Raw genomic sequence first — 114355 nt, forward strand, 5'->3', positions numbered from 1 at the left:
ATCTAATTTTTTCATAGACGTTCAAGTCGTTAGACCCAATTACGCAATATGTACGCTCTACATATTTTTTACGTTGCCTACTTATGATTAGATAGTATCTCTCTACTTTTAAAGTCTATTGTTTATACTTTAATTATACCACATCTATTACAAACTTTCATTGAAAGCCGTCGTTCGCGTAGCGTGGCCAAAGGCCAACGAAGGACGGGGCGCGATTACCCAAAATTTTCGGTAAAGTAATGCGTAGGATAACCCGTTATCCCCGTAAGGGATAACGAGGGAGGAGGATACTACCAATGAATCTGACTCAAAATATACCGCAAGCGGTCATAATCATCCTTAAGTAAGACACTCAAGGTTCGTCCAGCTTTGACTAACCAGTCACGGTCGGTCTGACGAAGACGATAAACTTCTCTAATCACAGCTGCGGTCAGGGGGTCTACTGGGGCACCATTGACTTCCAAAAGTGTTCGCAAAAAATCCAACTGTTCACTAAAGTGAATAACCTCTGATGGTTCACACTGGTAGACAGGTTGATGAATTTGCGGTGGACGGGGTGGAAGATACTGATAGACTCGACCGTGATGGTTGCTAAAACCATTCACACCCTCTTCGGCAGACATAAATCCAACGATGGCAGCACGGAACTCAGTTTTGAGCATGGCGAAAATCTGAGGCTGCTGCTCACGTAATTCTGCCAGTGATAATCCTAAAGCTGTTGCTCGATGAACCGAATCAATCGGGCTAGTCGTAGCATAATAAACTACAGCAAAAATTTGATTACCTGACTCATCATCTACAGATTTTACCCAGCTGCCAAAGGGAGGCATGACCGGAAAGCTTAGATCTTCTGGCTCTAAACATTGAGCGAGAAATTCTGTAGTTGCTGTTTCAATCACCTCAGCAAGGTGATGTTCTGAGCGATTGCTGGGGGTAAACTGGGGTAAGGGAAGGCGCATGGTTTAGTGATTAGTCATGATTAGTCATTAGTCATTAGCTATTGATTTAATCTATGCCTGTAAACTAACCCTTTTTACCAATTTTTGGTTTCACCTCTTCGATTTCCGACAGCTGAAACGTTACTAATTTATCCCAGTTACCTCCTTCAAACAGCACAGCTGCTTTACCATCACTAACGCGCTGTACTAGCCCCTCAAAGCGATAATAGGTATCGTCAACATTAATTACGCGAACTATAGAACCTGGAAAAATCATGAATGCCTCAAAACTTAGATTTCCTTTACTAGGATAGGAGCTAATGGACTTATTGTGGGGTATAGGAGCACCCATAACGTCAGCTGTCAGCCGTCAGCTGTCAGCTATCATGCTTAAAATAAAGATCGTTGGCGTAGCCTGCGCAAACGGGAGAATTTAATAGTTCGAGATTTTACAGAATTGAAAGTCTCCGGATTTGCCCATCTAAGCATTTAGGGGTCAGCCATTAGCTATTGGCCTTTGGCCAAGCGTGCTCATAAGCTGATAGCTGATAGCTGATAGCTGAATACTTACGCTATAACTCATTGAAACTTCAATCGCTGTCGATAATTGGCCACTGCTTGGGCCAACCCTAGGCCAAGAAAGTTGCTTAGCAGGGCTGAACGACCGTAACTGAGTAAAGGTAGAGGAATTCCTGTGATGGGAGCTAAGCCAATAGTCATCCCAATGTTGATCACGGTTTGAAACACAATCATTGAGAGAACGCCAATTGTTACCAGAGAGCCAAAGTTGTCTTTAGCATTCTGAGCAATCAGCACCAAGCGTAGGCACAACCACCACAAGGCTAATAAAATACACAAGCAACCTACAAAGCCTAGTTCTTCACCAATGGCTGAGAAAATGAAGTCAGTATGCTGTTCCGGGATAAAGTGGAGTTGAGTTTGAGTTCCCTGGTTCAGTCCCCTTCCCCAAAGTTGACCAGCACCGATCCCAATCCGAGACTGAATTAGGTGATATCCTCCGCCGAGGGGGTCTAGATCGGGGTTCAAAAAGAGCGTTAATCGGTCTTTTTGATAGTCCTTCAACAGATTCCAGAAGACTTTTCCTAACGGTCCGACAACTAGGTTAACCACCAGGGTACCCAAGGCTCCCAACCAGCGCCAAGGGAGACTCAGGAAGGCAATCAGTGTGATTACTGCAGCCCAGGTATACCATGCAGGTAAAGATATACTGAAGACAATGGCTGAAACCAGAGGGGAAATCAACACGACCAACCAGGCGGGATTGGCATTTGCCCAGTAAAGCATACTCAAGGTAATTGCCCCAAACACCAAGGATGTTCCCAGATCAGGCTGCCCAAACACTAATGCCCAAGGTAATATAGTTACTGCTAAAGCTGCTATTACTGCTGGAATGCTAGTAGCTGGTCGTTTGTGCAAGATGGCAGCTAGAGTAATAATCAACCCGATCTTGGCAAATTCTGAGGGTTGAACATTAAACCCTCCAATGGTAACCCAACGCTGAGCACCTTTAGCACTAGCACCGATAATCATTACAGCAATTAAGGACAGATTGGTGATCCCGTAAATTAACCAATGCCATTGGATCAGGGATTGATAGCGTGATCGCGAAATGAATAGAGCGATGAACAATCCAATACTACCAATGAGCAAGTGGGAGAGCCAATAGTCTTCACCATTGTCGATGGCTGCAGAGCGAATCATCACTGCCCCAAAGATGGTTAGCCCCACAGTCAGGAATAACAGTTGCCAGTCTAATTCCTGCCAGGGGGCCCAAAACAGCCGCCAACGAATACTATTTCTAAATTTAAATTTATTAATTTGTACCATCAGTTATGAGGTATGAGCTATAGCAAAGGGAACAGGGAATAGGGAATAGGGAATAGGGAGCAGGGAGTAGGGAGCAGCGAGCAGGGAAGAAAAATTCTCGCAATTTATTTAGGGTCCCTATATTAGCTATGAGCTATTAGGTATTAACCCTGATAAAATTGTTAATGGTGATTTTCCATTTTCTATTTTTGAGTGGCAAGCCTTTGTTAATTAGACAGGGCAGCAATGGAAACTTTGGCAGCAATCTGAGATGCGATCGCTACCAGTGCTTTAGCGGAGGCTGACTCTGGATTGCCAACCGCGATGGGCAATCCTTGATCCCCTCCCTGCCGTAGGGAAATTTCTAGGGGAATACAACCGAGCAAGGGAATACCTAGTTCTTTTGATGTTTTTTCACCTCCTCCAGAGCCAAACAGGTCATACTGACGGTCGGGCAAGTCTGGTGGGATAAAGTAACTCATATTTTCTATGATTCCCAACACCGGGACTCCCATTTGCTCGAACATTTTCAAGCCTCGGCGGGAGTCTAGCAGAGCGACATTTTGGGGTGTTGTCACAATTACGGCTCCTGCCATCGGTACTGCTTGGGCTAAGGTTAGCTGAGCATCCCCAGTTCCTGGTGGCATATCCACAATCAGATAGTCCAATTCACCCCACTCTACCTGATAGAGGAACTGGCGAATAATCCCATTTAACATTGGTCCGCGCCAAATAACTGGCTGGTCTGGATCAATTAGAAATCCCATGGACACTAGCTTGACACCGTGGTTGAAGGCTGGCTCGATCACATCCCCCTGTTTTCCTTTCTGAACCATCACTTTGGCATCAGCTAATCCCAGCATAGCTGGAGCATTGGGACCATAGATATCAGCGTCTAGGAGACCGACTTTAGCCCCCAACTGAGCCAAAGCAACTGCCACATTTACCGCAACAGTACTCTTACCGACGCCCCCCTTACCACTGGAAATGGCTAAAATATTTTTTACGCCCTCAATACCAGTGCGGTCAGGCAGGGATTTTTGCTGAGGTGTTTCAGCGGTAACATTGACTACTACCTCTTCTACTCCCGATAGCTGTTTTACTGCCTTCTGGCAATCCTCTACAATAAATTCCCGCAAGGGACAGGCTGGGGTGGTCAACACTAAGGTAAAACTGACTGTACCGTTGTCAACCTTGACATTGCGGATCATATTTAATTCCACTAAACTCTTCTGGAGTTCGGGGTCTTGTACCGGTCGTAATACGTCTAAAACTGAATTTGTATCAAGCATGACAGATAGGCGGGCATAGCGTGTGTGAGCTAAGGCCACGAGTTAGAGGCTACGGTTCGATTGTAGAGCTTTACTAGGCGCAGTGATTGCCAATCAGACTAAGAAAATAGACCATCAAAGCGATCGTTACCAACTGTCTCGAACTATTTTTGATTATTTTTATATTTGACTCACAGCCTAACACCTAAGGGGAGTTAGAGGTAATTCCTACTCCGTGAAAACTGACAACTATGTACTTCAGGAAATCGCAAACCCCTATAAAATATCATGTCAATCAATACTATAGCGTTAATTTTACTTATCAAGTGCATTCAAGTTTATTATTCCTGTCTTGATGCAGTCGCACTATGGGTAAACCCTCTCATGTCCGCGCACCCGCCACTATTCCCTACTCTCTAAAACCCACCGGCTTAAGTACCTCATGGGATTGATACATACTATAGGTATTGCCCCCCAGTTGATAGTGAAGAGCAACTATCGCCGAGGCCAACGTAAAATTTTCTAAAACTACAACTATCCCTTGTGATAGCTAGATTACAGCACGAACGAAATCGCAAAAGCACTAAAAAAATTTGTCACTTTTCCAAAGTATGTTATACTACAAGAGGCATAAGTGCTAGGGATAAATATGGGCTTAACGAGAGACCTCTTAAAGGAAGTTGTCTGGTGGAGCTTGGCTCCCAGTCCGGTCTCTGATCACGAGGATTCTGATTATCCTGACCAACCATCCCTAGCCAAAATAAAGCAGTTCGACTTTGGAAAACAATGTCATCACCTGGTTTACCACCCGATGATGACTAAAATTTTGCAACTTTTCCGCACTAGAGGTTTCTCTTGATAGGAATTGGGCTGATATTTCCCTTGTCGCCCTCTCCATCACAAAGATTTAAACAGTTGTCAACAACAAGAGGTATTTATTTTGAAGACAACCATTGCTGAACCCAACAGTGCCAAGACAGTTAATAGTTTTGATGCGATTAAGGAAGCCCACAAGCTTTCTGGAAAGGCTGAAGAGCTGAAGGAATACTACGATCAATGGTCAATGGGTTATGACCAAGATGTTGAGAATGAAGACTATTGTGGCCCGGATTACATTGCTACCTATTTGGATTTGTTACCCAAGCAGGATGGCAAGTTTTTGAATTTACGCAATCCGGAAATCGAAATTTTAGATGCAGGCTGTGGTACAGGCCTTGTCGGCATTGCATTACGTCGCAAAGGCTATCAAAATGTCGATGGGTTTGATTTGTCCCATGGCATGGTTGAAGAAGCTGAAAAAACCGAAGCTTATCGCAATTTAACCGGAGGATGCGATATGACTAAACCAATCGTTGCCTACCCGGATAATCGCTATGATGCTGCAATTAGTTGCGGCGTTTTCACCCTCGGTCATGTGCCTCCCACAGCCCTCGAAGAAATGATTCGCTTTACTAAGCCGGGGGGATTAGTTGTAGTGAGTACTCGTAAAAGTTATTACGACAGCACAGATTTTCAAGGGGTTTGCGATCAACTCCAAGCTGAAAACAAGGCCAAGCTAGTTAGCTCCATTATGGATGGTCCCTACATTGCCGAAGAAGGGGCTCACTACTGGGCTTTTAAAGTTTGCTAAAAAAGCCATAACGTTGGTGAAGGCATTTGCCTTTGCGTAGGTTGGGTTGAAGGACAAAACCGGGCAGCGATCGCCTGTGCGTGTGCGTCGGTTTCAAGTTATTTCAACCCAATCTATATTAGGGTGCGGCGAATTATTGCAAAAATTGCACAATACCCATGACCCAACTTATGAATACGTTGGGAAACAAGGAAAGATCGAGGAAATTAAAAACTATGACAGAATTAATGAATGCCTTTGTTCTTAAGGGATATGGCGGTCCAGAAAAATTAGTTTACACTCAAGTTCCTAAACCAACTCCCCAGAAAGGAGAAATATTAATCAAAGTGGGAGCTTGTTCTATCAACAATACGGACATAAGTACCCGCACTGGTTGGTATGCAGCAGATGAAGGATTTCAAGAATTGCTGCAAGACACAAAGAGCTATGAGGAAGGAAAATCAACCTGGAATCGGATGGGTGTTAAATTCCCTCGCATTCAGGGAGCAGATATCGTAGGAAAAGCAGTCGAAATTGGTGAGGGTGTCACGCCAGAAATACTGAATCAACGGGTGATTGTATATCCTTGGATTCGTACAGCTATTTTCGCAGAATACCAGTATGTAGGCAGCGAAATTGATGGTGGCTTTGCTGAGTATGCGGTCGTTCCGGCAACCAATGCTTACCCCATTAATTCCGATCTACCCGATACTCAGTTAGCAACCCTGCCCTGCGCTTATTCCACAGCGGAAAATTTGTTAACCAACGGGAGAGTCTCAGCGAGAGATACAGTCGTCATCACGGGAGCGTCTGGTGGTGTGGGCAGTGCAGCAATTCAGTTAGCGAAAATTCGAGGAGCAGTAGTTATTGCTATTGTGGGAGCGAACAAAGAGCATTTAGCTAAGGAGTTGGGTGCTGATTACGCTTATGCCCGTGACGAAAGACTTGCCGATAATTTGGCGAACCATCAAGTTACAGTGAGCGTGGATCTGGTGGCAGGAGAATATTTTAGTCTGGTCTTCAAAAGCCTGGTTGTCGGAGGAAGGTATGTGACTTCTGGAGCGATCGCCGGTCCACTGGTTGAGCTAGATATGCGAGATCTGATTTACAAGGATGTGGAGATGAAAGGAGCAAACCGTTATGAACCAGCAGTGTTTCAGAACTTGCTCGGATATATCGAACGAGGTTTGTTGAATCCTCCAGTCGCTAAAGTTTTCCCCCTGAGTCAAATGCAAGAGGCTCAGAAATTTTTTCAAAGCAAAAGCTTTTTTGGTAAAGTTGTAATTACCCCTGAAAAAAAGGCGTAATCCATAAAGCAGTCTATTCGGCACAATTGAAATTATCACAACAAATTATGAGCAAACAAAAAATTGCCTATATCGGTACGGGTGCTATGGGCAAACAGCACATCTACAAACTGCTTAAGGATGGGTATGAAGTCCAAGTTTATGATAAATATCCAGAAGCAGCAACAACGGTAATCGAAAAGGGGGCAGTTTGGAAAGACAGTCCCAAGGAAGCTGCCCAAGGTGCCGATCTGGTGATTACCAATTTACCCTTACCCCATCATGTATTAGAAAATATGTTAGGAGAAACTGGGGCAGTAGAAGGCATGAGACCTGGTGCAACTTGGATGGATTTCTCCACAACTGACTACCATAACACTCAACATATAGCACAAGAAGCAGCTAAAAAAGGACTATTGAGTTTAGAATCTCCGGTGAGCAATCTTTCCCACATGGGTGTAGATTTCTGTAATGCCAGTTTCTATGTTAGTGGAGATCGGGAAGGTTACGATCTGAGTAAAGAAACCCTTGATGCGATTGGAAAAATTTCTTTCTTTGTTAGTAACACCATTGGTGAAGCTCAAACTGTAAAACTGTTAACTAACTTGTTATTTTATGCGCAAATGTTGACATTAGGGGAAGCTCTGATGATATGTAAAATCAATAATATAAATATGCTATGGATGTGGGATTATATCCGATCGTCCAAAGGTAATAGTGTGGTGACAGAGCAAGTAACCCCCTTTATTTTTGATGGCAGTTATGATTATTCCTGTTCCTTAGAAATTACGGTAAAAGATACGGATTTAACGGTAAAATTAGCTGATGAACTGAATGTTCCTTTACCTCTAGGGCGTATTGTTGAAGAGCGATATCGGGAAGCGGGGCAAAAATATGACGCCCATGATAACCATGTCAAGGTGACTAAATTAATCGAAGAAGACAATAATTTAGATTTGAGAGTTCCTGATTTTACTGCTCCCTCTCCCTATGGTTTAGATCGCAGTTATATTCATTCTGAGGAACGAGTAACAGATAGTTTTGGTCGAATTAAACCTCTCCCCTATCAACTGGAATATACTGCCCCAGAACCTTTGAAAGACGAAAAATTGATGGATATTGCTCAATCTCTCACGGATTTTATGGCTTATATTAATTACTTAGTCTTAGGGGAAGCTAATCAGTTAGGAAAAAATATGGGACTGACCGATCAATTATTAGTGGATGTGATTCGTTGGAGTGTTGGAACCTGTTGGGTATCTGATAATATTGATACTTATCAACCTAATCCAGAAATTGTTGAGAAGATAAAATCCTTTAATTTTGGCAGCCAAGCCAAGCTTCCAGTCATAACCAAATTTCTGGCACATCTTAGTGCTTAAAATCAATAATTTAAAGTTGATTTGAATAGGCTGATTATCTGTGTAATTAGTAAAGGTAGCAATGATTAGTTTAAGGTGAGCTGAAAACCATAACATAAATAGAATTAAATTACATGGGTTTATTAGTCAATAAAATTACTCTATCCCAAGACGATAAACAGTCTTTTTCAGAGAATGGATTTATCAAACTCAAAAAACTGTTTACAAGTGAAGCTACCGCTCAATTACGGAAGCTAACATCTAACTCCAATCAAATGAAAAATCCTCCTAGGGTTTACTCTGGAGAATTTTCAAAAATCGGTTATGACGTTGAAGAAACGGTAACACACGATATCTATTATTCAACGAATTTTCAATATGTTATGAGACAATTAGCCCATAATGAACTAACTTTCATGCAAGGAATTGCATTTGAGATAAAAGCAAATCAGAAAGGATTCCCTTGGCATCATGACATTTACTCCTTTTGTTACATTAGGCCAGAGGATTTAGGATATACTCTCTGGATTCCCCTCGATCCGATTAATACAAAAGAGCAACACGGAGGCTTGGCCTATGTGTCTTGCCAAGTTTATTCTGCCCGTGAGTATTTTAATTTTATTTACAAATTAGTACAACAGGATAAATTTAAGGAATTATTGAAAACTGAATACTTGAATAATTATGATTTCCAGTTGGCTGATCAGATGGAAACTTTTCTTTTGGAAAATAATAAATTAGAAGAGGACTTTGAAGTCGGTGATGCCCTTTTGCTAGACAAATGTATTTGGCACAAAAGCTATCCCTTAAAAGCAGGGTAATCGCATCTAATTTGGGAAAAATTGTACTTGACAAAAAACCGGTTGGATGGGCTAGTCCTTCATCTCTCATCAAGGGTAATCTAGGATGTGTAAAGAGTTGTATTTTCTAGTCACGGATCATGGCAAAAGGTTTTGGCAGACCCGTTCTTAACAATCATCATCAGCGTGAGGCTCAGATGCTGAAAAAGAGTGTACTCAATCATTTTCAGCATCTGGAGGATCCCCGTGTGGGTAGCAGAACAGACCATAATCTTGTAGCGATGGTTACTATAGCCATTTTCGCTGTGATTGCTGGCGCTGATGGGTTTGTGGCCATCGAAACCTACGGTAAAGCCAAGCAACAGTGGCTGGAAACATTTTTAGACTTACCTCACGGGATACCATCTCACGATACATTTGGTCGAGTGTTTGGGCTTCTAGATCCCCAGCAACTAGAAACGGGCTTCCTGAGTTGGGTGGGCAGCATCACCGAGAGCTTAGATATTGAAATGATTCATATTGATGGCAAGACGGCCAAAGGCTCCTATGACCGGGAGAACCGCCTCAAAGCACTGCATAGCGTGAGCGCCTGGAGCAGCGAACATGGGCTGGTGTTGGCTCAACAAAAAGTGGAGAGCAAATCGAATGAAATTACTGCGGTGCCACTGCTGCTCAAGTTGCTGAACCTCTTTGGAGCGGTGGTGACTCTCGATGCCATGGGCACCCAAATTGACATTGCCCGAGAAATTAAGCAAGCCGGTGGGGACTATGTCCTGGCGCTCAAGGGCAACCAGGGCAAGCTGAGCCAGCAGGTGGAAGCTTGGTTTGCTATGGCTCTTGACCCGAACGGGCAGGGGATTGAATTGAGTGACCACCAAACCGTCGAAGCTGGACATCATCGCATAGAAACCCGTCAGGTGTGGGCGGTACCTGTGAGTCAACTCCCCCCGTTGCATCGCCAAGCAGAATGGGAAGGCTTAACCAGTGTGGTGATGGTGAAGCGGACGCGGCAGTTATGGAACAAAACCACCACCCAGACTCAGTTTTACCTCAGTTCCCTGGAGGCTGATGGCTCGCGCCATAACCAGGTAATTCGGTGCCATTGGGGTGTTGAAAACAGTCTACATTGGGTGCTTGATGTCACCTTCAATGAAGATGCTAGCCGGGTTCGCCAAGGGTATGCTGCCGAGAATCTGGGGCTGCTGCGCCGCATGAGTGTTAACCTGCGTGGATCGCGAACCCTCCCGCGCCTTGTCTGAAGATGAAGCGTTATAGGGCGGGGATGGATAATGATTTCCTAATCAAAATCCTGGCCGCCAGTGCGGCGAAGTGAAGCATTTTTTGAGGGTGATGCAAGATTGTTGAGGAGTCAACAAAGGAGGTGATGGGCTGAATCTCTTAACTGAAGTCGGTTAGGCTCCAGGAGTGTTGACTAACAGGACTGGTACACACAAACGAGTACCATTAACTTTTCTGAGGGTATAATCAGCAATTCTACAGTCAAATTTTAGCTCAGGTTACTGTATTGTTATAACTCTACTAAGATGCGATTACCCTGCCCTTAAAAGCGGGACCATTGCCATCGAGAATGGCATACGTGATGCGTTTCGTCGATTCTCAATCCCGCCACTCAAAAGTTTTCCTTGAGGGGACATACTCCCTCATAGAAGCTACTAGTAATGATGTTCAAAGTGACCTGGGCTATAAAATGGCTAACGTTCTTAAAGATGGTGAGATTATTCCCCATAACTTCGTTAGTTTAAAAAGAAGTTAAAAACAGTATGAAAATATCACGAATTTCTGTCTATCAAGTCACCTTACCCCTAGAGCATCCTTACCGACTATCAGGAGGTAGGTTGTACTTTGATAAACTTGATTCCACCATAGTTGCTATTGATACAGATGAAGGAATCCGAGGTTGGGGAGAAGGATGCCCTTGGGGTTCCACTTATTTACCGGCTTTTGGGCGGGGTATCAGAGCTGGAATTGAAGAGTTAGCCCCCCAACTCCTGGGATTAGATCCCAGACGCACTGATTTAATCTATCGGACGATGGATATTGCTCTACCAGGTCATCCCTATATTAAATCTGCTCTAGATATGGCTTGTTGGGATATCTTGGGTAAAGCAACGGGATTGCCTCTGTGTGAACTATTTGGTGGTCGTATCGACCAACCCATAACCATCCAAAATTCTGTTCCCACGGGTACCCCAGAGGAAATGATTGAATCCATTAAAAGGGGTCAAGAAAAAGGCTACATCGTCCATACTTGTAAGATTGGAGCTGATGTGGCTCTAGACATTGAGAGAATTAAAGCGATTGGTGCTTATTTACCTGCCAATGAAAGTGCAACCTTTGATGTGAATCGAGCTTGGTTAGTAGATGAAGGGATGCGGGTGATGAACTCAGTAACCGAGCCAATTCTGTATTTTGAACAGCCCTGTGAAACCTATGAAGAATGTCTGCAACTGCGTCAAGTAACTTCTCATCCCATTATCCTTGATGAATGTATTCAGCGGTATGGTGATATTGTCCGCGCTCAAGGTGACCGTGCTTGTGAGGCTATTGGCCTGAAGATTAATCGGGTTGGTGGTTTAACTAAAGCCAAGCGCATCCGAGATTTTTGTGTGGAAACGGGGATTCGGATGAACATTGAAGAAACTGCTGGTAGTGTAATTGCAGATACGGGAGCTGTGCATCTGGCTCAGAGTACCCCAGAAACTCACTTGCGGGCAACTTGGTTATGCCACGACATGCTCACCGTTGAAACAGCTACAGGTGGTGCGCGGAATCAAGGGGGTAAGACTTTTGCGCCAGAAGCTCCAGGGCTTGGTGTAGAGCCAAAACCTGATATGTTGGGTGAGGCGATCGCGGTGTATAAATAGATGAAACCATGGTTTATACCTACATTAGGCGCAATTTTGTGTTGGGGAGCTTGGGCATTTTTGCCTAAACTTTCGGCTCAGTATATTAGCGATGGAAGTGCAATTGTCTATCAGGGATTAGGAGGAGCAATTGTTGCCTCGCTGATCTTTCTGCATCTGAGGGATGGCCTGGAAACCCATCCAGGCGGGATTATAGCTGTAATTGCAGGAATGCTCAATTTTTTGGGGGTCCTATTTTATATCAAGGCAGTTTCTAAGGGCTCAGTAGCGATCGTTTCTACCCTATCTGCCCTTTATCCCTTAGTGGTCATTGTCCTGGGGTTGGTTGTTTTGCAAGAAACATTGACCCTAAAACAAATGATTGGTATTGGTTTTGCCCTAGTTGCGATCGCTGAAAGCGGGGCTGTGGCGGTAGGCCACGCTGCGCGAACGCCCATCGCGCTAATTGCTACATGAATCAGGAGAATTATCAATGAATACCTTACCTGTAATATCGTTAACAAAATTAAAAGACCTCAATGGTTCCCAATCAGGCAACGAAGAACACAAACGCCTCTACAATATCTGCTTAGAGCATGGTTTTTTTTATTTGAAAGATCATGGCATTTCTGCCGATTTAGTTCAACAAACCATCGAGAGCTCTCGTAACTTTTTCCAGTTGCCAAAGGACATTAAAAAAGCCTACGGCCAAGACAAACAAACTGTTTATCCCAACACGTCTAGGGGCTACGTTCCCCTTTATGGCGAAACCCTCCATGAAGAGGTTGGTCCTGATCCCAAAGAACTTTTTGACCTTGGCATTCAACATCCACCTTCAGACAAGCCGTTTACTGGTCCTACCTTGATTCCTGATGATACTGTAGCCCCTGGTTTTGCTGCATCCCACTATCAACTTCAAGGGGAAATTATGACTAAAATTGTTCCCCACCTTCTTAGGGCACTGGCTGTTGCTTTGAACCTTGATCCGGATTGGTTTGACCCTTATTTTGATGATCCAATCCTGATCCATCGAACTATTTACTACCCCTCTGAAAGTGGTGTGGCAGGAAAACATACAGACAACGGCATTTTTACTGTGTTAATCCAAGAATATTTTCCCACCCCTTCCCTGCGGGTTTATACGAAAAATGCCTGGATTGATGCGGTCTGTTTAGAAGATGCGTTTGTGATTAATTTGGGGGATATGTTGCAACTTTGGACAAATGGTTTGTTTGTGAGTACTCCCCACGAAGTGATTCATACACTCTCCAGGAGTCGGATTTCGATTCCTTTCTTTGTTTACCCAAATGTCAACGCAACGTTTGAACCGATCGGAACCGATAAAAAGATAAATCCTACTGACATTATGCTGAAAAACTTTACTTCAATTTGGGTTGAAAAATCAGGGGCAGGTCGAGCTAAAGAATTAAAGTAATCAGGATTTTGTAGATAATAAGTTATGGGGATAATAGTTGACTTGTCGCCCCATAGCGCCTTGGTTTACTGCTTTTGGCCGTGCTGCATCCCGACTCCCTACTCCCTACTCCCTACTCCCGACTCCCTACTCCCTACTCCCTACTCCCTGCTCCCTGCTCCCTTTGCTATATAAGCTATCGTGGTGATTAAAGACTCGCAAACCAGCGACAGATTGCCATGAGAAAATTTTTGATACTGTGTCTGTTTGTAATAGGGCTGGGTTTTGCCCTGTTTAACTTTAAAGGATTGGCAAATCAGGGTAATTTTGAGTCGATTGTGATCGACTTCCGGGAAGATATCCCAGCTGCTCAACTTAATGAGCAATTGCAAGCGATCGCAAAAGAATACGAGGTTAATCCCCAACTCAATAGTGAATTTTCAGCAGCGGATCACATATATATCCTAAAAGGAGATAAACAACTGCTGAATACCCTGAAACAATCAGGACTATCCCAAGCAACAGAATATATTGAACCGAACTATACCTATAGTGCCTTCGAGGTTCCCAATGACCCTGACTATGGCAAGCAGTGGAACCTGCGCAGCATTAATGTAGAGTCTGCTTGGGATGACACCAAGGGGAGTGGGGTAACAGTAGCAGTGATTGACACCGGGGTCAGCGCAGTCCCGGATTTGAAAGATACTCAATTTGTTGAAGGCTACGACTTTGTCAATGACCGGATTGAAGCATGGGATGATCAAGGTCATGGTACTCACGTAGCCGGTACCATTGCCCAATCTACCAACAATGGTTACGGTGTTGCCGGAGTTGCTTACGAAGCTACCCTGATGCCCCTGAAGGTATTGGCAGCTAGTGGTGGTGGTACAGTGGCTGATATTGCGGAAGCGATTCGCTTTGCTGCTGATCATGAGGTAGATGTGATCAACATGAGTTTAGGGGGGGCTGGTGAAAGCAATCTGATGGCAGAGGCAATCGACTATGCCTATCACAAAGGTGTTGTCCTAGTGGCTGCTGCTGGTAACTCTAACCAAAATGCTGCCGCTTATCCTGCCCGCTATCCCCATGTTATTGGTGTTTCTGCCCTTGATTCCGCAGGTCTGAAAGCTCCCTACTCTAACTTTGGTGCTGGGGTAGATATCTCAGCTCCTGGTGGTAGTGAAAATGGTAAGATTTTGCAAGAGACGATTGATGGAGAGACAGGCACCCCTGTATTTGCTGGCTTCCAAGGCACCAGTATGGCATCGCCTCACGTTGCTGGTGTAGCAGCTTTAATCAAAGCTAGTGGGATTCAAGACCCTGCTGATGTGTTGAATGTACTCAAGCAGTCCACCCGAGCTATAGAAGATGACCCCCTAAACCACTATGGTGCTGGACAATTGGATGCTGGTGCTGCCGTTAAACTGGCTCTGAAAGGACAAATTACCTTCCAAGACTTCTTCCGCTGGTTACGGGATAACGGCTATCTCAATCCTCGCTTTTGGATTGACGGTGGTGTGATCGCCCTGTGGCCAAAGATTGCTATGGTACTAGGTTCCTACCTGTTGGCCTGGTTCTTGCGCAATTATTTTCCTTTTACTTGGAGTTGGTCTCTTGCCACTGGCTTAGTAGCAGGGAGTTCAGGATTATTCTTCCTGAAAGGTTTGTATATATTTGACTTACCCCAATGGCCCTTCCGAGTCATGGGCAGTTCGATTCCAGAATTAGGTAGCGCTATTGGCAGCAGCAGTTTTCTCAACCCTCTATTTGCCAGTGTTGTGATTCCATTTATATTAATCGCCCTACTGTTAGGACATCCCCAATGGAAGTGGTTAGCAGTTGGTTCAGCTCTCGGTGTGGCCAGTTGCCTAGCGGTGAGTGCTGTGGTTTCACCTGAGCTAATCTGGCTTGGAGGCGGGGTTTTGGCTCGGGTGTTCCTGATTGGCAATGCCTTGCTCTGTTTTGGACTAGCGTATTTAGCCGTTCAAGGGGAGAAACAATCAGCATGACGATCAGCATCACAGGCGTAATTGAGCGCAAAGAGATGGGTTCAGGAGCCTGGGCACTGGTTTCTGATTCAGGGGAAACCTACGAACTCAAAAATAGTCCGCCAGAGTTAAAGCAATCGGGACTGAAGGTCACCGTTACAGGAGAAGTGCGAGAGGATGTGATGACCTTTGCCATGATTGGTCCGGTGTTGGAGATCAAGTCCTTTGAGTTACTCGGTTGAGGATCTTGCCTGTTTAAGGAAGACAATCAGGACTTACGCACCAAGAGCCTTACAACCCAGTTTCTGGTTATAAATCAAAGGCTGAAATCGTTGTCATTAGTGTCCATAAGCGCGCCTTGTGCATCAGTCCTAACCAGTTGAGATTCTCCCTATCTCCCTGTTTCCCCATCACCCCATCACCCGATGTTCACTAGCTCCCTAAAAGCTATGCTCAAAAATCATCTACCTATGGAGTGAAACCCCAAGACTCGGTAATTACCGAGTCTTGTCAAAATCTTTACAAAAACCATAATAAAGCTAAAATAATACACCTAGAGCTTCTCCCTAAGACTGACAAACTGCTTAATACCAAGGATTAGGCAGTATTGACCTGAATTAGCAAAGTCGAGGGTCAGGCTTACTAAAATGCTCTGGGGACAGTGATGACACCCCAAAGGAGTATCTTGGGGAAAATTTCAGATGTTAAGCTAGTTGGTAACACGCTTATCATACTATGGATAAATCTACACCCTAATCCTTTCTCCTGGAAACCTTACTGATTCAGTAAATCCAATTCTGGGTATGAGTACCGATTCCCAAAGGGTAAAATAGCTGGTTCCTAACGCAATTTCACCTGTTTTAAGTGCTTAAGACCGTTCATCAGTTGGTGTTTAGAGGGAAAGGAGCAAGCAAACTAATCTATAGAGATGGCTAGATAGAGTGGGTAATACCTTACCACCCAGTGAAAAAAAATCCCCAGCTCACCAAAGTGAACCGGGGGTGTCAATCAGGGTGCATCTACCATTTCACTTTTCTGAAATTGGTGATAGCAATCCGGAAAAATCTGGGTAAAGTGGCACCCAAATGCTTGAATTAGGAAATTTTGTGATTCAAAACAATTAACAGAGTATGCCTTGGAAACCTTAAATAAAAAACGGCATCAATACCATGAGCCAACAAGAATTTTCCCCTAAAGGAATACTCCTCAATAAGCAAATAGTAAACAAATATTCAATATTCAAGAATTTTTAAACCTTCAGCCAAAGCTCGTAACTATGAGCAAAATTGATCCCTTGAAATTGAGCAAAAGTGGGCAACAGTGGCACAGGAATTCCATATCTCCGTAACCCCCTTAGGAAAACATGATGATTATCTGGTGCGCATCGAACGAGTGGCACCGGGAGTCTCATTGGCAGAAGAACAAGTCAGTTGGCCGGTAGAACAATGGTTAACCCAGGCAAAGCAACTGATGAATGACCCCCTATTTAGTGTCCTGCAGGGTAGAGCAGCTGCGGTGGATGGCAGTTTTGCCATGCCATCTTGGGGAGAACCCTACTCTCAATCCTCTTTAAACTTAGTTGCCTTGGGTCAGGAGCTATACAATGCCCTATTTAAAGGAAGCTTGCGCGATAGCTGGATGATGGCGCAAGCGATCGCTCAAAATCAACGGTCGGTTTTGCGCCTACGTCTGGGATTGAAAGGCACAGAATTACCCCGCCTACCTTGGGAAGTCCTCCATGCTGGGGATCGTCCCCTAGCCACAGGAACTGATGTGGCTTTCTCCCGCTACCAGATGACTAAAGGGTTGATTAGACCAGTTCCGAAGCCATTGTCCCCACCGAATCAACCTCTGAAAATTTTGATGGTGATCGCCGGTCCAAGTGATCAAGAAAGTTTAGAACTCTTACAAGAAGCATCTCACCTGAAAGAAGAACTCCGCCATCGTTCACCCAATGGACCCCCAGCGATTCATCTGACAATTCTCGAACAGCCAGGACGGGAACAGTTAACCCAAGCCCTGGAACAAGGAAAATACCAAGTCTTCCACTATGCTGGTCACTCTAACCTAGGGGAATCAGGTGGTGATGTCTACCTGGTTAGTAAAAAAACTGGTTTGACAGAGACCTTAAGGGGTGATGATCTAGCGGGATTGTTAGTGAATAATGGTGTCCAGCTGGCTGTATTCAACTCCTGTCGTGGTGCTCATACAGCTGCTTCAGATACCCAGGAAAACGGTAACGATCAAAATCTCGCCCAAGCACTGGTTAAGCGCGGTATTCCTGGTGTTTTAGCGATGGCAGAGCGCATTCCCGATGAGGTAGCCCTGACCCTAACCAGACTATTATACCGTAACATCAACCAGGGGTATCCCATTGACCTAAGCCTCTCGCGAGCTAGACAAGGACTGATTTCTGCTTATGGCTCGAACCAGCTTTATTGGGCATTACCTGTTCTCTATCTGCATCCGGAATTCGATGGCTTCCTGACCAATGATGACCAAAGTTATGACCGAGCTCAAATATTTAGCCTGCCCGATCCTCCTGGAATGTCTGTAGGGTTAGACCCAGAAGAGGCGTTTTTTACACCACCAGCGGATACAAGTAATACCACATTCTCAGAATTTGAGGAAGAGTCAGCTCTTGTCTCTAGGGCAGAAGCTGAGTATGAGGATGAAAGTCTCACTGGTGTAACACCGGGTTTAGAATCTCATGAACTAGAAGCAGACGATCCCGCTGCTTTCATTAAGGGATTGTTGGATCAGCTGAATAAAGAGGCTCAGGGTGAGGCTCAGGGTGGGGAGTCAACCATTGTAGCATCGAATTTAGAGGGGTTATCGGAAAACCCTTACTCAGAAACTGCTCAGAAGAACCTACCAGTCCATACCCCAAGTCAACTACCTGTTCCTAGGAAAGCAACAGCTGCAACCCTCTCAGCGGCTTTGTCTAGCGAGGGATCAACCCAATCAGCTCCAAACCTTGAGGATACTACAGCAGGACTTGAGGCTAAAAAGGTCACTAATCCTAAACAGAAGGGTTCAAGGTTACCACGTTCACCATTGTGGATCGGACTAGGAGCAACGGGAACTCTTGCCTTAGTACTTTTGGGCGTTTGGTTTTTCCAGAACCCTCCTGGATCTGGGGGAGGGATACAATTACCACCAGGTCCCTCCAAACCTGTTGATTACTCGGATTTGACAAAGCTTGATACCAACATCGTTACAGCGTACGCAATTCAAGCATTCAGTGACGATAATATTATTCGAGGAACAGAAGCTGTAAGGGCATTGCTAGACCGGGGTGCATTACCCGACGCTTCTGCGGCCCTTCAGGAAGTTCCCTCAGCACAATTGAATCAGTCAATGGTGAGTTTCTTAAGAGGGCGTCTGGCATGGCAGTCGATCCAGACCGGCTCGGATGAATACAGTCTTGATGATGTTAGACGTTATTGGGAAAGAGCAGTTAAACAAGATCCTGACTCTTGGACTTACCGTAATGCCCTAGGGTTTGCTTATTACGCTGAAGGCAAATACGAGCGAGCTAACCAAGCTTGGTTAGATGCATTGTACAGGAGTAGCAAAGGGAAATCTACAACAGTTGGATCTGGAAAATCCAGCAATTCCCAAAAATTGAATACCTATGCTGGCTTAGCGCTAGGCTTCTGGAAATCGGCTCAAGAACAAAACGGAGCTAAGCGGGCGAATTTGTCCAAAGAATCCCTGAAGCTACGGCAACATGTGATCACCAATGACCCGATTAACTTCCAACCTGATGCCTTGAGCAAGAACTGGCTTTGGTCACAGCAAGGGATTAAAGATTGGCAATCACTGTTAAAGGTTAGAAACTAGAACAGACGGTTAACCGTCAACGGTCAAGAGTGAACTAAGGGCAAACAAAGGCAACATTAAATCAGCACTAGCCTAGGGTGATTATTGATCCCGCATCAAGGAAGACAGAGAGCGGCGCTTACGCATATCCATCATGTTGGCAAGAGTCTCGTCTTTAGCATTGGTTTGATCAGTAGGCTCCGGTGGCAAAACCGTTACCTCGGTCTGTTGGTCATCGCTGCTGTTTTGTGATGGTGGTAATAATGGTACTGATTTTACTGGTTGTTGTTTGCGAGTTGCCTTACGGCGTCTAGAATTACGGCGTCGCCTTCTACTGCTGACACTAGATGTTATCGGTCTTTTGAGTTTGGTTTTCCGGCTTGAAACTTTTAGAGCTTGAGTAAGCAATAAGCAACCACTGGCGCAGCCTACAGCAACAACACCAAACAAAGACAGAGGCACAGCCTCTTTAGCCGCTGATGGCCGCAGTTGGGCCAGAGCTGGTTGTGGATTATTGGCTTCTTCTTCAATCGGTCCAGGATCAATCAGACCAATAGTTGCTATGCTACCGGCTAAGACCATAACAACCCAAAGCCCAACCCAAACAGCAATCTGATGATTGTATATTAGCTTTTGGATGGACTCGAAATAATCTTGCTTTTGAGCCTGATGACCTGATGGTTTAGACATCGACGCTCACGATTAGTTAAAAAACACGCTGACGGCATTTTAGCATGGCTAGTCAGTTCGACCAATGTCTTTAAGGAGGTTATTGGTGACACTACAGCGTAAATCCCAGTTTCAAGAATATTTAACCCCTGAGACTACTACTGAGACTACTACAGGGATCTCGACTCAAAATCCTACAGATTATGGTGTTAAGTTGATCAACTCATCCCGTTCTCAAATCCCTAACCATAACCAAGATCAGAAGACCTCTAAATCTTGGACAATTGAGAAAAGTGAGGAGCTTTATCAGATCCAAGGCTGGGGAGAACCCTACTTTGCCATTAACACTGCTGGTCATATCATGGTGTCCCCTAAAGGCAATGGGGGCGGCTCGTTGGATTTGTTGGAACTGGTAGAATCCCTTAAGCAGCGCAACTTGGGACTACCATTATTAATCCATTTTTCAGATATCTTGGCAGACCAAATAGCGCAATTAAACGCCTGTTTTGCCCAAGCCATTACTCGCTACAAATACCCTGGTCGTTACCAAGGAGTCTTTCCGGTTAAATGCAACCAGCATCGACATGTGGTAGAGGATGTCGTGTATTTTGGTCAACCTTATCAATTTGGTTTAGAAGTCGGTTCTAAACCTGAATTGATGATTGCTCTAGCAACATTGCTCACGCCGGATTCCCTAATTATTTGTAACGGCTACAAAGACCGGGAATATCTTGAAACTGCCGTTTTAGCTAGGCGATTGGGACATAATCCGATAATTGTCCTAGAACAGCTAGAGGAAGTGCAGCTAATCATTGAGGTGGCGGCTTCGTTAGGAGGCATCACACCAGTGCTGGGGGTGCGAGCCAAACTGAGTACACAAAGCATGGGTCGTTGGGGAAACTCTGTAGGAGATAGAGCTAAATTTGGTCTGAAAATTCCAGAAATACTCCAAGCCATTGACCAGCTACGGGAGGCTGGAATGCTTGAGTCATTGCAGCTGTTGCACTTCCACATCGGCTCTCAAATCTCTGCCATTAGCGTAATTAAAGATGCTATTCGCGAAGCCAGCCAAATTTATGCTGAGCTCAAGGGATTAGGGGTGAATATGCAGTATCTAGATGTAGGAGGTGGCTTGGCAGTGGATTACGATGGCTCCAAAACCAACTTCCATGCCTCCAAAAACTACAACATGCAGAACTATGCTAATGACATTGTGGCTGCGGTGAAGGAAGCTTGTGAGGAACATCAAATTCCAGCACCAACACTGATTAGTGAAAGTGGTCGTGCGATCGCATCCCACCAATCAGTCCTGATCTTTGATGTTTTGAGTACCAGTGATGTCGAAGCTCAATCCCCTCCACTGGCAACGGAACAAGACCATCTAATTATCCGAAATCTTTGGGAAACTTACTGTACTATCGACCTTGAGAATTACCAGGAAGCTTATCATGATGCCATCGAGCTTAACCAAGAAGCAAAAAGCCTGTTTAGTTTAGGGTATCTGAGCATTACTCAGCGGGCTAAAGCCGAGCAGCTTTATTGGGCGTGCTGTCAGAAGATTCAGGAAATTATCAGGACACAAGACTATGTTCCCGATGATCTAGCAGACCTGGAAACGATCATGGCATCAATTTACTATGTCAACCTATCAGTCTTCCAATCAGTGCCAGATTGCTGGGCAATTAACCAGCTATTTCCGATTATGCCCATCCATCGGCTGGATGAAGAACCAACTCAAAGGGGTATCCTGGCTGACCTTACCTGCGATAGTGATGGTAAGATTGACCAATTTATTGACCTGCGGGATGTTAAATCGTTGCTGGAACTACATCCTTTGCGCAAAGCCGAGGAGCCAGAGAGAATTTCCAATTCCAAATCCCAAATCCCAAATCCCAAATCCAAAGAACCCTACTATTTGGGTTTCTTCCTAGTCGGTGCCTACCAAGAGATTATGGGGAATTTACACAATCTTTTTGGTGATAGTAATGCAGTTCACATCAAATTAAGCCCCAGAGGGTATGAAATTGAACACGTGCTTAAGGGAGATACAATTACGGAAGTTTTGGGTTATGTGCAGTATGATGCTGAAGATTTGGTGGAAGGTATGCGCCGCCTCACAGAACAGGCGTTGCAAGAGAACCGAATTACTTTGGCAGAATCTCAACGGCTGCTGCAAAATTATGAGCGTAGTTTGAGGAGTTATAGCTATTTGAGTTGCTAAGCTCAGGATTTACCCAGTAACTCGAATTCTAGCGAAAGCTAAAAATTCTAGGGTTTGGTGCTCAGCTTTGGTGCTCAGTTTTGGGTAAGTCCTGCTTAAGGAAAGGATTTCATTGTACTCGCTACAGCCAAAGCGATGGATATATGATTGATGGCACAGAAAAGCCCTAAGGTAATCTGTGCCATGAAGTACGAACCATTAACCTTGACAGTACAGAATGTTTATCCTTAAGTTAGAACCGTCGTTAAGTGCAAGTTTTACCGAGTGATTTAACTAACATGCCCACCAAAGAAAATCGCTTTTTGCAAGGGCGTAAAATCGCTCCGAGTCCGATTACGGCAGGAATCCCAATCACAGAGTTGATCGACCAGACGTTTCTAGCCTACAATTCCGGTCGGTTACGAGAAGGCTGCCAATTATTGGTAGAGCGGATGTTGCAGCCAAACGTAACGGTGGGTTTAAGTTTGACAGGAGCATTAACCCCTGCAGGCTTAGGAATGGCGGCAGTGATCCCATTGATGGAGGCAGGGTTTGTCGATTGGATAGTATCTACAGGAGCCAATCTCTACCACGACACTCATTTTGGTATCGGATTGGAACTTCATCAAGGGCGGCACGATATTAGTGATGTGGTATTGCAGAAAGAAGGAGTTGTCCGGATCTATGACATTTTCTTCGATTATGACGTGCTGCTATCAACGGATAAGTTCTTTCGCCAGATCATTGAACAGCCTGAGTTTAATGGTCGAATGGGAACGGCAGAGTTTCACTACCTCTGCGGTAAGTACATTGCTGCACGGGAGCAGACATTGGGACTGGAAAACCAATCCCTGCTGGCGGCAGCTTATCGGTTAGGAGTCCCGATCTATACCTCCAGTCCTGGAGATAGTTCGATTGGGATGAATTTAGCAGCGCTAGGGTTGCAGGGCACCGGACCAGTCATTGATGTGTCCTTGGATGTGAATGAAACCGCAGCAATTGTGCTGGCAGCTAAAAACAATGGGGGAGCCAGTGGGATTTGGATCTTGGGAGGTGGCTCGCCGAAAAATTTCATGTTGCAGACGGAACCGTATCTTCAAGAAGTCTTGGGTATTGATGAGAAGGGGCATGATTACTATCTTCAGGTAACTGATGCCCGTCCAGACACAGGGGGTTTGTCAGGAGCAACCCCATCGGAGGCGGTCTCTTGGTGCAAGCTTGACCCACAAAAGTTATCAGAAACGGTAGTGGTTTATTGCGACTCGACCATTGCTATGCCCCTACTGACAGCTTACTGCCTAGCTAAGGTAGCGCCTCGTCCTCTAAAACGCCTCTATGACCAACGAAAAGCTTTACTGGAGCAGTTGCAAGAGGCACATTTGGCTACCCAAGCTAAAGCAGTTAGATAAAAATTTAGTGATACTGGTTTTTTTAGCAATTAGTTGTATACCTAGTTAAACAGGCAAGCTTGTACAAAATTCTAGCCCCAACATTGCCATCCCACTCATCTCCAGAGTCTCCGGGAGCAACTTCGCACAGATCAAAACCAATAATAGTTTTTCCAGCTTTGACTAGCGATCGCAGTAAATAAATTGCCTCGTTAAATTCCAATCCTCCTGGCACAGGAGTACCTGTATGGGGACAATAGGTGGGATTCAATCCGTCAATGTCAAAGCTAATATAAACTTTATTAGGTAAATTAGCAATAATTTCCTGGCACTGGGCTGCCCAGGTTATACCTTCGTAAGTGTTAGCTTTGAGCTGCCAGTCATCAAACACTACAATCCGGCGATCGCTATGAGCCCAAGACATTTCCTCTTCACAAACATCTCGGATGCCAACCTGAACTAAACGATTAATCTGAGGTAGGCTCAGGGCATTGTACATGATCGAGGCATGGGAGTAAGTAAACCCTTCATAGGCTTGCCGGAGATCGGCATGGGCATCAATTTGTAAAATGCCGTATTCCTGGTGTTGCTGTGTTAGGGCTTTCATTAACCCAAAAGGAACACTGTGATCGCCACCAACAATGGCAACCAGCTTGCCTTGTTCCAGCAGTTCCAGTGCCTGAGTGTAAACCGAGTTGTTGAGAGCAGCACAGGCTTGATTAACGATGGCTAACTGTTTTGCGATCGCATTATCATCCACATTGCCACCAGCTTCTAAATACTGAATAATCTCTTTAGCTATCAACCTCATGGCACTATTTTGGTCTTGGATAGCTGAGTTAATCGGTATAGTTCCACAACTTGTTTGCCAAGCTTGGGGTACATCAAAGTCGTACCAATCTAACTGTACGGAAGCTTGTATTATCCCTTGGGGACCGTTTGCTGCGCCCTCTCGGTAAGATGTGGTCACGTCCCAAGGAACAGGCAGAAACACGATTGATGCCTCTTCAACCGAATAGGGCAAGCCAAAGAAGCAGCCATTGGGCACAGTAATCTCATTAGGATTAAAAGTGGCTTGATTCATGAGCCCTTGGTTAATTTTTCCTATTCTACCCGAACCTCGTCCCTACGGGAATCCTGGTATTAGGGATTAGCAATGCTTAGATTAGGCACACTTACATTAGGTACTAAAACCCTTAACCCAAGCCCTAACCCCTAATCCCTAACACTATTACCATCAAAACTAAATTGAAAAATTACTAGCACTATGGTAGATATCAAAGAAATTCCCCTAGAGCAAATCCGCCGTCCTCTACCACGACAAAATGATCCAAACAAGGTGGCGGCGCTAATGGAATCAATTGCCAAAGAGGGTTTGCTCGAACCCATTGATGTGTTAGAAGTAGATGGGCAATACTATGGTTTTTCCGGTTGCCACCGTTACGAAGCACACCAGCGTTTAGGAAAAAAAACCATTAAGTGCCGCGTGCGTCGCGCTCCTCGGTCGGTCTTAAAACGGCATTTAGCGTGAAAATTAGCAATTTTGGGACAAAAATAGGTTCATACCTTGGGTGAATTCCCAAGTAAACCCTAATTGCTTAAAGTTAAGGTGTTTAAAGCTTACGGTCACCACTAGTTTTTGCTAGGAACCTTTAACTATGGAAACCGTTCTACCTGTCAATATTGGTATTGTTGACATCCTCCCGCCACTAAGCTACCGCTATTATAGTGGGGGATTCCCAAACCTCACGATTTAGGTTTCTGTTTCCTTCCCGTTTCGGCAAAGCCGTTCGCGTAGCGTGGCCTACGGCCTCCGCTACGCGAACGGGATTTTCGCAACTGCCCTTCAACCTTATGGTTGTCAGGTCTTATGTTCGCTCCACAGACTGACACGGCAAGTCCTGCCGCCAAAATATTCTGACTCGCGTTGATATCACGGTCATGGATAATCCCACATTCAGGACACTTCCACTCCCTAATATCCAACGGCATTTTATCAACGATATGCCCACAGTTTCCACATCTTTTAGAACTAGGAAACCATCGGTCAATCTTAATTAAGTCTCGACCATACCACTGGCATTTGTAATCCAGTTGTCTAGTTAATTCCCCCCAACTAGCGTCGCTAATAGCAAGGGCAAGTTTATGGTTCTTAACCATGTTTTTTATAGCTAAATCCTCAACGACAATCGTTTGGTTTTCGCGTACCAGTTGAGTAGTCAGCTTATGCAAAAAGTCTTTACGGGTATCAGTTATGTGTGCATGTACTTTAGCTACTTTTAGTCTAGCTTTTTGTCTGTTGTTAGAACCTTTCTTCTTGCGAGACAGGACTTTTTGAACACGTCTTAATTTCTTGTGTAACCGCTTAAAGTGCTTGGGATTAGTAATCTTTTCTCCGTCACTAGTAGCGATCAAGCTATTTATTCCCACATCCAAACCGATAGACTTATCAGTTTTTGGAAAAGGCTTAATAGTATGGTCATCTACCAGAAGAGATACATACCAACGTCCTCTAGCATCCAACTTGACAGTAATAGTAGAAGGAGTGCAATTTTCAGGTATTTGTCTACTCCATCGGATTGGCAAGTGCTCAGAGCATTTAGCTAAAAATACTTGCCCATTCTTCCAACGGAAAGCAGACTTAGTAAATTCAGCACTACCGCCATTATGTTTCTTTTTGAAATTGGGATATTTAGCACGTCCTGCCCAGAAATTCGCAAATGCTTTTTGAAGGTTCCTCAAGCCTTGTTGAAGCGGTACACAGCTAACCTCATTAAGGAAACTAAGCTCTTCTTGCTTTTTCCAACTTGTTAGCATTGAGGATGTTTGTGCATACCCAACTCGTTCTTGATTCTCATACCAAGCTTGAGTCCTAGCAGCTAAAGCCATGTTGTAAACCAACCGAGTACAACCCAGTGTCCGTCGCAAGAGAGTTTCTTGCTCGGTCGTTGGGTAAAAGCGATAGCGATAGGCACGTTGAATCATACTCACATTATACACCACTTATTGTGAAGTCATACAAAGCGAGCAGGGCGGCGAATCCTGCTCACCGTTAAGCTTCGCGCTTAACGGGAGTCTCCACGCCGAAGATAGATGAACAAGACCGCAAAGAGATTGCTGAGGGACTGTCTCGTCTGCTAGCGGACACTTATACCCTATACCTGAAGACCCATGCGTTCCACTGGAATGTTACCGGACCAATGTTCAACTCCCTACACCTGATGTTTGAGCAACAGTACAATGAGTTGGCTTTAGCAGTGGATGCGGTAGCAGAGCGGATTCGTACCCTAGGCTATCCTGCTCCTGGTAGCTACAGTCAGTATGCGCAATTATCCTCCATTCCAGAAACCAGCGATGTTCCGGAGGCTGAGGAAATGGTGCGCTTGCTAGTGGAAGCGAATGAGGCAGTGGTAAGAACTGCACGGTCTGTTTTCCCAGCGGCTGAACGTGCTAACGATGAGTCCACAGCTGACCTGTTGACCGAACGGATGAGCATACATGAGAAAACGGCTTGGATGCTGCGCAGTATTTTAAAATAAGCTTGTAATTATGTACATAGATCCCCCCTAGCCCCCCTTAAAAAAGGGGGGAATTAGATTCAAAAGTCTCCCTTTTTTAAGGGAAACGGGGGATCTGAATCAGGGATTAACAAAATTGACATGCTCCCAATATGAAGGATGAAATAGTTCAATTTATCGGTTGTTCAACAACTGGTATGTTTTGCTCTATATGTATTCATCCCTAACTATTTATCTTTGTTCCTTTCTCTTTCATACTTTATCCTTTAGGTGAAGCGGTCAATACTTAGGAATTGGACTGAAAAACAATTGGAGCCCTAAAGTGTTCCTGATCAAACGAAGTAACTGCCTTGGGTAATCGAAGAGTAAATCTACTACCAACACCTCGTTCGCTGTATACTTGTAAGCTACCGTGGTGGGCTTGAGCGATCGCATAAGCAATTGCCAGCCCTAATCCGGAACCTCCTGTGTGACGAGAGCGATCGCAATTTACCCGATAAAAGCGATCAAAAATTCGCCCTTGGTCTTCTGGGGCAATACCAATCCCCGTATCTTCTACCTGGATCACCGCCTGTTGGTCGCTCTTGTCTAAAATAACAGTTACTTTACCACCCACAGGGGTGTATTGGATACCATTAATAATTAAATTAGAAACTAAGCGATAAAGCTGCTCAGAATGACCCACAACCTCCAGAGGAGTTTGCACTCGCACCGAAGATGTCAACGTAATCTCGGCAGCGATTGCCAAGGCTGCTAATTCCTCAACTAAATCGCTAACCAGGTCATTGAGACAGCATGTCTGGTTACCCACAGATGCCGGTTGTCTATCTAAGCGAGACAACAACAACAAATCCGCAACTAACTGACTCAGCCGCTGATTTTGACGTTCAACAATTTCCAGAATGTTTCGTGCTTCAAGTTGATCCAAGCTAGGCATCAAAAGCCCCGATTCAACCGTTGCCAGTGTCGCAGCTATCGGTGTCCGTAGCTCGTGGGCAGCATCAGCGGTAAACTGTTGAATCTGTCTATAGGATTGGTAAATAGGTTCCATTGCCAACCCTGCTAACCACCAACTCCCGCTGCCGACTAAGATCATTGCCATTGGCAGCCCTAATGCCAAGATTAATTTTACCGTATTGAGGTAGTCGTTGAGGTATTGGAGAGAGTGCCCCACCTGCAAATACCCCCAATCCCGCTGATCTTGAGTATGTAGCGATAGAGAAATTTGATGATAAGAGTTGCCCTTACCATCGGAAATGGTTTGCCAAGGTGCTTGATTAAACACGTGGGGTAATCCCTCTGGGTAAGTGCCTGCAATGGCAATTAAACGTCCTGAGGTATCAAATAGCCGGATGTAGTAGTGACCTTGGCTAAGAGCACTGAGGATGTGGCGCTGGGAACTCACCAGTGGTTTAGCACAGTTAACTCCAACGATACACAGATTCGGTAAAAGTTCCCCAATTATCGGCTCTACCTGTCCAGGTTCCTTGAGTTTCCATTCGAGACTATCATGGAGTGTCCCCGCAACGGATTTTAACTCCCGGTCTGAAGTGACTAAATGGGTATGAACGATCCCTCTGTAAACACCAAATCCCAACAGGCTCAAAATAAACCCCATGACGATGGCATAGGAAAGTGCTAATTTCCCACGAGTCTGGTTAAATAGCCTATTCTGATTCATTATTTTTTCAAATTGAGACGATACCCCAAACCATGCACAGTTTCAATCGGAATGCTGGAGTTGATTGATTCAAGTTTTCGACGTAGCAGGCGCATTTGAGCTGCCACTACGTTACTAATCGGTTCTGCATTCACTTCCCAAAGTTGATTGCGAATTTGGTTGGTGGTCATCACCTGATTCGGATGCTTCATGAAATACTCTAAGAGCTGGAATTCTTTATTCGTGAGTGGAATGTCGAGTTTCTCACCGTTAGCAGCAAGACGATGAACCGTTCGGTTACCATAGTCTAAAATAAGCTCACCCACCTGGAGTTGTTGGGGCTGGAGTAGGGGTGTTCGCCGGTGCAAGGCTCTAACTCTTGCTAGCAACTCTGCCATTCGGAACGGTTTCACTAAATAGTCATCGGCTCCCGTATCCAAACCCATCACTCTATCTTCCAAGCGGTCTTTTGCCGTTAGCATCAAAATAGGTAAGGGATTATTACGATAGCGTAACTGACGCAGTAACTCTAGTCCCGATAGCCCTGGCAGCAACCAGTCGAAGATAGCTAGGGTATATTGGGTTTCGTGGTTGTTTAAATAACCCCAAGCGTCAGTGCCGTTAACAACCAAGTCCACCACGTACTTTTCTATATTTAACGCTCGCTTAATTGCAGCACCCAAGTCTGGCTCATCTTCAACTAGCAGTACTCTCATCTGTCTTTTCCCGCTGGATACTTTGTCTATAGTAGCGATATGCGGGAAAGAAAGCGGGGCAGGGTGTAACTTTCCAGAGGATAAATTGGCTTAAAGCTGCACGAAGCTATAGCTAATGTATGTCAATCCTAATTATAAAACATAGATTGATATAAATATATGTAATCAAAATGAAATTGTGACAGCCATTAACAAATATCAAAAAATCAATTTCCGGCGTTGCTGATTTTGGGTATGGTTTCGCCCCCCTAGCCCCCCAATTCTGGGGGGAACAAAACTATCAAAGTCCCCCAAATTTGGGGGATTTAGGGGGCTTTAACAAAACCAGGTGATCGCGCATTCATTCCTTAATTCAGCAACGCCCAATTTCCTACTCTCAGAAGCTGAAGGCTTACCAAAGTCCTAACAAAAATAATTTCATCAATACCTAACATTTCATCCTGATTTCATATTTGCTTGTGATACTGAATCAAGACGACAGCAAATGACCATCCTGACATCTTAGGTGTCTGGGTGGAGGCTATGGTGACTACTTGCACCCTCTGCTGAGCATAAAAAGCACTGATCCATTATGCACAAGACAGAAACAATCCTGGCTTCAACGTTTACCTTTTTGCTGCTGATAGCGATCGCACCAGTTGCTGTTTTCGCCCATGCCGGGCATGGTAATGAGTTCCAAAGCGGAACCGAAGCCACGAGCAATCCGGAAGGAATTAAGGTAGATGCGACAACCGCTAGTCAAATTGGGATTAAACTCCAATCCGTCTCTAGGCAGTTTTTGGATATTGGTATTAAAACCACCGGGCAAATTGAAACCCAGCCCAACCAACAGGCGCAAGTAACAGCACCGATTCCCGGTACAGTTGCTAAACTTTTGGTCAAACCAGGTCAGAGGGTCAAAAAAGGTCAAGCGGTTGCTGTCATCTCTAGCTTGGAGTTAATTGAATTGCGGGTTGAGTCTCTCGACAGACTGACTGAAGCTAAGGCAACATTGGGAGAAGCTGAGGCAAATCTCGAACTAGCTAGGGAAAATTTAGAACGTCAGCGTCAAATTGCTGCTGCTGAAATCGATGAAGCTGAAACTCAGCTAGCAGTAGCCCAAGAAGAGTACGATAAAGACCTAGCATTAGCAATCGAAGGTGCTCTGGCTCGACGTCAGATGCTAGAGTCGAAAACTAAGCTAGCAGAGGCTAAAACCTTACTGAAAAGAGCATTTAGCCGTCGGGACGTTCTGGAAGCAGAAGCAGAACTAAAACGGGCTCAAACAGCGGTTAAGGCTGCCAAATCTCGGGTTAAACTGAGCGATACTACCTACAAAACCCGACTGCAACAACTTAGTAATTCTGCTAATGAGCAAGGAAAGGTAACGGTGCTTACTCCAATTTCCGGTAGAGTAGCGCAGTGGCAAGTAACCTTGGGTGAATCCTTTGAAGACGCAGGTGGGCAACTGATGACGATTGTTAACAATAATCAAGTCTGGGCAACTGCTAATATTTATGAAAAAGACTTATACAAGGTAAAAATAGGTCAAAAGGTCAGATTAGAAGTTTCTAGTCTGCCTAATCAGACTTTTACAGGTCAAGTTACCCAAATCGACCCGATAGTGGCAGGTCAGACACGAGTAGTGCCAGTTAGGGTAAGGTTGGATAATCCTGGAGGGCAACTAAAACCAGGAATGTTTGCTCAATTAAAGATTTTGACTGATAAAACCAGTGTAGCTACTTTAGCGATTCCTCAAGATGCTTTGGTGGATGCTAATGCTAAGCAACTGGTTTATGTAGAAAATGGTCAGAACTTCTATGAACCTGTAGAACTTACTCTCGGTTCAACTTTTGGGGATTTGGTGGAAGTCAAAAATGGTTTATTTGAAGGTGACCAGATTGTGGCTGAAGGGGGGGTGATGTTGTACGCCCAATCCTTAAGGGGTGGCTCTAAAGCTGATCACCATGAACATGAGCAAGAAGAACATAATCATGAGGCAAAATCGACTAACGTTAATGTTTCTAGCCTACCCTGGTGGTGGGTTTTGCCTGTAGGAGGGGTAATTACAGCTGGTGCTTTTATGCTGGGACAGCGCACTGCTTCACAATCAAGACCAGCACCTATAGAAATTTCAGATGAACTGACCAATAATAGCTATCATGCCACTGCTGGTGTAAAAGGAAATGGTCAGAGCAATGGGGATGGCTATTTAGATTCGGCGATTCCTAATCGTTTCGTAAACAAGCAATAATCAGCAAGGCTATAGGTAAGACCAACATGCTTAACTCGATCCTGAAGTGGTCTATTGCTCGACGCTGGCTAATTGTAATTGGCGCTATCATCGTCACAGTTTGGGGATTTCGCATTGTTTCCCAAATGCCCTTAGATGTATTTCCGAATTTTGCTCCTCCCCAAGTTGAAATTCAAACGGAAGCACCGGGATTGGCTCCAGAAGAAGTGGAATCTCTAGTCACTTTGCCTGTCGAAAGCGCGATCAATGGTATTCCTGGATTGACTACAGTACGCTCGTCTTCGGGAGTAGGCATTTCCGTAGTAAAAGTTATCTTCAAATGGGATACTAATATCTATCAAGCTCGCCAGTTAGTAACTGAACGGTTACAACAAGCTGCTGCCAGATTACCGGAAGGAGTAGAATCACCACAAATTTCTCCCCTTTCCTCGCCCATTGGAACCATTCTTTCTTACGCTTTTACCATTGACGAAGATGTAGAGACCGGAGATGTCCCCTCTAAAATTGACCTAATGGCTGTGCGTCGATTGGTTGACCGAGATATTACCAACCAATTATTGGCAGTAGCGGGGGTAACTCAGGTAATTGCCTATGGGGGAGATGTGCGTCAGTATCAGGTACTGGTTGACCCTGCCAAGTTAACCGCTTTTGATGTTTCCTTAGCAGAAGTTACCGAAGCAGCAGCAGCAGCAAATACTAATGCGGCGGGTGGCTTTCTGATTGGCCCAGACAAGGAACTATTAATTCGAGGCATTGGACGAGTTGAGTCAATCGAGGATTTAGAACAATCGGTGGTAGTAGCACGTAATGGCACACCAGTGCTGCTTTCTGATCTCGCTGATGTCCGCATTGGTGCTGCCTTGAAGCGGGGTGATGGTAGCTTGGATGGGAAAAAAGCGATTGTGGTGCTAGTTAACAAACAGCCCCTGGTTGATACTCCTACTGTTACTAAAGCTGTAGAAGCAGCAATGGAGGAAATTAAAGGGGGTTTGCCGGAGAATGTCAAGGTTACTGTTACGTTCCGCCAGTCCGATTTTATTGATTCCTCAATTAAAAATGTCAGGAATGCCCTACGCGATGGCATCATCATTGTTTCTATTATTCTGTTTCTGTTCTTGATGAACTGGCGCACTGCCATTATTACCCTCAGCGCCATTCCTCTGTCTTTGCTGATTGGGATGATGCTACTCAATCTCTTTGGTTTGGGAATTAATACCATGACTCTGGGAGGATTAGCTGTAGCGATTGGGTCAGTGGTGGATGACTCGATTGTGGACATGGAAAATTGCTACCGAGGATTACGGAAAAATCAGCAAGCAGGAAATCCTATCAACCCTTTACAGGTGGTTTATAACACTTCCGTGGAAGTGCGAGTTAGTGTGCTGTTTTCTACAGTAATTATCGCTGTAGTCTTTGCACCAATTTTTACCCTTACTGGTGTTGAAGGTCGTATCTTTGCACCAATGGGAGTAGCCTATCTAGTGTCAATTTTTGCCTCTACATTTGTAGCCCTGACCCTGAGTCCAGCTTTGTGTGCTTTCTTGCTTGCTACTGTACAGTTACCAGAAGAAGAAACTTGGGTAGCGCGGTTTTCCAAAAAACTATATCAGCCATTAATTCGGTTTTCTATTCATGCTCCCAGTCTAGTTTTGCTAACAGCAGTAGCAGGGTTTGTGGCTTCTCTAATTATTTTTACCTCTCTAGGACGAGTCTTCTTACCAGAATTTCAGGAGCGATCGCTTGTGAATGCTTTCACTCTTTATCCCGGTGTCTCTCTGGACATGACGAATCGGGTTGGCTCAGCCATGCAACTAGCTCTTCAAGATGACCCCCGGTTTGAGTCAGTGCAATTACGTTCAGGGCGTGCTCCGGGTGATGCTGATGCTGGTAGTGTTACTCTCGGTCATTTGGATGTGGAAATTTCAGAGGAGGGGATGAAAGACCGAAAAGCAACGATTGAAAAACTCCGTGAGGAATTTGCCAAGTTACCGGGGGTAGCCCCTAGTATTGGTGGTTTTATTTCCCACCGCATGGATGAAGTCCTCTCAGGAGTCAGGAGTGCGATCGCAGTCAAAATTTTTGGTCCGGAACTCTCCGAATTACGAACTATTGGTGCTCAAGTTCGAGATGGGATGCAAGATATTCCTGGTGTGGTGGATCTAATTCTTGAACCCCAAATTCCGATCAAACAGGTGCAAATTACGTTTGACCGCGCTGCTGCTGCTCGTTATGGTCTTAGTGTTGGTCAGCTTTCAGAAATTGTTGAAACTGCTCTCAATGGTAGAGTTGTCTCGCAAGTACTGGAAGAGCAACAGTTATTTGATTTAGTAGTATGGTTGAAAGCCGAATACCGCAATAATCTTAATACCATTAGCAACCTGCTAGTTGACACTCCCACGGGTACTAAGATTCCTCTTGCCCAAGTTGCTCAGATTAGTTATGGTAAGGGACCCAACACCATCAACCGCGAAAATGTTTCTCGTCTGATTGTGGTCTCAGCTAACGTTGCTGATCGAGATTTAGGTAGTGTAGTTGAAGAGATTCAAGCCAAAGTCAAGGAGAAAGTACAATTACCTTCCGGTTACTTTATCCAATATGGAGGACAGTTTGAATCAGAACAACGAGCATCTCAAAATTTACTAGTATTCGGTACTCTGGCACTGATTGTGATTGCTGTTTTAATGTACTTTGCTGTCAAGTCAATTTCAGCAACAGTAATGATTATGCTCAATCTGCCTCTAGCATTAACTGGGGGAATTTTTTCCGTTGCCCTCGGTGGTGGTATTCTCTCTGTTGCTTCCATGGTAGGGTTTATCACTCTCTTTGGTGTTGCTACCCGCAATGGTTTACTTCTGGTAGATAATTACAACAATAAATTGGCTCAGGGAATGCCTTTAAATCAAGTTATTATTAACGGTTCAACGGAACGGTTAGTGGCAATTTTAATGACGGCATTGACTTCAGCTTTAGGGATGCTTCCTCTCGTAATTGGCACGGGGGCAGGGAAAGAAATTTTACAGCCATTGGCAATAGTTGTGCTGGGAGGATTGTTTACGTCTACAGCTTTAACCTTATTGGTATTACCAGCTTTGTATGCTCAGTTTGGTCGCTTTTTCAGATCTAAACCAATCACTCCAGAGATTTCACCTGAAGACTTAAATTCATCATTTAAAGGTGGTTCAGTGGTGGGTCAATAGGTAAGCTATCAGCCATCAGCTATCAGCTATCAGCTTAGTCAGTGTCAACTGTTTTACTGGTTATCTAGCAATTCTCTTTCCCATCAGGTACAAAGGGATCCCCCTAAATCCCCCTTAAAAAGGGGGACTTTGAGGTTTATAAGTGTACCTCATAGATGCAATAAACGCTATAAACTAAATTAGTTTGAAAGGAGTAAAACTATGGGTTCATGGTTGCAGTCAAGTTTAATTGTTCTCTCTAGTGTGGGATTGATATTTATAGCCTCCTGCGGCAATAGTACGAAAGATACTACTCAAACTACCTCTTCAGAAACTGTCACCAAAACTGAGAAGGTTGATTCCTCTCCCCATGATCACAATCACTCCCAAGGTGGTCAAGTGATTGAATCTGGTTCTTATCATTTAGAGTTGTTACCTATCGTAGAAAAACAGGGAATTCACTTAGACTTTTTCCTACAACAGGGTGAGGAACACAAAAGTGTATCTAATGCCAAAGTAAAGGCTCAAATCCAGTTACCAAATGGTGAGCAAAAGAATCTAGATTTTAGCTATGATAAGGCTGGTAAACATTACGCTGCTTTTTTACCAGGGAAAGCTACTGGGGAATATAAGGTGGTCATTCAAACTGACATTAACGGTAAAAAAATCAACGGTCGCTTTTCCTTTAAACAATAAATATTGAATAACTTTTGTGGGTAAAGACATCATGAATCGTTTGGTTAGCGCATTACTAGTTAGTTCTACTTTATTGCTGGCTCAAAGTTGTTCAACACTAGGGCAATCTGGAGATGCATCTGTTGAGGGAGATAAACACCATGGTCACCATAATCACAATGAGCATGGTCATCACCATGGTAGCCATGGTCACGTAAATAAACCATCTGTAAATACTAAAGCTATACTAACGACTCCCTCAACAATTAATTTAGATAAACCAAATAATTTGGTAATTGATATTCAAGACTCTGAGGGAAATGCTGTTCCTGATTTTGATGTTTTTCAAGAAAAATTAATGCATTTAATTGTAGTCAGTGATGATCTTGATTTTTACGATCATATTCATCCTGATTACAAAGGGAATGGACGCTTTGAAGTTGAAGCTAATTTTCCTAAACCTGGTAATTATACTCTTTTTAGCGATTACAAACCAACTGGAAACCCAGAGCGAGTTTCTGTAGTAAAAGTAAAAGCACCAGGAACTATTTCATCTCTAAGTGATATAGAAATCAAGAATGTAAAAGTATTTGGTAATACTAAGGTTGAGCTGAGTTTTGATAAACCAAAAGTTCAGGCTAATGAGGAAGTGATGATTAGCTTTAACTTAAAGAATGCTGCTAATAATAATCCGGTGACTGATTTACAACCTTATTTGGGAGAAGCTGGTCATTTAGTAATTGTTAAAAAATCAGAATCTATAACAGCATCTGATTATATTCATGCTCACGCACTTCCAGGTAAAACTACTGAACCGATACGTTTTGCTACCCAATTTCCTGAAAAAGGCACATATAAAGTGTGGGGTCAATTTAAGCGTAATGGTGAGATTGTAACCGCTGATTTCTGGGTAAATGCACTTTGAGCCAATATCTAATTTGGTAAGCATTCAGCAGTTGGCGATCAGCGATTAGCTGATCGCACTTACCAATAATCACAATAAGGGATATGATAATTACTCTACTGGAGTTGATCAGATTTATACATCTTCTCCTGTCATCCTTTATCCTTGATAAGTCAGCCTGGAAATGACCGAGTCTTCCTATCCCAATTACAGTGAACAGTTGCGACAACTTATGGCAAAAGTGGGTATTCCTAGTTTTAGGCAACTCAGTCTCAGGGCTGATGTTTCGGAGTTGCAAGTGAGGCGTTTGCGGAAAGGTCAGGTGTCGCAGATGCAGCTAAAAACGCTGCTGAAACTTGCTGAAGCGTTGCAGGTGTCGGTGAATCAGTTACTGGTTATGTTTTTGCCAGATTCTGTTTCTACGTCACAGGAGGAAGACTCAACATTAAAGCAGGAGTACCAGCGTCTGGAACAGCAGTTGGAACAGCAGCGCGAAACTTTAATGCAGGAGTTTCAGCAATCTAGTTTACAAGTGCTAGAATCCTGGCTAGTCCAATGGCCCACTGCTGCTTATGCGGCACAACAGAATGAGCAGTTACCAGCTGTGAGATTATTGCCTCTGGTAAAGCCAGTGGAACAGTTGCTAGAAAAATGGGGTGTGGAAGCGATCGCATCTGTGGGGGACGAACTCCCTTATGATCCACAACAACACCAACTCATGTCAGGCACTGCTCAACCAGGTGATCGGGTTAGGGTACGTTACACTGGCTACCGCATTGGTGATAAGTTGCTGCATCGTGCTAAAGTCAGTCCAGCTAATATAGCAAAGGGAGTAGGGAGTAGGGAGTAGGGAGTAGGGAAGAGGGAATAAAAATTATCACAATTACTACACGGATTGCTATAGTAGTAAATTAACAATTAATTAAATTTAGTCATTATAAAATTGTTAATTTCTAGTTTAGATTTTCCATTAACAATTTTATATTTTATATTTGTCAGCTGTTTCTTTTAAGCTGATGTTAATTTAAATTGGTTATTACCTGTTCCCTGTTCCCTGTTCCCTGTTTCTTTTGAGTAATTTAGATATCCCAATCTAAATACTGAACAGCTTAATTAACTGCTTTGATACCATTAAGACGCCCATCTTCCATATTAACAATCCGGTCAGCAATATCCAGAATTCGATTGTCGTGAGTAACCAGTAAAATCGTACATCCCTGTTCTTTAGCTAACTGCTGCATTAAATCCACCACTTCACGACCGGATTTACTGTCTAGTGCTGCTGTTGGTTCATCTGCTAAGAGTATCTTGGGATTACCCACTAAAGCACGAGCGATCGCGACTCGTTGTTTTTGTCCTCCAGAAAGTTTATCTGGGTAGTAATTCACCCACTGACCTAACCCCACTGCTTCCAATATAGCTACTGATTTACTAATAGCATCTTTAACAGAAAGTTCTGGGTGTAGTTCTGCTGACATTTGCACATTTTGGCGAGCTGTTAAACTCTTGAGTAAGTTATGAGCCTGGAAAATATAGCCAATATGACGCCGCACTGCTATCAAGCGACTTTTATTGGCTCCCAGCAGTTGTTCTCCTAGGATTTTGAGACTACCAGATTGAGGCGATCGCAATCCTCCGATTAGGGTTAGTAATGTCGTCTTACCCGATCCAGAAGGACCAGTCATCAACACAATTTCTCCTTGGTGGATGTCTAGGTCAATATCAAACAAAACCTGTTTCCGTAGAAAACCCTTACCAAAGTAATGGTTAAGATGCTTAATGCATACAACTGCTTCGTCCACCATGACAGTTTTCGTTCCTACCTAGTTATTGGTTATTGATTATAGTTTTAGGGTAAGCATTCAGCCGTCAGCTGTCAGTTGTCAGCCTAATACTTAAAATAAACCTCGAATGGGAGAATTTAATAGTTCGAGATTTTATCGAATTGAAATTTTGGGGAAAATCCCTTGGCCATTGGCCACGGTACGCTAACAGCGTGGCACAGGCTTTGGCCTTGGCCTTTGGCCACGCTACGCGAATGGCCACGCTGTGCGAACGACGCTGGAACTTAACTCAGCATTATTCGAATGCTTACCTCTTTTATTCAAAAGCTGTTCGCGTAGCGTGTGCGTAGCACATAAGCTGATAGCTGATAGCTGATAGCTTACATTTAAAAAATATCAGCGGGATCGGCTGCTTGGAGTTTCCCGATCGCGATCGCACCGGAAATACAACACATGATAATCGTCAGAATCAACACTGTTACTGCCCTAGCTAGACTCATAGCTATGGGTAAACTGGTAGCATTTTTAGTTAAACTATACAACCCTAAGGCTAGTCCATATCCGGGAAAATAACCTAAAATTGCCAGAATTATAGCTTCTTGAAAAACGACAATCAATAGGTAACTGGTTTTATAACCCATGGCTTTAAGGGTAGCATACTCAGGCAAATGATCCGCGACATCAGTATATAGAATTTGATAAACAATCACTGTACCGACGATAAATCCCATAGCGCTACCCAGGGTAAAAATAAAGCCAATAGCTGTACTGCTTTGCCAGTAAGCTTTCTCCCAATTAACAAACTCTTCCTTGGATAAAACTAGAACATCCTTGGAAAGTTCGCGCCTCATCTTCTCTACAACTATCTCCAAATCTAACCCTGGTTCTAATTCAATCAAACCGATATCAATCAGTCCTCTATGGCGGTCAGGGAAAAGGCGGAAAAAGTTTAAATCACTGGTGATCACATTTCCATCTGCTGCAAAGGAAGCCCCTAGGGTGAATAAGCCCCCTACTCGAATGCGACGTTGTTTGACTTCAGTGGTTATCTCTTTGCCCTGATTAAACTCTTCCGCAATAGGACCATATTCAGGTCTGGAGCTGTCATCGAACAAAACTACATCGGGCATTTTAATTGTATCCAGATTGCTGGTTACTCCAGATAAATTGAAGACGTTGTCAGTAGGATTAAACCCAATCACAAGTACATTACGACTTTCACTGGTTTGAGGATTTTTCCAGAGGGCATAGTCCATATATATCCCACGAATCGATTTGACCCCATCAAATGCAATACTTTGATACAACCTGCGACTAGGAAAACTTTTCATAGCGATTGTTGCTTGGGACTGGGGACTAATCAAAAAAATGTCACCCTGTAAGCTATTATGTAGTGTCACATTACTTTCAAACAGGGCATCCCGAAAACCCATTTGCATAAACATTAAAATATCGGCAAAAGCAATTCCTGCCAGTGCCACCAGCAAACGCATTTTTTCATGGGTCAATTGTAACCATGCTAAAGGTATTTTCATTATTAATAGTTACTAGTTAATGACCATTTTTGAATTCAAAATTAAAAATAAAAAATGAATAGCCTTATACTTTGTAAGTGTTTCCACCGGATACAAGCCCACGAATTAATTTATAGGTTAGTTTTTAATTTTGAATTGATAATTTTTAATTGGAGCGATAGCGATTGACTAATAAGTAGTAACTATTTTTACGATGACTTGAGAGTTAGTTAAATCAGTAACCGTCTTGCTGTCTTCTGGATTGAGACGAATATCTACTTCGACAACTCTGGCATCTACGTCAGCAGCTGGATCAGTGTCAAGAACATCCTGTTTGTCAATTTGTTGCCCAATTCTAACTACAGTGCCATTGAGTTTACCTTCAAATGCCTTGCTTTCACTAATAATAGTTACTTTCTGCCCTAGCTTGACTTTACCAATATCACTTTCGTAGACTTCAGCAACAACCATCATTTGGTCAGTTTGCCCTAGTTCCACAATTCCCTTTTCTGGATCGATGGTTTCTCCTGGATAAGTGTTAATTTTCAAAATTTGACTATCTAGTGGAGAATGGACGTAAGCAAATTTTAATTCTGCTTCGGCTTGCTTGACTTGTGCCATAGCCATTTCTAGCTCCGCTTCAGCCTGTCTAATATCTACTAGACGTACTTCTTTTATCTCTTCGAGGGTAGCTTTGGCTTCGTTAATCTGTGCTTCTACCACAGCTAGGGTCTGGTTGCGGTTGACAATAGCTTCTTTGAGTTGTTCCCTGAGGGTGCTTATAGTTTGGGTGCGGTTGGCTATGGCTTCACTGACGCTCTCTTGGGCGGTTTCTACGCTTAGGCGGCGGCTGTCTAATTCGGAAATTGCGATCGCACCGTCTCGTTCTAACTGCTCATAGCGCTGAAAATCTGCTTGCACATTCCTTAACTGAGCCTCTAATCGCCTGACTGTGGCATCTTTCTCTTGTTGTGTTTCTTGCAGCTGAGTCTGTAAACGGTCAATGCGAGTTTGTAGCGCCTCCTTCTGCCCCCGATACTCTGCCTCTAGTCGTTTAATCTTAGCCTCCTGAGCAGCAATGGTGCCACTTTTAGCACCGGCTTTGACTTTCTCCAAGTTCGCACGGCTTACTTTAACCTCCGCTTTGGCTCGTTCTAAATCCGCTTGTAAGCGATCGCGATTTTCCATGATGGCAATCAATTGATTGGCACCTACTTTATCTCCTTCCTTAACCAGCAACTGAGCTACCCTTGGTGCTTGAAAAGTCGTTGGAGCAGCTAATTGAATAACTTCCCCCTCAGGTTCGAGACGTCCTAGAGCAGTTACAGCTCGGATAGCTGTGGTTGTACTGGGGGGGGATGGCACTGCTTCTGGTGGGCGCTCACGGACCATTTCCAAACTGTATCGGCTAGCGACCACAGTTGCCAGAATCCCAACACCAGCCAGTACAATCACCCAACGACTTAGGGGCTTTGATAATCCCTGATCTTTTATCCCAATCTTTGGCTCCATGACTCCTCCCGTTAAATCAACTTCTGTCGGTTATATGAGCCATAACTATCTCTTTTGTGCCATATTATATGGCTCCTTACTATTTAATTTATCATAACGGAAATACAATTACGAGCACCGGTAAAAGATTTTTTGAGCAATCCCTCATTACTGGGTCAGCTGAAATTCAGCAGATTGCATAGCAGGGGTTCCCGCTCGCAACTTTGCTAAAAGTTTAACGAAGGTTTTCTTTTCTGCGCCAGTCAGGTTAGCCATCAAACCTGTCACCCGATTAAAGTGGTTGGGAAGCATTTCCTTCAAGAACTGCCAACCGTTTGGAGTCAGCTGAACCATCAGCATCCGTCGGTCATCTGGGTGGGGCTGGCGTTTAACTAACCCTTGACGTTCGAGACCATCGAGCAGACCTGTGATTGTCCCACGAGTAACACCAGCCTGTTGAGCACATTCGGAAGGAGTCAACCCTAACTCACCAGCTTTGTGTAATAGCATGAGTACGGTAAACTTACCGATTGATAACTCGTAGCGACCCAAATGAGTGTCAATCGCTTCGTAGATCTCAGTGGTAGTTTTCAGGAACGACAGACAAGTAAACACTGATGCTATATCTAGCTCAGGGTACTGTCTCGCCAAATTTAGCAGTTCCTGCTCTGAGGGAAGGTCACGTTTAGTGAACATAGTCTATCCCCTTAAAAAAGTTTGCCGACTTATTATTATCGTGCCTTACTATAGTATTTATCAAATAGGTGAGGTATACAAGTTGTGGATTTTATGGAATAGGGAACAGGGAATAGGGAATAGGGAATAGGGAATAGGGAATAGGGAATAGGGAATAGGGAATAGGGAATAGGGAACAGTCAAGAAATCCTGTCTACCTCATTAATATGAGAACGTAAATTATACATCATGGATGTAAAAGGCACAATATCTAGCAGTTCCAGAAGTGAGATACATCTCAAGGGGAATAAATTTGGTGTCTACCTCATCCAACTGAAAACTGCAACTCCTCCTTTACATCTACCTGGGCAGTAACCTTTTTGGTATATATACCTGGCATTTTGGCCACTCTACGTAAGGAGTTCAATACGCTACAATTCAACCAAACTGGGTGTTCAGATTCCCTATGCTTGACACATTCTCGACTCAACTTTATCAACTCCAACAATTTGCTAATAACCTGGTTGACAGTCAACTGACTCACCTGAGCCTAGTCAGCATCGCCATCATCTTTGCTGCTGGGTTGCTGACTAGCCTAACCCCCTGTATGCTATCTATGCTACCCATCACGATTGGCTACATCGGTGGTTATGAAAATCAAGGACGGCTGCAAGCTGCTACCCAATCGGTATGGTTTGCCTTAGGCTTAGCCACAACCTTAGCTGCATTAGGAATTATCGCAGCATCTATCGGGCGAGTCTATGGTCAAATCGGTGTTGGCTTACCGATTATTGTCAGCCTAATCGCCATTATTATGGGGTTGAATTTACTAGAAGCACTACCGCTACAGTTTCCAACTTGGGGTGGTATGGATTGGATTTCCCAGGAATGGCCGAAAGGGTTACGCTCTTATCTGATTGGTTTGACCTTCGGTTTAGTCGCTTCTCCTTGCAGTACACCCGTATTAGCAACGTTACTGGCTTGGGTTGTCTCAACTAAAGATTTAGTCTTAGGTGGTGCCTTGCTGTTGTCTTATACAGCTGGTTATGTGGCACCCTTGATCTTGGCAGGTACCTTTACTGCTTCAATTAAACGATTATTAGAATTGCGACAGTGGTCGAGTTGGATTACACCAGTAAGTGGTGCGCTATTGGTGGCATTTGGTGTGTTTTCTTTGTTGTCTCGGATTCCTGTAGGAATTTTTTGACTGAGTACTGAGTACTGAGTGCGTCGTCAGCTATCAGCTATCAGCTATCAGCTATCAGCTATCAGCTATCAGCTATCAGCTATCAGCTATCAGCTATCAGCTATCAGCTATCAGCTATCAGCTATCAGCTATCAGCTATCAGCTATCAGCTATCAGCTATCAGCTATCAGCTATCAGCTATCAGCTATCAGCTATCAGCTATCAGCTATCAGCTATCAGCTATCAGCTATCAGCTATCAGCTATCAGCTATCAGCTATCAGCTATCAGCTATCAGCTATCAGCTATCAGCTATCAGCTATNCTGCTACCCAATCGGTATGGTTTGCCTTAGGCTTAGCCACAACCTTAGCTGCATTAGGAATTATCGCAGCATCTATCGGGCGAGTCTATGGTCAAATCGGTGTTGGCTTACCGATTATTGTCAGCCTAATCGCCATTATTATGGGGTTGAATTTACTAGAAGCACTACCGCTACAGTTTCCAACTTGGGGTGGTATGGATTGGATTTCCCAGGAATGGCCGAAAGGGTTACGCTCTTATCTGATTGGTTTGACCTTCGGTTTAGTCGCTTCTCCTTGCAGTACACCCGTATTAGCAACGTTACTGGCTTGGGTTGTCTCAACTAAAGATTTAGTCTTAGGTGGTGCCTTGCTGTTGTCTTATACAGCTGGTTATGTGGCACCCTTGATCTTGGCAGGTACCTTTACTGCTTCAATTAAACGATTATTAGAATTGCGACAGTGGTCGAGTTGGATTACACCAGTAAGTGGTGCGCTATTGGTGGCATTTGGTGTGTTTTCTTTGTTGTCTCGGATTCCTGTAGGAATTTTTTGACTGAGTACTGAGTACTGAGTGCGTCGTCAGCTATCAGCTATCAGCTATCAGCTATCAGTTATCAGCTATCAGCTATCAGCTATCAGCTATCAGCTATCAGCTATCAGTTATCAGCTATCAGCTATCAGCTATCAGCTATCAGCTATCAGCTATCAGCTATCAGCTATCAGCTATCAGCTATCAGTTATCAGCTATCAGCTATCAGCTATCACCTGATGCGCAATAGACTTTTCTGAAGACTTTCAATTATCATTAATCTCGAACTATTAAATTCTCTCGTTTGCGAATCGGCGCACGCTACGCTGGGTTTATTTTAAGCTGACCGCTGAATGCTACTGATATTCTTTTCCTAAATCTGCTCATTCTATTAAGAAAACAAGTAATTAACTAGACTTTATATGACTTTAGAAAACAGATCAGAAAATTCATCAGAAAATTTATCAGAAAACACATCAGAAAACTCATCATTGACTAGTAGCAGTCGGTTGTGGCGTCGGTTAGTATCATTGCTAGCTAACTTACGGCTAGCGATTATCTTGCTACTTGCGATCGCATTATTTAGCATCAGCGGTACAGTTATTGAACAGGGGGAATCTCTGGCCTTTTACCAAGCTAATTATCCTGAAGACCCAGCCTTGTTTGGTTTCCTCAGCTGGAAGGTGTTGTTGCTCCTAGGCTTAGATCATGTCTATCGGACTTGGTGGTTTTTGTCCTTATTAGTGTTATTCGGTAGTAGTCTGACCGCCTGTACCTTCACTCGTCAATTTCCGGCTTTAAAAGCAGCCGGGAATTGGAAGTTTTACAAACAACCCCGCCAGTTTGGGAAACTTGCCTTGAGTGTAGAGTTGGACAAGGGGTCTTTTACTTCCCTGACTGAGTTGTTAGAAAAGCGGCGTTACAAGGTATTCCAAGAGGGGGATACTATCTACGCCCGTAAAGGAATTATCGGACGGATTGGTCCCATTGTAGTTCATGCCAGTATGTTGATTATCCTGGGAGGGTCAATTTGGGGCTCAATGACAGGATTTACGGCTCAGGAAATGGTTACCAGTGGCAATACATTCCAAGTTAGAAACATTATTGATGCCGGTCCGTTTGCTTGGCCCCAAATCCCCAAAGATTTGTCAGTGCGGGTGAATCGCTTCTGGATTGATTACACTCCGTCTGGGGACATTGATCAATTTTACTCCAATCTGTCAGTTTTGGATAGTCAAGGTGAGGAGGTTGACCAAGAGACTATTTATGTGAATAAGCCCCTAAGATATCGAGGTGTCACCTTTTACCAAACCGATTGGGGGATTGCTGGGGTTCAGGTGCAGTTGAATAATAGTCCAATTTTCCAGCTTCCCATGGCACAACTTCCCACTAATGGTGAGGGACGGATTTGGGGCACTTGGGTTCCCACAAAACCTGATTTAAGTGAAGGGGTATCCCTTTTAGCGAGGGATTTGCAGGGAACCCTGTTTGTCTATGATGGAACGGGTAATCTCGTTTCCACCGTTCGTCCTGGTATGGGGATTAAGGTCAATGGGGTGATACTTAAAATTAAAGATGTCATCGGCAGCACTGGCTTACAAATTAAAGCTGACCCCGGTATTCCCTTTGTATACACTGGCTTTGGCTTACTGATGTTAGGGGTACTGATGAGTTATGTCTCCCACTCTCAGATTTGGGCATTACAAAAAGGCGATCGCTTTTATATTGGTGGGAAAACCAATCGTGCTTTGGTCACCTTTGAACGGGAATTGATTGAGATTTTAGAGCAGGTCGGTGAATCCTCCCAGACCGTAGAACCTTTACTGGCTAAATCTGCTTAGTATATAGCGATGCAGCAACGGAACAGGGGAGGGTACTAAACAGAATCAGAAAGGATAACTGAGTAACCGAACCACTATGGTGATCAACCCAAACATCAAGGGCAAAGTTGGTGATGCTGGAGCCTAAGAGCTGATTTGTAAACTCGCACTAAACCTTGTAGGATAAGGCTTGCGCTCAACTAGAACAATTGAACTATTTAATACCCAAAAGACAATCATAGTAAGGCTTTCAAGCTTATTAATATTTACTTGACAAATTAGCTCTCATCATTAGATATATGACTACCAGGAACGGTATGGATTTCCACCTCTGAATCTGAATCGCTCAAACGCGCTTTTGCTCCTGCTTTCAGCAGTAAGAGGGGTTTAATTTTTTGTTGATACCAGTAATCCACCAGAACAAAAATGGTGGTTATCAGCGTTGGAAAGTCTATACTGTTCATAGGAGGTTTCCGGGTGGTCAGTGACATTTCCATCTTCGAGCCTCCTTTCTCTTGTGTCTAATTCACATTAGGCGTTAGTGATAAAATAATCAATGTCTGTCGCCTCTTCAATTGAACTTGCATCTCCTACGATAGCAAATGTTCTTTCTCCTTCTAGAGGAGACCTGAGGGGGTAAAATGCCAGCTAAAATCCTTACTGGGAGTACTTTAAGCCGATATGTTACTTAATCGGTGCGCCTGACCTAGGCGAATTAAATTCGCTACAGGTGCGCACCTAGAATATACATACTGTTTTGGCCTGAGCTTGGAGGTAGTTATAAGGGTTTGAGCTTCTAGAAAATCATTCGTAGGGTGAATTTGCCAGTTTATCTTTGCTAAGATAATTGGCATCAAAGCCTTATATAGTAAGCTTTTCAGGGCAAATGTCACCCCCTCAGGTGAAATTTACTTGGTCAATTTGAGCGCTGAAAAGCAGTTACTGAGATAGTTTCAAGTTTTTGGAGAGGTCTATTAAGTCCGCGCTATGACGATTCTGAGGTAATTTAGGTGTTGGGTTTAAGTGTGAGCTTGAGTTCGGCTAATTCCTTCAACAGTTGGTCGATCAGCTTTTGCTGCAGTATCACGACCACCAACTGCTCTGTTGTCAGTGGCTTGAGTTGGGGGGGAGCTAGTTTTTCGGGTTTCGGTTGTTCGCTCATGCCGCTACCACACCGGATTTCAATATTTTGTCAACCACCCTCACCTGAATTCTTACATTTCATATAAAATCGTTGGGGGCACAATAACTATAAAATCATTGAAGGCACAATAACATTGAGCAATCTTGGCAATAAAATCCATATAAAGTGTGTCAAAAAAATTAAACACACTTTATATGGATTAATAAGCATGGGTTGATCTCAAGGTTTGGGTGTTCGACAAAACCCAAAATCAGGTTGCAGATTGCGTCCTGCTATCAGCAGTCACCACTAAGTTTGGTGAATAACTCGTTGTGTCCAAGGTCTAACCAAGCTACCACTGTCAGCGAACTGAAAACCAGCTTTGCAACGCCCCTAAATTAAGGACAGCAAAGAGCTGAGTAATCATGTCGTCAGAGAAAAGTAATCAAATTTAAGAAGTTATGAGGTCAAAGTAGTGAGGATCCTCTTAATCTGCACTGAGAAGCTTCCTGTTCCATGTATTCGAGGAGGTGCAATCCAGACTTATATTGACGGAATACTACCTTATCTAAGCAAGTTTCATGACGTTAGTGTTTTTTCTGTCACTGATTCAGATTTGCCCAATCAACATGTCCTGAATGGAGTCAGCTACCAGCGCTTCCCCACAGGTGATAGTGATGCTTACTACCAAGCAGCTGCTAAATTTGTAGCTGAGGAAAAATTCGATTTAGTCATTCTTTACAATCGCCCTAAATACTTACCCTCTATTGCTGCTGCTAGCCCTAGTAGTCAGTTTCTCCTGAGCATGCACAATGAAATGTTTCATGAGGAAAAGATTAAACCTGAGGTTGCTGAGACTTGTCTAGAGAAGGTCAGAGGAGTCATAACAGTCAGCAAATTTATTGCTGATGGAATTGCCGATCTCTTCCCTGACTACCGACATAAACTTAACCCCGTATATGCAGGAGTTGATTTAGAACAGTTTCAGTCCCGATGGTCACCGGAAGGATCTAGACGTCGCCAAGAATTGCTAAGTTCTCACGGATTGACCGATCGCAAAATCGTTGTTTATGTAGGTCGATTAAGTATTAAGAAAGGACCCCATATCCTAATTTCTGCCTTACCCCAAATTCTAGAACAACATCCATCAACATTTCTTTTTATAGTGGGCAGCAAATGGTACGGCCATAACGAGGAAAATAAATATGTTCGTCAACTGAAAGAACAAGCAAAAACCTATGAAGACTCAATTTATTTGACTGGCTTTATTCCACCGGCAAATGTCCAGAAGTACTTCCTCATGGGTGATATCTTTGTTTGTGCATCTCAATGGCAAGAACCTTTAGCACGAGTTCATTATGAAGCCATGGCAACAGGTCTTCCTATGGTTACCACAATGCGAGGAGGAAACCCAGAAGTAGTCATCCCAGGTATGAATGGTCTCTTGATCAGTGACTATGAGAATCCCGATGCCTTTGCAGAAGCAATTAACTCTTTATTGGACAATAAAGAGTTAGCTGAAAAAATGGGTCGATACGGACGCCATCTGGGTGACAAGTATTATGGTTGGGAGCGGGTTGCTTCAGACATTTCCCGGATTATTTCAGACTGCTGCCTATCCTAAGGATAGCAGGGTAATCCCATTTAAATTTGTCAACTGGGTATCAAAAACCTAGGGCAGTTTTCAATCATACCTTCATCCCTTCTTCGGCTCATGAAAGCGTCATGAAGAGTTGGCACATTAGGTATTATTATTGGCAGGGTAAGGGAGAACTTCGTATCACCATCACGACACGGGTGTTGCCCTTCCATAGCACGGGAATGGCTGTGATCTCATTGGACTTGCTCAAGAACCCGTTGTTGAGCTAACACCAGATGATGTTCACTCGCCCAGGCACTCACCGTGTGTAAGGCAATGAGATTGCTTTTCGCGATCGTAGGAACCCCGAGCAGTTAAACCCATCAATATTGATCAGCTTAATCTCTAGCTGGGTCGGTTACTGCTCGACCCAACTATTGAAGCATTCATCCAACTGAGTTGGGTCAATCAATACCAAGACTCCCGAAAAGGTATCGTGATATGGAATACTATGGGGCAATTTCAAAAACGTCTCTAACCATTGCTGTTTCGCTTTGCCATAGGTTTCAATGGCTACCATATTATCTGCCCCAGACAGAAGCCAAGATGGTTATGGTCACAATATCTACAAGTTTATGCTTGGGTTCCGGTTTGACTCTCGGGTCATCCAATGCCTCAAACTGATAAATCACGCTATGAATGAGCTGTTTCATCCTTTGCTGAAAGGGGCGATGGGGTGGGAGCACCAAAGCCAAGGGACATCAGGGCTGAGAGCATGTGAACAGACTAATTTAATCTCTATCCAATTTCCTGGATTCTGGAGAGATTGTCTAGTCTGAATTGAACCAAAGCCAACTTTTGCGCCAACGTGTGTTTTGTCAAGTACAATTTATACAAAATAGCTGGGATTACCCTGGAATTTTAGCTTGCATGTCACCCCCTCAGGATACTATCATGTGTTTGGTAATTCTTTTGATGCAGAAGTGTTGAATGTCAAAAAAAAGTGTCAAAAAAGTTGTTCAATATGATAAAATCATCAAAGCTATAAAATTCATACTCGTTAAGTATGATTTAAATAAGTTTTCCAAAAATCATAAAATATATTTTGGAACCGTTACCAAAAAAAGATTATCTATCTCTCAGTACCTTATCATTTGGATCTTGTTAGTTGGAGTATGTAATGGATAAGAGTGTGATCAGTATGCGAGATTTATTGAAACGGTTAAATCTTCAAGAAATAGACTTAACGAGATCTAATTTTTATAAAGCGGTTAATAAGATAAAAACATTTTTTATTAAAAAAATAACTCATCAATTTAAAAGGCAACTCAATTCAAAAAAAAATCAAGTTAAAAACCGAAATTTATTGATTACCGTTAGCGAAGCGTGGCCTACAGCCGATAGTTCAACTATTTTTACTTTAAAAAATAAACTATCATGGAGCCAAGGATATCATCAAGTTAAATTATTTTGTGGCTTGGACATTTGCCGTTCAGACGTAGGGGAAATAGTTATTCATTATTCATATTTATAGCTATTTAATCACTTATTTAAGATTACAGCTAATAGAAATAGCCGACCCTGCGCGAACGCCGAAAGATTTTGGAAAAACAGCATTAGATAAAATTCGTTTCAATCATATATGTCTCAATAAATTACCTATGTACATTGGTTTACAAAACTAATTTGGTGAAAGTAAAATACGACTTTATAGGGTTAATTTATGAAAATATGTAAATTTTTGTTTCGCGATTCAACATTTCTGATTTTGATGTTGATCTGTTTCTCTACTTATGTCTGCTAATACCGCAAACTCATCCAACATGGACTGCAGTACTTTTTAAAGAGTAACAGTTTCAGTAGCGAAACTATCGTGGACTGCCTAAAACTAGCTAGTTTTTGATAAGACTACATTCAGGATTTCATGATAGGATAACTACGAGATATCAATGATTATTATTAAAATTTATTTTTGGCTGCTTATAATATGATGAAGAAAGAAGATATCCCTACTCCTATTATTGATAACAAACAACGAAAGAAAGTTAAAATAGCTGAAAATTTGGAAGATCGTCGTTTTTCTACTCTCTACATTATCCGACGATTTATTATTTACTTTTTAGGGATACAACTTCGCAGAATTACAAATAAGCCAGATATACAAAAGAATGCGAACGATCTACGTCAGATATTTGAAGATTTGGGAGGCTTCTGGGTAAAAACTGGTCAGTTGTTAGCATTGCGAAACGATATTTTACCAGATGAGATTTGTGACCAGTTAATACGTCTTCAGTATGAAGCGATTGGATTCCCTATGGCTATGGTTAGATCAACAATTGAGTCAGAGCTAGGAGCACCCATGGAAAAAATATTTCAAGATTTTGATGAGACTCCTTTGGCAGCTGCATCAATTGGTCAGGTTCATAGAGCAACGTTGCGCAGTAAAAGAAAACCGGTAATCGTTAAAATTCAACGTCCAAATTTAGCAGAAGCATTCAAGCGAGATTTGGATTTAATTAAAGTCGTTGTCAACCTGTTAATTTCTTTGAATTTTATGAGTTACCTACGTTTAGATGAAGCAGTATCGCAGTTAGATAAAATATTTAATGAGGAATTAGATTATCGCTATGAAGCCTCTAATACTCGTAATATGAGAAAAACACTAAAACAGCATAAAATATATGTTCCAAAGATTTATGATAAATATTGTAAACGTCGAGTTTTAGTTATGGAATATATCGATGGGGTTCTTGCCTCTGATTATATTAAAGTATCGAATAGGGATCCCGTCAGAGCCTCTCAATGGGAGGATGAAAATGACTTTGATAGTGAAAAAGTAGGTGAAAAGATATTTCTTTCATTACTTCGACAAGTATTTGAAGATAACTTGTACCATGGAGATCTACATCCAGGCAATATTATTTTCTTGCGTCGGAGCAAAGTCGTATTCATTGACATGGGTAGCGTGGGATCCCTGGATAGGGAGTTGAGGGTGACTTATAATGAGTATACGAATGCATTGACATATGGAGATTTTAGCAAAGCGTCTAATTACATCATGCGGTTGGCTGTTGATATTCCCAGAGTTAATGTACCTACAGTCAGGGCACAGATGTCGCGTGCTATAGAGAGTTGGTCCTCCAAAGCGCAACTTAAAGGGGTAGAGTTTAAAGAAAAGTCTTTTGGTGCGGCAACGGCTGACTTATCTAAAGTGCTGACCAAATATCGTATCCCAAATAATTGGACTTTTCTCAAAATGAGTCGATCTTTTTTAACTCTAGATGGTACAATGCAGTACCTATTACCTGAATTTGATTTTTTCAAGACATCTAAAAAATATAATCGCCAGTCAGATAAACGTGCTCTCAAACAAAGTTTAGAGCCAACAAGTATTAGAAATTCGATTAACCAGTTCTTTGATACTATTAGCGAGTACAATAACCTGATTTTACCTGAGTTGCGACAACGAACCATCGCATTTGAGTTAACCAGTAATATTTTTGCACTTTTGCTGGTAGTAGGTTTCCAATCTCTCGCCTATTTACTCCTAATAACTGAACCAGTTGCAGTTTATAGTTTCCTTTATCAACATTATTTTAAAGCGATTGAACCTATTCATACTCAACTGGCTGAAGAGTTTTTTCAACAAATTCCCCATCTTCCATATCTGGAATGGATTGGTATTTTTATACTGATTGGTCTCAGTGCTAGAATACTGCTTGCAGGAGCAAAAGTTCTGAAGCGTCAAGACTTTCCTCAGAAAATATAACAGAGTACTCATAAGTGTGGATCTGAAATTCCAGCCTATACAGTCGTTTTTCCTATTGTTTGCATGATGGGTACTGGTTCCATCGAATGTGAAGGAGAAAGGCGTTGCTGATTCTGGGTATGGTTTCGCCCCCCTAGGGGGCAGGGCTGTTTCTTGCGTCGTTATATCCTAGAAGTAGTGTGATCAATGGGTGCATTACATGAATCGAGGGGAGGTGAAGTTTTAAACAGTGGGAGAGGTTAAAACCCTTGACCTGAATTCTTACTATGAAATGATGCACTTTCACTACTGACGCTGAGGGGGTGACATGCCAGCTAAAATCCTTACTGGGTAGTGCGTTCAGCCGATATGTTACTTAATCGGTGCTCTTTCCGTTGGCGAATTAAATTCGCCACGGGTCGCACCTGAAAGATACATGGTGTTTTCGCCTGACCTTGGACTTCGTTATAAGGGTTTGAGCTTGCCATTAAATCCTTCCTAGGGTCAATTTGCTAGTTGATCTTTGCTAAGAGAACTGGCATCAAAGCCTTATATAGTCACCTTTTTAGGGTTCATGTCACCCCCTCTCACTAAGAGTCGTTTGCCTCAAATCTCCAATCATCACCGCCAACCCTATCCAAGTGATATGAGTGATGTAGAATGGGGAGTGTTGCGACCGCTTATACCGTTGCCGTTGGGATTTGGGCATCTGAGGAGGGTAAACTTGCGCTCCTATCATCAACGGGATCTGCTATGTGCAGCGTAGTGGATCCCAGTTGAACATGCTGCACCATGACTTTCCAGCTCACCCAAGGGTCTATGGTTATTTCCGTAAATGGCAACTGCTTTGGGTATGGCCTGAGAATCCATGGCCAATTGCGTCATCCACTCCGATAACAAATGGGAGGTGAAGAAGACTCCAGTGTGGCGCTCGCGTAGCGTCGGTCTTTGCCCGCATCGCCAATTTAATGACTCGCCGACTGGCTTGTTGAGGTTTTGTTTACAAATCAGCTTTAATTGTTGATCAGTGATGTTTTATGCGATAGAATCAACTGTAGTAGTTAAATCAATCTAGGAACCTAAACGTTATGGCTGATAGTGAGGGAGTTAAGAGCGCTGTCATTCTACGCAGTGAAGAGGATTTTGGAGGCACACCTGATTTCTTGTCTGGGTCTTCAAGTAAGAGGAGCAAGAAAAAGAAGAAGAAGAAGCAGGCAGCAGGTTTAAAGCCTCTTGAGAAGGCTGTGTTTAAACAAGCAAAGCGTCTCGATGAGGCAAGTAAGATCTATAAGGATCGCCATGAGAAGTCCAATCGTAAGAAGAAAAATGGTTGGATCAAGGATTTTGGAAAGAACTATACCAAGAGTATGTCTAAGTTAATGAAATTTTAGTTTGGTTTCTGCTCTACCCTTAACTTCGATGTAATGGGTCAGTTAATGGCTATGTTGAAGGCAAAAAAGGTTTGAGTTCTTCAAAAGTTTTTGGAATGTTCATTACATCAGTTTGAAGTTTTTTATAAGGGCAGAGCTGGGCATGATACAACTTTTGACAAAGCTTGCTAAAATTTAGTTAGGAGAACGTTCATGACTACACTTCAGAAAGAAAACACCATTATCCTAGACATGGGATCGGCAAAGAAGGATGATATTAAAGATTTGCAATATGGTGAGGGTAGGCTTTTTAAGAGGATTGCTAGGGCCATTGAAGAATTGAAGCAGAGTGGTGAAGTTGCAGAAAATGCTCAACCAGTAATTGTTGTGGTTAAGAAGAAAAACGATAAAGATTGGTAAGTTTTTAATCGATCTTGAGAAGTAATACGAATATCCGTCATGGGCTTCGTAGATTTGTGTTTCAGGGTTAGTATACAGCTAGAGAAAATGTCGCAGAGTCTAGCAAAAACTCTTATTATTTGTTAGACTTAAATTAGGGGAACACCGACAGGGATTATTATGTAACTTAAATTAAAGCCGAAAACCAAGGGTTTAATAGTTGCGCTCTCTATCCCGGTGGAAGGAACTTTTTTGACATTTTTATGGCGCTCGCTGGATATTCCTGAGAGCTTTGGGAGATACCCCCTGGATGTGAAAGCATCTTGCATGGGCGAGCCTTGGTCTATATTGGTAGACTTTGGTAGCTAAAAAGTATCGGTTACACTGAGTTGCTAACTCAAGTCCGCTTGACTTTCACCCAAGATTGAGTCCGCCTTTGGCAAAGCTATTGTTATTGGCTACTTCAAGGAATCTGCATCGGGGGCATAAAGCCCCCGATGCAGATTCCTTGAAGATATATAGGAACCTCTACTTCTTGTACTGGTAATGTTCAAGTAGACTCGTGAACTCCCCCAACTTAATTCGTTTAAGTTGGGGTTTCTAGCGTGGCCCTAGGCCACGCTACGGGAACACGGAAAAAAGCCGAAGGTGCCCTTGACCTAGGAGAATAAAATTCCCCTAGGTCAAGGGCACCTCAACTTATACCAAATCCGGTTGCCATACCCCCTTAATAAATCAAAGAAACTCTAGCCAATTATAATCGACATAACTTAATAAGTTAGCTTGGATAGCATAAGTTAGCTTGGATAGCATTGATGGAGATTAACTGTTGTTTTTTTACTTTTTTACAGTCAAATTTTAATTGGGTTTGTAATTGATAACCAAAACCCTTTAGCATTTGTTATTTCTCCGTTTTTAAACTCAGATTAAAACTCGATTATAGTGTGAATTGAGTTTTATGGATAGGATAATATTCGATAATTTTTGTCAAGTACATTTTATACCAAATTAGATGATATTACCCTGTATCCCTATCGAGAAGCTTCCTATAGAATTGACTAATTGGAGTCCACAGCCTGGACCCGAACTGTTGTAGATCTCGACTCTTGAGGAAGATTTTAATGCAGGATGTAGCTGTCATCTTTGATATGGATGGTTTGCTAATTGATAGCGAACCGTTTTGGTCTCAAGTAGAAATAGAAATATTCAATGACCTTGGCATTCTCCTCAACGAGAGTATTACGTCTCAAACCACGGGTTTGCGAAACGATGAAGTAGTCAAGTATTGGTATGCTCGATTTCCTTGGACTGGTATTAGCCAAGCTGAGGTATGTCGAACAATGATAACTCGGATGAGTGACCTATTGATGACGATGGGACAACCGATGCCAGGTGCAATTGAAGCTGTAAACTTGTGTCGGGAATTAAACTTACCCCTAGCCCTAGCCACGTCATCTCCGATGAGTCTAATTGATACAGTACTCAAACGGCTCGATTTAAAGGAAGAGTTTGAGCCTGATCACATCAGCAGAAGCAGAGGAATTTGGTAAACCCCATCCAGCCGTATATCTCAGGGCTAGCCGTCGTCTGGGTATAGAACCAACAAAGTGTGTTGCCTTAGAGGATTCGGTTCGTGGCGTGATTAGTGCCAAAGCTGCCAGCATGGGATGTATTGCGGTTCCAGCACCAGAAAATCTAGAGGATGAACGGTTTGCGATCGCAGATGTCACCGTTAATTCACTAGAACAGATCACTGAGCCTTGGCTGAAAAAGTTTTTAGCTGAATATAGCTAGGCTAAACCTCACCTAAACATGTATGTATACGGAGCAGCACGATAGTATGACAACCATGCAGGCTGCGGTCTGGTATGGTCCAGGACGTGAGAACTTTCGCTTACAAAAAATAGACCGACCATTACCTAGTGCAGGGGAAGTATTGATACAGGTTCAGAAGTGTTTCTTTTGTGCGATGCACGCACGGGCGGTATTAGTGGGACACGCCAAACATAATCCTCCAGTCATTTTTGGTAGGATGCTGGCGGGAGATGTTGTTGCTGTAGGGGAGGGTGTTACCAAAGTCAAACCAGGGATGCGCGTTACCGTCAACCCAGAAAAACCCTGTGGAGAGTGTTTTTACTGTCAGCGAGGAGCATTAGGCCATTGCCTCAACCCAACTAAGTTACAACCCGGTGGCATGGCTGAGTTTGTATGCGTTCCGGCTTCCCTGGCTAGCGGAATCGTTGAACTGCCTTCATCGATTCCCTATGAATTTGCTGCCTATACAGAAACACTAGCCTGTATCCTTCAGGGTATTGACTTATCTAATATTGGTTTGTCCGATTGCGTGGTAATTATTGGTGATGGCGGTGTGGGACTGACCTTCCTTCAGCTAGCCCGCTTGAGAGGTGCTACCAAAATAATTCTAGCTGGCAAACATGATGATTCTCTGGAACAGGCATCAGCCTTGGGTGCTGATCGTACCGTTAATGTTACCCGAGAGTCTCTCAAAGACATAGTGATGGCCCAAACCGACAGTTATGGTGCTGATGTCGTTATTGAAGCCGTTGGCTCTGGGGAAACCTATGAACAGGCATTAACCCTGCTGAGGTGTGGCGGTACCGCAGTTGGGTTTGGTGGAACACCCCCGGGAACTGAGTTTCGGGGCAATCCTAATTTAATTCATTATCGTTCCCTCAAGATTTATGGTAGCTATCGATATACTCCAGAGCATTTTCGTCAGGCCATAGACCTGATTTGCACAAAGAAGATTAATCTAGAACCGATTATTACTAATACTGTTCCCTTCTCAAAATTAACAACAGAAGCAGTTGATATCCACAATCAACCGGATTGCCGAGCCTTAGTAATTGATTTTGCAGAGGGTGATTAACCTATAATTAAGTTAAGAGTTTGACAGCATTTTTGAATTTTGAATTTTGAATTTTGAATTTTGAATTACTTATGATATTAGCAGGTGACTTAGGCGGAACAAATTGCCGATTAGCGGTATTTGACGAGAACCTCTCTATAGTTCAAAAAAGCACTTATAAGTGTAAAGACTATCACAGTTTTGAAGATCTGGTTGGGGCTTTCGTTAAAAGCTGTGAGCATCCCATTAAAATTGCTTGTTTCGGCTTACCTGGTCCAATCCAGGAAGGTGTGTGTAAATTGACTAATTTACCTTGGGATAAAGTAGAAGCGGCTAAATTAGTTTCAGTTACCGGTGTTCCGGTTAGTTTGCTCAACGATGTAGAAGCCAATGCTTATGGCATAGAAACCCTAAAGGATGATGACTTAGTTACTCTTAATGTCGGCACTAAAATACCAGGGGGCAATCGAGCAGTAGTATCACCTGGTACTGGCTTGGGAGAAGCAGCAACCATTGAGGTGGAAGGTCGAGTTCATGCGATCGCATCTGAAGGTGGGAGTACTGACTTTGCTCCTTTGGATGAGCTTCAAGTGGGACTGATGCGTTATGTTCAGCAAGAATACAAACGGGTTAGCTACGAGATTCTTCTAGGAGGTCCTGGCTTGGTTCGTATGTATAATTATTTGCGGGATAGCGGTCATGGCAACACCCCTGAATGGTTAGCAGAAGAACTGAGCAAAGGAGAGCCAGCGGCAGCAATTAGTAATGCAGCTCTGGCCAATAAATGTCCCCTTTGTGTGCAAGCTTTAGAGATGTTTGTCTCAATCTTGGCATCTGAAGCCGGAAATGCTGCCCTTAAGTTTTTCGCAACTGGGGGTGTTTATCTCGGTGGAGGAATTCCCCCTCGCATTCTCGATAAGCTGCGTGAACCTCTGTTTATGGAAAATTTTATTAATAAGGATAAAATGGTAGATTTGCTGAAGTCTATTCCTATCTATGTGATTCTTAATGACCAGGCCGCTTTGCAGGGTGCTGCTTGGTATGCTCATAGAAGTCTATCTTCAAGATAACTAATCTTTATTTATAGTACGTAAGTATGTTATAGCAGTTCTCACTGGATTGAGAACTGCTATACCAATTACCAATTACCGACTAAATAGTTGTAGCATCCATAACGGAAAATGGTCTTAGGTGTTTTGTTCATTAATACTTGGCTTATCAGCACCTTTGCCAGTTTTTGCTAGATATATTCCCTCTATAATCACAGCAAAAGCTAGTATGTTAAGAATACTTAAGCTTTCTGAAAATAGAATCCAGGCTAGAATAGCACCAACGATTGGATCAAGAAGCAGCACTAAGGAAACAAAGCCTGAAGAAAAGTTCTTGAGGCTGTATACTACTAAACCATGTCCCACAGCTTCAGAGACAACAGCTAGGGAAATCACTGCTAACCATACTGACCAAGAAATCGGAAAAATTTGATCGCTCAATATCAGAACCACTGGGATCATAAAAAGTGTTCCTAAAGCACAGCGCCAAATCAGTATTCCTTCTACAGAAAACTTGGTTCGTAGTTGTTCTAATAGTAAAAAGTTTACTGCATAAAATACAGAAGATGCTAAGGCAGCACTATCACCGATAAAGTTATTGGGCGACTTTAGAAAATCCTCTATTTGTAGAGTAGTTGCCCCTAACAATGCAAGTGCCAGACCAATCAGGAATCTACGGTCAAAGCGCTGCTTAAATAATAACCATCCTCCTAGAGTAGCGAAAAATGGTGTTAAAGCTCCTAGTACATTACCATTAGCAACGCTAGTCTTAGTTAAAGACCAAGTCCATAGAAATCGACCACCCAGATGAGATATCGCTACGCCTACCAAAAGTAGGATATCGCCAATTTTATAACCTGACTGTGCGTCATATTTCTGATTCGATGTTTGAGTTCGTACTTGGTTTACTCCATTCCACAAACCAAAGACTAGAGTAGCTATCCAAAGACGATTGAATACTGTGGCATTAGCACTTATTTCTTGAAGAGAAAACCTGATTAAGATGGCTGTTATAGATAAAGCAAGTAAGGCAATTACTAATAATAGTATTGGTAGTAATTCTGATGAGGTTTGCTCTCTATTGTCTTCTGTTAGTATTGCTTTCATCGTTTGGTGTTAGATTTTGACTCAAAATACCGATATTTTGCCAATATTTAGCTATCCTTGGATAGCTAATCTAAAGCAATCCTTGGTTTGAAAACCAGAGGATACTATAGATGTTATATATAACGTCTATAGAGGTGTTTTAATTGTGGGTGATGCTGACGTGACTTTGGTCTTTTGGGTCTGTTATCTTACACTCATTATGAATGAATTATTAGCTGATAGGTTAGGCTAGTTTAGCTAAAATATAACCTACTATTCTGCTCCAAATAATAGTCTAATTATAAACTATCATGAACCCCAAATCAAACATAATTAGTATCAAGTTTTTATATCACCTCTAAAGGATTAGTGATGATTAACAATATCGTAATTTTTAGTATGGACAATTAAACGGATTTGATATAACATCCTGTCCGATAGTATTGGCAATATATTCCAGGGTTTGGCTTAATATTATGGCGATATGGCGATATGGCGATATGGCGTTGCGCGTTGCGTCGGGCTTTGCCCGAATCGCATTCTTATTGCGTTACCGTAGCAGCGACCGGATGAACATCCCCTTTGGCCTACTATTTGGCATACTACATTGATACAGAATAAAGCACGAGCCTTTGAGCCTAATCACTGAGTGCCATATCTGCCAAACTCTACTCGTTCTGGTATAATATAAGCTTATAAGTAACTACCAACCTAATTTGGGATCATTTCCCATTTGCTTGTTTACGATTAAAGTGGCAACTGATCCAAAAAATCCCCAAAAAGTCAACTGCTAATGCCACTACAGCGATGACCAATACCATCCAATGCACCTTAACTGGAAACATCGAGTCAGTAGCTCAGGTAAACTATATCCTTAGTGAGGATGGCATTCGATTCAAAATCAAAACCTTGCCCACTGATGATATTCCTACTGGAATCCATTCCTGGCAAGTCGCTCCCAATACTAGCTCAGATGGTGTAATAGGCTCTCTCTACCTAGAAGCCATGACTGAGACAGTCAAGGAGGAGCAATGGTTAATCGCTGGCAGAGTAGTGCAGTTAGGAAAACGGGGACAGTTTGTACAACTCAAAGTGTCCAGACCAGGACAGAAAACCCTGAAAATCAGTGTCTTAGGCTCTAACAAGCACATGAAGATTGGGGAACTGTGGGAAGTGGTTGCTAAGCGCCAACGAGATACCCTGATTTTACATCGAGCTTTACCCCAAGGAGAGCACAATTCCAATAGTCGCCCAGGGAAGAAAAACCGCAGCCACAAACCGGTCGAGTCTAGGAAGTATAAACATGAGTCAACATTTCAACAAACCCAAACAACCTTGTTACAGCAGGCTCTGACCAGGCTATCAGATGACCATTATCCCTCCAAATCCACACTAGCTGCTCCCCCGACGGAAACCATTAATAGAGTCTTAGCCACGTTGAAACAGAAAACCGATGTCAACGATTGGCAATTAGACTTGCCTAAACAGCGAGGTCGAACAAGATGGGAATGGGAAGCGTTTTCCCCTTCAACCCAGCAACAAGCACGAGTGAGTTTGAAGGGAAACTATATCCACGTATATTATTACCAGTTTCCGGATATCCCATCTGCAAGTGTTGATTCTCAATCCTATGATCGTTTAATTGTTACTCCTTTAGGAGCAGCTAGAAGCATTGGTGCCAGTTGTTTCCAAATTCTGATTGGGCCATATGAAGTACTCTTAGACTGTGGGACTCGACCCAAAGGCTACGACCCTTTGCCCGCCTTGGACTATCTGGATAATCCTCACCTGCTCCTGATCTCCCATAGCCATCAAGACCATCTTGGTGCTGTGCCCGTCTTTCACAGCCGCTACCCTGGTGCGCGGATGATTTCCACTCATGGCACCAGGGAAATTGCCCATGTCATGCTCAGGGATGGACTGAAGATACAGCAACTGAATGAAGACTCTCCAGAGTTATTTGATGAGGCCGATTTAGAACAAACCTTGTTTCAATTGGAAACTCAACCAGTAGGCAAAGACTTTGAGGCATTACCGGGACTAATGGTAAGGTTCATCAATGCCGGGCATATCTTGGGTGCGGCTTGTATCTATCTGCGCTATAAGGATATGTCTTTACTCTATACCGGAGACTTCCACACTACCAATAGTCGCACCACTAACGGCTTGAATTTAGCTGAGCTTCCTGAAGCGGATATTTTAATTACTGAGTCTACCTATGGTTCCTCTGTCCACCCCGCTAGAAGAAATCAAGAAACTGCATTGATGGAATCCATTGCTGAAGTAGTGCAAGCTGGGGGCAATGTCTTGATTCCCTCTTTTGCTTTGGGTAGAGCTCAGGAAATCCTCTTAGCCATCCGAACTTCCAAGCTATTTAATAAATTAACAGTTCCCATCTTTGTGGATGGATTGGTCAGAGCAGTCACAGAGGTATTTCGAGAAAACCTGGACTTATTGCCTATTCCAGTTCAGAACTTAGTTAAGATTAACGGCCAGGAGCCATTCTTTGATAAAACCAGTACACCCCCGATTATTTCTATCGAAAACCCTCGGGAACGTCCGATTGCGATCGCAAAACCCAGTGTAATTGTGGCCAGTTCCGGTATGCTCACCGGTGGACCGTCAGTCTATTATGCCTCAGCACTGCTAGAGCGAGAGAATGCTGCCATCTTTATTTCTGGCTACACTGATGAAGAATCCCCTGGCCGCCTCCTGCAAAGTCTCAAAACTGGGGACACTGTTGAACTAGATGGGAAATCAATTACCGTCAAAGCTCAAATCAAACGGTTTAACCTCTCTGCCCATACCGATAAGGTGGGACTCGGACAAGTAATCAACAAGGTAAAGCCCAAGCACCTAGTCTTAATTCATGGAGAATTAGAAGCCTTACACCAAGTAGCCCGGTCTGGAGACAATCAGTCCTTATGCTATATCCATATTCCTGGTGTCGGAGATAAAATTGAATTAGGAGTAGCACCGGAACAGCTTTCCCGACAGCAGATTGCTAAGATTCAGCAACCCCAAGAGTTTGACGTGATGGTAGAGAGCTTTGGTACCGATGCTTGGTTGCGAGTTCCCGAAGAGGTGGTGGAAAAAGACCCTCGATGGCAGACCTTGAGTATCAGCGGCATTATCAAAGCGCGATGGGATGGTGCGAATCTCAAGCTTGCTCCCATGCAACCGGAAATGATACTTCAGGAAGAAGAGATTGAAGCAGGGCTTAAGAGTGGAAAGGATTGCTGTGCCGTGTGTCAGTTTTTCAGTGGTAGATTTTGTCAGTCTCCTGATAGTCCTTTGTTTGAGCGGAGGGTTGATCCCTTGGCAATCTGTGATCAATTCCAATCTAAAGTCCAGGATTTTTCAACTCTTGACACTGACCTTCTGTGGTCAGAGGAAGTTGATTACTAGCAGGATCCCTCTCCTACTCCATATCTCCGAGATTTTCCCGAGATTATCCATTTCAAAAAGGCGGCACCCAGATTCGAACTGGGGATAAAGGCTTTGCAGGCCCCTGCCTTACCACTTGGCTATGCCGCCACTAGTTGTTTAGTATATCATAACTATATCAGTTTTCAATTTTAATAATATCTCTGAATTACCCATGTTAAAAATTTTCCCGCGTCCACTGCGTCCCCTTTGTCCGGTGCTGACCTAGTCAAGGAAGACGCAAAGAACGCTGATAAGTAGGTTTTTTATTGGTTAATTGTGCCGTTGGGCATAGTTACCTGATTTAAATTAGTGTTATCAAAATTAGCACCATTGGTCATAGCATCCCTGAGATCAGACCTTTCTAAGTCTGCCCTGGCCAGATCGGTACCATTGAGATTGGCACCAGTCAAGTTAGCTCCTGTTAAATCTGTATTACTTAAATTGGCACCAGTCAGGTTAGCACCGCTTAAATCCGCATTGGCTAAATCTGCTCCAGCAAAATCGGCACCAGTGAGATTGGCATTGCTGAAGTTAGCCTGACTTAAATCAGCACGGCTGAAGTTAGCACCAGTCAGGTTAGCATTAGTCAAATCTACTCCTGACAAGTCCACATTCGTACAATCTGCCCCACTGAGGTTAGCACCCCTGAGGTCTTTCTCGATCAGGGGTGTACACTTGTTAATATGCCCTGACCCTATATTATCCGCAAACGCTGTGGGTTCCTCTTGAGACACACTTACCTGTATTGGCTCCGCTTCTGCAACTGCTCCAGTTTCCAATCGCTCAGGTTCTGCCACTGGTCTAGGTTCTACAAAACTGGCTAACCATCCTATACCCGCAAGAGCGAGTAAGACTGTACCCATACCAATCAACATCAGACCAGACCCATTACTATGATGTTTGGCGACTACGGATTTAGAATGCGTTCGCTTTTTAATCTCAGCAAGGGCTTTTTCCATAAATTCTGGGGGAATTTGTGCCTCTTTACCTGCTTCAATCAACTCCTTTACAGAATAGCTTTGGTTGTGCTGAGCATAGAGTTGAGCCGCTAGGGCGAAGGCTTGGTGGGCTTGGTCTTCAGGGATACGATCTTTTGGGAGTTTCATAATTATTAGGAAGCTTAGGAAGCCAGTCAGAGCTGAGATAGTATAAGAGTCAGGCTGTCAAGCCTGTCACTTTCTAATCTAGCAAGCCAGACTTTTAAGTGTTAATGGTTGCTTAATCGAGCTTGGTGACCTCATGGCTAAACTGATCACGGAAGTGAGGGTAATCTATCCCGCCAGTCAAGAAACTGACCTTAAGGTGACACGAAGGCTATTGTTAACTAGCGTAGGCTTTGGATTTATGCTTCTTTATCTTGCGAATACTTGCTAATATAATTAGATCTGTTCGCTCATTTCGCTCATAGTAACGTGGTCACCCTTCCTGTTCAACAAGAGCATCTGTTTAACCGCAGCCTCAACACCATCAAAGGTGTAAAACTACTCTTTGTCGAAGCAGAGCTGCTTTTCGATGTCTCTTGCCCTGATCTTGATGCCCTCAAGCAGCAACTGGAAAATCCCTTCTCGATCTTTGTCTGTGGAGAATTTAATGCCGGAAAATCCAGTGTGCTGAATCGCTTGAGTAATGACGAGCTAGCTGCTGTGGGCATACTTCCGACCACAAACTCGATTCAACCCTATTACCCAGAGGGGTTTGATGGCATTGTCTTTATTGATAGCCCAGGCACAAACTCGATCATTGAACGTCACCAAGCACTGACAGAGGATTATCTACAGCATGCTGATATCATCCTGTTTGTTACCTCAGTGGAACGACCTCTGACTAAATCAGAGCTGGACTTTCTCTCGTTAGTCAGTAAGATCTGGGTACGTAAAGTAATCGTTATTATTAATAAAGTGGATCTGATCACCCCACAAGAGAGTGAACAGATTATCTCACACGTCAAAGATGGACTTCGTGATGTCTTTACAGAAGTACCACCTTTATTTACAGTATCAACACGCACAGGTAAAGACATCGACACCCTACGAGACTTCTTACTAGAGTTTCTGGTAGAAGCTGAAAAAATACGGCTAAAACTTCAGGGTCCTCAGAACTCTTTATTAGTTTACCTAGAGCAGTTAGAGAAAAAGAACTATCAGGCACGGGAGAAAATCATTGCCGAAAAAACGATTTTTGACCGATCCCTGTTGCGAATCAATGAGCGCATTGAGCAATATGACCTTATTTTTGGTGTCTTTAGAGAAAAAATTCGTGACCTGTTTACCAATCTAATTCAACAATTACATAAGGTAATTCAGGATAATTTCGCATTCATTAGCCTATTAAAAAAACGTATTATTAGGGAAGACGATCTCCTGGAAGAAAAAGTAGCTAGGGCGATCAAGGAGGTAAAACTTGAGCAACAGATGGAGGATATTGTTAACGAAGCAGCATCAACCCTTGTGAAATATCGAGAACAAATTATTCGCGAAGCTAGGGAAGATTTACAAGTAGCAGCCACCCTCTCAGAAGACTCATTTCAGGTTCCCGAACTTAATAGTGGTAAAATTGATACCACTGCTATCTCTGACAATCTTAAGGTAGCGTCAGAAAAGGGACTCAACAACTTTTTGACCTTGGGAACAGCTGCCGCAGCAACAGGAATTGGGGGGCATGTAGTAGCCACCGCTGCACTATTTGATCTGTCAGCTTTTGTACTAGCTCTGATGTTGACCATGTTTAGCTTCAATGCGGTTCCTAAGCAGCGTGATAAGGCAACCCAACAGCTTGATGAAACCTTGCGTGAGTTGCAGAATAACTATACCGATAAGCTCAAACAAGGTTTGCAGCAAGAATTGGTAAATAGCCTCAAGCAGTTCACTGACTCTCTGAAGCCGAGACTGCAGGAAATTGACCATAAACTCGCTGCCAGTAATTCATTGGAGGATAATTTACAAAGTCTCCGGCAGGAGATTAACGATATTTTAAAGGAGGTAGAGCAGCTATAGCTGTCACGGCTGTTTCATCAAATGATTTTTAATATTCATAGTCGCAAGCTCACGGTCTACCCTGATTCGGAACGAGTGTTTGTTCATCTATTTGGCTCACAACCGACAGCATTCTGGCTAGACAGCTCTCGCGTAGAACCTGGTCTATCTCGTTTTTCTTTTATGGGAGATGGTACAGGACCAAACAGCCTGCTAGTACAATACTCGATTACTGACCAAAAACTCACCATTAACTGCTCGGGCAAAATAACACATCGTAGAGAAAGTATCTTCTCCTATCTACACAGAGAACTTGATCGCCGATACAACTGTTTAGAAGGACTTCCCTTTGACTTTAACTGTGGTTTTGTTGGCTACTTTGGTTACGAAATAAAAGCAGAATGTGGAGGAAATATCGTCCATCAATCGCAATTTCCAGATGCGATGTTTCTCTTAGCAGACAGAATTATTGCTTTTGACCATCAAGAGCAAGTAACCTATCTGTTGTGTCTAACTAAAAAAGGAGAAACTCAGCAAACAAATGCTTGGTTTGAAGATATTGAAAAACAGCTTTGTAATCTACCTCCTCTGCCCCCCATTGAGTTAGACTATACTCATCGAAAAGTTAGCTTTCGATTGAGTCGTTCCTACCAGAGATATCTGGAAGATATTCAAGAAAGTCTGGATCAGATTAAAGCTGGAGAAAGCTACGAAATTTGCTTGACTAACAAAATTTATGCTTCTATCGAACTAGAACCCTTGGCATTTTACCGAAGGTTGCGCCAACTCAATCCTGCACCCTACTCTGCCTTCCTAAGATTTGGCGAGCTAGCAGTGGCTTGTTCATCCCCAGAACGATTCCTGAAAATTGACCCCTCAGGTTGGGTGGAATCTAAACCCATCAAAGGAACTGCTGCACGAGGCCAAACAGAAGAAGAAGACCGACTGCTGTGCGAGGCGTTACGCACTCAGGAAAAAAACCGTTGTGAAAACATAATGATTGTAGACTTACTTAGGAACGATTTGGGCAGGGTTTGCGAAATTGGCAGTGTCCATGTCCCTAAGTTAATGGATGTGGAAACCTATGCCACAGTTCATCAACTAGTGAGTACAATTCGGGGTCGTTTGCGTCCAGATGTACGGGTGGGGGACTGTATCCGTGCCACATTTCCTGGAGGATCGATGACTGGTGCTCCTAAGATCTCAACCATGGAGATTATTGATCGATTGGAACTTCAGGCCAGGGGAATCTATTCCGGAGCGATCGGGTTTCTCGCACTCAACGGTGCTGCAGACCTTAACATTGTGATCCGAACTGCTGAGATTACTCCCAATCAGGTATCGATTGGTATCGGTGGTGCTCTGATTGCCTTATCGAATCCCCAGCTGGAATTTGAAGAAACCCTACTCAAGGCTGAAGCCCTAGTGCGTGCGATTGTCTACACGGTTTGTGGAGAGTTTTCCCCAGAGTTGTTTGATATTGATGGTTTACAAGCCGAGATGGTGAATTGTTGATATAGCAGTTCTCAATGGGTGAAGTCCCTCCTCCAGGGTTTTAGGGAGTAGGGAGTAGGGAGTAGGGAGTAGGGAGTACAGAGTAGGGGTAAGAAAATTAAATTTACCTTCCGAGCATCACTTGGGCGGTAGAGGTCGGAACTTAGTTCGGTAGAGTTGTTGAATTGCCAAAGCTACCAAACCAAGGGTAGTAATACCAAAGATAAACGTGGCTAGGGTACTGACTCCCACGACCAGCGTCCGAACTGCGATCGCAATTTTGAGGGCTGTCTGAGAGTTAGAGGTGAGGGGTTTATTAGCAAAGGTTGTAGCAATGGAGGCAGTTAGAAAATAAATAGCGCTCGTCAATCCTCCAGAAATCAATGCTCCCGTAAGGCAGCGCCAGGGGGAAGGTAGCGCTTGAGTACTCTTAGGGGTTTCCGTGTCTTGGTTAGATGTTGTCATTAGTCATTAGTGACCAGTATTCAGCAAGTATTAACCAGGGTTTTAACTATTATCCGGTAGCTTGTTATCTATACTACGTGTTATCTCTACTAGTTGAACTCTCAGGAGGCTGACCGACAGGGGATTCTAAGCTGACACATCTCAACCAGTTATCGATACCAGGGTCAATAACGAAGCTACCAGATCTAATATTACCTTTGTGTGTAATACTTAGTATTAAGATGGAAAGATAACTGCTTCCAAGCTTTGTAGAGCTTCTTTGAAGTCTTTATTAACAATAGTCACATCAAATTCATCAGCAGCTTCAATTTCGGCTTTGGCAATAGAAAGGCGTTGGGCGATTACTTCTTCACTATCCTTACCCCTCAACCGAATCCGCTGCTCTAATTCATCTAGACTGGGGGGTAGTACAAAAATACGGAGAGCAGAGGGAAAGGTTTTATTGATTTTCCTTGCCCCAACCAATTCTATTTCTAAAATAACAGACCTACCCTTATCAAGAAGCTGCTTGACTGGCAAACTAGGTGTACCGTAGTAATTACCAGCGTACTCAGCCCACTCTAAAAGCTCACCCCCTATGATCATTTCTTCAAACTGGTCACGAGTGACAAAGTAATAGTGTTTCCCATGCACCTCCCCAGGACGAGGTTGCCTGGTGGTTGCTGAAACCGAAAGATCAAGTTCCGGGTGTCGCTTCAGGAGCTGCCGTAGCAAGGTTCCTTTACCAACACCAGAAGGACCAGTCAATACAATGAGTCTTCCTGCTTCCATGTTGAGTCTAGTTAAGCTTAAAGCTTAATGGTTACCATTGTGACTATCTTTATTGATTACGAAGCGATGGGCAACAGTTTCTGGCTGAATTGCCGAGAGGATGACATGGCTGGAATCGGTCACAATTACCGCTCTGGTGCGACGCCCGTAGGTTGCATCAATGAGATATCCACGCTCTTTTGCCTCAGTAATGATCCGCTTGATAGGAGCAGACTCTGGAGAAACAATTGCTACAACTCGGTTTGCTGAAACAATGTTACCAAAACCAATATTAATCAGCTGAATGTCCATGAGCAACTAACGGCAAAAGCCGGATGAGAAGCTAGTATAAGTATTCAAGTACAATAGTAGCGACATTAATTTAGCCTTACAAGCCTAAAATCTGGTAAAAAACCGGATTTTAGGGAGTCATCCGTCTTCACTGTTGAGTCCATAGGGTATTTTGTTGCCGGATAAGCAACCCATAGCTCAAGCTAGCGCAAGGGTACGTGGGTCAGTAATCCTGGGATGATAACTGCTGATAGGCAAGGTACACAGCCTCCAGAAACAAGTTAGCCGTGACACCTGAGGGTACCTTTTCCAAGGCAATCATGTCTTTAACCTGATCAGCCAGTTGTCCGCTTAACTTAGCTTTTGCCTGAAATGTCATTGCCTCGCGCCGCTGCAAATACTCTCGAATCATAGCAAAGTCTTCTGGCTGCAAGGGGGACAAATCTGCCTCGGTTTGGAGCTGATTCGCTAAGGCTTGAGCCTGATCGGAGATCTTGAAGCTAGCAGAAGCAATAGGCTGCTCTTCTTGGACTACCAGGGTTCCTGCTAACCAATCTCCCAACCGTTTCTCTCGCTTGCTAAAGATAATTAAAAATACTCCCAGGAACCATAAATCATCAACAGGTCTGAGCAAAGCACGTAGGGTAGCTTGCTGTAGTCTCACTGGTCTAGCATCATCACGAATAACACGAATTTTGCCATAGCGCTTACCTGGTGTTTGTCCCTGCCATAGGGTTTCAAACAAAACAAAATAACCGATGTAAATTGAAAAGGTAATAAATAGATAAATGGCTACTAGCCAAAGCCTTAACTCATTAATACCAAAAAAATAGTCTAATAGGTCCAGCAGTTGGGAAGATAAAAAGCCCCAAGCAATTAAAAATACTACTAAAATTAATCCTAAGACAATATAATCAATTAACAAGGCATAAGCTCGACTGCCAATCCCTGCTAACGTTAATTCTAATTCAACACTTTCTGGGGTTTGTATAGTGACTCGATTAAAAAAATTAGTCGGTGTTGATTTTAGCTTCCCCATAGCTGCAAATCTATGCCTTCTTTACGACTACATAGATCGTAGTATATCACTGATTTAATGGCTTGCCAGAAGGGAACTAACAACGCACCACTAGCAAAGCTCAACCCAAAAACTAGCACTAAATACAGCCAGGCAAAAATTGCTGATTCTTGAGGAAACAAAAGAGATAAAATAGTTTGTATGCTGAATGTAGCTATCTGTACAGCAATCGAAATTGGTAGTGATATTAAAAACCCAACAACTACTATCCCTTGAATACGTAATATAAATCCCTGAGTTAATTTCCAGCTGCGACCAATTGCTGCCCTGGCACCGATAGAATTTTCTTCTATAGCAAGCGGTATTTCATAAATTAAGAAGCGAGATATAAACCAGCTCAATCCAAAGAAAAAAACAATCATCAAAATAATCACAACCAGAAGTCCTATGATAGTCATAGCAATACTATTCTCAGGGAGAGTATTGAGATTATCTAAAAGAGTAATGCTATTGCCGAAAATTAAACCAAGGACTCCGATCAAGATACCAATAACAAAAGAAATGATAAATACTACTAGGATTGCTGCTCCAAGAGTTATCAAGGATACTAGAAAAGTTATTAAGGATACTAGGATGCCTGCTCTGAAAAAACTCCACATCCGAGGATTTACATGGCGGCGAGCCTCATTCACTGTTTCTGGACGTTCAATGATTTCCTTAAACGCTAGACGTGAAATTAGCCCAAACATGGCACAAAACTTAGCCCAGCCATATATGGGAACTAATAGCCATAGATAACCGATAAAAGCTAGACGATAATATAACTTAAAATGATCGCGGTAGATGCGCAGACCGACATTAACAACATTACCAATACTGAGTGGTCCTAAAGATTGGCTGGGACTAGGCTCATAAGACATGGGTCGATGGGGCTATTGATGGCAAGACAAGTTTTAACGCTATCTTAAGCGAGGTTTACGAAAATTACCCCGAAAACTTTATGAATATTAAACGTTGGATTGGGCGGCGGGAAGCAAATTGGAAACAGTTGGATACTCTCCTGCAACAAGTGGAGAAACGAGGAATCAAGTCTTTACCAGCATCCCAAATCAAGGAACTCGCTAGTTTGTATCGCTCCGTCTCAGCGGATTTAGCCCGTGCTAGAACTAACCAAGTAGGCAATACCCTGGTCAAGGATTTACAACGACTGACCTCTCGGGGCTATAACCAGATTTATCAAGGTTCTCGCCGTCAAGACTGGCAAGGCTTAGGGGAGTTTTGTCGCTGGGGTTTCCCTGCTGTAGTGCAACAGACGTGGAGTTATATTGCGATCGCAACCGCAGTGTTTCTCCTCGGAGCCTTAATTTCCTGGTGGTTGGCTTGGCAAGATCCAGTGTTTATGTCCCTGGTGGTTCCGGAACAGTTAATTGAACAAGTACGCGATCGCCAGCAATTGTGGATGGGTTCGATTTTGGGCATGAAACCCTTAGCGTCCAGTGGCATTATGATTAACAATCTATCGGTATGCTTTCGGGCAGTGGCTGGTGGGATTACCTGCGGTGCCTTTACCCTATATGTCATGGCATTCAACGGAATACTGATTGGTGCCATTGGCACCTTAGTGGGTCAAAATAACTTAGCTTATCCCTTCTGGGCATTTGTGTTTCCCCATGGTTCCCTGGAATTACCCGCTATCTTCTTTGCTGGTGGAGCCGGTTTACTCATCGCTAGAGCAATTCTGTTTCCAGGCCAATATCGCCGGGTAGATGCATTAAAATTTTATGGCTCCCAAGCGGCTCAGTTGATGTTTGGGATTGTGCCGATGTTGATTATTGCTGGTATTATTGAAGGGTTTTTCTCTCCGAGTCCCTTAGTGCCATCATTCCTCAAGTATTTGGTTGGAATCGGACTGTTTAGCCTTTTGGTTATATATTGTAGTCGCCAGAAACTTGAGGATGCTTCAGAGTAGATTCCGAGCTTTGACTCGTAAGTAGCTCTCAACCAGTTGCTGACTAATCTGATTCGCTGGTGCATCCAAGACCAGAACTCCTTTTTGCTTCAACCGGGCAAAGGCAACTTGGCGCTGGGCAATTAAATCCAGAGCGACAGCACGGGTATAAGCGGCTTGCCCCGGGTCAGGGTTAAGATCAACACTCATTCTTTTTTTCGCCTGCGCCTGGTATCCGCTGTGCCAAAGCTGGTCTTGACTGGGAATTTTCCCTAACTGAGGGGTATTAGGGGGAGTGTGCGCCAATTGGTCAACAAGGGGGTCTCGAAGAGTGACACAAAAAGGTAAGTAGCGAGGGGTGAGGCGTTCTAGGGCTGCTAGCAATTCAGCGGAAGCAGTAACATCCACGATGTCTGTAATCATTACGACTAAAGCACGACGAGTTTGCTGATTCACCAGTTTTGTAACAGCACCAAAATAGTCTGGTTCTAATAATACTGGCTGAATCGGAGTAAGACGTTCTATGAGTTTCGATAGTTGATGTTGACCCCGTTCTGGTGGAATCCAGGTCGTGATGTCTCGCTCAAAGACACCCACGCCCACGCGATCGCCCCGATGTAACCCAGCTAATGCTAGAGCCAGAGTACTATTCAATCCCCAATCAAACCGCTTCAGTTGAAGTACCTGTGCGGTCATCAACCGTCCCCGGTCTAGTAATATAATCAAAGTCTGCTCTTTTTCCGGTTCCAGCACCCTGACTAAAGGGCGAGAGCGGCGAGCGGTGGCTTTCCAATCAATCAGGCGAGTGTCATCACCAATGCCATACTCCCGCAGTTCAGCAAATTCTGTGCCAGCACCCAAGTTTCGGGAACGGCGCATGGTACCAGTATTTTCCAGGGTCAGGCGAATAGAAAGCGATCGCAAACTGACTAAGTCTGGATAAACTGCTACGTTCTGACTCCCTGGGATTTTCCAATCATCCCACACCAAGCCCCAAGGACTCAACTGGCGCACGTGAATATCTCCCCAGTGAAACTGGCCTCGCTTGGCTGGATGAACTGTATAGGTTAGTTCCTTGTTACTATTCCGGTCAAGGGTAGCAGTGATCGTTGGGGTGGAAACAGCTAACTCTAATGGATAGTAGTCCTTAATCAGAATTCGAGCAACCTGATTTGTAGATTCCACTGACAGCACAATCAGATTATCTCGCCCAATCGATAACCGTTGTAAAGGCGTGCGGGTTACCTTCACTCGGTTAGGTTTGACCCGTTTTCCATCCCATAAGGCTAAACCAAGGACAATGCCATCAAAGACAAGAGTACTAATTAGACTGATTTGTTGATTAAAAACAGTAGCGAGTAATAATGCGATCGCAATACCTAGTATTAACAGTAAATACGTTCGTTGTGAGGGAATCATAATTTTTTTCGAGTGCTGAGTGCTGAGCCACTCACCTAGGCACTGGAACTTGCTTGAGTAATGAAGCTATTACGCCATCGATCTGTAACCCATCTAACTGCACCTCTGGTTTCAGAATCAGACGGTGACGGAGTAGAGGGAGTGCGATCGCTTTTACATCATCCGGTGTCACATAATCCCGTCCTGATAACACAGCTTGGGCTTTACTGGTTTGTAACCAAGCTACAGCAGCTCTCGGGGAGGCTCCCAAGGCTAAATCAGGATTTTGCCTGGTTTGCTGAACTAAGGCTAGCAAATAATCCAGCACCTTCTCGTCTACTTGGACAGCTTTAACCTCTTGACGAGCACTAAAAATTTGTTCTACAGTTGCTAGAGGTTTCAGACGTTCTAAATCCAAACGGCGTCCACGAAATCCTTTCTCAGTATTAAGCAACATTTGCTTTTCTGCCGCCGCATCTGGGTAATCCACTACCAACTTGAATAAAAATCGGTCTAACTGAGCTTCTGGTAGGGGATAGGTGCCTTCAAATTCTAGAGAGTTTTGGGTAGCAATCACCCAAAATAATTCAGATAGAGGCAAGGTTTCCCCGTCCAAAGTGACTTGCTGCTCTTCCATTGCCTCTAGCAGCGCTGCTTGGGTTTTGGGTGGGGTGCGGTTAATTTCATCAGCTAGCAAAATCTCAGTAAAGACTGGTCCTTTTTTGAGGGTAAAGTTACGGGTATTCAGATCAAAGATATTGGTTCCTAAAATATCCGATGGTAGAATATCTGGGGTTAACTGAATCCGCCGAAATTCAGCTTGGATTAGCCTTGCTAAAACTTTGACAAGCAAGGTTTTACCGGTTCCTGGTACCCCCTCAATAATCACGTGTCCACCACTAAGCAACGCTACGAGTAACTGTTCGACTAGGGTCGATTGACCGACAATTATTTTGCCAAGGGTTTGCTTGAGGCGGTTCAAGACAGGGATATCATTGGTCATTGGGGTTGATTAGCTATCCTGTGGCACAGTTTTCGTGGTACCACAATAGCATGGGTAAACTCTGGTTGATTGCGGTTGGGATTAGTTAGTTTGATATCCGGTAGTTTAAACAATCGGGCAGTTGTGATCATCGCATCAATCAAGACGAATTTTCTGCCATTTTCCCAGCCATTTTAGTAAGTCTGACTCCCTAATACGACGTTTACTAGATTGAATTTCCAGCAATTGTTTCAGTTCTGTAGCTGGACGTCCAGTTTGCTCAACCCAAGCATCAATTAGAGCTTGCTCCTCCAGCAGAGTTTGCCCTAATCCTAGTGCTTTTTGCAGTTGCAGTTGTTCGTCTTTTCCCACAACTTCCAACACAAACTCACTGCTGCCTGCTTTTTGCAAAACACCTGCTAATGCTCGGATGTAGGCTTCGCTGTTATCCACGACTGGTTCAGATAAGGTCAATGGTTGTCCAAAGCGGCGATTCAGAGCCCAGATGGCAACCAGAAGAATGATTAATCCTTGGATAAAGGCTGGCAACAGAGGGGTTTTCGCTAAATAACTGAATAGAGTCTCACCTACCTCTCGCTTGATCACATCCACATCTTTGTAACCGTGGAGGTATTCATCCACCCAAACCGGATTTTGGTTAGTTAAATTCCCCTCTGCTTTCAAGGGAGTAACCAGTTGCGCTAATAATTCATAGTTAGCCGGAAAGTCCTGATAGGCATTGGCAGCAAGATCGGATGTAGTGGCAAAGATAACTCTACCATCACCAATAGGCTTTTCCCAAACCACAGCACCAAAGCGATCGCTTAAAATTTTCTTCCCCTGATTACCCTTGTATCGCCGCCTGGTGTTAACCTTAACCTTTCCTGTTGAAGCCTCTTGGATAGTACTAAAAGCAGCGTCTGTCACCGGCTGCTTGACTCCCAAAATCACCATCGTATTGCCCTGTTTAATCCATTCTCGCTCTTTACCATAAATAGCATCTACTGTCAACCAACTAGTGACACGCAATAAGGTAACCGAACCTTTAGCATCGGTCTGATTCGCTAAATCCTCAAAGGGTTTTTGCCAACGCTGTACAGGAGTTCCCCGTTTTGCCATGTAAGCGTACCAAGCGCCATAGCCATAGGGAGCGCGGCTGTAAGTAGAACCGCTATTGATTTTATTATTAGCTGGAGCAGCTACCAGGGTAATGATCATTAGTACCGCGATTGCGTTCGCGCGAGCGTGTGCGAAGCACATCGCAATCATTACTCCTAAGCGACGCCTAGGAAATTTCATCCTTCATCCTTGGCCAAAAGGCCACGCTACGCGAACATCCTTGGCCAAAAGGCCACGCTACGCGAACATACTTAAACCTTTATCTGCTGATAAGCCTCCTTGCACCGTTCAAAAACTTGACTAGAGACTTCGGCGTTACTAAAACATAACTGCTGGTGGGTGATCAGTAAGATTTGGTATGGTTTAGGTTGCGGTAATTCCTGGATAAGTTGTAGATATTCTCCATCCGTGCGACTGGGATGGCGAGGGGCAATGCCACTATCGTGTAATTGCTGCAACATCCCCATATACAAGCAACGACAGGCTTCAGTGTAGTTACCCTGCTGCTGATAGTTTTGCGATCGCTCCCACCAATTGACCACTGATAATTCTGGAACTGGTCGTTTTGTCACTCTGTTTGCAGCTTGAGTCAGTTGCTGGTAATAATAACTAATATAAGGATGTAATCCTCTCAACAGCCGCACCCCTAGCCAGCTTAGGATTACAGCAACAAGTAACCAAAACGTTATCCTAATCCCCCGGGCTAGCATAGGAGACAGTAACCAAGATGGCAGTGAGCCTTGGGCTTGGTCAAGAGGCACCTGAGACATTGTCAGCTCCCACCACTCCCCGAATTGTCGTTGCAGCAGCTGCAACTGCCAATCCAAACTGTTTTTTTCAAAGGAACCAGTAGACATGTCACTAGTCAAGGCACAAGTTAAAATACTGATTACTAATAATGTTACAAAGGCATAAAGGGGATGGATTAAGTCATGCCTGCATCCGTATTATTCTTTTGTGTGGTGTAGCCTTCTATCATTTACCATTTCCCATGATCTAAAATAACAGTACTTGAAGCCAGTAAAAACTGCTATTTCGTAACATGACAAGTCTCTATACTGACATTGATATCAATGTCCCAAGGCAGAAGGTTTGGCAAATTTTGTTCCATAAACAGCAGTGGAAGTACTGGAACACATTTCTGTTTGATTGTGACTCAACTTTACGGTTTGAGCAGGGGAAAGAAGTATTTCTGTCCCTGCGACGGCTTCCCAATGAAGAAGAGACAGAATTTGAGCCATTGGTGACACAAGTTCATCCTGGTGTGTGTCTAAGTTGGGTCTCTTCTATTCCTGGCTTTCGTAGTGAATGTGTATTTGATTTGCAAGAAATAGGAGTGGGTCGTACCAAATACATCCACAAACACTCTTATTCAGGTATATTGTCTAGGGTGTTTTTACCGTTTATCCGAGAGGATGAGTTACGAGGTCTTAAACGAATGGCATGGGAGTTGAAGCGTTATGCTGAGGGGTTTTAGAACGTTAGTATGGCGCTAGCACAGCCTCACTCCGGGTGAAGTGTTAAAGATGACACTGCAAATACGACCGACATAACCACACCCGGAAGCACTCGTTTACCTGACAACTAGTTAGTCAAGATAGCCCATAAGTTCATCTGTCCCTTCACTAACATTTGTAGCAATAGGGCGATTTTGGGGTAATGGCTTTATGCTCAGCTGTTTCCTATCGATGTATCCTGAGGGTCCAGTTCCTTTAGCAGTGAATTGGAGTTCCTTGTCTTTATTGCTATCTGTGCTGCTCATATCCCTCCTGGGACTCCTGAGTTAGAGTCAAAAATACCTTATTATATGGCTATGTCTGGTCTAAGTTGACCAAGTTAGGCTTACAGTAAAGAAAAAATACTGTCAAGGTTATACTATCACATTTGATAGGAGTTTTATACCTAAAGCTGCTAGAACGCCCACAGCCAAAGTGATCCCTGATGGGGTTTAGCAGATTTTGGGAATGATTGAGATATCAGTACAGCTACCAGTACAGCTACCAGTACAGCTAGCATACAGCTACCAGTTGAAGCTATTCAGGGCATCATAATCTCTAGATGTTGGCCTCAATAACCATGATTGTGGCAGCAATGGTGAACAGATTCATCGGCCATTAACTAATGACTAATAAATCCTTAGCCTTGCTCTGGATTGTTCTATAGTCCTTAAGGATTGGTTCTAGTCCTTCTTCTTCCTTTTCAACATAATCGTCTAAATCTCCAAATACTCTTTTCATTTCTTCATATATCAGAGTACATTTTAAGTTAAGTGGCTCTTTAATATCTGATATTAACTTAGTTTTATCACTGTCTAATTTTTTGCTAATCTTGCTAATTATCATTTTTCGTTTAAGATAAAGCGCTCCCCCGGAAAATAAAATCCCAACTCCGGCAAACGCAGCACCGATAAGATCCAATATTACTATCTCCGTTATCGCCATAAATAGGCCAGCAATTACTGTCACCGCCGCTCCACCTAATATATTGGTAGCGACTCCACTAGCGTTAGATTTTAAGGTATTGATAAACTCAGCATCTTCAAGGAGCTTAGACGCTTTTTGCTTAACGTCTTCAAACACCTCATGACGGCGCTCCATAACTCGGATAGATAGATTGCTATTACTTGAATAATTATCGATAGTATTCAAATCTTGTATTAACGAATCAATTAGGTTTTTAATATCCCCTAAAAAATGGTGTGTCCCCTCTTTTAAGGTTTCTTCTAAGGAAACTTGTAGCTCTGGTTCATACTTGGCCTTGATCTGATCGATCCAGGCTTGAATTGAGGCATTTTTATCAACGGTACCAACAACGGACTTATTGATTAGTTTAGGAAAGGTGAAACCAGCGCTAAAATCCGATTTTATTTGCTCAGCAACTCGATCATAGTTGGCGGCTAACTTATCCACCAGTTTAGTAATCTCATCTTGAGACTTTTTTTCACCGACAGCTAGTTTAGTTTTGATTCGTTCTACTGATGATTTATCCAGCTCTAGTTGCCGTTGGATAGATTTTAATTCATCGTCTAATTCATCAATCACATTTTGAGTGCGATCGCTAATTGATTTAAGTTTAATTTTATAAGTTTCCCCACCGGTAACCATATCATTGATAAATCCTCTCACTTCCCTAAACCCACTCCCCTCTTCATTCCCATTGTTTTCTAATTCCGCTGATGTCGCAAAAACTATAGGAGACTCAATATGTCGTTGACTAGCATAGTCTTTAACTCTCTGAGTATTTCGGCTTAATTCTTCTGGTTTAGTTAAATCAGACTGTTGAAGTATAAAGACTACTTTTTTACGCCATTGCTCACTAACATAATCCAGGAGTTCCCAAGCTGTTTTATGATAGGGATTCTTAGCGAAAAATACAAAAAACACTAAATCACTGTTAGGAATATAGTTTTCAGTAATCTCTTGGTGGTTGTCCAGAATCGTATTCGTTCCGGGAGTATCGACAATTGATAACGTTTTCAAGATGTCAATGGGTAAACCAATTTTCCGTAACGTTGGGCTAATCTCCTTTTCAAACTGCTCCTCTGAATAAACAATTTGTTGAATAATATCTGTACAGGGCTCAACATCAGTTTTGCAAATTTTTTCTTGAATTAGGGCATTAATAAAGCTACTTTTTCCAGCTTTGACTTCTCCAACAATAACTAATAAAAACGGTTCATTACTATTTTTTTGGATCGTCCTAATTTTTGACTGTAATTCTGGTTTATTGATTTGACTAGCAAATTTCTGCAAATCTTGTAATAGGTCATCAATAGCCACTTTGTGGTTGTACAATACTTGATCAATAATTTGATTGTTCATTAATATTACTCCCCTAGATTAGACTCTCCTAAATTAGAATTAGGAAAAACTAATTATTAAATGTTATATAATAGATTAAGTATAGTTATTTTAAAAGGATATCGCAAGGTAAAAAAACTGATCAGGTAAGCCTTCAGCTCTAAGCTGTCAGTGGTGAGCCCTTGATTAGTCATTAATCAGTAGTCATTGCTGATTTGTGTAATGCGTTCGCATTATGAATCGGAGGGTAGAGTCCCAATGTTGACGAGACCCCAATCCCCTCATATCGTTGTAAATTTTCTCGAAGTGCTGACGCAGTTGAGGAAGAATAACCTTGAAAATCTCTCTCACGGTAACCAACTAAAATGGACAAAATTCGCTTATTGCTTATTGTTTCAGTTTAATCCCTCTTGGCTAGGTTTGTCTAAAGACCATTGCTCAGGACTGAGCCACTGATCCAGTATAATGAAATTAAGTCGAAATGGCATAGTGCTTGTAGATAGCAAGACTAATCATGGCAGCAACACACATACGCTTTGACTGGGCGATCAAAAAACAATTGCGGGATAAAGCTAATTATGTTGTCCTCGAAGGCTTTATCAGCGAATTACTCGGGGAAGCGATTACCATTGAATCGATATTAGAAAGCGAAAGTAATCCTCAGACACAAGACAATAAACTAAACCGGGTAGATATTTTAGCTCTCAATAGTGCTGGGGAGTTATTGCTAGTAGAGGTGCAAAATAGTTCGGAAAATGATTACTTTCAGCGGATGTTATTTGGAGTTTCGACTCTGATTACCGAATATCTAGATAAAGGAGAGCCTTATAGTAAAGTCAAAAAGGTCTACTCCATTAATATAGTTTACTTTCCCCTCGGCCAAGGAGAAGATTACATATATCAGGGAAAGTTAGATTTTATAGGACGTCATATCCAGGACAGACTAGAGCCATCAAATCTCCAGAAGGAGTTGTTCAAAATTGAGCAGGTGTACCAGATATTTCCCGAATATTACATCTTGAGAGTGAAACAGTTTAATGATGTGACTAAAAACAGTTTGGATGAATGGATATATTTTCTTAAAAATAGTGAAATCAAGGAAGACTTCCAAGCCAGAGGATTAGCCCAAGCCAAGGAAAACCTGAGGATTGAGAGTCTACCGAATACAGAAAAAGCAGCCTATCAGAAATATCTGGAAGATAAACGGTATGAAATTAGTATGCTGGAAGGGGCAGAGGCAGTCGGAGAATTAAGAGGCAGAGAAGAGGGAATAAAACAGGGCAGACAACAGGGGATATTAGAAGGCATTCAACAAGAACGTCGTGCTAACTTGGAGCGAATACTCCAACTACGATTTGGAACGATTCCTTCAGAGATATCTGGTAAAATCCAAGGTTTAGATCTCCAACAACTGGACAACTTGATGGCAACAGCATTAACAGCTACTTCTTTAGATGAGTTTAGCCAACATCTGCTTTAACCATTGACCCTACCCTAATAGGGATGCCAAGGGCGAACAACCTTTAACCCAACGATACAACAACTCCTAAACTTTCATTCCCAATCCTATCCACTGCTGACAAGGCATAGATTCCCGACTCTAGCGCTATCTCCAGGGTGGCTGAATTCAGAATTTTGTACAACCTCCAAACCCCATCTTGTTGTCGATAAAGGGTCCAATAACAAATTTCTCCATCACAAACTTTCTGCCAACTTAGCTTACCATCTCTTGCTCTAACATTACCTGGTGTCTTAGGTGGCTCAGTCTTTAACCACTCCATAGTAGGAACAACAGCAGGTTCAGAATAAATAGAGCTTTTGAACTGGTCAACCACCTCTAAACGATTTTCTGTGAATACTTTCATGCTATAGAAAATATTTCCTAGGGAGAGTTGAGACACTAGATCGCGGCTAATTTCAACTTGTTCTTCATACTCAGAAATCGGCCATTCTTCTCCATCTAACTTACTGAGTCTATTCCCAGAATAAATGTGTCGATTTTTAGGATTATTTTCTGTCCACCATTGGAGTAAAACCGGATAACTTTGGGCAGGAGGCTCAATGCGCCAGTAAAGTTGAGGAGCCATATAATCCACCCAGCCTTCTTCTAACCATTTTTTCGGGTCAGCATAGATAGCTTCATATTGATCTAATCCCTTAATTTGAGCAGGTTGTCCAGGACGATAAATTCCAAAGGGACTAATCCCAAATTTAACTTTTGGCTTAGTAGCTTTAATGCCAGTGTAGAGACGCTCAACCATCTTATTCACATTGTCCCTGCGCCAATCACCCAAACTCAGTTCACCCCCAGCTTCCTGATAAGCTTCATAGGTTTTTTGATCAGGAAAATCTTGATCTTTGATAGGATAAGGATAGAAATAGTCATCCAGATGAATCCCATCTACATCATAACGACCGACTACATCCAGAATCACGTTATAAGTCCAGTCCTGAACCGTTTTTACTCCTGGATCCATCCACAATTGTTTACCGTGTTGATAAACATAGTTTGAATGGGTAACGCTGATGTGAGGCTTGACTTTTGTAGAAACTTGTGATCCTGTTGCAGCGCGGAACGGGTTAAACCAGGCATGTAGTTCAATATTGCGCTTGTGACATTCTGCGATCGCAAACTCCAGCGGGTCATAAAACGGTTCTGGTGCTTGCCCTTGGGTACCTGTTAGCCATTCACTCCAAGGTTCTAATTCTGAGGCATATAAGGCATCTCCGGTCGGTCGTACCTGGAAAAACATAGCATTGAGGTTAAGTTCCTCAATCCGGTCAATAATCTCGATTAGTTCCTCTTGCTGTTTTTCTGCTGCTAGACCCTTTTGAGAGGGCCAGTCAATGTTCCAGACACTGGCAACCCAAACTCCCCGAAACTCTCGCTGATGGCTAACCTCCCTAGTGGTTTGGAAAGCAACCGTGTATTTTGAGTTTAGGTCTGGCAACTGACCCAAATACGCCAAAGCTTGATAGATAAACCCTGACACATCAGCACGAGTTGCCACTTGAGTGGGTCGCAGTCGGTTGGGATTGGGATAATTGACGATTATGTTAGCATCCGTAGCAGTAGCTATCCTGTCTCGGGCATAACCAGGAATTTTATCCACATCTTGATAGAGTTGAGGTAGCGCTATATTTACATCCGATATCTCACTCAAGGGAAGGTTCAACCCAGCTGCGATCGCTACCAAGGCTTCCACTCGAACCAGATTAGTGTCTGGGCGGAAGCGATTACCAGGATAACCCGACATAAAGCCAGTTTCGTAAGCATATTGAATCGCCTCCAAAGCCCAGTGTTTCTGTGATACATCAATAAACTTCGGAGCAGATCGTTGTTTTTCGGGTTGGGAAAAAGCGTTTTTTAATATGGCAGCAAACTGAGATCGATTCATGGGTAGATTAGGTCGGAATCTGCCATCAGGAAAACCGCTAATCATTCCCTGATTTGCTAAACCTTCAATAAATGGCTTTGCCCAGTGATTTTCCGTATCAGGGAAGCCAGTTTTAGAAGCTACCATAGTTTTATTGCGAGGCATATTGGGGGCTTAACCGCAATTTTAGCCGCACTATTATAGCAAGTGGCAAATTAATACCAAGTTGCGTTTACAGATACCTTATTCACCGATGGGGAGATGGACAGAGGTCGTGATGGCAGGGAATAACTATATTGAATACATGAAAAGTCCCTAGATCAGACAGAGTAATTGATGATCTGATTAGGAGCGATGGTAATAATGAGTGATTCAATAGTCTTGCTTTTGTGATCCGATCATCGGTGCCATCCCCTCATCCGATGATCTCCTCATCCAGTCATTGTCTGCTCGCGCTCGTTGCCATACTTAAGCAATGTCAGGAGGTAGATTGTTAGAATCTGACTTGGGTGCTGACCGGATTTGCTGTAGTTGAGCTTGTATTAAATTTCGTAGGTCCTCTCGAGAGACCTCTGAACCAACCGCTAAATTACCAGGTGTATCAAAGAAAACAGTACTAGTGACGGTGTCGATTGCCAACATCTGAAACAAAATGTGAGTGACTGGCACCCCGCACGCCATAAGTTGAGGATCCCAATCAGAATGAAAATTGGCAGCATCTTGAACAGTCGGAAAAGCATAAATAACATTTTTCTCCAGATCAGGGTTAGCACGATTACTCAGTGTCGTCAACACCCAACCTTGGTCAAGATTTTGGAGAATGTAATATTCCAGATGGTTTAGTTGTTCCGCCAGAAGTTTGAGTACTGGAGCGATCGCTTCAATCGCTTGAGGCGTCGTTCCATCTTGTGGGGCATTATCAATCAAATTGTTAATTTGTTCGTCTAATTCCATAGGAGCTATAGGGTGAGGAATTTGGCTGCACATAGTCTAAACCTAAATCAAATTTGTCGAGAGTACGTGTATGTTAGGGTCGTTATTGAATGAAAATCATGATGAGGGAAGTCTGCCTGGGCGTGGAAGGACTATTTGAACTGCTGTATAAAGAACTCCGGCAGTCCACTCGTGCTTCTAAGCAAAACTGCCAGGACGTAGCAAGACGTATCGCTGATGAAGTTAATCGTATTTGCAATGAAAGTAATCGGATTCAAAACTCTGGGGATGTGGACAGCTGGGCTCAAAACCTAGCTAACCATCGTCTCAAGCAAGTTTGTCATTACTACAAACTGGGGTCGCTCCAAGGAAGGGTAGAACTACAGAGTACTCTTAGTGCGATTATCTACCGCTACATTACACCCCATCAAACGCCGACCAGTTACCAGGCGCGGCTGAATATGATTGAAGATTTCTTACAGGGATTCTATGCCGAAGCCTTAAATGCCTTTCGGCGGGAAACCTCCCTGGAGGAAACCTATCGTCCCCGCAGTCTCCTGGAACTATCAGAATATATGGCGTTTACAGAGCGCTATGGTAAACGACGTATTCCTTTACCCGGTCGCCGTTCCCAACAGTTGGTCATTCTACGTGCTCAAACCTTTTCCCAACAGCAACCTCCAGAAACCTCTGTGGATATGGATACAGCAGCGGAAGGAGCAGCACAGGAGTCAGATGCGACTTGGAATGATGCGGCGATCCAGCAGGTGCGGGAGGCAATGGTATTATCAGACTCTGAACCCCTAGACTCCAGCCTGCGGGAAACTGTAATCAAAGAATTATTCGCCTATCTCAAAGAACGCCAGCAACAGGATTGTGCGGATTACTTTACTCTGCGGCTCAAAGACCTGCCAACCAGGGAAATTGAGGAGATTTTAGGCATCAATCCCAGACAGCGGGACTATTTACAACAACGGTTTAAGTATCATCTGATTCGGTTTGCTCTGTCTCACCGCTGGGAATTGGTACATCAGTGGCTGGGAGCAGATTTGGATCGAAATCTGGGGCTAACACCAAAAGAATGGCAACGATTTCAAGCAAAACTGAGCTCCCAACAGTCAGAATTACTTAAACTCAAACAACAAGGTTACTCCAATGAACAAATTTCTAAGACCTTGGGTTGTACACTAAACCAGGCACAGAAGCGATGGTTTAAGTTGCTCGAAATTGCCTGGGATATTCGTAATAGTTCAGTATCCGGATCCGGTAGATCTAAAGATGAATAGTGACATAGATAACAACATGGACGCTTTCTATAGCCGCTTAATGACTTGGCTAAAAGAGTCCCGTCCCGCTGCTTCAATACCATCAAGCGGTCAAGTAAACGATACTGTACCTCTGGGTGAGACGACAGCAGCGGATTTTGACTTTGATGTATATCCCCTGGATTTATCAGAATCACTGGACTTGGAAAACTTGAACATTGTCCCTAATCACAATGGCGAAGCGGCTTTAGACCGCATGTGGGTGAATCCACCAGAATCGATCACCCATGATGACCTTACACTAGGCGGTGAAATCCGCCGCTACAACTTGGGAGAGATGTCAACCGTGCAAACTCGTTTCCAGACGCTATTGAAGCGCAAACTACAAGCTCAAATTGAACTTAACCCACCTCTGTTTCCTTGGGAGACAGAACTTTCAGACTATGAAACTGATATTGTTGACGCAATAGCAGAGTCTTGGGTTTCCGGAGTTAGGTTTTGGATGCCACAGTTGTCTAACTTGGCAATACCTACTGCTATACCAGAAAACGTTTTATCTCAATTACTAGAAGCCTGCTCTGAGGCAGTGTCTTCCCAGTATCAGCTAGGAGCTAAACTGGTTAGGGCAGTTCAAAAGCTGTTTCCTGACGAATTCTATGCCCTTAACTCCTGGAGTGGCAGGATCTTGATGACACCTACCCGTTCTCCAGAAGAACAACTGCAATCCCTACCTTACGAAGAAGCTAACAATGAGCAAAAGATGGTCTTGGCTCTGTTAGCAGCTAAGGAAATTCTTACCACCCTCACCATTCCAGTTTCACCAAATCAAACTCCTGTGGAGCGCCAGTGGGAGACTAGTGCTGGTTTAGTAACTCTGCGAGCAGAATATCATCAAGAAGATGGTGTGTCTCAGCTACGGGTCAGCACTCGTTTGCCTAGAGGTGGTAGCTTGACTCTAGGTACACCTCAAGCCTCGGCAAAAGCAGAACGTACCTATCCAGGTTACCTGAGTGTAGAATCCTATGATTTACAACCCAATCAGATTTGTTCTATCGAGATTCGCTTCGATCATGGAGAACAGAAACCTTTGACCTTTGCAATCTGCCCGACAAATTAGTCAGAATACTTGCAGGTTAACAGGTTGCAGGTTAACAGGTTAGTAGGTTGCAGGTTAACAGGTTGCAGGTTAACAGGTTTCAGGTTAACAGGTTGCAGGTTAACAGGTTGCAGGTTAACGGGTTGCAAGTTATAGCCTTAAACATTCCAACCTTTAACATTCCAACCTTAAACATTCCAACCTTTAACATTCCAACCTTGGCCAAAAGGCCACGCGTGCGCGTTCAACATTCCAACCTTGGCCAAAAGGCCACGCTACGCGAATAACATTCCAAGCTTGACATATAACCTCGGAGCGCATCTACCATGGTGAGTCAGTTTTGGCAGCGTCTTGAGGCCAAGCCATTGCCTCCTACAGAGGAGTCGATTTCGTTAAGGGTGTTGGTGCAGGCACTGGTAGTAGTAGGAATTGTGGCTGTTGATGTGGCCGCATCTACCTTCTGGAGTCTTTGGGCAGTACCCTTAAGTATTGTGGGAGCAACCTGGAGTTGGTATCGTCGTCGCCAACGTAACATTGCTCTGAAATTCTTGCTGGCATTGGGGATGTTGCTGGCATTGGGAGCCTTTTTGGGCAATGTGTTCAGTCAGCTCAATGATACCCGCTTGGCTCTAGCTCAGTTGTTAGTTCAGCTGCAGATTCTCCATAGCTTTGACTTGCCCCGCCGCAAGGATTTGGGCTATTCGATGGTAATTGGGCTAATCCTGTTGGGGGTCGCTGGTACTGTGAGTCAGACTCTGGCGTTTGCCCCTCTGTTGTTAGTATTTTTAGCGATCGCATTACCGGTTCTTGTCCTGGATTACCAGTCACGCTTGGGTATATCTACGGCTAAAAAAAGTAAAAAATTATACGGTTTTACTCCCAACTACTCACCCATACCCCTAAAGCGTCTCATTTTATTTATTGGTGTAATTATAGCGCTAGGGTTAACCATTTTTGCTCTGATGCCTCGTTTCCCTGGCTATCAAATCCAGATGTATCCCGTCAGTGCTCCTGGGGAAATGGCAAACCGGAGATTTGATTCACAAAATAGGTTAATTGTTAACCCTGGCTATGTGAGCGAAGGGAAACAGCAAGGGGAAAATGGTAGTGGTGGCTCTCAAAACGCTACGGGTGCTGGTGAGTTGGATCAGACATTTTACTATGGCTTTAATAGCAAGATTAACCAGAATCTGCGGGGAGAACTGAAACCTAAGGTAGTGATGCGGGTGCGTTCTCAAGCACCGGGATTTTGGCGAGTGCTAGCGTTTGACCACTACACGGGTCAGGGTTGGGAAATTTCTCGGGATAATCAAGTCCAGAAAATAACTCGACCAAGCTGGTCCTATCGCTTCCAACTCTTACCTGCCTTGATCACAGGTCAAACCAAAAAGGTAATTCAAACCTACACAGCTGTATCAGAACTGCCGAATCTGATTCCCGCTTTGGCCTATCCGAAGGAATTGTTCTTTCCGTCGCGGGAAATCGGTATTGGACCAGAAGGCAGTTTGCGATCGCCTTTAGGTTTATTAGAAGGACTGACCTATACCGTAATATCAGAAGTTCCATTTCGCGATCGCACTAAGTTGCAGCAAGCTGGGGATAACTACCCCAAGTCGATTCAAAACTACTATCTGGATATTCCCCCCCAAATTGCAGTGAGGGTCAGGCAACGTACTGAAGAACTCCTAGCCACTTCAGAGAAACCTATAACCTCTTCCTATGAAAAAGCCTTGTATCTAGCCCAGGCGGTTAAGCAGCGTTATCGCCTCCCCCAAGACCCCTCACAATTCCCTTTTTTAGAAGAAAATCAAGATTTGGTGGAAGCCTTTCTCTTCAAGTATCAAGGTGGTTATCCTGACCACTTCTCCACCACCCTCACGATTATGCTCCGTTCCATAGGCATCCCAGCCCGATTAGTGGCTGGATTTGGCACTGGCGAATTTAACCCCTTTACCGGGTTTTACATCGTCCGGAATACTGATGCCTATGCCATGACTGAGGTTTATTTCCCTAAATACGGTTGGTTTGCCTTTGACCCCATCCCAGGTCATGAATTGCTGCCCCCCTCCGTCGAGCAATATCAAACTTTTAGTGTCTTGCGCCAGTTTTGGCAGTGGGTAGCAGGTTGGCTCCCCTCACCAATCACTGGTTTACTGAGCAACCTATGGCATTTCACTATTGGTAGCATTATCCGAGTATTTGTTGGATTGTGGAAGATGGTATCTAGTGGTTGGTTAGGTATGTTGAGCGGCTTGATATTAGCGATCGCATTTGGTTTTCTGAGCTGGCTAGGTTGGCATCAGTGGAAAAAGTGGCGCTATCGTTTCTGGTTGGCAACATTGCCACCAATGGAACAGATTTACCAGCAAATGATCAAGATTTTAGCAACCAAAGGGTATGTCAAACATCCGACTCAAACTCCCCTAGAGTACGCTAGCTGTATAGGTCAAGACCAGCCTCAAGCATCCGCTGAGGTCATTGAGCAGATTTCCCATGCTTATATCCGTTGGCGTTATGGAGATCACAGACCTAATATTAAACAACTGCGGCAGCGACTGAAGCAGTTGAGCAAAAATAGGTTTAATTTTTAAAGTTGAATGTTAAAGGTTGCTTGTTCGCGTAGCGTGGCCTTTTGGCCAAGGTCAAAAGTCAACGGTCAACACTAAACGGTCAATAAAAAGACTTTTGCTTTAACGGGGTTCATCTCAGTATTTATCTAATGACTGTTCTTCTACCTGCTGTCTTTTCGGTCGGTTTAATTATCCTGATTGGATTTATTGCTGGTCGCACTTTGTCTCTGGACAAGCAAACTCTTTCTCAGCTATCTCTTTATATTCTCGTACCAGCGTTGATAGCAGACAGCTTGTATCGGACAACACTGTCTACCGAAAGCACCACTGGTTTAGTCGCTGGCTTGATCATCACCGCTGTGTTGCTTTACCTACTGAGTTGGGGATTAGGCAAACTTTTGAAATTACCGGCGATTATCCAAAAAAGCTTTATGGTTGCTGCTATTTTTCCCAATGCTGGAAACCTGGGGCTTCCTCTCAATTCCTTTGCCTTTGGTACACCGGGTTTAGAACGCGCTATAGTATACATGATCACAGCTGCCTTGTTGATGTTTGCCATTTGTCCAGCCTTGCTTAAAGGGGGTAGCATTAGTTCTGGAGTGCGCTTAACCCTAAAACTACCGCTACTCTGGGCAATGCTGGTAGGATTAACCTGGCGTTTATTGGGCTTAAAACTGCCTTTAGGGCTAGATAAGGGTATTCACCAGTTGGGTATGGCAGCAATCCCTATCGATTTAATTGTGTTGGGGATACAATTGTCGCGCACCCGTTTGGTGATAGGACGGTATGAGGTACTTGCGACTACCTTGCGTTTGTTGGTAGCTCCCCTCATTGCCCATACCGTTGGTCAAGCATTGGGACTGGAGGGATTAAATTTACAGGTGTTGGTGTTACAAAGTGCCATGCCTGTAGCAATTAGTACGGTAGTTTTGGTCACTGAGTTTGGGGGAGATGCTCCCTTAGTAGCACGGACAGTGGTTTTGTCTACCTTAGTGAGTTTCCTTTCTCTTCCCCTAGTTTTGTGGGCGACTACTTAGTTAGTATTGATGCATTAATAAGAGCTAAACTAGAGAATCTACGGACATAGAACTGTAAAAGATTTAACAGGATCAGTAATTATCTGGATTACGAAAGCTAGGTTAATTTGTCATCGTTACATACAGAGATTGTTTCTCTAAAACAAATCGTTAAGGAGCAGATAGCATCAACCGAGTCCCCTAACCGAAAATGTTTAGGTCAAGGCTTGGATGCATCAGCGAAGAGAATTGAAAATGCGATGTTCCTTCGGAACCGCTTCGCGATTGACCGTTCGCAGCAGCGTCGGGCAAAGCCTGAAAGGTCACGCTACGCGATGTTCCTTCGGAACCGCTACGCGAACGCAAAATCTACTACATCTGATAGACCATCCTTTTGAACTAGCGCTTTGTGAATTAAAAGCAGTTATGAATACTCAACTTGCCAGCCCACCTGCTCAACACGACAATTTAAATATCCCTACTCCCCATACCTCATGTGAAGAAGAAGGTATTGTTACCGATACAATTGAGGAGAATGGCAGTATTACCACCTTCGCCATCGCAGAAAAAGGGGGTGCAAGCACAAAGCGCCTTGTTAGAAGAAGGGGCAGACCTGCTCGAAGCTTTGAGTAACAACTTAACTGCTATCGAACACAAACAAAATCTCTCAGGCATTCATCTTGAACCATTGTCAGTGGAAAGAATCTCAATATTGGCACACTTGCCAATTTTTTAGTAATTATAAAGATTAGGGAATATAGCAATCCTAAACAGTTCTTACTCAGAAGCGATGCAGTCGCTCATGGGGGTTTCACCCACTCGCGCTTTGCATGGCTGACACTGAACAACTCAGAACTGAGCACTATTTTTAACGAAAGTATTGTTCACAAATGAATTAGGATTGCTATAGGGAGGAATGTCGCCCTCAAGGGGTGAGCAATCCACTAACAACTCCCTGATCCATTAGCAGCTTATGCTTGCAGCATTTAGGCAATTTGTCAATAGGGTGCAGTATATCTTCGGAGTAATATCAGGATGCATTTAACTATAAAATTTCCCTGTGTTCAGGGAAATAGAGCTTATATTATACCCAAATTAAATTGGCTTAGAGGGTGTTTGAAAATCCCAAATTTTTACCAAACAAAGTATGATATTGACTTGATTAGCCACACTATTATCTAGTAAACCGAAACAAAAAAAGAACTTGGGTAATCAGCAGAACAGTATAAATACTAGTTCGTTTTGTTTGGCAATAGATGAATATTTTAATTTTGGGCAATCCTGAAGATACTCACGCTGCACATATCAACCATGCTCTGACTAAGGCTGGAGGCAAGACAAACTATCTTGACACTTCTCTGTTTCCTACTAAATTACGACTATCTTGGCAGCCACACACTAAAGATGGAATTCTCACCCTATCCGATGGATATCAATTACGTCTGAGAGATATTCGTAGCATCTTTTGGCGTAATTTTTCCGGAGTTCAAATTCCCCCAATCAAAAATCCATTACAGCATAGAGTTGCTTTTAATGATGCTATGAGTACCCTAAGAACGTTGATGCAAGGAACCTCAATTCACTGGGTAAACTCATGGCAAGCTTATCAATTGCATAAGGAAAAACCTCTACAATTGAGCAAAGCTGAACAAATGGGTGTAACTATTCCCCATACTCTCATTAGTAATGATCCAGACGCTATCATTAAGTTTACGAAGTCTTGTAAGCAAGTAATTTTTAAGCCAGTCTATGGTGGTGCTCATGTCAAGTTTTTAACAGAACAACATCTACAACCTGAACGACTAAACTTAGCCCTGCGGCTTTCTCCTATAACTATACAGGAGTATATCCCTGGTACAAATATTCGCACCTATGTAATTGGGAACTCGATGTACTCGGCAGAAATTCGCTCCAAGTCTCTTGACTTTCGAGAAGATATCGATGCTCAATTGATTCCGGTCAGGCTGCCAAAGACCGTCCAAGAGCAGTGTAAAGCTATCACTAAAGCGTTTTGGCTCCAGTGGACGGCCATTGACTGGCGTTTAAAGCCAAATGGTGAATACGTGTTTCTTGAAGCTAACCCCAGTCCGATGTTTTTACACTTTGAGCAACAAACTGGTTTCCCTATCACCCAAGAATTAGTTAATCTTCTGATGAGTGATATCAATTGAGTCCTGAGTCGGAAAGTGCTGAGTTCCGACTCAACAGTTAAAAGTTAATAGTCAACAGTCAACAGTCAACGGTTTACAACATTAGTATTAGACTTACAAGCTAAGGTGTGAAAACCATTCATGACATGAACCGTTGGAGTATCGGGTGTGGGTATTGTGTACCAATCATTCTCCGATTCTTCTCGGCTAATTATACTACCCTGGGAATCGTATTGTTCAAAACGCGATGTACGTATGGAACGCTCAGGGCAATTAACTTGAACCGTGATAATGGCAGAATACACTCCTGGTTCGAGAGGATTACCAAATACTATCCTACTATCAAAGGAGTGGATGGGATTGCCCATTTTATCAGTGGTGCTGACCAAAGAATCGATATCGAAGTAGTGGATATTTCCTGTCTGAGCATTTGACATGACTCTGACCCAACGCCTTGATTTTGTCTGAGCTATAGCAGTCTGACACAGGCAAGCGATCGCAGATAAGATTAACAGAAATTTCCCCATAGAATTTACCAATAGTAGTATCAAACTATTAAGTATCAATTTAGTATCAACGGTGACAGCTCGGAAAGCTGCCACTGTGTTATAGTTAATAGTAAACTCTAGCAGGATTTATTTAACTGTTTCCGAAACAACCAGGCCAGCCCTATCACTCCTAAGGAGGCAGAAGACACTGGTTCTGGTACAGACTTAGACTCAGCCTTGTCTAGGGACTTCAATGCGGCTATTTTGGGCTCAGCCTTGTCTAGGGACTTCAATGCGGCTATTTTGGGCTCAGCCTTGTCTAGGGACTTCAATGCGGCTATTTTGGGCTCAGCCTTGTCTAGGGACTTCAATGCGGCTAAGGTGGATTCCCCTAGGATCTGATTGGCAGCTGTGGTTAGGTGGAAGCTATCCCAGAATAAAAACTCGTCTGGATTAGCACAGGCAATTAACTTTACATTTAAGCATTTTTCCGTCACATTCGTGAAACCAAAGTTTCCAGGATTGGCCAACATCTGATTAAATAGGTCATACTTATCAAACGATATCAGGTTAATGTCAGGTAATGATTGGCTCAAAACGTTAAGGGTGGAGTCCAACACAGAGTTATGCTGCTCGGTCAAATCCGTGAGGCGAGTCGATAATACACTACCTGGCCTGAGTCTTGGAGGCATCTTTCCCAAATCCGCTAAGTTAAGCACTAGGAAATTGCGAGCACCAAAGTTATACAGGGAGTTCAGTGCTGTCTCTATATTGCCTACGACCTGAGTCGGATTAGGAGGGTCAAAAGTCCGGTAATCATTGCTACCCGCCCACAGAATATAGAGGGCGTTGGGGTCAGCCATCTGATCAGATACAATCAGGTCATTGGTAAACCCTGCGACTTGGGTGAGTAATCCCGGTAAGCCTCCGAACTCACCAATACCACCGAATCCGGTTTCAGCACCACCAAAAGCAAAGTTGACGCTTTGATTAGTCGTCGCACCATTGAAGAAAAAACTCGCCCGAGGGCCATCGGGAGTGATAGTGATTGGAGAAAGTATCGGGACATTCGGTAACAGCACCGACAAGTCAGTAGATGGCTTCACCTCTATGTCCAAAGCATCTGCTAGATAATCTACCCAGATCGGACCATTGCTAAAACGTCCCTCAAAGTAGGGTAGACTCTGGGGAGTGATGGGAATGATGGGATTTACCTGATTGCGTGCCTTACTGAGATTGAAGACATTGCCAGGATCCGATAGGCTATCACCAAACACATAAAGATTACTGAAATCTAAATCATATGCCCTAGCTTCAGAGGGCAACATTAAAGTTAATAGAGAAAATCCGAAGGCCGTAATTGCGTTTTTCATTTTTGATTGTCTGTGATTGTGTGCAGCCCTTTCAAGCCAAAACTAAAAACCTACAGACATAGAGTACTGGTTTTGGGTGACCCTCTTTATTAAGAGCTGGCAAAATTTTTGGATTATAGTATAAATAAAAAGTAAAGTATTACAATAACTTTAATCAGAGTATATGCTTTTTTCATAGTAATGAGGTACACACGATTATTCTCCTATTCCCAATTCCGAAGTTCCCTCTTATGACTTCCCTACTCCCTGCTACCTTTTGAAGTTATCAATCCTACTTATTAGTTATTATTGAAAGTTTCATAAAATTCTAATTTTTGCTTAACTATTCTATGATTAAGCAACGCCGAAATTTCCCCATAGAATTTACCAATAGTAGTATCAAACTATTAAGTATCAATTTAGGATCAACAGTGACAGCTCGGAAAGCTGCCACTGTGTTATGTTAGATGGTACTATCTAAAAGAATTTATTCAACTCTTTCCGAAACAACCAGGCCAGCCCTATCACTCCTAAGGAGGCAGAAGACGCTGGTTCTGGTACAGACTTAGACTCAGCCTTAGTCTCAGCCTTGTCTTGGGACTTCAGTGCTGCTAAGGTGAATTTCGCTAGGATCTGATGGCCAGCTGTCGTTGGGTGGGTGCTATCCCAGAATAAAAACTCGTCTGGATTAGCACAAGCAATAAACGTTGTTCCATCTAAGCACTCTTCGGTCACATTCGTGAAACCAAAGTTTCCAGGATTGGTCAAAATCTGATTAAATAGGTCATACTGATCAACGGATATCAGGTTAATGTCAGGTAAAGATTGCCTCAAAATGTTAAGGGTGGAGTCCAATACAGAGTTATGCTGCTCGGTCAAATCTGTGAGGCTAGACGATAATACACTATCTAGTCTCAGTGATTGAGGTATCTTTCCCAAATCTGGTAAGTTAAGCACTAGGAAATTGCGAGCACCAAAGTTATACAGGGAGTTCAGCGCTGTCTCTATATTGCCCACGACCTGAGTAGGATTAGGAATATCCATACTCTGATAATCATTGCCACCCAACCACAGAATATAGAGAGCGTTGGGGTCAGCCATCTGATCAGATAGGATTAGGTCATTGGTGAACCCTGCTACTTGGGTCAGTAATCCCGGGGACAACGCTTCGAACTCACCAAGGCCAGACACTCCGGTTTGAGCACCACCAACAGCAAAGTTTACACTTTGATTACTCGTCGCACCATTGAAGAAAAAACTCGCCCGAGGACCATCGGGAGTGATAGTGATCGGAGAAAGTATCGGGGAATCCGGTAACAGCACCGATAAATCAGTAGATGGCTTCACTTCTATCTCCAGAGCATCTGCTAGATAATCTACCCAGATTGGACCATTGCTAAAACGGCCCTGAAAGTAGGGTGGACTCTGGGGGATTATGGAAATGGTGGGATTTAACTGATTGCTTTCCTTACTGATATTGAAGACATTGCCAGAATCCGATAGGCTATCACCAAACACATAAAGATTAGTGAAATCTAAATCATATGCCCTAGCTTCACAGGACAATATTAAAGTAAATAGAGAAAATCCTAAGGCCGTAATTGTGTTTTTCATTTTTGATTGTCTGTGATTGTGGGTAGACCTTTCAAGACAAACCTAACAACCTACAGACATAGAGTACTGGTTTGGGTTACTCTCTTTATTAAGAGCTGGCAAAATTTTTGGATTATAGTATAAATAAAAAGTAAAGTATTACAATAACTTTAATCAGAGTATATGCTTTTTTCATAGTAATGAGGTACACACGATTATTCTCCTATTCCCAATTCCGAAGTTCCCTCTTATGACTTCCCTACTCCCTGCTACCTTTTGAAGTTATCAATCCTACTTATTAGTTATTATTGAAAGTTTCATAAAATTCTAATTTTTGCTTAACTATTCTATGATTAAGCAACGCCGAAATTTCCCCATAGAATTTACCAATAGTAGTATCAAACTATTAAGTATCAATTTAGGATCAACGGTGACAGCTCGGGAAGCTGCCACTGTGTTATCGTGTAAGCATTCAGCTATCAGCCGTTGGCCGTTGGCCACGCTACGCGAACAGCGGTCAGCTAATCAACGGGAGGTAGTAAACAAGCTGAGGGGTGCTAGTACGGCTGGTTGGAAATCCCTGCTCGTTTTATTCATCCGACCCCGTGTAGTTAAAGCACCTGCTAGCACCTCAAGTAGCACCATCTGTAGCGCATTAGCTGATAGCTGATAGCTGACGCCTGAATGCTTACGTTATCGTTAATAGTAAAATCTAGCAGGATTTATTCAACTGTTTCCGAAACAACCAGGCCAGCCCTATCACTCCTAAGGAGGCAGAAGACACTGGTTCTGGTACAGACTTAGACTCATCCTTGTCAAGGGACTTCAGTAATGCTATTGTAGATTCCGCTAGGATCTGATGGCTAGCTGTGCTTGGGTGGATGCTATCCCAGAATACAAACTCGTCTGGATTAGCACAAGCAATAAACGTTGCTTCATCTAAGCACGTTCCCGTCACATTTGTGAAACCGAAGTTTCCAGGATTGGTCAAAACCTGATTAAATAAGTTATTGGCATCTAAGGATATCAGGTTAATGTCAGCTAAGGATTGGCTCAAAACGTTAACGGTGGAGTCCAACAGAGAGTTATGTTGGTCGGTCAAATCCGTGAGGCGAGTCGATAATACACTACCTAGCCTCAGTGATTGAGGTATCTTTCCCAAATCTGGTAAGTTAAGCACTAGGAAATTGCGAGCACCAAAGTTATACAGGGAGTTCACTGCTGTCTGTATATTGCCCACGACCTCAGTAGGATTAGGAGGGTCTACACTCCGGTAATCATTGGCACCCGACCACAGAATATAGAGGGCGTTGGGGTCAGCGATCTGATCAGATACAATCAGGTCATTGGTAAACCCTGCGACTTGGGTGAGTAATCCTGGTAACAACGCCCCGAATTCACCAAGGCCAGCTAATCCAGCTTGAGAACCACCAAAAGCAAAGTTTACGCTTTGACTAGGGCATGTCGTCAGTTAGAGAATTGACAACCAGTCAGTGCAGCTATAGAACTGAGGGGAGTCAGGAAAACTCAACTAAGGAGGAAGTAATGCGTCGGTATGCCTTGCGTCTTGGATCAGTGGGAGCGAATTAAGGATATGCTACCTGGCCAGGAGGGCGCTTGTTGGTGGAAATGCCAAAGATAACCGCCTATTTGTTGAAGCCGTACTGTACCGATACCGTGCAGGTATTCCGTGGCGTGATTTGCCGGAGAGGTTTGGCGATTTTCGGTCTGTGCACAAGCGTCATAGCCTAGGGTCTGAAAGTGGTGTGATAGAACGTGTATTCAAGACACTCTCATTAGATGCAGACAACGAGTACGCTGCGCTCGACGAACACGATTGTACGCGCTCATCAACGAGGGTGCTGGTGCAAAAAAAAACACCAGACGATAAACCATTAACACAAGCAATTGGACGCAGTAAGGGTGGTTTATCTACCAAAATTCATGCCACCTGTGATGCACGCTAGTAATCCCACAGGGTTTCATCTGACCCCCGGTCAAGCACATGATTTGCAGGGAGCTGATGCGTTACGCGGGTGGTATACATGAGATTGGTGCACTGCTTGCAGACAAGGCTTACGATGCGACAGAGCGGGTGCTCAAACGATTAAAAGAAGCTGACTGCCAAGCTGTCATTCCTCCTAAAGTCAATCGTACTCAACTTTGAACATATGACTTGCACATGTATAAGTGGCGTCATCTGATCGAAAACTTTTTTCAGAAACTTAAGCAATACAGGGCAATAGCAACTCGCGCTTGATAAAACTGCTCGTAATTTTTTGGGAGCCATTCATCTCGCCGCTTCTGTCATCTGGCTTAACTGACGACATGCCCTAGTAGTCCCACCATTGAAGAAAAAACTCACTCTAGGGCCATCGGGAGTGATAGTGATTGGAGAAAGTATCGGCGAATCTGGTAACACCACAGACAAGTCAGTAGATCGCTTGAGCTCTATTTCCAGAGAATCTGCTAGATAATCTACCCAGATCGGACCATTGCTAAAACGTCCCTGAAAGTAGGGTGGACTCTGGGGGGTGAGGGGAATGGTGGGATCTACCTGATTGCCTGCTTTACTGCTATTGAACACATTGCCAGGATCCGATAGGCTATCACCAAACACATAAAGATTACTGAAATCTAAATCATATGCCCTAGCTTCAGAGGGCAACATTAAAGTTAATAGAGAAAATCCGAAGGCCGTAATTGCGTTTTTCATTTTTGATTGTCTGTGATTGTGGGCAGGTTTCAATCGAAAACTAAAAACCTACAGAGATAGAGTACTGGTTTGGGTCACCCTCTTTATTAAGATATTGCAAAATTTTTGGGTTATAGTATAAATAAACAATAAAGTCTTACAATAAATTTAATCAGGCTATATATGGTATCATGTCCGGAAACATCGATAGTGTAAAGCGTGGGTAATTGATAATTGGTAATAGGGAATTGGTAAGTGTGATTAGTACTAAGCTATTCCCTATTAACCATTCCCGATTACCAAAACAAACAATAACAAAGAACACTACCTAAACAACCGGATACGATCTGACAGGTTAGTCGCTTTTTTCAAAAATACGGTTATGACATTTAGATACTCTACCAGTGGTGCTACATCAGTCATTTCCAGAAGAGTAGCTGAAAAATCTTCTACTTATTCTCCTAGCAAAAATGAACTCCATGATGTCCAGGAGCCGATTATCACTGCTCCCCTAGAAGTGCGCCGAATTATAGAGCGAGTATTGCAAGCAGAAAAGGATAAACTCTATATGAAAACTCCCCGTAATATTAATGATGATATCTTGAGAATTGTCAAGGAAGAAGTGCAATGAAGCTGTTATCGATTCAGCTATGTAATTTTCGTCAGTTTTATGGTAAAACTCCCGTGATTGTGTTAGCCAGTGGTGAGCAAAACACTACGATTATTCATGGGAATAATGGTGCTGGTAAGACTACCATACTAAATGCTTTTTCGTGGGTACTCTATGAAAAGTTTAGTGCTGCTTTTGCCTCAGAAGACCAACTGCTGAATAAGCGAGCTCTTGCTGAAGCTCAGTTCAATAAACCAGTAGACTGTTGGGTAGAAGTGGCATTTGAACACAATAATAAACGCTACCAAGTCAAACGTCTATGTCGTACTTACAAAACTGAGGTAGGAGTTGAGCAAAGTAACACGGAACTGTATCTCCAAATTGCTGGAGATGATGGACGCTGGTTATTGCCTCAACAACTACCTGAGGATATTATTGGTCAAATTTTACCAGCTAGTTTGCACCAATACTTCTTTTTTGATGGGGAACGAATTGAACAACTGGTACGCTCGGATAAAAAGTCGGAAGTTGCGGAAGCAACCAAGACCTTGCTAGGGGTAGAAGTTTTAAATCGCTCCATTAAACATTTAAGGGAAGCGAAAAAAACCTTAGACTATGAATTGTCTTTAATTGGCGACTCAGAAACTAAGCAATTGCTTAAACAACAGAGAAAATCGGAAAAGACGAGCCAGAGTCTACTAAAGCGTCAAAGGGAAATCAAGCAGGAGTTAGAGGATCAAGATCAGCTAAAGAAGACAATTGGTCAACGCTTATTAGAACTCGGTGGCGCTCAGGAGTTACAACAGCTGCGAGATGAACTAGAAGCTAGGGAAAAGTTAATTAGAGAACAGCTAAAACAAAGCCAACATATTTTGAAACGAGCTATATCAACTCGTGGCTATACGGTGCTGCTCTCAGAGGTAAGCTCAACTTTTCAAGAAATTGTCAAAGATTTAATCACCGAAAGAGGAGAATTACCTGTTGGGATTAAGCGGCAATTTGTTGGGGATTTACTCAAACACAAGCGCTGTATCTGTGGTGTAGAATTAACTGAGGGAACTCATGCTCATCAGCAAGTAGCAGCCTGGATGGATAAAGCCGGAATGGCTGAAGTGGAAGAAACCGCAATAAGGATGGGTTCCCAGGTTGATGAAATTAGCCAACAGGTGCCTGAGTTTTGGCAAGATGTTGACCAACAACAAGATACTATTGCTCAGGGAAGAACTGAGCTTTCTAGAATTGAGACCCAACTAGATGATATCAAGAAAAAGTTACGTAACTTTCCCGATGAGGATATCAGTCTGCTCCAACAACAGTTGGATGAGATAGATACTAGGATTCGGGAGCTAACTCTAGAACAAGGAGGGAATCAACAACAACTTGAACAGTTGGATACAGACATTGACTTAAAGGATAAGCAGATTGCTAAGCACAAAATGAATGAAAGTAAGCAGGCGTTGATACAGCGACGGATTGCTGCTGCTCAAGATTCTATTGAACGTTTAATTGAAGTTAGGGAACGTTTGGAAACTCAGTTTCGGACTTCTTTGGAAAAGCGGGTCCAGGAGATATTTATCTCAATTTCCTTTACACCCTACATTCCTAAGTTGAGTGATAAGTATGAGTTAACCTTAGTAGAAAGTACTCTTGGGGCAGAAAACCTAGTTGCTGCGTCTACGGGAGAAAATCAGATTCTAAGTTTATCCTTTATCGGGGGAATTATTGACCGAGTTAGGGATTGGAGTCAAGAGCATTCTCTGATGGGACCTGATAGTAGTACTTTTCCTATTGTAATGGATTCTCCCTTTGGAAGCTTGGATGAAATCTATCGTCGGCGAATTGCTCATATCTTGCCTAGACTAGCGAATCAATTAGTAGTTTTAGTGACTCAGACTCAGTGGCGAGGAGAAGTGGCTGATGAGATACTTCCTTTTCTTGGTAAAGAGTATGTGTTGACTTACAATTCTCCTAAGTCTGATTGTGAAGAAGATATTATTGAGCTAGCTGGAAATCGTTATGATTTGGTAAGGCGTAGTCCAAATCAGTTTGAATATACTGAGATTATCGAGGTCGATTATGATAGCTAGTTTGTTGAAGCTTCATGGTTGATTACCCAAGTAAGTGGGGAGTTGAGCGTGAATTAGACTGTGCGTTAAGGTGATACCGTTTTTTTTAACTAATTCTCCCTCTACCTATTTGGTATTATTCCGGTAATCCTTAAGCCAGTCTTATAAAGAGATAATTTTTGCTCTATGACCAACTAATGTTGATGCTACCATAATTAGTGACTATTTTGTTAGTATATAAAGTGAGTGTGATGCTCTTTAAGAGCCGCTACGCGATTGGCCGTAGGCCACGCTACGCGAACGCATAAAGTAATCCCATCTAGTAATCCGATTTGTTTTGTCAATAATACTACCCTTGACAATAGGTCAAATTTATGAAATATGAATCCTGACTCCCTACTCCCTACTCCCTACTCCCTACTCCCTAAAAACCATAAGCCATAACTTTCTGCATCAACCGATAACAAACAGCTATATATAGATATATATAAGCTAATAAAATGTCTTACAGTGAATTTACTCTAGATACACTTAAACATCAATTTAACTTATCGATTCAAGAACGAGTTAACTTGTTTGAATCAGTTGAAGCAGTTACTCCTAGCCCTTTATTAAAAGAGATTCTAGCAGAAAACCTACCTCTAGGATTGGAAATCGATACCGAAAAAGCCCGCTCTGAATTGATTGTTGCTCCTATTTTAGTGGAAATTCGCAAGCAATTTAACCGTCAAATCAGCCTTTTCTCTGGGACAGAGTTTACTATTGATAAAAGTAAAGGGCTAAACGGTAGGTGTGATTTTATGATTAGTCATTCTCCTGAACAGTTGGATGTTACTGCTCCCATTGCTATTCTAGTTGAAGCAAAAAACGATAACCTTAAATCCGCTATCCCTCAGTGTATTGCTGAAATGGTTGCTGCTCAACTTTTTAATGAGCAAAAAAATAATCCTATTCCGTTTATCTATGGTGGAGTTACAACTGGCAGCCTCTGGAAATTTATGAAATTAGTCAAAAATTCGGTTTCTATTGAGTCAGAAGAACACTTTATTGGTAATTTAGAGGCTCTGCTCGGTATTATGTCACATATTATTAATAGCACTCGCCCTCAATCTCTTGCTGAAAGTTAGTGATAATTATGGGATAGTGGCCAGAAAAGTCGGCAAGTATACTAGACACTACATCAAGAAGTAAGCAATAATATTATTGGTTTTAGATATTTAATTATGGTTATGATAATCAAAATATAAAGGATAATTATCCATTGAGAGGTAGATGATAATTATGTATAATAGAGCTGGGGGGGTGACATGCAAGCTAAAATCCTTACTGGGTAAGATATTCAGCTCATCTGTTACAAAAAGATACATGCTGTTTTGGACCGACCTTGGACGTAGTTATAAGGGTTTGAGCGTCCAGAACATCAAAGAAGGGTCAATTTGGGAGTTTATCTTTCCTGAAATAATTGGCATCAAAGCCTTACCTAGTAAGCTTTTCAGGGCTCATGTCACCCCCTCAGATAATAGAGTTAATTGTTAGAAGTAGTCAATCTTATTGAAGCGCTTAGGGTTGAGCGTTATCTGGCTGCTTATGTTGACTAATTTATAGTGTAAGTCTTAATATTATATCACGTAAAACTTACAACCTAAGCTGATAGGTAATAGCTGATAGCTGATAGCTGATAGCTGATGGCTGATGACTGATGGCTGATGGCTGATAGCTTACAATAGCGCTCGATACCCTAATCATTGCACAATAGAATAGTTCCTTGCTCTTTCCCCTACTATGTCCATTGTCCTAACCGATACCAAAAACTTACTCTCTGACCTAATTGCTCAATATGGCTCCCGTGTCGATTACTTAGCTATCCGCTTAGAAGAAGCCGAAGGAACTAGCATTTTATTACGGGGTGACAAGATCGAAACCCTTAGTGAAGGTCTTTCTATCGGTGGACAAGTAAGAGCATGTTACAATGGAGGATGGGGTTTTTCGAGTTTTAACCAGCTTAGCGCTATTAAAGAACGAGTCGAAGATGCGATCGCAGCAGCTAGGATTGTGGGTAATGAAGAAACCACCCTTGCTCCCATTGAACCAATACAGGATGTTTGCCAGTTACCTCTGACTGGTACAGACCCTAGACAAATTCCCTTGGCGCAGAAGAAAGCATTATGCGATCGCTACAATCAAATTCTCAGAAGTTATGACAATAGCATTGCTACTACTTCTGTCCGGTATGGGGATGTTAACCAGCGCATCATCATTGCTACTTCCGAAGGTACCTTGATAGAGCAGTCTTGGGCTGATATCGAAATGCGTTTTGCTGCTACTGCTCGTAATGGTGATACTGTTCATACTGGTAGAGAAACCATTGGCTCTCGCCAAGGCTATGAAGACCTGACCAATCTTGATCAACAAGTCCATGGAGCAGCTCAACGTGCTATAGATGCTCTGTTATTACCACCAGTTACGGGTGGTAATTATACAGTAGTCATTGACCCCATCCTGACTGGTTTGTTTGTCCACGAAGCCTTTGGACACCTATCTGAAGCGGACATGGCTTATGAAAATCCTGACTTACTAGAAGTGATGAGTATAGGGCGTCGTTTTGGCCCAAAAGAATTACAAATCTTTGATGGAGCTGCTCCCCAAGGACACCGGGGTAGCTATTTCTACGATGATGAAGGCACTCCAGCCACTACCACTCAGTTGATTAAAGATGGTGTATTAGTTGGACGTCTTCACTCCCGCGAAACTGCTGGTAAGTTAGGCGAAACCCCTACTGGTAATGCTCGTTGTCTCAATTACCACTATCCGCCGATTGTTCGGATGACTAATACTTGGATAGGACCCGGAGCTACTCCAGTAGCAGAGTTATTCGATGATATTACAGTAGGAGTCTATGCTCGAAATTGGCTAGGAGGTATGACTAATGGTGAAATGTTTACCTTTAGCGCTGGAGAAGCTTGGATGATTCGCAATGGTCAAATTGCTGAACCTGTGCGAGATGTTACTCTTTCTGGTAATGTGTTCAAGACCTTAGCTGATATTGAAGCTATTGGTGATGATTTCTATTGGGATGAATCCGGTGGCTGTGGTAAAGGTGGACAAAGTGGCTTAGCTGTAGGCTGTGCAGGACCAAGTTTAAGGATTCGGAATGTGGTAGTTGGTGGAGAAGTTGAAGGTTGAAGGTTGTCTGTTAGAATGAAGAATTTAGAATTTAGAATTGAGAATGAAGAATAATACATTCTCGTTCTTCCGTGCTTATTATCCTAAATAAACAGTCTGTTAAGAGGGAAAAGCGGCTCTGGAAATAACAGTAGTCAGAGAATCAGTATGCAACGGTTGGTGATATCACCTACACAGTGTCAAGACCAAGGGATTGTTTTAACTGATGCCCAACAGCATTATCTAATTAGAGTGTTGCGGCTGAGAAAAGGCGATCGCTTTATTGCTATGGATGGAGAGGGTAGCTGGTACGTTAGCGAGCTAGAAGGTGATTTGACTCAAGCTAAAATTGTCGCATCTGAGCACATTCAAACGGAATTGCCTAAACAGGTAACCTTGATGGCTGCGATGCCTAAAGGGAGTGGATTTGAGCAAATTTGTCTGATGGCAACGGAGTTGGGAGTGACTCGGATTGTGCCGTTGAAAAGCGATCGCACTTTACTCAATCCTAGTCCTCAAAAGCTCCAGAGGTGGCGACGGATTACCCAAGAAGCAGCTGAGCAATCAGAACGGGAAGTTGTACCGAAAATTCTTGACCCTGTTGACTTTTCCGATAGTCTTCAGTTACCGGAAACCCTAGAAGCCTATCGCTATATTTGTGTAGCTCGGGGAAAGGCTCCCCATCTACTCAATTGCTTATTAGATTTACGATTAGGATTGGATACTGGCCAAACAGACCCTGCTCAACATCCTGGCATTGTCATTGCTACCGGACCGGAAGGTGGTTGGACAACTCAAGAGCTAGAACAAGCCACTGCTGCTGGATTTATCGCTGTTTCTCTAGGAAGTCGTATTCTCCGAGCTATCACTGCTCCTATTGTTAGCTTGTCTATAGTAGCAGCAGTGTCGGAATCATCAGTTAAGGCAAACGGTGAGGATTTTGCTTAAGCAATTAATAACATCCATGGGCAACTTAGGCAATAAACTGGGTTTGTCCATGGTTCAATTCAATTACTATAGCGCTAGTTTAAGTGTGAAATTCAATCTAATCAACCCATACAACCCTTAACTCTTCTAAAAGGGTAGGGCTAGTAAAAAAATTTTGATCACCAAATTTTCGCAAACTATAGCGTTATAGTAAGCTAACTGAAATAAAAATAGCGCTAGATAATTTACGCTCCAAATAAATATAGCGCTATTAAAAAAAAGATTAAATCCAATTACTGTATATATCCCTTAAATCCTAAATAAGGTTCGCGCTATAGTAAAGCTTCCATGAGTCCCGAAATAAATTAGCGCTATAGTATAGCCGTCCACCCTAATCATCCCATATACTCTTTACAACCCCTAAAAGAGTAGCGCTATTTAAATTCCCGGTATCACTTTGTAAATTTTTGTAAAAATTTTGCAAATACAGAAATAATGTGTTAAAATAAGTATAGCGCTAATTAAAGGAGCAAAAAAAATGACAGTGGTCGGAACTACCCAAGCAGCTTTTCTTCTAGGGATTTGTGTCCAACGAGTCCGTCAACTTCTCAAAAATGGCAGAATTAAGGGCGCTCAAAAAGTTGGCAGATTTTGGCAAATTCCCCTATTTAATGGCTTGCCCAAGGTCAGTCCCGGTCGCCGTGGACCAAAGGGAACCTGGAGAAGAGGTTTCCAAAAGGTGGCCACTTACGTTCATGTCAACCAAAACGTCATTAGGCAAAATAAAAAGAACAACACCTACGAGCCTGTACTAACCGTCAAACAAGGTAACCGCAACACCTACGGTCATTATGTGGAAATCAAAGGACCGTCTCGGTTGGTTTATCAGCCCAATTGTCCCAAGGATTGTGGAGCTACAGTGTGGCTGGAAGTTGATCCTTCTGTGGAAATTTTGACCAAACTTTTTGGCTAGTGGGACTTTAATATTTTTGGGTCTGTTTAGGGGAACTAGCGGTGAATCGTTCTCCCAATCTGGGGTGAGCGCTCATGTCAGTGTAAGCTTGTGTTAAATTTTATTGGCGCTGATTGCTGTTAAGACCTTCTTGCCTTGCTGCCCTCTGCCTTAAAAAGATAAGCAAAGTACTTCACCCAATTAAAAACTGCTATACTATTTATTGATATAAGTATACTTGTGGAATGTAGGATAGAGTTCCATCAGCAATCTTTATTTATATAAAAATCTATCACAGCAGCTTCAATTTGGGATATAATATTTGCTATAGAAAGAGTGAAGCTTCTTATATCAATAAATTTGGAACTGGTTATAAAGTTATTTTTTGTCGTTTTACTGAAAATACTTTTAGACTGTGACAAGTAATTTTTATTCAAAGAAAACCGTAGTTGTTGCTAAATCGTATCCGGCTGACTATACAACAATTGGGGAGGCGATTAAAAATGCCCAACCTGAAACCAGAATTTTAGTAAAGCCAGGGATTTATAGAGAAAGCATTGTTATTGATAAATCCCTAGAAATTTTAGGAGATGGGAAAGTCTCCGATATTGTTATTGAGGGCACTAACCTGAACTGCATTCTGAGGCAAACAGACTATGCAATAGTGCGAGGCTTCACTTTGCGAGAATCCACTGTAGGTGTGTGTGTCCCCAAGGGACAGTTAATCCTTGAAGATTGTGATCTGACCGCCTATGACTGTGGTATAGTTATTTGTGGTTCTAAAGCAAATCCCATTATTCGTCGCTGCTGTATTCATGATGGGCAAGGTAACGGTATTCAGATTAAAGATAATGGTCAAGGAGTAATAGAAGACTGCGACATCTATGGCAATACTGATACAGGAGTTGAGATCTCTAAAGGTAGCAATCCCACTATCCGTAAATGTCGGATTTATGATGGTAAACAAAAGGTAATTTGGATTACAGACAATGGATTAGGAACTATAGAAGACTGTGATATCTATGGCAATACTTATCAAGGAGCTAAGATCACTAAAGGTAGCAATACTACCATCCGTAGCTGCCGGATTTATGATGGTAAACAAACCGGGATTTTGATTACAGACAATGGATTAGGTACCATAGAAGACTGCGGCATCTATGGTAATATTTATCCAGGAGTGGGGATCACTAAAGGTGGCAACCCTACTATCCGTAGCTGTCGAATTTATGATGGTAAAAAAACCGGGATTTGGATTACAAACAATGGATTAGGCACTATCGAAGATTGCGAAATCTATGGCAATGCTGCTCCAGAAGTTGAGATTGCTAAAGGTAGCAATCCCACTTTTCGTCGCTGTCAACTCGAAAACCATCCTTTTCCAGGAAGTAAAATTGAAAAAGGACGTAATCCATTCTTTCGTCTATTCTTATGACTAATAAACCCTTATAGTTAGGAATTGCTGGTATACTAGGTCTTTCTATTGCCTTATGCCCTAAATTTTGAGGCATGATCAGTTTGAAAGAGTGGGCAATTCTCAATAATGAGAGGTTAATGACATAAGGTTGGGATAACTTTTTCAGTCCAATTCGTTGACTGTCGGAAATTTCAGCAATTTTCGATGATTGTGCGTACGCCTTCAGCCGTGTTGATCGCGCTATCATTCACATTGGCCAGCAAAAGCGGTCAATAACTATAACAGTAGTTAAATTTTTCCACTCAATCCTCCGACTGTCGTAAATTCCAGCAATTTGGGATAATCGCGATCGCGTAGCGTGACTGTATGTCAATCGTGTTAGCTTGAGCAACTTCCTTAGTTATCGAAAATTACAGCAATTTGGGATAATCACGATAGCCTAGCTTAATCAACGCGCGTTAGTTATCGAAAATTCCAGCAATTTGGGATAATCACGTTCGCGTAGCGTGACCAAAGGTCAATACCGCTAGCTTCAGCAACAAAGCCGTGAAAATACTTTACTGTCGGAAATTCCAGCAATTCGGAATAATCACGTTCGCGTAGCGTGACCAAAGGTCAATACCGCTAGCTTAATCAACGCGCGTTAGTTATCGAAAATTCCAACAATTTGGGATAATCGCGTTCGCGTAGCGTGACTGCATGTCAATCGCACTAGCAACAGCAACAAAGCCGTGAAAATCCTTGGATTGTCGGAAATTACAGCAATTTTCGATAATCAGGATACTACTAGCAACAGCAACAAAGCCGTGAAAATCCTTGGATTGTCGGAAATTACAGCAATTTTCGATAATCACGATAGCTCCTTGTTGAGCAACGCGCGATAGTTATCGAAAATTCCAACAATTTGGGATAATCACGATAGCGTTAGCTTAATCAACCCACGATAGTTATCGAAAATTCCAACAATTTGGGATAATCACGATAGCGTTAGCTTAATCAACCCACGATAGTTATCGAAAATTCCAACAATTTGGGATAATCACGATAGCGTTAGCTTAATCAACCCACGATAGTTATCGAAAATTCCAACAATTTGGGATAATCACGATAGCGTTAGCTTAATCAACCCACGATAGTTATCGAAAATTCCAACAATTTGGGATAATCACGATATTGCTAGGTTAATCAATTTCCCTGGTTATCGGAAATTTCAGCAATTTTGGATAATCACGATAGTGTTTTGGTTGAGCAACAAAGGGTGAAAATCCTTTACTGTCGGAATTTCCAGCAATTTGGGCTCATCACGATACTGCTAGCTTAATCGACGCGCGGTAGTTATCGGAAATTCCAACAATTTGGGATCATCACGATACTGCGTTGGTTGAGCAACAAAGGGTGAAAATCCTTTACTGTCGGAATTTCCAGCAATTTTAGAAATCATGCGATCGCATAAGCGCGGAAGCTTCGCGTGACTCGCGTTAGCTTGAGCAACGGGCGATAGTTATCGAAAATTCCAGCAATTTGGGCTAATAACGATAGCGCTAGCTTAATCAACGGGCGATAGTTATCGAAAATTACAACAATTTCGGATGATCACGTTCGCGTAGCGTGACCAAAGGTCAATAGCGCTAGCAACAGCAACAAAGGGTGAAAATCCTTTACTGTCGGAATTTACAGCAATTTTGGATAATCGCGATAGCGCTAACTTGAGCAACGCGCGATAGTTATCGAAAATTCCAGCAATTTGGGCTAATAACAATAGCGCTAGCTTAATCAACTTCGATAGCTATCGAAAATTACAACAATTTCCGATGATCACGACAGCGCTAGCAACAGCAACAAAGCCTGAAAATCATTTACTGTCCGAATTTCCAGCAATTCGCGATCGCATAAGCGCGGAAGCTGAGGCCAAAGGCCACGCTTTGCGTTCGCGTAGCGGAGGCCTTTGGCCAAACGCTTCCGGAGCGTAGCGTGACTGCATGTCAATGGCGCGTTGGTTGAGCAACGGGCGATAGTTATCGAAAATTCCAGCAATTTGGGCTAATAACGATAGCGCTAGCTTAATCAACGGGCGATAGTTATCGAAAATTACAACAATTTCGGATGATCACGTTCGCGTAGCGTGACCAAAGGTCAATAGCGCTAGCAACAGCAACAAAGCCTGAAAATCCTTTACTGTCGGGATTTCCAGCAATTTTCGATAATCATGATACTACTAGCAACAGCAACAAAGGGTGAAAATCGTTCACTGTCGGAAATTTCAACAGTTATCCTAAATTCCAAGAATCTAAGAAATTATGCGATCGCTTGTGCGATCACATTCTTCGATCTTACTCCTCAGGTTGTTCGTCCATAGGCTCAGGCAAATCAAAAATAATAATAAATTTCCCATCAGGCATCAGTCGTTTAAGCGCCTGCAAATGCCCTTCGGCATCGGACCGGTTCCGGTAACGACCAACAACGACCCGTTGCATTTGTGGCAATAGGTGAATGACCGCCCATGGATAGAGGCGTTCAGAGTACGTCATAATTTTAGGTATCTCCTTAACTGGGGGACTAGAGCCAGCCCTAGACCCTGGAAAATCGTTGGCTGGCTCTTAACGTTTTCACGTCTATAATCCTATTATAGCATATAAATAACCTTTTATTATAACATATTTTAAAAACTTTTGTAACAAACTTGTGACGGAGCAGGGAGTAGGGAGCAGGGAGTAGGGAGATAGAGGAGATTTAAATTAGCGCTAGATAAATTCGGGCAAAGTATAGCGCTAATTTAATCTAATACCTTAATTATCCTAAGTACTCCTTAACCCTTAAAAATGTCAGCGCTAGATAAATTTGGCTAAAGTATAGCGCTAATTTAATCTAATACCTTAATTATCCTAAATATCCCTTAACGCTTTAAAAATATCAGCGCTAGATAAATTTGGCTAAAGTATAGCGCTAATTTAATCTAATACCTTAATTATCCTAAATATCCCTTAACGCTTTAAAAATATCAGCGCTAGATAAATTTGGCTAAAGTATAGCGCTAATTTAATCTAATACCTTAATTATCCTAAATATCCCTTAACGCTTTAAAAGGTTAGCGCCTTAAATCCATAAAACTAGCGCTATACTATTAACAGGGTTCCAGTAGCGTATCCCTACGAGCTACCTAATTTCTAACACTGGTGACATCACACCTAACCCTATGCTTAAGCAAATTGCTGATGCCTTTGAGCACCATGATTATCAAACTGCTGCGCGATTAATTAAAAAACTTCTGAAGCAAGAGCCCAATAATCCCTGGACACAGCTTTATCTAGGACGGCTCCAGGAAGTCAGAGGTAAGCTAGAAGCAGCCGAAAGAATCTATCGACAGTTACTGAAAGGAACACCTGTTCCTAAAATTATGGCGCAAGCTCGTCAGGGACTAGCACGCATAGAAGCTACAGCAAAAGAACAGCGCCGAGAAGCCTTAGCCCAAGCAACTGCTGACCCTGAAAGTAATCAATTGGGAGTATTAGTCCTAAAGCCGATCAGCCAAGAAGATAAACCAAAAGCAGCTCAAAACTTAGCTCGTATCCTGGGGATAGACCCTTACACCGCAAGGCTACAGCTACCTACTAGAGGCTGGCGTTTATATCGCACTGGACCTGTGGGAGAACTTAAGTATTATGGGTCATTACTGCGAGAAGCATCAATAAAATGTTTGTGGGCATCTGTAGCAGATATCAAAACAATTAATATCTATCAAGTTAAGTATTTTTATGACAGTAGTGACCAGGAAACTACTGTAATTTGTCACAACTCTCAGGGACAGTTGGGGTCTTTTAGCTTTAACTGGTCGGAAGTGACCCAACGAGTAGACGGACGGTTGCCTTTGTTTGAGAAGGTAGTAGACTTAGATGCGCGACGGAATTTAACTCGTAAAACCCAAACCTTAGACTATGCCCTGGTTTGTGACTTGCATTTACCACAGCGCCACAGTATTCTCAGACTATGCGATCGCAATTATCAATTTCAGCAAGGAATTGCTCTAACCCCCAAGTCAGTTTCTCGTCAGAACAAGCAATCCCAAGACTCTCGTGTACACCAAAGCACTACAAGAGAGAACTGGAACAACTTGACTGATTACTTAAACCTTCGGCTACTTGAGAAACCAGTATGGTCTGACTTTACCACCTTTGCGCAAACTGCTCTAGACTACCAAGACCTGCTAGAAAAACTGGAGTCTCATATCGACTTATTTCGCCTGGTCGAGACTCCTTGGGATCCAGCATTTCAGTTATATAGTGGATTAGTATTTCTTGACTAATCTATTAACGAGGCTGTTGCATCTGAGCAGCCATATCCAGGAACTTATTCATGCTAGGACCAGGACGACGACGAGGCATGATCATTGGTACGTATTTGGTCGCAAAGGTCGTTTCCTGCTGCCCTTTTGCCTTGTTATTAACCAGTGCTGCTGCTGAAGTGATTGCCGCTACTGGTGTTGGCTCAGGAGCAGCTGCCTTTTTTTTAGCTTCTGCTTCAGCTTGTTTCTTAGCCTTTGCTTCAGCCTTAGCCTTTGCTAGTTCTTCTTTCTTGGCTTGACGAGCAGATTTGGGCTTAGGAGCTTCAGCTGTTGCTACTGGGGTCGGAGTTTCCACTGTTGCCTCAGCTGTTGCTACTGGGGTCGGAGTTTCCACCGTTGCCTCAGCTTTAGCTGGTTCTGGCTTCTGTTCTACTGCTGGTTGTTCAGGGGTGCTAGTTTGGCTTTCGTCTAGCTCCAGGTAGAAGCCCTTGGATTTATTGCGCTTAAACAAACCTACCATTTACAAATACCTCTCTAAATTAGTTTTAATGGAAGCTATTACCAGAGTGCGATGAAGCAAAGCTTCCGCCAAAGGCGATTAGCCCGAAGGGCGTTGGCTAGCGATCGCAACTGGGGCTACAAGCTTGACCCAGGACATTTACCGGTAATCGGTAATCGGTAATCGGTAATCGGTAATTGTGCTTAATCCTTACTGATCACCTTTACCAACTAACCATTTACTGACAAACCCGACTCTGTCCTGGCGTGAATAGCCCCACTGCTTATCTTGGGTGACTAGTCGTTTGATGAAACTTAACCAAACGTTGCATTTGTCTAATAATTATGAGTGATTACTTTACTTATTGCAACAATTTAGAGATTTTTGTTCATTAAACTTTACATTTATCCCTTGATAAGTATATTTACTTAGATTTGTAGAGCTAAAGACCACCAGGTAATATAGAAAAGTTTACGATTCTCTCAGAATTTTGGGGAAAGCTATGGAAATTCGACGGATTGTTGAAGTTTTGCGCAATGGTCAACCAGATCAGTCTTTGACCATTCAAGGCTGGGTACGCACAAAACGGGAATTAAAGGACTTTGCCTTTATGGAAGTCAACGATGGCTCCTCCATGGCAAATTTACAGGTAGTGCTCAATCCAGACTTGTCAGATTATGAGACTATCCTGAAACGGCTTAATACTGGCTCATCAGTAGAAGTCACTGGTATACTAGTAGAATCTCTTGGCAAGGGACAGCGCATTGAACTAAAAGCATCCTCGGTGACAGTGTATGGGGAAGCAGATGAAAATTATCCCCTACAGAAGAAACGCCACTCCTTTGAGTTTTTGCGCACCATTAGCCATTTGCGATCGCGTACCAATACCCTAGGTGCAGTGTTCCGAGTGCGGAATGCCTGTTCCAATGCCATTCATCAGTTTTTCCAAGAACGAGGCTTCTTGTGGGTTCATACCCCAATTATCACCGCTAGTGACTGTGAAGGAGCGGGGGAGTTGTTCAGTGTCACTAACCTAGACTTAAAGAACATTCCCAAAACCGATAATCAAGCAGTCGATTACACTCAAGACTTTTTTGGACGACCCACTTACCTGACCGTCAGTGGTCAATTACAAGCAGAAATTATGTCAATGGCGTTTCGGGATGTGTACACCTTTGGTCCTACATTCCGAGCCGAGAATTCTAATACCTCTCGACATCTAGCAGAATTTTGGATGGTGGAGCCTGAGATGGCATTCTGCGATTTGAAGGGGGATATGGATTTAGCAGAAGCCTTTCTCAAGCATGTATTTAAGTCAGTATTGGAAAACTGTCCAGAAGATCTGGAATTTTTCAACAAGCGGATAGATAACAATGTTCTCGCTACTGCTGATAATATTATCAATAATCAGTTTGAGCGGATTACTTATACAGATGCGATCGCATTACTGGAGAAAACGGATCGTAAGTTTGAGTATGCGGTCAGTTGGGGTGTAGATTTGCAGTCAGAACACGAACGGTATCTAGCCGAAGAGTTGTTTAAAAAGCCCGTCATTGTCACGGATTATCCAGTAGAGATTAAAGCCTTTTATATGCGCTTAAACGACGACCAAAAGACTGTAGCCGCAATGGATGTGCTTGCGCCTAGGATTGGGGAGATTATCGGTGGTGCTCAGCGGGAAGAACGGCTGGATATATTAGAGAAGCGAATTCAGAATCAGGGGATGAATCCAGAAGATTTATGGTGGTATTTGGATTTGCGACGTTATGGTACAGTGCCCCATGCTGGATTTGGTTTAGGATTTGAGCGATTGGTGCAATTTATGACTGGTATGGCAAATATTCGGGATGTAATTCCGTTTCCCAGAACTCCTTTAAGTGCAGAGTTCTAAAAATCAAAACTATGGTTGGTTCTGCCCACAGCCGCCAAAGATGGGTAGTGGTAAAGATGTCGTGGTTTGGCTACGGTCTGGTAAAGGTAACGGAAGCTAAAATCACGAATTGTTTACCACTACCCAAAACTAGATTGACACAGTACTAGCTAAGTGCAGCATGGCTACGGTCATAGGTAGAGCGGAAACTAGGATGGGGTTTGCCTTGGATAGTACCCCAGTAGTCAGAATCTAAGCTATCTAGTCCTACTTCGGAAGCAACGCGACCGAGCATAGATTGCTGACGATTTTTGATCATGTGATGGTGATTCATCATCAGAGCCCTAGCTTTTTCTTGAGTAGACATTTTCCTTTCTCCGATTGCTTATATAAGATTGTTATGGAATTAACTTCCCTTACATTTATAACTATAGCAGTTATTCTGTATCAAAAACTACAAAATGACTTTTATTTACAAATCTTAATGAACTAGCAACTATCACGACTTTCCTTTAAAATATCCCAGAGCCACTGCTCTACGCGATCGCTCATGGCCTGATTAGAGTATTTAACTTCGAGGAGGCGACGGCATTCACGGCGGTCAATTTTATCCAAATTTCCCAAGGCTTCTACCAAGCCTTCCACAGAATCGGGTTCTACCAAAAAGCCATTTTTACCATCTTCGATAATTTCTGCTGATCCACCACGGTCATAGGAAATGACTGGTACTCCACAAGCAAGGGCTTCCATTGCCACAGTACTAAATGCTTCCACCCAATGAGGCGTCATCAGTAAGGCTCGACACTGACGCAAGTGTTTTTGGAGTTGATCAGTTGGGAGAAAACCCAGGTATTCTAGAGGGGCATTAGGGTAATCGTTGAGAATCTGCTGCCAATAGGGTTGATTTTGTATAAGACCCATAATTTTTAGTGGCTTAGCCGTTATATCTGATGCTGCCACTGCATCTTCTAAGCCTTTTTCTGGAGAAATTCGACCCACCCAGCCGACCCAGGGTGAGGGGGAGTCACAAAAGGAATAGACAGACAAATCAATGCCATTGCCCAAACAACGACAGCTATTCTTGAAGGCAAATGTTGCCGCTTGAGCCATTGAATGAACCCCTATTGTGCCAGGGAAATTAATGGCAACTTGTTCGATGATCTGATCCATCCCCTCGGTTAATGAACCCATAGTGACGTACTCCCGACGTTGCCCTAACGGGACAACGCGGGCTTCTTGCCAACACCAGGTATTCCTTCGGTTACTCGGCAAGCTTTACTTCTGACGGGACGTCCCACCGCCAAATCCAATATGTTTATTGCCGCATTCACATCACGATCCGCTGTAAAACCACAATGAGTACAAGAGTGGATGCGGTCTTTTAATTCTTTAGGAACTTTTGCTCCACAGTTAGAACAGTTTTGACTGGTATTTCTGGGGTTTACTGCCTTCGTGATCAGTCCAGCATTTGCGGCTTTGACTGACAAAATAGACAGAAATTGCCCCCATCCAGCATCTAATACAGA

104 protein-coding genes, 1 tRNA gene and 5 pseudogenes are annotated in these 114355 nt (G+C 43.1%); 59 read left to right on the forward strand and 51 right to left on the reverse strand.

Annotation, left to right across the window (positions count from 1 at the left end; translation table 11 throughout):
- Nucleotides 1–290: 290 nt before the first annotated feature.
- The 4 genes from BJP37_RS01525 to BJP37_RS01540 all read right to left on the reverse strand — a co-directional run bounded on the left by BJP37_RS01525 (nucleotide 291) and on the right by BJP37_RS01540 (nucleotide 4057).
- On the reverse strand, nucleotides 291–959 hold the full coding sequence (locus BJP37_RS01525) for an HAS-barrel domain-containing protein (RefSeq protein WP_075895923.1): 669 nt from the start codon (nucleotides 957–959) through the stop codon (nucleotides 291–293).
- 64 nt (nucleotides 960–1023) lie between these two features.
- On the reverse strand, nucleotides 1024–1215 hold the full coding sequence (locus BJP37_RS01530; protein ID WP_044493740.1) for an NAD(P)H dehydrogenase subunit NdhS: 192 nt from the start codon (nucleotides 1213–1215) through the stop codon (nucleotides 1024–1026).
- A 302-nt stretch (nucleotides 1216–1517) separates the two neighbouring features.
- Nucleotides 1518–2786 (reverse strand): rod shape-determining protein RodA, encoded by a 1269-nt coding sequence (gene rodA / locus BJP37_RS01535; RefSeq protein WP_075895925.1) that lies wholly within the window; start codon nucleotides 2784–2786, stop codon nucleotides 1518–1520.
- A 206-nt stretch (nucleotides 2787–2992) separates the two neighbouring features.
- Nucleotides 2993–4057, reverse strand: a complete 1065-nt coding sequence (locus tag BJP37_RS01540; protein ID WP_075905658.1) for an Mrp/NBP35 family ATP-binding protein — start codon at nucleotides 4055–4057, stop codon at nucleotides 2993–2995.
- A gap of 919 nt (nucleotides 4058–4976) precedes the next feature.
- Between BJP37_RS01540 and BJP37_RS01550 the strand changes: the two genes are divergently transcribed.
- From BJP37_RS01550 to BJP37_RS01600, 13 genes and pseudogenes are all read left to right on the forward strand, one after another.
- Entirely contained in the window at nucleotides 4977–5666 is a 690-nt protein-coding gene (locus BJP37_RS01550; protein ID WP_075895929.1) for a class I SAM-dependent DNA methyltransferase, read from the forward strand.
- A 215-nt stretch (nucleotides 5667–5881) separates the two neighbouring features.
- Nucleotides 5882–6952, forward strand: coding sequence for an alcohol dehydrogenase family protein (locus BJP37_RS01555; RefSeq protein ID WP_075895931.1), 1071 nt, complete (start codon nucleotides 5882–5884; stop codon nucleotides 6950–6952).
- 26 nt (nucleotides 6953–6978) lie between these two features.
- Entirely contained in the window at nucleotides 6979–8313 is a 1335-nt protein-coding gene (locus BJP37_RS01560; RefSeq protein WP_075895933.1) for an NAD(P)-dependent oxidoreductase, read from the forward strand.
- 113 nt (nucleotides 8314–8426) lie between these two features.
- Nucleotides 8427–9113 carry a phytanoyl-CoA dioxygenase family protein gene (locus BJP37_RS01565; RefSeq protein ID WP_075895935.1) on the forward strand — a complete coding sequence of 229 codons (687 nt, stop codon included), beginning with the start codon at nucleotides 8427–8429 and terminating at the stop codon, nucleotides 9111–9113.
- Nucleotides 9114–9232: 119 nt separating this feature from the next.
- Nucleotides 9233–10425, forward strand: a pseudogene (locus BJP37_RS01570) (ISAs1 family transposase).
- A 255-nt stretch (nucleotides 10426–10680) separates the two neighbouring features.
- Nucleotides 10681–10866 (forward strand): hypothetical protein, encoded by a 186-nt coding sequence (locus tag BJP37_RS35345; protein ID WP_143727418.1) that lies wholly within the window; start codon nucleotides 10681–10683, stop codon nucleotides 10864–10866.
- 7 nt (nucleotides 10867–10873) lie between these two features.
- Nucleotides 10874–11977 (forward strand): mandelate racemase/muconate lactonizing enzyme family protein, encoded by a 1104-nt coding sequence (locus BJP37_RS01575; protein ID WP_075895937.1) that lies wholly within the window; start codon nucleotides 10874–10876, stop codon nucleotides 11975–11977.
- Nucleotides 11978–12433, forward strand: coding sequence for an EamA family transporter (locus BJP37_RS01580; protein ID WP_075895939.1), 456 nt, complete (start codon nucleotides 11978–11980; stop codon nucleotides 12431–12433).
- A gap of 16 nt (nucleotides 12434–12449) precedes the next feature.
- Nucleotides 12450–13391 (forward strand): isopenicillin N synthase family dioxygenase, encoded by a 942-nt coding sequence (locus BJP37_RS42095; protein WP_075895941.1) that lies wholly within the window; start codon nucleotides 12450–12452, stop codon nucleotides 13389–13391.
- 24 nt (nucleotides 13392–13415) lie between these two features.
- A complete protein-coding gene (locus BJP37_RS38175; protein WP_158069348.1) occupies nucleotides 13416–13565 on the forward strand; it encodes a hypothetical protein in 150 nt (49 codons plus the stop codon).
- Between the two features lie 44 nt (nucleotides 13566–13609).
- The gene (locus BJP37_RS01590; RefSeq protein ID WP_075895943.1) at nucleotides 13610–15379 is read left to right on the forward strand and encodes a S8 family peptidase; all 1770 of its coding nucleotides are present in this window, start codon (nucleotides 13610–13612) and stop codon (nucleotides 15377–15379) included.
- Nucleotides 15376–15600, forward strand: coding sequence for a hypothetical protein (locus BJP37_RS01595; protein ID WP_075895945.1), 225 nt, complete (start codon nucleotides 15376–15378; stop codon nucleotides 15598–15600). Before BJP37_RS01590 ends, BJP37_RS01595 begins: the two co-directional genes overlap by 4 nt.
- Before the next feature lie 1078 nt (nucleotides 15601–16678).
- The gene (locus tag BJP37_RS01600; protein WP_075895947.1) at nucleotides 16679–19204 is read left to right on the forward strand and encodes a CHAT domain-containing protein; all 2526 of its coding nucleotides are present in this window, start codon (nucleotides 16679–16681) and stop codon (nucleotides 19202–19204) included.
- 81 nt (nucleotides 19205–19285) lie between these two features.
- Here BJP37_RS01600 and BJP37_RS01605 read toward each other — a convergent pair whose 3' ends face one another.
- Nucleotides 19286–19873 carry a hypothetical protein gene (locus BJP37_RS01605; protein ID WP_075895949.1) on the reverse strand — a complete coding sequence of 196 codons (588 nt, stop codon included), beginning with the start codon at nucleotides 19871–19873 and terminating at the stop codon, nucleotides 19286–19288.
- A gap of 64 nt (nucleotides 19874–19937) precedes the next feature.
- On the opposite strand from BJP37_RS01605, the gene speA reads away from it, so the two are divergent.
- On the forward strand, nucleotides 19938–22073 hold the full coding sequence (speA, locus tag BJP37_RS01610) for a biosynthetic arginine decarboxylase (protein WP_143727419.1): 2136 nt from the start codon (nucleotides 19938–19940) through the stop codon (nucleotides 22071–22073).
- 278 nt (nucleotides 22074–22351) lie between these two features.
- Complete coding sequence (locus tag BJP37_RS01615; RefSeq protein ID WP_075895951.1) at nucleotides 22352–23461, forward strand: homospermidine biosynthesis protein; 1110 nt, start codon at nucleotides 22352–22354, stop codon at nucleotides 23459–23461.
- Between the two features lie 22 nt (nucleotides 23462–23483).
- Here the strand turns inward: BJP37_RS01615 and BJP37_RS01620 are convergent, their stop codons facing one another.
- Nucleotides 23484–24524, reverse strand: a complete 1041-nt coding sequence (locus BJP37_RS01620; protein WP_075895953.1) for an agmatinase family protein — start codon at nucleotides 24522–24524, stop codon at nucleotides 23484–23486.
- Nucleotides 24525–24707: 183 nt separating this feature from the next.
- On the opposite strand from BJP37_RS01620, the gene BJP37_RS01625 reads away from it, so the two are divergent.
- Nucleotides 24708–24971 carry a ParB N-terminal domain-containing protein gene (locus tag BJP37_RS01625; RefSeq protein WP_075895955.1) on the forward strand — a complete coding sequence of 88 codons (264 nt, stop codon included), beginning with the start codon at nucleotides 24708–24710 and terminating at the stop codon, nucleotides 24969–24971.
- Nucleotides 24972–25186: 215 nt separating this feature from the next.
- Here the strand turns inward: BJP37_RS01625 and BJP37_RS01630 are convergent, their stop codons facing one another.
- A complete protein-coding gene (locus tag BJP37_RS01630; protein ID WP_081431435.1) occupies nucleotides 25187–26422 on the reverse strand; it encodes an RNA-guided endonuclease InsQ/TnpB family protein in 1236 nt (411 codons plus the stop codon).
- Nucleotides 26423–26529: 107 nt separating this feature from the next.
- On the opposite strand from BJP37_RS01630, the gene BJP37_RS01635 reads away from it, so the two are divergent.
- Nucleotides 26530–26979: a Dps family protein gene (locus tag BJP37_RS01635; RefSeq protein WP_075895959.1), complete on the forward strand. Its 450-nt coding sequence runs from the start codon at nucleotides 26530–26532 to the stop codon at nucleotides 26977–26979.
- A gap of 265 nt (nucleotides 26980–27244) precedes the next feature.
- On the opposite strand, the gene rppB is transcribed toward BJP37_RS01635, so the two are convergent.
- Complete coding sequence (rppB, locus tag BJP37_RS01640; protein ID WP_075895961.1) at nucleotides 27245–28639, reverse strand: two-component system sensor histidine kinase RppB; 1395 nt, start codon at nucleotides 28637–28639, stop codon at nucleotides 27245–27247.
- A complete protein-coding gene (gene rppA / locus BJP37_RS01645; RefSeq protein ID WP_075895963.1) occupies nucleotides 28639–29334 on the reverse strand; it encodes a two-component system response regulator RppA in 696 nt (231 codons plus the stop codon). The genes rppB and rppA overlap by 1 nt, the downstream gene beginning before the upstream one ends.
- Nucleotides 29335–29905: 571 nt before the next feature.
- Here rppA and BJP37_RS01650 point away from each other — a divergent pair.
- The 5 genes from BJP37_RS01650 (at nucleotide 29906) to grpE (ending at nucleotide 37172) form a co-directional block, all read left to right on the forward strand.
- Complete coding sequence (locus BJP37_RS01650) at nucleotides 29906–31567, forward strand: efflux RND transporter periplasmic adaptor subunit (RefSeq protein ID WP_075895965.1); 1662 nt, start codon at nucleotides 29906–29908, stop codon at nucleotides 31565–31567.
- Nucleotides 31568–31593: 26 nt separating this feature from the next.
- Nucleotides 31594–34764 (forward strand): efflux RND transporter permease subunit, encoded by a 3171-nt coding sequence (locus BJP37_RS01655; protein ID WP_075895967.1) that lies wholly within the window; start codon nucleotides 31594–31596, stop codon nucleotides 34762–34764.
- Nucleotides 34765–34965: 201 nt separating this feature from the next.
- A complete protein-coding gene (locus BJP37_RS01660; protein WP_075895969.1) occupies nucleotides 34966–35439 on the forward strand; it encodes a hypothetical protein in 474 nt (157 codons plus the stop codon).
- A 16-nt stretch (nucleotides 35440–35455) separates the two neighbouring features.
- Nucleotides 35456–36343: a DUF8832 domain-containing protein gene (locus BJP37_RS01665; protein WP_229415156.1), complete on the forward strand. Its 888-nt coding sequence runs from the start codon at nucleotides 35456–35458 to the stop codon at nucleotides 36341–36343.
- A gap of 163 nt (nucleotides 36344–36506) precedes the next feature.
- Complete coding sequence (gene grpE / locus BJP37_RS01670; RefSeq protein WP_075895973.1) at nucleotides 36507–37172, forward strand: nucleotide exchange factor GrpE; 666 nt, start codon at nucleotides 36507–36509, stop codon at nucleotides 37170–37172.
- A gap of 259 nt (nucleotides 37173–37431) precedes the next feature.
- Here grpE and BJP37_RS01675 read toward each other — a convergent pair whose 3' ends face one another.
- From BJP37_RS01675 to BJP37_RS43170, 5 genes are all read right to left on the reverse strand, one after another.
- Nucleotides 37432–38127 (reverse strand): DevA family ABC transporter ATP-binding protein, encoded by a 696-nt coding sequence (locus tag BJP37_RS01675; RefSeq protein ID WP_075895975.1) that lies wholly within the window; start codon nucleotides 38125–38127, stop codon nucleotides 37432–37434.
- A gap of 365 nt (nucleotides 38128–38492) precedes the next feature.
- Nucleotides 38493–39641: an ABC transporter permease DevC gene (gene devC / locus BJP37_RS01680; protein WP_075895977.1), complete on the reverse strand. Its 1149-nt coding sequence runs from the start codon at nucleotides 39639–39641 to the stop codon at nucleotides 38493–38495.
- A 168-nt stretch (nucleotides 39642–39809) separates the two neighbouring features.
- Complete coding sequence (locus BJP37_RS01685; protein WP_075895979.1) at nucleotides 39810–41132, reverse strand: ABC exporter membrane fusion protein; 1323 nt, start codon at nucleotides 41130–41132, stop codon at nucleotides 39810–39812.
- 147 nt (nucleotides 41133–41279) lie between these two features.
- Nucleotides 41280–41807: a MarR family winged helix-turn-helix transcriptional regulator gene (locus BJP37_RS01690; protein WP_075895981.1), complete on the reverse strand. Its 528-nt coding sequence runs from the start codon at nucleotides 41805–41807 to the stop codon at nucleotides 41280–41282.
- A 60-nt stretch (nucleotides 41808–41867) separates the two neighbouring features.
- Nucleotides 41868–41990 (reverse strand): hypothetical protein, encoded by a 123-nt coding sequence (locus tag BJP37_RS43170; protein ID WP_269086930.1) that lies wholly within the window; start codon nucleotides 41988–41990, stop codon nucleotides 41868–41870.
- 262 nt (nucleotides 41991–42252) lie between these two features.
- Between BJP37_RS43170 and BJP37_RS01695 the strand changes: the two genes are divergently transcribed.
- The 4 genes and pseudogenes from BJP37_RS01695 (at nucleotide 42253) to BJP37_RS01710 (ending at nucleotide 45644) form a co-directional block, all read left to right on the forward strand.
- Nucleotides 42253–42993, forward strand: a complete 741-nt coding sequence (locus tag BJP37_RS01695; RefSeq protein ID WP_075895983.1) for a cytochrome c biogenesis protein CcdA — start codon at nucleotides 42253–42255, stop codon at nucleotides 42991–42993.
- A 303-nt stretch (nucleotides 42994–43296) separates the two neighbouring features.
- Nucleotides 43297–43827: pseudogene (locus BJP37_RS01700) on the forward strand (cytochrome c biogenesis protein CcdA); the annotation flags it as partial.
- Nucleotides 43828–43845: 18 nt separating this feature from the next.
- Nucleotides 43846–44043: a hypothetical protein gene (locus BJP37_RS01705; RefSeq protein ID WP_158069350.1), complete on the forward strand. Its 198-nt coding sequence runs from the start codon at nucleotides 43846–43848 to the stop codon at nucleotides 44041–44043.
- Between the two features lie 182 nt (nucleotides 44044–44225).
- On the forward strand, nucleotides 44226–45644 hold the full coding sequence (locus tag BJP37_RS01710) for a cytochrome c biogenesis protein (protein WP_075895985.1): 1419 nt from the start codon (nucleotides 44226–44228) through the stop codon (nucleotides 45642–45644).
- Nucleotides 45645–45901: 257 nt separating this feature from the next.
- Here BJP37_RS01710 and BJP37_RS01715 read toward each other — a convergent pair whose 3' ends face one another.
- The gene (locus BJP37_RS01715; RefSeq protein WP_075895987.1) at nucleotides 45902–46120 is read right to left on the reverse strand and encodes a hypothetical protein; all 219 of its coding nucleotides are present in this window, start codon (nucleotides 46118–46120) and stop codon (nucleotides 45902–45904) included.
- 509 nt (nucleotides 46121–46629) lie between these two features.
- Nucleotides 46630–46785: a hypothetical protein gene (locus BJP37_RS38185; protein ID WP_158069351.1), complete on the reverse strand. Its 156-nt coding sequence runs from the start codon at nucleotides 46783–46785 to the stop codon at nucleotides 46630–46632.
- Between the two features lie 436 nt (nucleotides 46786–47221).
- Between BJP37_RS38185 and BJP37_RS01720 the strand changes: the two genes are divergently transcribed.
- Nucleotides 47222–48370 carry a glycosyltransferase family 4 protein gene (locus BJP37_RS01720; protein WP_075895989.1) on the forward strand — a complete coding sequence of 383 codons (1149 nt, stop codon included), beginning with the start codon at nucleotides 47222–47224 and terminating at the stop codon, nucleotides 48368–48370.
- A 373-nt stretch (nucleotides 48371–48743) separates the two neighbouring features.
- Here BJP37_RS01720 and BJP37_RS01725 read toward each other — a convergent pair whose 3' ends face one another.
- Together BJP37_RS01725 and BJP37_RS41860 are read right to left on the reverse strand one after the other, a co-directional pair.
- On the reverse strand, nucleotides 48744–48905 hold the full coding sequence (locus BJP37_RS01725; protein WP_081431028.1) for a transposase family protein: 162 nt from the start codon (nucleotides 48903–48905) through the stop codon (nucleotides 48744–48746).
- Nucleotide 48906: 1 nt separating this feature from the next.
- Nucleotides 48907–49038, reverse strand: coding sequence for a transposase family protein (locus BJP37_RS41860; RefSeq protein WP_143727421.1), 132 nt, complete (start codon nucleotides 49036–49038; stop codon nucleotides 48907–48909).
- Nucleotides 49039–49505: 467 nt separating this feature from the next.
- Between BJP37_RS41860 and BJP37_RS01735 the strand changes: the two genes are divergently transcribed.
- Together BJP37_RS01735 and BJP37_RS01740 are read left to right on the forward strand one after the other, a co-directional pair.
- Nucleotides 49506–49859: a hypothetical protein gene (locus BJP37_RS01735; RefSeq protein WP_075895993.1), complete on the forward strand. Its 354-nt coding sequence runs from the start codon at nucleotides 49506–49508 to the stop codon at nucleotides 49857–49859.
- Between the two features lie 438 nt (nucleotides 49860–50297).
- On the forward strand, nucleotides 50298–52094 hold the full coding sequence (locus BJP37_RS01740) for an ABC1 kinase family protein (RefSeq protein ID WP_229415158.1): 1797 nt from the start codon (nucleotides 50298–50300) through the stop codon (nucleotides 52092–52094).
- Nucleotides 52095–52417: 323 nt separating this feature from the next.
- Here the strand turns inward: BJP37_RS01740 and BJP37_RS38190 are convergent, their stop codons facing one another.
- Entirely contained in the window at nucleotides 52418–52561 is a 144-nt protein-coding gene (locus BJP37_RS38190) for a hypothetical protein (RefSeq protein ID WP_158069352.1), read from the reverse strand.
- A gap of 258 nt (nucleotides 52562–52819) precedes the next feature.
- Between BJP37_RS38190 and BJP37_RS45305 the strand changes: the two genes are divergently transcribed.
- The 6 genes and pseudogenes from BJP37_RS45305 (at nucleotide 52820) to glk (ending at nucleotide 57781) form a co-directional block, all read left to right on the forward strand.
- Complete coding sequence (locus BJP37_RS45305) at nucleotides 52820–52984, forward strand: transposase (RefSeq protein WP_369121420.1); 165 nt, start codon at nucleotides 52820–52822, stop codon at nucleotides 52982–52984.
- 177 nt (nucleotides 52985–53161) lie between these two features.
- Nucleotides 53162–53464, forward strand: coding sequence for a DUF6312 domain-containing protein (locus tag BJP37_RS01750; protein WP_075895997.1), 303 nt, complete (start codon nucleotides 53162–53164; stop codon nucleotides 53462–53464).
- Between the two features lie 192 nt (nucleotides 53465–53656).
- Nucleotides 53657–53863, forward strand: a complete 207-nt coding sequence (locus BJP37_RS01755; RefSeq protein ID WP_075895999.1) for a DUF6200 domain-containing protein — start codon at nucleotides 53657–53659, stop codon at nucleotides 53861–53863.
- 1127 nt (nucleotides 53864–54990) lie between these two features.
- Nucleotides 54991–55636: pseudogene (gene hxpB, locus BJP37_RS44185) on the forward strand (hexitol phosphatase HxpB).
- 46 nt (nucleotides 55637–55682) lie between these two features.
- Nucleotides 55683–56732, forward strand: a complete 1050-nt coding sequence (locus tag BJP37_RS01765) for a zinc-dependent alcohol dehydrogenase (protein ID WP_229415159.1) — start codon at nucleotides 55683–55685, stop codon at nucleotides 56730–56732.
- 71 nt (nucleotides 56733–56803) lie between these two features.
- Nucleotides 56804–57781: a glucokinase gene (gene glk, locus BJP37_RS01770; RefSeq protein WP_075905669.1), complete on the forward strand. Its 978-nt coding sequence runs from the start codon at nucleotides 56804–56806 to the stop codon at nucleotides 57779–57781.
- Between the two features lie 117 nt (nucleotides 57782–57898).
- Here the strand turns inward: glk and BJP37_RS01775 are convergent, their stop codons facing one another.
- Entirely contained in the window at nucleotides 57899–58867 is a 969-nt protein-coding gene (locus tag BJP37_RS01775; protein WP_075896001.1) for a DMT family transporter, read from the reverse strand.
- Nucleotides 58868–59653: 786 nt separating this feature from the next.
- On the opposite strand from BJP37_RS01775, the gene BJP37_RS01780 reads away from it, so the two are divergent.
- Entirely contained in the window at nucleotides 59654–62254 is a 2601-nt protein-coding gene (locus tag BJP37_RS01780) for an MBL fold metallo-hydrolase (RefSeq protein ID WP_075896003.1), read from the forward strand.
- A 58-nt stretch (nucleotides 62255–62312) separates the two neighbouring features.
- On the opposite strand, the gene BJP37_RS01785 is transcribed toward BJP37_RS01780, so the two are convergent.
- Nucleotides 62313–62383: transfer RNA gene (locus BJP37_RS01785), tRNA-Cys, on the reverse strand.
- Between the two features lie 155 nt (nucleotides 62384–62538).
- Entirely contained in the window at nucleotides 62539–63381 is an 843-nt protein-coding gene (locus tag BJP37_RS01790; RefSeq protein WP_075896005.1) for a pentapeptide repeat-containing protein, read from the reverse strand.
- A gap of 306 nt (nucleotides 63382–63687) precedes the next feature.
- On the opposite strand from BJP37_RS01790, the gene BJP37_RS01795 reads away from it, so the two are divergent.
- Nucleotides 63688–65268: a dynamin family protein gene (locus tag BJP37_RS01795; RefSeq protein ID WP_075896007.1), complete on the forward strand. Its 1581-nt coding sequence runs from the start codon at nucleotides 63688–63690 to the stop codon at nucleotides 65266–65268.
- Nucleotides 65269–65289: 21 nt separating this feature from the next.
- Nucleotides 65290–66762 (forward strand): aminodeoxychorismate synthase component I, encoded by a 1473-nt coding sequence (pabB, locus tag BJP37_RS01800; RefSeq protein ID WP_075896009.1) that lies wholly within the window; start codon nucleotides 65290–65292, stop codon nucleotides 66760–66762.
- A 117-nt stretch (nucleotides 66763–66879) separates the two neighbouring features.
- Here the strand turns inward: pabB and BJP37_RS01805 are convergent, their stop codons facing one another.
- From BJP37_RS01805 to BJP37_RS01825, 5 genes are all read right to left on the reverse strand, one after another.
- Entirely contained in the window at nucleotides 66880–67206 is a 327-nt protein-coding gene (locus tag BJP37_RS01805; RefSeq protein ID WP_070390873.1) for a DUF3082 domain-containing protein, read from the reverse strand.
- 216 nt (nucleotides 67207–67422) lie between these two features.
- Nucleotides 67423–67977 (reverse strand): guanylate kinase, encoded by a 555-nt coding sequence (gene gmk, locus BJP37_RS01810; protein WP_075896011.1) that lies wholly within the window; start codon nucleotides 67975–67977, stop codon nucleotides 67423–67425.
- A gap of 24 nt (nucleotides 67978–68001) precedes the next feature.
- Nucleotides 68002–68268, reverse strand: a complete 267-nt coding sequence (gene remA / locus BJP37_RS01815; RefSeq protein WP_008191366.1) for an extracellular matrix/biofilm regulator RemA — start codon at nucleotides 68266–68268, stop codon at nucleotides 68002–68004.
- A gap of 202 nt (nucleotides 68269–68470) precedes the next feature.
- On the reverse strand, nucleotides 68471–69286 hold the full coding sequence (locus BJP37_RS01820; RefSeq protein ID WP_075896013.1) for an RDD family protein: 816 nt from the start codon (nucleotides 69284–69286) through the stop codon (nucleotides 68471–68473).
- Nucleotides 69274–70185, reverse strand: coding sequence for a DUF975 domain-containing protein (locus tag BJP37_RS01825; RefSeq protein ID WP_075896015.1), 912 nt, complete (start codon nucleotides 70183–70185; stop codon nucleotides 69274–69276). The genes BJP37_RS01820 and BJP37_RS01825 overlap by 13 nt, the downstream gene beginning before the upstream one ends.
- Before the next feature lie 80 nt (nucleotides 70186–70265).
- On the opposite strand from BJP37_RS01825, the gene BJP37_RS01830 reads away from it, so the two are divergent.
- Nucleotides 70266–71234 (forward strand): stage II sporulation protein M, encoded by a 969-nt coding sequence (locus BJP37_RS01830; protein ID WP_075896017.1) that lies wholly within the window; start codon nucleotides 70266–70268, stop codon nucleotides 71232–71234.
- Here the strand turns inward: BJP37_RS01830 and BJP37_RS01835 are convergent.
- The 5 genes from BJP37_RS01835 to BJP37_RS01850 form a co-directional block, all read right to left on the reverse strand.
- A complete protein-coding gene (locus BJP37_RS01835; protein WP_075896019.1) occupies nucleotides 71226–72632 on the reverse strand; it encodes a DUF58 domain-containing protein in 1407 nt (468 codons plus the stop codon). The genes BJP37_RS01830 and BJP37_RS01835 overlap by 9 nt on opposite strands.
- A gap of 31 nt (nucleotides 72633–72663) precedes the next feature.
- Nucleotides 72664–73614: an AAA family ATPase gene (locus BJP37_RS01840; protein WP_075896021.1), complete on the reverse strand. Its 951-nt coding sequence runs from the start codon at nucleotides 73612–73614 to the stop codon at nucleotides 72664–72666.
- Nucleotides 73611–73745: a hypothetical protein gene (locus BJP37_RS43185; RefSeq protein ID WP_269086933.1), complete on the reverse strand. Its 135-nt coding sequence runs from the start codon at nucleotides 73743–73745 to the stop codon at nucleotides 73611–73613. The genes BJP37_RS01840 and BJP37_RS43185 overlap by 4 nt, the downstream gene beginning before the upstream one ends.
- A 4-nt stretch (nucleotides 73746–73749) precedes the next feature.
- Nucleotides 73750–74892: a DUF4350 domain-containing protein gene (locus BJP37_RS01845; RefSeq protein ID WP_075896023.1), complete on the reverse strand. Its 1143-nt coding sequence runs from the start codon at nucleotides 74890–74892 to the stop codon at nucleotides 73750–73752.
- Between the two features lie 71 nt (nucleotides 74893–74963).
- Nucleotides 74964–75581, reverse strand: a complete 618-nt coding sequence (locus tag BJP37_RS01850) for a DUF4129 domain-containing protein (protein WP_229415160.1) — start codon at nucleotides 75579–75581, stop codon at nucleotides 74964–74966.
- A 173-nt stretch (nucleotides 75582–75754) separates the two neighbouring features.
- Between BJP37_RS01850 and BJP37_RS01855 the strand changes: the two genes are divergently transcribed.
- Complete coding sequence (locus tag BJP37_RS01855; protein WP_075896027.1) at nucleotides 75755–76189, forward strand: SRPBCC domain-containing protein; 435 nt, start codon at nucleotides 75755–75757, stop codon at nucleotides 76187–76189.
- Nucleotides 76190–76300: 111 nt separating this feature from the next.
- Here BJP37_RS01855 and BJP37_RS38195 read toward each other — a convergent pair whose 3' ends face one another.
- Nucleotides 76301–76474: a hypothetical protein gene (locus BJP37_RS38195; RefSeq protein ID WP_158069354.1), complete on the reverse strand. Its 174-nt coding sequence runs from the start codon at nucleotides 76472–76474 to the stop codon at nucleotides 76301–76303.
- Nucleotides 76475–76826: 352 nt separating this feature from the next.
- Nucleotides 76827–78491, reverse strand: coding sequence for a dynamin family protein (locus tag BJP37_RS01860; protein WP_214607736.1), 1665 nt, complete (start codon nucleotides 78489–78491; stop codon nucleotides 76827–76829).
- A gap of 535 nt (nucleotides 78492–79026) precedes the next feature.
- Between BJP37_RS01860 and BJP37_RS01865 the strand changes: the two genes are divergently transcribed.
- Nucleotides 79027–79992: an Rpn family recombination-promoting nuclease/putative transposase gene (locus tag BJP37_RS01865; protein WP_075896031.1), complete on the forward strand. Its 966-nt coding sequence runs from the start codon at nucleotides 79027–79029 to the stop codon at nucleotides 79990–79992.
- A gap of 43 nt (nucleotides 79993–80035) precedes the next feature.
- Here BJP37_RS01865 and BJP37_RS01870 read toward each other — a convergent pair whose 3' ends face one another.
- On the reverse strand, nucleotides 80036–82036 hold the full coding sequence (locus tag BJP37_RS01870) for a glycoside hydrolase family 10-like protein (protein WP_075905671.1): 2001 nt from the start codon (nucleotides 82034–82036) through the stop codon (nucleotides 80036–80038).
- A 321-nt stretch (nucleotides 82037–82357) separates the two neighbouring features.
- The gene (locus BJP37_RS01875; RefSeq protein ID WP_070396443.1) at nucleotides 82358–82843 is read right to left on the reverse strand and encodes a hypothetical protein; all 486 of its coding nucleotides are present in this window, start codon (nucleotides 82841–82843) and stop codon (nucleotides 82358–82360) included.
- A gap of 101 nt (nucleotides 82844–82944) precedes the next feature.
- Here BJP37_RS01875 and hetZ point away from each other — a divergent pair, with 101 nt between their 5' ends.
- The 7 genes from hetZ to BJP37_RS01910 all read left to right on the forward strand — a co-directional run bounded on the left by hetZ (nucleotide 82945) and on the right by BJP37_RS01910 (nucleotide 90940).
- Nucleotides 82945–84108, forward strand: a complete 1164-nt coding sequence (gene hetZ, locus BJP37_RS01880) for a heterocyst differentiation protein HetZ (protein ID WP_075905673.1) — start codon at nucleotides 82945–82947, stop codon at nucleotides 84106–84108.
- Nucleotides 84101–85204 carry a hypothetical protein gene (locus BJP37_RS01885; protein WP_075896033.1) on the forward strand — a complete coding sequence of 368 codons (1104 nt, stop codon included), beginning with the start codon at nucleotides 84101–84103 and terminating at the stop codon, nucleotides 85202–85204. The genes hetZ and BJP37_RS01885 overlap by 8 nt, the downstream gene beginning before the upstream one ends.
- Nucleotides 85205–85228: 24 nt before the next feature.
- Nucleotides 85229–85339 carry a pentapeptide repeat-containing protein gene (locus BJP37_RS44495; RefSeq protein ID WP_075896035.1) on the forward strand — a complete coding sequence of 37 codons (111 nt, stop codon included), beginning with the start codon at nucleotides 85229–85231 and terminating at the stop codon, nucleotides 85337–85339.
- A 170-nt stretch (nucleotides 85340–85509) separates the two neighbouring features.
- Nucleotides 85510–87774 carry a transglutaminase TgpA family protein gene (locus tag BJP37_RS01895; protein WP_075896037.1) on the forward strand — a complete coding sequence of 755 codons (2265 nt, stop codon included), beginning with the start codon at nucleotides 85510–85512 and terminating at the stop codon, nucleotides 87772–87774.
- A 128-nt stretch (nucleotides 87775–87902) separates the two neighbouring features.
- Nucleotides 87903–88790, forward strand: coding sequence for an AEC family transporter (locus BJP37_RS01900; protein WP_075896039.1), 888 nt, complete (start codon nucleotides 87903–87905; stop codon nucleotides 88788–88790).
- Between the two features lie 234 nt (nucleotides 88791–89024).
- A complete protein-coding gene (locus BJP37_RS35365; protein WP_143727422.1) occupies nucleotides 89025–89402 on the forward strand; it encodes a hypothetical protein in 378 nt (125 codons plus the stop codon).
- Between the two features lie 623 nt (nucleotides 89403–90025).
- Nucleotides 90026–90940 carry an MvdC/MvdD family ATP grasp protein gene (locus BJP37_RS01910; RefSeq protein ID WP_075896043.1) on the forward strand — a complete coding sequence of 305 codons (915 nt, stop codon included), beginning with the start codon at nucleotides 90026–90028 and terminating at the stop codon, nucleotides 90938–90940.
- 65 nt (nucleotides 90941–91005) lie between these two features.
- Here the strand turns inward: BJP37_RS01910 and BJP37_RS01915 are convergent, their stop codons facing one another.
- The 3 genes from BJP37_RS01915 to BJP37_RS01925 all read right to left on the reverse strand — a co-directional run bounded on the left by BJP37_RS01915 (nucleotide 91006) and on the right by BJP37_RS01925 (nucleotide 94373).
- Nucleotides 91006–91446: a surface-adhesin E family protein gene (locus tag BJP37_RS01915; protein WP_075896045.1), complete on the reverse strand. Its 441-nt coding sequence runs from the start codon at nucleotides 91444–91446 to the stop codon at nucleotides 91006–91008.
- 98 nt (nucleotides 91447–91544) lie between these two features.
- Complete coding sequence (locus tag BJP37_RS01920; protein WP_229415161.1) at nucleotides 91545–92780, reverse strand: SGNH/GDSL hydrolase family protein; 1236 nt, start codon at nucleotides 92778–92780, stop codon at nucleotides 91545–91547.
- A gap of 456 nt (nucleotides 92781–93236) precedes the next feature.
- Nucleotides 93237–94373 carry an SGNH/GDSL hydrolase family protein gene (locus tag BJP37_RS01925; protein WP_075896047.1) on the reverse strand — a complete coding sequence of 379 codons (1137 nt, stop codon included), beginning with the start codon at nucleotides 94371–94373 and terminating at the stop codon, nucleotides 93237–93239.
- A 328-nt stretch (nucleotides 94374–94701) separates the two neighbouring features.
- Between BJP37_RS01925 and BJP37_RS38200 the strand changes: the two genes are divergently transcribed.
- Entirely contained in the window at nucleotides 94702–95022 is a 321-nt protein-coding gene (locus tag BJP37_RS38200; RefSeq protein WP_158069355.1) for a hypothetical protein, read from the forward strand.
- A gap of 42 nt (nucleotides 95023–95064) precedes the next feature.
- Here BJP37_RS38200 and BJP37_RS01930 read toward each other — a convergent pair whose 3' ends face one another.
- Nucleotides 95065–95823, reverse strand: a complete 759-nt coding sequence (locus BJP37_RS01930; protein WP_229415545.1) for an SGNH/GDSL hydrolase family protein — start codon at nucleotides 95821–95823, stop codon at nucleotides 95065–95067.
- A gap of 74 nt (nucleotides 95824–95897) precedes the next feature.
- Here BJP37_RS01930 and BJP37_RS01935 point away from each other — a divergent pair.
- Nucleotides 95898–96676: pseudogene (locus BJP37_RS01935) on the forward strand (IS5 family transposase).
- Here the strand turns inward: BJP37_RS01935 and BJP37_RS01940 are convergent.
- A complete protein-coding gene (locus BJP37_RS01940) occupies nucleotides 96643–97068 on the reverse strand; it encodes an SGNH/GDSL hydrolase family protein (RefSeq protein WP_075896049.1) in 426 nt (141 codons plus the stop codon). The pseudogene BJP37_RS01935 and the gene BJP37_RS01940 overlap by 34 nt on opposite strands.
- A 361-nt stretch (nucleotides 97069–97429) precedes the next feature.
- On the opposite strand from BJP37_RS01940, the gene BJP37_RS01945 reads away from it, so the two are divergent.
- The 7 genes from BJP37_RS01945 (at nucleotide 97430) to BJP37_RS01980 (ending at nucleotide 106199) form a co-directional block, all read left to right on the forward strand.
- Nucleotides 97430–97678 (forward strand): hypothetical protein, encoded by a 249-nt coding sequence (locus BJP37_RS01945; protein ID WP_008191425.1) that lies wholly within the window; start codon nucleotides 97430–97432, stop codon nucleotides 97676–97678.
- Complete coding sequence (locus BJP37_RS01950) at nucleotides 97675–99744, forward strand: AAA family ATPase (protein WP_075896051.1); 2070 nt, start codon at nucleotides 97675–97677, stop codon at nucleotides 99742–99744. The genes BJP37_RS01945 and BJP37_RS01950 overlap by 4 nt, the downstream gene beginning before the upstream one ends.
- 479 nt (nucleotides 99745–100223) lie before the next feature.
- Nucleotides 100224–100850 (forward strand): hypothetical protein, encoded by a 627-nt coding sequence (locus tag BJP37_RS01955; RefSeq protein WP_075896053.1) that lies wholly within the window; start codon nucleotides 100224–100226, stop codon nucleotides 100848–100850.
- Between the two features lie 655 nt (nucleotides 100851–101505).
- Nucleotides 101506–102906: a TldD/PmbA family protein gene (locus BJP37_RS01965; RefSeq protein ID WP_075896057.1), complete on the forward strand. Its 1401-nt coding sequence runs from the start codon at nucleotides 101506–101508 to the stop codon at nucleotides 102904–102906.
- Nucleotides 102907–103053: 147 nt separating this feature from the next.
- Nucleotides 103054–103833: a 16S rRNA (uracil(1498)-N(3))-methyltransferase gene (locus BJP37_RS01970; protein ID WP_075896059.1), complete on the forward strand. Its 780-nt coding sequence runs from the start codon at nucleotides 103054–103056 to the stop codon at nucleotides 103831–103833.
- Nucleotides 103834–104350: 517 nt separating this feature from the next.
- A complete protein-coding gene (locus tag BJP37_RS01975; protein WP_008191437.1) occupies nucleotides 104351–104785 on the forward strand; it encodes a helix-turn-helix domain-containing protein in 435 nt (144 codons plus the stop codon).
- 394 nt (nucleotides 104786–105179) lie between these two features.
- Nucleotides 105180–106199 (forward strand): right-handed parallel beta-helix repeat-containing protein, encoded by a 1020-nt coding sequence (locus tag BJP37_RS01980; protein ID WP_075896061.1) that lies wholly within the window; start codon nucleotides 105180–105182, stop codon nucleotides 106197–106199.
- 229 nt (nucleotides 106200–106428) lie between these two features.
- Here the strand turns inward: BJP37_RS01980 and BJP37_RS43190 are convergent, their stop codons facing one another.
- From BJP37_RS43190 to BJP37_RS01985, 6 genes are all read right to left on the reverse strand, one after another.
- Nucleotides 106429–106554 (reverse strand): hypothetical protein, encoded by a 126-nt coding sequence (locus BJP37_RS43190; RefSeq protein ID WP_269086934.1) that lies wholly within the window; start codon nucleotides 106552–106554, stop codon nucleotides 106429–106431.
- An 89-nt stretch (nucleotides 106555–106643) separates the two neighbouring features.
- On the reverse strand, nucleotides 106644–106793 hold the full coding sequence (locus tag BJP37_RS38205; RefSeq protein WP_158069356.1) for a hypothetical protein: 150 nt from the start codon (nucleotides 106791–106793) through the stop codon (nucleotides 106644–106646).
- Nucleotides 106794–106828: 35 nt separating this feature from the next.
- On the reverse strand, nucleotides 106829–107035 hold the full coding sequence (locus BJP37_RS35370) for a hypothetical protein (RefSeq protein WP_143727423.1): 207 nt from the start codon (nucleotides 107033–107035) through the stop codon (nucleotides 106829–106831).
- A gap of 710 nt (nucleotides 107036–107745) precedes the next feature.
- A complete protein-coding gene (locus tag BJP37_RS35375; RefSeq protein ID WP_143727424.1) occupies nucleotides 107746–107958 on the reverse strand; it encodes a hypothetical protein in 213 nt (70 codons plus the stop codon).
- A gap of 75 nt (nucleotides 107959–108033) precedes the next feature.
- Nucleotides 108034–108249: a hypothetical protein gene (locus BJP37_RS35380; protein ID WP_143727425.1), complete on the reverse strand. Its 216-nt coding sequence runs from the start codon at nucleotides 108247–108249 to the stop codon at nucleotides 108034–108036.
- A 262-nt stretch (nucleotides 108250–108511) separates the two neighbouring features.
- Entirely contained in the window at nucleotides 108512–108709 is a 198-nt protein-coding gene (locus tag BJP37_RS01985; RefSeq protein WP_075896063.1) for a hypothetical protein, read from the reverse strand.
- 665 nt (nucleotides 108710–109374) lie between these two features.
- Between BJP37_RS01985 and BJP37_RS01990 the strand changes: the two genes are divergently transcribed.
- The gene (locus BJP37_RS01990; RefSeq protein ID WP_075896065.1) at nucleotides 109375–110481 is read left to right on the forward strand and encodes a tetratricopeptide repeat protein; all 1107 of its coding nucleotides are present in this window, start codon (nucleotides 109375–109377) and stop codon (nucleotides 110479–110481) included.
- Between the two features lie 4 nt (nucleotides 110482–110485).
- Here BJP37_RS01990 and BJP37_RS01995 read toward each other — a convergent pair whose 3' ends face one another.
- Nucleotides 110486–110980 carry a hypothetical protein gene (locus BJP37_RS01995; protein WP_075896067.1) on the reverse strand — a complete coding sequence of 165 codons (495 nt, stop codon included), beginning with the start codon at nucleotides 110978–110980 and terminating at the stop codon, nucleotides 110486–110488.
- Nucleotides 110981–111461: 481 nt separating this feature from the next.
- On the opposite strand from BJP37_RS01995, the gene asnS reads away from it, so the two are divergent.
- Nucleotides 111462–112850: an asparagine--tRNA ligase gene (asnS, locus tag BJP37_RS02000; RefSeq protein ID WP_075896069.1), complete on the forward strand. Its 1389-nt coding sequence runs from the start codon at nucleotides 111462–111464 to the stop codon at nucleotides 112848–112850.
- Between the two features lie 145 nt (nucleotides 112851–112995).
- Here asnS and gifA read toward each other — a convergent pair whose 3' ends face one another.
- From gifA to BJP37_RS02015, 3 genes and pseudogenes are all read right to left on the reverse strand, one after another.
- The gene (gene gifA, locus BJP37_RS02005) at nucleotides 112996–113196 is read right to left on the reverse strand and encodes a glutamine synthetase inactivation factor IF7A (RefSeq protein ID WP_070390908.1); all 201 of its coding nucleotides are present in this window, start codon (nucleotides 113194–113196) and stop codon (nucleotides 112996–112998) included.
- Nucleotides 113197–113318: 122 nt separating this feature from the next.
- A pseudogene (locus BJP37_RS02010) lies at nucleotides 113319–114026 on the reverse strand (glycosyltransferase); the annotation flags it as partial.
- A gap of 17 nt (nucleotides 114027–114043) precedes the next feature.
- The coding region (locus BJP37_RS02015; RefSeq protein WP_143727947.1) for a zinc ribbon domain-containing protein at nucleotides 114044–114355 on the reverse strand (312 nt) is incomplete at its 5' end.

Origin of the sequence: Moorena bouillonii PNG, from assembly GCF_001942495.1 — a bacterium.
Taxonomy (GTDB): domain Bacteria; phylum Cyanobacteriota; class Cyanobacteriia; order Cyanobacteriales; family Coleofasciculaceae; genus Moorena; species Moorena bouillonii.

Bases quoted from the DNA above. Each gene is read 5' to 3' on its own strand.
- gmk (WP_075896011.1), bottom strand. From the start codon at position 67,977: ATGGAAGCAGGAAGACTCATTGTATTGACTGGTCCTTCTGGTGTTGGT.
- remA (WP_008191366.1), bottom strand. From the start codon at position 68,268: ATGGACATTCAGCTGATTAATATTGGTTTTGGTAACATTGTTTCAGCA.
- rppA (WP_075895963.1), bottom strand. From the start codon at position 29,334: ATGAGAGTACTGCTAGTTGAAGATGAGCCAGACTTGGGTGCTGCAATT.
- BJP37_RS01575 (WP_075895937.1), top strand. From the start codon at position 10,874: ATGAAAATATCACGAATTTCTGTCTATCAAGTCACCTTACCCCTAGAG.
- BJP37_RS01530 (WP_044493740.1), bottom strand. From the start codon at position 1,215: ATGATTTTTCCAGGTTCTATAGTTCGCGTAATTAATGTTGACGATACC.
- BJP37_RS01885 (WP_075896033.1), top strand. From the start codon at position 84,101: ATGAATAGTGACATAGATAACAACATGGACGCTTTCTATAGCCGCTTA.
- BJP37_RS38195 (WP_158069354.1), bottom strand. From the start codon at position 76,474: ATGAGCAGCACAGATAGCAATAAAGACAAGGAACTCCAATTCACTGCT.
- pabB (WP_075896009.1), top strand. From the start codon at position 65,290: ATGATTTTTAATATTCATAGTCGCAAGCTCACGGTCTACCCTGATTCG.
- BJP37_RS01540 (WP_075905658.1), bottom strand. From the start codon at position 4,057: ATGCTTGATACAAATTCAGTTTTAGACGTATTACGACCGGTACAAGAC.
- BJP37_RS01675 (WP_075895975.1), bottom strand. From the start codon at position 38,127: ATGGTGGACGAAGCAGTTGTATGCATTAAGCATCTTAACCATTACTTT.
- BJP37_RS01990 (WP_075896065.1), top strand. From the start codon at position 109,375: ATGCTTAAGCAAATTGCTGATGCCTTTGAGCACCATGATTATCAAACT.
- BJP37_RS01710 (WP_075895985.1), top strand. From the start codon at position 44,226: ATGACTTTAGAAAACAGATCAGAAAATTCATCAGAAAATTTATCAGAA.
- BJP37_RS01840 (WP_075896021.1), bottom strand. From the start codon at position 73,614: ATGACCAATGATATCCCTGTCTTGAACCGCCTCAAGCAAACCCTTGGC.
- BJP37_RS01615 (WP_075895951.1), top strand. From the start codon at position 22,352: ATGCCCACCAAAGAAAATCGCTTTTTGCAAGGGCGTAAAATCGCTCCG.
- BJP37_RS01985 (WP_075896063.1), bottom strand. From the start codon at position 108,709: ATGACGTACTCTGAACGCCTCTATCCATGGGCGGTCATTCACCTATTG.
- BJP37_RS01565 (WP_075895935.1), top strand. From the start codon at position 8,427: ATGGGTTTATTAGTCAATAAAATTACTCTATCCCAAGACGATAAACAG.
- BJP37_RS01865 (WP_075896031.1), top strand. From the start codon at position 79,027: ATGGCAGCAACACACATACGCTTTGACTGGGCGATCAAAAAACAATTG.
- rodA (WP_075895925.1), bottom strand. From the start codon at position 2,786: ATGGTACAAATTAATAAATTTAAATTTAGAAATAGTATTCGTTGGCGG.
- BJP37_RS01715 (WP_075895987.1), bottom strand. From the start codon at position 46,120: ATGGAAATGTCACTGACCACCCGGAAACCTCCTATGAACAGTATAGAC.
- BJP37_RS01580 (WP_075895939.1), top strand. From the start codon at position 11,978: ATGAAACCATGGTTTATACCTACATTAGGCGCAATTTTGTGTTGGGGA.
- BJP37_RS01895 (WP_075896037.1), top strand. From the start codon at position 85,510: ATGGTGAGTCAGTTTTGGCAGCGTCTTGAGGCCAAGCCATTGCCTCCT.
- BJP37_RS01765 (WP_229415159.1), top strand. From the start codon at position 55,683: ATGACAACCATGCAGGCTGCGGTCTGGTATGGTCCAGGACGTGAGAAC.
- BJP37_RS01900 (WP_075896039.1), top strand. From the start codon at position 87,903: ATGACTGTTCTTCTACCTGCTGTCTTTTCGGTCGGTTTAATTATCCTG.
- BJP37_RS01835 (WP_075896019.1), bottom strand. From the start codon at position 72,632: ATGATTCCCTCACAACGAACGTATTTACTGTTAATACTAGGTATTGCG.
- BJP37_RS01870 (WP_075905671.1), bottom strand. From the start codon at position 82,036: ATGGTAGCTTCTAAAACTGGCTTCCCTGATACGGAAAATCACTGGGCA.
- BJP37_RS35345 (WP_143727418.1), top strand. From the start codon at position 10,681: ATGGCATACGTGATGCGTTTCGTCGATTCTCAATCCCGCCACTCAAAA.
- BJP37_RS01955 (WP_075896053.1), top strand. From the start codon at position 100,224: ATGTCTTACAGTGAATTTACTCTAGATACACTTAAACATCAATTTAAC.
- asnS (WP_075896069.1), top strand. From the start codon at position 111,462: ATGGAAATTCGACGGATTGTTGAAGTTTTGCGCAATGGTCAACCAGAT.
- devC (WP_075895977.1), bottom strand. From the start codon at position 39,641: ATGAAAATACCTTTAGCATGGTTACAATTGACCCATGAAAAAATGCGT.
- BJP37_RS01625 (WP_075895955.1), top strand. From the start codon at position 24,708: ATGGTAGATATCAAAGAAATTCCCCTAGAGCAAATCCGCCGTCCTCTA.
- BJP37_RS01750 (WP_075895997.1), top strand. From the start codon at position 53,162: ATGGCTGATAGTGAGGGAGTTAAGAGCGCTGTCATTCTACGCAGTGAA.
- BJP37_RS01950 (WP_075896051.1), top strand. From the start codon at position 97,675: ATGAAGCTGTTATCGATTCAGCTATGTAATTTTCGTCAGTTTTATGGT.
- BJP37_RS38185 (WP_158069351.1), bottom strand. From the start codon at position 46,785: ATGAGCGAACAACCGAAACCCGAAAAACTAGCTCCCCCCCAACTCAAG.
- BJP37_RS41860 (WP_143727421.1), bottom strand. From the start codon at position 49,038: ATGAAACAGCTCATTCATAGCGTGATTTATCAGTTTGAGGCATTGGAT.
- BJP37_RS01965 (WP_075896057.1), top strand. From the start codon at position 101,506: ATGTCCATTGTCCTAACCGATACCAAAAACTTACTCTCTGACCTAATT.
- BJP37_RS01775 (WP_075896001.1), bottom strand. From the start codon at position 58,867: ATGAAAGCAATACTAACAGAAGACAATAGAGAGCAAACCTCATCAGAA.
- BJP37_RS01525 (WP_075895923.1), bottom strand. From the start codon at position 959: ATGCGCCTTCCCTTACCCCAGTTTACCCCCAGCAATCGCTCAGAACAT.
- BJP37_RS01875 (WP_070396443.1), bottom strand. From the start codon at position 82,843: ATGGAATTAGACGAACAAATTAACAATTTGATTGATAATGCCCCACAA.
- BJP37_RS01940 (WP_075896049.1), bottom strand. From the start codon at position 97,068: ATGAAAAACGCAATTACGGCCTTCGGATTTTCTCTATTAACTTTAATG.
- BJP37_RS38190 (WP_158069352.1), bottom strand. From the start codon at position 52,561: ATGGCAAGCTCAAACCCTTATAACGAAGTCCAAGGTCAGGCGAAAACA.
- BJP37_RS42095 (WP_075895941.1), top strand. From the start codon at position 12,450: ATGAATACCTTACCTGTAATATCGTTAACAAAATTAAAAGACCTCAAT.
- BJP37_RS01920 (WP_229415161.1), bottom strand. From the start codon at position 92,780: ATGAAAAACGCAATTACGGCCTTCGGATTTTCTCTATTAACTTTAATG.
- BJP37_RS01590 (WP_075895943.1), top strand. From the start codon at position 13,610: ATGAGAAAATTTTTGATACTGTGTCTGTTTGTAATAGGGCTGGGTTTT.
- BJP37_RS01690 (WP_075895981.1), bottom strand. From the start codon at position 41,807: ATGTTCACTAAACGTGACCTTCCCTCAGAGCAGGAACTGCTAAATTTG.
- BJP37_RS01825 (WP_075896015.1), bottom strand. From the start codon at position 70,185: ATGTCTTATGAGCCTAGTCCCAGCCAATCTTTAGGACCACTCAGTATT.
- BJP37_RS01780 (WP_075896003.1), top strand. From the start codon at position 59,654: ATGACCAATACCATCCAATGCACCTTAACTGGAAACATCGAGTCAGTA.
- grpE (WP_075895973.1), top strand. From the start codon at position 36,507: ATGACCGAGTCTTCCTATCCCAATTACAGTGAACAGTTGCGACAACTT.
- BJP37_RS01915 (WP_075896045.1), bottom strand. From the start codon at position 91,446: ATGGGGAAATTTCTGTTAATCTTATCTGCGATCGCTTGCCTGTGTCAG.
- hetZ (WP_075905673.1), top strand. From the start codon at position 82,945: ATGAGGGAAGTCTGCCTGGGCGTGGAAGGACTATTTGAACTGCTGTAT.
- speA (WP_143727419.1), top strand. From the start codon at position 19,938: ATGTCTTTAAGGAGGTTATTGGTGACACTACAGCGTAAATCCCAGTTT.
- BJP37_RS01970 (WP_075896059.1), top strand. From the start codon at position 103,054: ATGCAACGGTTGGTGATATCACCTACACAGTGTCAAGACCAAGGGATT.
- glk (WP_075905669.1), top strand. From the start codon at position 56,804: ATGATATTAGCAGGTGACTTAGGCGGAACAAATTGCCGATTAGCGGTA.
- BJP37_RS01975 (WP_008191437.1), top strand. From the start codon at position 104,351: ATGACAGTGGTCGGAACTACCCAAGCAGCTTTTCTTCTAGGGATTTGT.
- BJP37_RS01845 (WP_075896023.1), bottom strand. From the start codon at position 74,892: ATGAAATTTCCTAGGCGTCGCTTAGGAGTAATGATTGCGATGTGCTTC.
- BJP37_RS01925 (WP_075896047.1), bottom strand. From the start codon at position 94,373: ATGAAAAACACAATTACGGCCTTAGGATTTTCTCTATTTACTTTAATA.
- BJP37_RS01650 (WP_075895965.1), top strand. From the start codon at position 29,906: ATGCACAAGACAGAAACAATCCTGGCTTCAACGTTTACCTTTTTGCTG.
- BJP37_RS01595 (WP_075895945.1), top strand. From the start codon at position 15,376: ATGACGATCAGCATCACAGGCGTAATTGAGCGCAAAGAGATGGGTTCA.
- BJP37_RS01755 (WP_075895999.1), top strand. From the start codon at position 53,657: ATGACTACACTTCAGAAAGAAAACACCATTATCCTAGACATGGGATCG.
- BJP37_RS01830 (WP_075896017.1), top strand. From the start codon at position 70,266: ATGAATATTAAACGTTGGATTGGGCGGCGGGAAGCAAATTGGAAACAG.
- BJP37_RS01605 (WP_075895949.1), bottom strand. From the start codon at position 19,873: ATGTCTAAACCATCAGGTCATCAGGCTCAAAAGCAAGATTATTTCGAG.
- BJP37_RS01855 (WP_075896027.1), top strand. From the start codon at position 75,755: ATGACAAGTCTCTATACTGACATTGATATCAATGTCCCAAGGCAGAAG.
- BJP37_RS01695 (WP_075895983.1), top strand. From the start codon at position 42,253: ATGCTTGACACATTCTCGACTCAACTTTATCAACTCCAACAATTTGCT.
- BJP37_RS01820 (WP_075896013.1), bottom strand. From the start codon at position 69,286: ATGGGGAAGCTAAAATCAACACCGACTAATTTTTTTAATCGAGTCACT.
- BJP37_RS01910 (WP_075896043.1), top strand. From the start codon at position 90,026: ATGAATATTTTAATTTTGGGCAATCCTGAAGATACTCACGCTGCACAT.
- BJP37_RS01655 (WP_075895967.1), top strand. From the start codon at position 31,594: ATGCTTAACTCGATCCTGAAGTGGTCTATTGCTCGACGCTGGCTAATT.
- BJP37_RS01995 (WP_075896067.1), bottom strand. From the start codon at position 110,980: ATGGTAGGTTTGTTTAAGCGCAATAAATCCAAGGGCTTCTACCTGGAG.
- BJP37_RS01805 (WP_070390873.1), bottom strand. From the start codon at position 67,206: ATGACAACATCTAACCAAGACACGGAAACCCCTAAGAGTACTCAAGCG.
- BJP37_RS01555 (WP_075895931.1), top strand. From the start codon at position 5,882: ATGACAGAATTAATGAATGCCTTTGTTCTTAAGGGATATGGCGGTCCA.
- BJP37_RS01685 (WP_075895979.1), bottom strand. From the start codon at position 41,132: ATGGAGCCAAAGATTGGGATAAAAGATCAGGGATTATCAAAGCCCCTA.
- BJP37_RS01945 (WP_008191425.1), top strand. From the start codon at position 97,430: ATGACATTTAGATACTCTACCAGTGGTGCTACATCAGTCATTTCCAGA.
- BJP37_RS01790 (WP_075896005.1), bottom strand. From the start codon at position 63,381: ATGAAACTCCCAAAAGATCGTATCCCTGAAGACCAAGCCCACCAAGCC.
- BJP37_RS01620 (WP_075895953.1), bottom strand. From the start codon at position 24,524: ATGAATCAAGCCACTTTTAATCCTAATGAGATTACTGTGCCCAATGGC.
- gifA (WP_070390908.1), bottom strand. From the start codon at position 113,196: ATGTCTACTCAAGAAAAAGCTAGGGCTCTGATGATGAATCACCATCAC.
- BJP37_RS35365 (WP_143727422.1), top strand. From the start codon at position 89,025: ATGCGATGTTCCTTCGGAACCGCTTCGCGATTGACCGTTCGCAGCAGC.
- BJP37_RS01735 (WP_075895993.1), top strand. From the start codon at position 49,506: ATGGATAAGAGTGTGATCAGTATGCGAGATTTATTGAAACGGTTAAAT.
- BJP37_RS01725 (WP_081431028.1), bottom strand. From the start codon at position 48,905: ATGGTAGCCATTGAAACCTATGGCAAAGCGAAACAGCAATGGTTAGAG.
- BJP37_RS38200 (WP_158069355.1), top strand. From the start codon at position 94,702: ATGATTAAGCAACGCCGAAATTTCCCCATAGAATTTACCAATAGTAGT.
- BJP37_RS38175 (WP_158069348.1), top strand. From the start codon at position 13,416: ATGGGGATAATAGTTGACTTGTCGCCCCATAGCGCCTTGGTTTACTGC.
- BJP37_RS43185 (WP_269086933.1), bottom strand. From the start codon at position 73,745: ATGATCACAACTGCCCGATTGTTTAAACTACCGGATATCAAACTAACT.
- BJP37_RS01660 (WP_075895969.1), top strand. From the start codon at position 34,966: ATGGGTTCATGGTTGCAGTCAAGTTTAATTGTTCTCTCTAGTGTGGGA.
- rppB (WP_075895961.1), bottom strand. From the start codon at position 28,639: ATGAATCAGAATAGGCTATTTAACCAGACTCGTGGGAAATTAGCACTT.